Origin of the sequence: Pleomorphomonas sp. T1.2MG-36, from assembly GCF_950100655.1 — a bacterium.
Taxonomy (GTDB): Bacteria; Pseudomonadota; Alphaproteobacteria; order Rhizobiales; family Pleomorphomonadaceae; genus Pleomorphomonas.
On the sequence record NZ_CATNLY010000023.1, the window covers coordinates 56,366 to 170,366 of the forward strand.

Here is a 114,001-nt window from a genome sequence, read left to right on the forward strand (position 1 = left end):
GGCTGGACGGCTCTCAGGAAGTGATCGCCCGGGCCTTTCCCGTCACCGTCGAGGACACGATCGGCGCCGGCGACGTCTACAACGCGGGATTCATCAGCGCGATTCTCCAGGGGCGCACGCTCGCCGGCGCCCTGGAGGCAGGCAATGCGGTGTCGGCTTACACCGTCGAGCGCAGCGGCTCGAGAAGCTCCCCCAACGCCCAACAGCTCGCGGAGTTTCTCGCCCAACATCAACGAGGAGTTATGAGTAAATGAAAAAGGTCATTCTGGACTGCGATCCCGGGCACGACGACGCGTTTGCGATCATGCTGGCCGTCCAGCATCTGGACGTGCTCGGCATCACAACGATTGGTGGCAACTGCACCCTCGAAAACGTCACCCGTAACGCCATCAAGGTGCTCGAGGTGCTGGGCCGCGCCGACAAGATCCCCGTCTACGCCGGACACAGCCGCCCGCTGGTGACGCCGCTCGTCACCGCTCCTCAGTTCCACGGCGAGACCGGCCTCGACGGCCCCGTCCTGCCCGAACCGACCCACAAGCCGCAGGATCGCCACGCGGTCGACTTCATCGTCGACACGGTCATGAGCACCGACGACGTGACGCTGATTGCCACCGGCCCGCTCACCAACATCGCCGCGGCCCTCAATCGCGAGCCGCGCATCGCTCAGCGCGTGCGCGAACTGTGCATCATGGGGGGCTCGGTTACCTATGGAAACTGGACGCCCACCGCCGAGTTCAACATCTACGTCGATCCGGAAGCGGCCTATCGCGTGTTCCACTCCGGCATGCACGTCAAGATGGCCGGCATCAATCTGACGCGCCAGTGCTGCCTCACGGCCGAGCACGTTGCCCGCTTCCGCGAGATCGGCACCAAGGCCGCCCATTTCGCCGCCGACCTGACCGAGTTCTTCATCGACAGCACGGTCGCAAGCGCCGAGCTGACGGGCGCCAACATGCATGACGCCTGCGCCGCGGCATGGATCATCGACCCCTCGCTCATCATCGCGGCGCCGATGCACATCGACATCGAGCTCAAGGGCGAACTCACGCGCGGCATGACGGTCTGCGACTACCGTCACTTGCGCGGCGTGGACCCCAAGGTCGACTTGTGCCGCAAGCCCCAGATGGACTTCCGAGGCGAGGCGCCCAACGCGGAGGGCGCCCTGGAGCTCGATTTCCCGGGCTTCATGACCCTCCTCTACAAGACCCTCCAAAACTACGCGTGACACCAATCCGCGCGTATCCCGGCCCGGTGCGCCACCGGGATACGCGCGGGGACCAAAGGGGCAAGAAGCACGATGAAATACCGGTTGGTGCTGTGGGACTTTGATGGCACGCTGGCCGATACCAGCCTCGACGTTTGGGGGTCGCTTGCCTTCGCCGCCGAACGCTGCGGGGGGCGCCTGCCCGCCGAGATCATTGGCGACAACAGCCATCTGGGCAAGCCCATCGGCACACTCTTCCGCTTCATCGAGCCCTTCCCCGGGGAAGCGATGCTGGCGGAGTTCGAGCGGCTCGTGCGCGTGCACTACCGCAAGATGAACGAGTACGCCGGCACGAACCTCTATCCGGGCGTTCTGCCACTGATCGGAGAGCTGCGTCGCGGCGGGATCACCAACTTCATCGTCACCAACAAGCCGCGCGAGGCACTTGAGCACATTCTCGCCGTCAAGGGATGGGCGCGGCTGTTCGATGGCTGGATCACCCCCGACGAGACCGACGGGCAGGAGATGACCAAGTCCGAGATGATCGCCTCGGCCATCGGACGCTTCAAGGTCGAACGCCGCCACTGCGTCTATGTCGGAGACACGTGGAGCGACGTCGAAGCAGCCCGCCTCAGCGGCATCGACTGCATAGCGGTGACTTACGGCGACGGCGACGAGCAGTCGCTGCGCGCCCAGTCACCGACCTTCTGCGTCGCCGACGTCGATGCGGTCAGCGCCCTTCTGAAGAAGGGAGAATGAGGTGTTCAAAGACTTCGCATTACAGATCGGAACCAAGTTCGTGTTTGGCCGGGACGCCGAATGCAAGGTTGGCGCGGAACTGGCCCAACTGGGAGCTGGCAAGGCGCTGATCCATCATGACGGCAGCAGCTACCTTGAAGATACCGGCCTTCTCCCGGCAATCAGGAATAGCCTTGCAGCCGAAGGCATCGGCTACGTCGAGCTTGCCGGGGTCCAACCGAACCCGAGACTGTCCCTGGTTCGCGAGGGCATCGATCTTGCCAAGCGTATCGGCGTGGATGCCGTTCTGGCGATCGGCGGCGGCAGCGCGATCGACTCGGCCAAGGCGATCGCTCTCGGTGCCGCATCGGATCGCGACGTCTGGGATTACTTCACTGGAGCGGCGACTCCAGCCCGCACCCTGCCCGTCGCTGTCGTGCTGACACTCCCCGCCTCGGGCAGCGAATCCAGCCAGGTTGCCGTCATCAACAATACCGAAAAGGGCATGAAGCTTCTGGTCAGCGCGCCGGTCGTCCGGCCCGCGCTGGCATTCATGAACCCCAAGCTGTCGACCACGCTGCCGGCCTTTCAGACCGCCTGCGGGATCGTCGACATGTTCTCGCACATCTGCGAGCGCTATTTCACCGACGACCCGGAGTTCGGCGTCATCGACGGCATGGCTGAGGCGGTGCTGCGCACCTTGTGCGACATCGGCCCCAAGTGTCTTGCCGAGCCGGACAACTACGACCATCGCGCTCAGATCATGTGGATTTCCACCATCGCCCAGAACAACACGCTCGGGGTCGGGCGCGATCAGGACTGGTCGACGCACATCATCGGAAATGAGCTCAGCGCGCTCTACGATATCCCTCACGCCGCAACTCTATCGATCGTCATGGGCTCGTGGATGCGCGCCGCCTGCACCGGCAATCCCGCACGCTTTGCCCGCTATGCCCGCGAGGTATTCGGCCTCGAGGACGAGGCGGGAGACGTCTCCACTCTGGCTTCCCGCGGCATTGAGGCGACCGAGGCCTTCTTCCGCTCGCTCGGCATGCCCGTGTCGTTCATCGAGTTCGGCGTTCCGACCAATGAGGTGGACCGCATGCTCGACAACATCGAGTTCTTCGGCCCCGACCAGGCCATCGGCTCGGTAGCAAGGCTCAATCGGGACGATTGCCGCCGCGTCTACGAAGCGGCCTTCGAAGGCGCTCAGACCTCCAAAACGCCGGAAGCCATGCCATGAAAATACTCAACTTCGGCTCCCTCAACATCGATTTCGTCTATGACGTCGATCACTTCGTCAGCAAGGGCGAGACCATCTCCTCAAACGCACGCCATGTGTTCTCGGGCGGCAAGGGGCTTAACCAGTCGCTCGCCTTCAGCCGAGCCGGAGGCCATCTCCACCATGCGGGTCTGATCGGCAAGGATGGCCTGTTCCTCAAGGAGTTGCTCGTCGAGTCGGGCGTCGATGTCACCTGGGTGAGGACGTGCGAGGGAACGCCAAGCGGCCACGCGATCATTCAGCGAGACGCGAGCGCGGACAACTGCATTCTGCTGCATGGGGGCGCCAACATGGCGGTCACCAAGGCATTCATCGACGAGGTGCTCGCTGGGTTCAGCAAGGGCGACTGGCTGTTGCTTCAGAACGAGATCAGCGAACTCGCATATTGCATCACGGCGGCCAGAGCCCGCGGCTTGCGGATCGTGCTAAACCCCTCGCCGATCAACGAAGCGCTGCTCAAGGCCGACCTCGACGCCATTGACTGCTTCATTCTCAACGAGATCGAGGCGGCATCCCTCAGTGGCTGCCAGGGCACCCCGAACCAACGGCTCGTGGCAACGCGTCAAAGGTTTCCGCGAGCTGACATCGTCCTCACGCTTGGCGAGAAAGGATCGATGTTTGCGGCTGGCGACGAGCAGATCCAGCAACCCGCCTATGACGTGCGGTCTGTCGACACGACGGCGGCCGGAGACACCTTCGCCGGATATTTCCTCGCCCTGCGAGCAAGCGGGGCCCCGGCGGCAACCGCACTGGACACGGCAGCCAAGGCCGCAGCCATCGCGGTGTCGCGCCCTGGCGCCTCACCCTCGATCCCACGCATCGAAGAGGTGATGGCTTTCGGCCGATAGGCCGGGCACCCGGCAGCCATTCGTCGCCGAAACACGAGAAATGCATCAAGCGCGCCGAACACACGGCGGCTTGTAACGCCACAGGTTTGCGGAGATGGGCCGAGCAGACCACGCAGCACAGTCGTGAAACCCATCGAATAGAGAAAGGATAGGGAGAATGGAAAGCAAGGCAATTGACGAGAGCAGGAACGGCGTTCCTGTACCAGAGGAGGGAACCGCGGAATTCGCGGCCATGAACAAGATGGCGCGGGTCGCAATTCCGATCGTTCTCGTGATCTTCACTCTCGGCGTCCTGCAACTGCAGGCGTTCGGCATGATCTACGTGAACATCGGAGATCAGCTTGGCCAGCCAGGCCTCGCGCCGCTGATCACTTCGTTGCCCGGCATCGTGCTCGGCATCGTCTGCGTGATCTACGGCTCGCTCGGTGACTTTGTCTCGCTCAAGAAGATGATGATCCTTGGAACGATCGTGTTCGTTCTCGGCTCCGTGCTCGGTTGCTTTGGCAAGACGAGCATCTGGATCGTCATCGCCGCGCGCATTCTGCAGTCGGCTGGCTGGCAGGTGTCCGGATCGATCTTCCTGGTTCTGGTCTCCAAGTATGTGGAGAAGAAGAACAGGGTCATCTGGTACGGCATCTTCGTGTCGGTGTTCCGCTTCGCTGCCGCCCTCGGCGTCTTCCTGGCGGGTTACATGACCCTCGTCGACTGGCGCTGGCTGTTCGGCATCGGCATCCTGGCCGTGTTCTTCATCCCGATCCTGATGAAGACCCTTCCAGACCAACACGCCAAGGGGGCTAAAATCGACGCCGCAGGCTTCACGCTGATCGGCCTGTTCGCGGCTTCGGTGACCATGTTCTTCACCGACATGAACTGGTTCTGGGGCTTGGCCTGCCTGGTCACGCTGATCGCCTTCGTCGTCTACATCAACAAGGCGAAGACCCCGTTCATCACGCCGAAGATGCTGACGAACCCGGCGTTTGCGATGACCATGGTCGTCATCTTCGTGGGCTACTTCTTCAGCTACACCCTGAATGCTGGCATCAATGCGATCGGCCTCAACGTCTACGGCATCGACTCTTCGCAGGTTTCGAACCTTCTGGTCTGGTCGATCATTCTTGCGGCCATCATGGGATTTGCCGCCGGACCGATCATCAGGAAGATCGGGCGCAAGGCTTCCGTCGTTCTGGCTCTCGGCTGCATGGGCAGCGGCCTCATCGCGGTGGCACTGCTGATCCCCTACGGCCAGATCTGGGCCCTCGCCCTTGCCCCGTGCATCTACTACTTCGGGACGTCCTTCTTCTACCAGCCGATCGTGGACACTGCCACGCTCACCGTGTCGGCAGAGGAAACGGGTCGCGCGCTTGGTTTCAACGACCTACTTCAGGCCATCACCGGCTCGGTCGGCGTAGCCCTGTTCGGTCAGTTGATGAGCCAGGGCGCGATGGGTGGCAGCAGCCTTTCCGGTACTCCGGCCGGACTGGCTTCAACCTACTCGAACGTCTTCATGATCGGTGGCGTGATCGTTCTGGTCGCGATGGTCATCTTCATCGCGTCCATGAAGATGATCTACAGCCACTCGCGCGCTGCCCAGGACGAGGCATAAAGCCTGGATCCGCGTCCATAAACAGCTTTCCCGGCGAACTCTTGTCGCCGGGAAAGCTCTGGTTACGGAGTGGCGTTCGAAAGAATGTCACCCCGCATCTGTTCAGCGCATATTCGGCGAAAATCATCCCATCGGGACTGCAGCTGTCCGCCCTTACGGATCCGGGGAAGCATAAACGCCCATCTGGCGCAGACGATTTTCAAGTGTGTACTTGTCAACAAGGGCAGGTATGACGCGCTCACCGGTGACGATGAAACCGGCCGCGTAAATAGCGATGGCGGTCGCCTCCTCCAAAGAGTGTCCATAGAGAAGGTAGGATGCCAGCGCACTTATGAAGGCGTCGCTGGCGCCGGTCTTGTCGACGGGTTTGAAATTGGCTGCCGGGTAGTGGCGTCGGATGTCCGGCGTGCAAAGATAACAACCGCGATCACCGAGCGTGACGATGACCGCTCCTGCCCCGCGGGCGAGCAGCAGCTCTGCCTTATCTTCCATCGCCCCCTTCCCGGGACACAAGATGTTCAGCTCGTTCTCATTCGGCACGAGAATATCGATCTCGGCAATCACCTCATCCGGCAGGTAATCGCATGACGACGGCTTGACGATCGTCATCGATTCATGGCGATGCGCGGCCTGACAACTGGCGGCGACCGTCTCCATCGGTACTTCCGACTGAACGAGGCAGTAGCTCGCATTTTCGAAAAGCTGCTCCCTCTCGCGTATGTCCTCGGGCGAAAGCAATGCGTTCGCGCCCGAAAGCACCGAGATCATCGAGTCTCCGTTAGGGTCGACGAAGACATACGCCTCCCCCGTTTCGGCTTGTGTGTACCTGCGGATGCCGGCCGTATCCACGCCCCAACGCGTCATTTCCTTGTAGATGTAATCAGAGCCGGCATCGCCCCCGACGTTGCCGATAAGCGAGACCCGGTGGCCAAGCTTGGCGACCCCGACGGCCTGATTGACGCCCTTTCCACCCGGATACTTTGACGACATCCGGGCGCTGACCGTAGTGCCTTCCTTCGGAAGTTTCGGCACCGACAGGTAGGTGTCTATGTTGATGCTGCCGATCACCGTGATCTTTTTCATGCGCAGCTGCGACGGAGCATCCAGCGTCCGCGTATTGTCGAGATGAAATCTCTGAACGAACGAGCGCGGAGACTCGTTCTGCTTTTCAATCGTGTTCAGAAGCTTTCCGCACAGATAGGAGCCGAAGTCGGCATTCCGGATGGTGTATGTCGATACCTCTGTGTTGCCGGGATAGGCGAGCGCCTCGTTGGTGTCGTTCTTGAGAGAGACGAGGGATACGTCTTCGGGGATGCGATAATGCAACGATCCCACCAGATGATAGAGCTCCAGAGCCATCCTGTAGTGCGACGAAAGGAAACCGGTGACGCTGCGGCTGCTAATCTTACCGATCAGCGTATCGTCGAGATCGTAGAAGATCATGCCTTCGTCAAACATGATGTTGTGATCGAACAGACAGGCACGAAATCCGCTCACGAAGTCTTTCTTGCGTCGGCCACGCGTAATCAGACATCCGATGCTCTGGTGGCCACGTTCGATGAGCTCCTGGGTGAGCTTGTAGGATGCCTCCTTATACGGGAGGAGAAGAGATTCATCCCCACCGTAGGGTCCGATCGTCAGAACCGGGATGTTCCTCGCCTCGAGGTGGGATGCGTGGGCGAGACTTTCCGCGCTGGCAGGCTCCCAGATGATGCCATCCACCTCGTGCTGGCAGACGGCCGCGATGTTCTTCAACTCCTGCTCGGCGTTGGAATAGCTATTGAACACCAGCGTTCCATAGCCGGCGGCCTGGTTTGCCTGAATGATTCCGTCGAGCGTGCTGTCAAAGGAAATGGAAGACCGCAGCAGCACGCCGATCGTCCATTTCTTGGTCCCCTTCGACGCGGCTGCGTATGGGGTGTAATGATATTGTTTGACGATGCGAAGAACTTTTTCCCTTGTCTCGGGACTGATGCTGTCATCCTTGTTATTGACGATCTTTGATACGGTCGAAGTGGAAACACCGGCAATCCGAGCGATGTCTTTGATGTTCACGGCGTTCCCTCTGACGTGCCTCTTTCTGTGCAACACACTTAGCATCACATGTCCAAAATTCGCATCCGCTTATTTGGCGGGTCGACAAGCGTGGTGCTGCGCGAAGATCAACCTGAAGCAGTTCAAAACGGCATTATTCGGCGATCTCCACGACCTTGATCGGTTGCGCCACAGTTCGCAACAAGGGCACTTGCGGCAACCGCGTGAACATCCGGCGCGACGAGTTGGAGTCGCGGGCGCTGAATGCGCTGCGCAACCGGATGCTCGATCCGACGATCTTCGCCGAGTTCTGTGACGCCGATACGCAAGAGATGAACCGGCTACGTATGGAGAACCGCGCCAACATCGATGCCGCCCAATCCGAGATAGAGCGGAATGGGCGCGAGGAAGAGCGCCTCATGGATCTCTATCTCAAGGATGCAATCTCGATCGACACCGTGGAGGAGCGCGGTGACAAGCTCCGGGCGCGCAAGACGGAACTCGCCTCTTTCCTGGCAACGGCCGACGAACCGCCCCCGCTCCTGCATCCGGCCATGGCGAAGCAGCACCGGCTGCGTGTGCAGCAGCTCCATGAGGCTCTCCAGGACGATTGAAAGGAGAAGCGGATGGAGACTGCCGATATCATCCGATCGCTGGTCGAGGACATCATCCTCGACGCCGATGGACGGCAAGGTCGAGATCGATGTTCGCGGCGATCTTCGTGGAATCCTTACGCTTTCCGTACAAACGAAAAACCCCGCCGGAGAGCGGGGTTCATCGCAAATAAATATGGTTGCGGGGGCAGGATTTGAACCTGCGGCCTTCAGGTTATGAGCCTGACGAGCTACCGGGCTGCTCCACCCCGCGTCAAGCGCCGTGTTTGCGGCGACGGGCGGTATATAGCGGCTTGCCGGCGAAAGGGGAACCCCTGTCAGGCATTTTTTCGACTAAATAGACGAGGATGTTCAAAAAAACCAAATCGCTCTTCGAAAAACCCCGGATTTCCGGGCTTTCGTCGGGAGGCCCGCCTCATCTCACCGCGCCGCGGAAAGCACCTCCACAGTCATTTTCCGGCCACGGCCTCGATGGAGACGCTCAGTTCGGCGTCGTTTCAGTCCGTTGCGACGACATCGTCATCGCCGTCCCCCTCGAATGGCGCCGTCGCGGCCGGACGTCCGGCGGCCAGCACGCCCCTGAGCGCGAAGGCGATCTCGTCGGCGAGCGAACCCGGCCCGGCGATTCGCCCCGCCTCGCCATGCATCCAGGCGGCGAGCGCCGTCGCTTCGAAGGCCGGGCGGCGGGCAGCCAGCAATCCACCGATGATGCCGGCCAGCACGTCCCCCGATCCGGCGGTGGCAAGCGCCGCCGTGCCGTTCTCGTTGATGGCGGCGCGGCCATCGGGGTGGGCGATCACCGTATCCGGCCCCTTGAGCAGAACGACCGCGCCGGAGCGCTCGGCCGCCGCGCGGGCGCGATCGAGCTTCGAGCCGCCGATATCGGGAAAGAGACGGCCGAACTCCCCTTCATGCGGCGTCAGCACCACACCGCCGTCACGCGCCTTGATAAGCGCGAAGGCCTCGTCCGGGCGCCGCGCTGCCTGCGTGATGGCGTCGGCGTCGAGCACCAGAGCCATATGCCCCTCCAGCGCTCCACGAATGGCCGACCAGACGTCGTCGCCGAGGCCGAGCCCCGGTCCGAGCACGGCAGCCCTGAGCCTGGGCTCTCTGAGGAGTCCTGCAAGTTCCGACATGTCGGCGGCCGGCCTGACGACAAAGGCAGCGCGCCAAGCGGCAACCGTAGCCATGGCAGCCGGAGGCGTTGCCACCGTGACGATGCCGGCGCCGGCCCGAAGCGCCGCTTCTGCCGCGAGGCGAGCCGCGCCACAGGACGTGAGCGGCCCGGACGCCACCAGCGCCGCGCCGCGACTGTACTTGTGACTGTCGATGGCGGCTTCCGGCCAGCACTCCGCCCAGAGGCTTGGACCGTTGGCCACCGTCTCCGGGGCGATCTCGGCCAACACCCTCGGGTCGATGCCGATCTGGGCAAGGCGGACCCGGCCGCAGTGCGTGCGCCCAGGAAGAAGCAGATGGCCGGGCTTGCGGCGGAAGAAGGTCACCGTCTCGTCGGCGAGGATCGCCGTACCGCGAACCTCGCCGGTACGGCCGTCGATGCCGCTTGGAAGATCGACGGCGTAGACGCTCGCACCATTGGCCCGCGCCATGTTGACGGCAGCGATCAGTTCGGCATCCCGTCCCGAAACGTCACGGCTGAGGCCGGCGCCATAGAGCGCATCGACGATAACCTTGGCACCCTCGAAGAGATCGGCTGTCGCCGGCAGCGTCTCGCCGCGCCATGCCCGTTCGGCGCCGGCCGCATCTCCCTTGAGATCGCGAGCCGTCATCCCCTCCGGCAGGGCAAGGGCCACGCGCACGGCAAAGCCGCGTTGCTTGAGAACGCGGGCGATGACGAAGCCGTCGCCGCCATTGTTGCCCATGCCGCAGAGCACGATGGCCCGGGTGCCCTGGTTGAATCTGGCGCAGATGACGTCGGCTACGGCATAGCCGGCATTTTCCATCAGCCGTTCGCCGGGCATGCCGCCGGCGATGGTCAGCGCATCGGCGCGGCCCATCTCGGTCGGTGTAAGCAACGGTTCGCCCTGCATCCGGTTCACTCCCTGGCGACAGGCGCGATCCGCCTGTAGGTGGCTCCCTCCTCGTCTACACCCTTGGGCTGAAAGCAACAATTCCCTCGGCCCACGAGGCTCGACAGGCGCCAGCCGGCTGGCCGATATCGGCCAATATTCTCCTAACGAGGCGGCAACTTGCCTAATAGAGTCCCATTTGCACAAGATTTAGGCCGCTTCATTGGGCAATCTCCATTACTTTTCCCTCCTTCTCACTGGCGATCGCCTCATTTTTCGCCAGGAACCGGCACGGGGCCGAACTGGCACGTCGAATGCTTGAGAGGGTGCGTCTCGGTCGGCGCAGGGTGGAAAAATCGCCTCGCGCGGGCGCCAGGAGCAACGGAGACAAGGGGTCGATGAAAAAAATCGAGGCTATCATTAAGCCCTTCAAGCTGGACGAGGTGAAGGAAGCGCTGCAGGAAGTGGGGCTTCAGGGCATCACCGTCACCGAAGCCAAGGGCTTCGGCCGGCAGAAGGGCCATACCGAGCTCTATCGGGGCGCCGAATATGTCGTCGACTTCCTGCCGAAGGTGAAGATCGAGGTCGTCATGACCGACGACATGGTCGCCAAGGCCGTCGACGCGATCCGCAACGCGGCCCAGACCGGTCGCATCGGCGACGGCAAGATCTTCGTGTCGCCGGTGGAGGATGCCATCCGTATCCGTACCGGCGAATCCGGCAACGACGCAATCTGATGCCGTGCCCGGCTACCGGCTGCCATGAGGGTGGCCAGCGGGCTCAAGGCAAGGACAACCCAGGGAAATTGGGGCACTCCAACCAGCCACTTACCTGGCCGGGAAGTGCCCTGGCAAGACCAGAAAACCCGAAAGGAAGGGCAAATGACCACTGGTGCTGACGTTTTGAAAATGATCAAGGACAACGACGTCAAGTTTGTTGACCTGCGTTTCACGGACCCGAAAGGCAAGTGGCAGCATGTGACGTTCGACATCGGCCTCGTCGATGAGGACATGCTCGAGAACGGCACCGCCTTCGACGGCTCGTCGATCGCCGGCTGGAAGGCCATCAACGAATCCGACATGACGCTGGTCCTCGATCCGGAGACGGCGTTCATCGATCCGTTCTTCGCTCAGACCACGCTGGTCATCGTCTGCGACATCGTCGACCCCGCCTCCGGCCAGTCCTACAGCCGCGATCCCCGCTCGATCGCCAAGAAGGCCGAGGCCTACGTTGCCTCGCTCGGCATCGGTGACACCGTGTTCTTCGGTCCGGAAGCCGAGTTCTTCGTGTTCGACGACGTCCGCTTCTCGGCGACGCCGTACAACACCGGCTTCAAGCTGGACATGGTCGAACTGCCGACCAACGGCGACACTGAGTACGAATCCGGCAACCTCGGCCACCGCGTCCGCACCAAGGGCGGCTATTTCCCGGTTCCGCCGATCGACAGCCTGCAGGACATGCGCTCCGAGATGCTGTCGGCCATGGCCGAGATGGGCGTCGTCGTGGAAAAGCACCACCACGAAGTCGCCTCTGCCCAGCATGAGCTCGGCATGAAGTTCTCGACGCTGACCCGCATGGCCGACCACCTGCAGATCTACAAGTACGCCATCCATCAGGTTGCCCATGCCTACGGCAAGACGGCCACGTTCATGCCGAAGCCGGTGTTCGGCGACAACGGTTCGGGCATGCACGTCCACCAGTCGATCTGGAAGGACGGCAAGCCGGTATTCGCCGGCAACCAGTACAACGACCTCAGCGAGACCTGCCTCTACTACATCGGCGGCATCCTGAAGCACGCCAAGGCGATCAACGCCTTCTCCAACCCGTCGACCAACAGCTACAAGCGTCTGGTCCCGGGCTACGAAGCTCCGGTTCTGCTGGCCTACTCGGCTCGTAACCGGTCGGCGTCCTGCCGCATCCCCTACACGACGAACCCGAAGGCCAAGCGCGTCGAGACCCGTTTCCCGGATCCGGCCGCCAACCCCTATCTCTGCTTCGTCGCGCTGCTGATGGCCGGCCTCGATGGTGTCAAGAACAAGATCCATCCGGGCGATGCCATGGACAAGAACCTCTACGACCTGCCGCCGGAAGAGCTCAAGTCCATCCCGACCGTCTGCGGCTCGCTGCGTGAGGCCCTCGCCTCGCTCGATGCCGACCGCGACTTCCTGAAGGCCGGTGGCGTCATGGATGACGACTTCATCGACAGCTGGATCGAGCTGAAGATGGAAGAGAACATGCGCTACGAGATGACGCCGCATCCGATCGAGTTCGACATGTACTACTCGGTCTGAGGCACGTCCTTGGATAGGCCGGGCGCCTTGCGGCGTCCGGTTTCGATGAGAGCCGCCCGCCGCGAGGCCGGGCGGCTTTTTCATGCCTGCGTGAGGATTGACGACCTCCCGCCTTTCCGCCGAGCCGCCATGGGCCTATGCTCGCCGCAGTTTGTAACGGAGAGCGGAACATGCCCGACAAGCCCCCTATCGGTCCGTCGACTCAACTGTGCATGTCGTTGGCCGGTCGACCGGGACGGTTCGGCTCTCGCTTCCACAACCGGCTCTACGAGCTGACCGGGCTCGATTATGTGTACAAGGCCTTCACCACCCGGGATCTGACGGCGGCGATCGGCGGCGTGCGGGCGCTGGGTATCCGCGGCTGTGCCATCTCCATGCCGTTCAAGGAAGCGGTCATCCCCCTGCTCGATCATATCGAAGGGTCGGCTGCGGCGATCGACAGCGTCAACACCATCGTCAACGACGAGGGCTGGCTGACCGGCTACAACACCGACTATAGCGCCGTGCTCGATCTGCTCGATCGGGCCGAAGTAGCTCCCTCGACGCCCTTCCTTCTCGCCGGCTCGGGCGGCATGGCCAAGGCGGTGGCGGCCGCCTTGCGCAATCGTGGCCATCGGTCCGGTGTGATCGTTGCCCGCAACGCAATAGCCGGCCAGGCGCTCGCCGATCTCTATGGCTTCGACTGGGCGAAAACGTCCGAAGGACTGACCGCGCCGCTGATCATCAACGCCACGCCCGTCGGCATGGCGGGTGGCGTTGAGGCTGAGCTCCTCGCCTTTCCGCCCAACGCGATCGAGGCGGCGGAGACGGTTTTCGACGTCGTGGCGCTGCCGGTCGACACGCCGCTGATGCGGGCAGCAGCGGCAGCCGGGCGCAGGCGCATTTCCGGCGCCGACGTTGCCGTGTTGCAGGCGCTCGAGCAGTTCGTGCTCTACACCGGCGTGCACCCCAGCGAGGAACAGGTGAAGGACGCCGCCGCTTTCGCTCGGAGCGCCTGAACGGTCAGGCCGTCAGGATCTCGGGCGCCTCCAGTTCCATCAAGCGGAACACCGTGGTGGAAACCGCGCCGGTCACCACGATAGACGCACCGGTAAACACCGGGTCCATCACGGAGACCATCAGGATCTGAACCGTCATCGGGCCCAGGCCGAGCAGATGGAAGAGCGCGGCAAACAGCAGGCCGACGCAGACCAAGGCGATGAAGCCAGCAACGGCGTAGATAAGCCATACGCCCAGGAGCCGCCATCGGCGCCCCTCGGTCGCCAGCCAGCTCGCATGCATGCTTTCCGATATGCCGAACTGCCGAAGTGCCAGAGCGGGCAAGGCCAACGAGAACGCAATCCAGGCGAAAAGCCCCGGAATGACCAGCATGAGCATTCCGACGATCACGACAAAGCCCATCAGGAGCGCCATCGCCAGGTAGTCCCAGAACCGGCGAGAGGCGATCCATAACGCCTGCACCGCCTGCAAAGGCGTACCGGAAAGCCGCCTGTCGGCAGCATGGATGGCGGCATAGTGAACAAAGCAGGCCGCCAAGGACATGGCGAGCGAGAAGAACAGGGCGATCAGGCTGGCGATCAAGCTCCCAGCCCCAAAGCCGTATTGCAGCATGACGCTCAGCAAGTTCAAGGCGCCGCCGATGCCGCTGAACATCAGCCAGAGGGAGATCGACTCCTGCCCCATCACCTTGGGCAGCAGCCGGAACACGCGACCGATCGTGAGTTGTCCTGATGCGAGCACGTTTCTGCCCCCACTCCGCGTCTTTCCATTGTCTAAGCGAAAATAACAGAAAGCATCTCAACCAAAAGACGAGACTGGGGGTGGCCATGCCTTTTGCGGGGAATGGTTAGCACGGATCCGGGCAAAACCCTGCCGCGGTGGACTAGGCCCTCCATGGAAGGACAGAGACGACGCAACGACCGTCACGGCTTAGCTGTAACAAGCCTTCTCCACCTTGCCGATCGCCTTCGACGACCCCTTCAAGGTGAATGTCGCGGCCGGCAGAAGGCCGGCCTTGTCGGTCACGGTCAACGGCCCGGCCGACTTCAGGATGCCGGCAAGGTCGCTGTCGCGACGAGGCGTCGCCGTCAGCACGCCGTCCATCGCTTCGTAGCGGAGGGTGACTTCGGCGCTCATCGAGCCGCTCGTGAAGACGAAGGCGGACCGGTAGTTCATGTCGCCGCCGGGTGGAAAATCGTCGCTCATCGCCGGCACGAAGCGCAGGCCGAGCTTGCCCTCGCCGCCGCAGGTGACCAGCAGCATGTCGTCAGGCCGGTCGATCGCACAGATCGAAGCGGTCATCATCATGCCTTCCTCTTCCTGCTCCAGCCCGGCTTTCCAGCCGCCGCAGTCACCGGCCAGCGCCGGCGTCGCCAGGAAGGCAACGGCCACCGCCATTCCACGCATCTTCATAGCCCGTCTCCGATTGGTCGGCGCATCAGGCACCCGCTCGCCGGTGCCTGCAAGCGCGACCTTTGGAGTCAGCCGTAACGCCGGGCCGCCTCGACGGCGAGGCCGGTACCGACGGAGCCGAACACGTTGCCGGTGACGACGCGCGCCTCGGGCACCGACGCCAGGATGGCGGTGCGAACGTGCTCGAGCCGGGTGGAACCGCCAGTCAGGAACACGGCGTCAATGTCGGTGGCTGCCACGCCCGCCATTTCGAGACAGGCATCGACGCGAGCCCCGATGCGGCCTGCAAGCTCGCCGGTGTGACGGACAAGCTCGGAATGGTCGATATCGGTGGAAAGGCCGCGTTCCAGCCAATCGAACGGCACGGTGACCACGCCATGCTCCGCGACGGAGATCTTGGCTGCCTCCACGTCGATGGAGAGGGTGTGGCCGCGCTCGTCGTCGACCACCCGCATCAGGCGGTGGATGAGCTCCGGCTTGGCGGCGCGCTTTTCGAGGTCGACGAGTTCGCGATGAATGCGGGGTTCATAGAGACGGTTGATCGCCGACCATGTGGCGAGGTCGTGATAATAGACCGAGGGCACGTCGAGCTCGCCGCGGGCGAGCTTGGAACGAAAGCCCAGAAGCGGCATCACCGTGCCGAGACTGAGGTGGCGGTCGAAATCGGTGCCGCCGATGCGCACGCCGTCGTTGGCCAGCACGTCGGAGACGCGCTCGGCTTTCTTTGCCCGCTCCGGCCCGAGGCGGACGATGGAAAAGTCGGAGGTGCCGCCGCCGATGTCGGCGATCAGCGCCAGTTCTTCGCCGGAAAGCTGCTGCTCGTAATCGAGGCTGGCCGCGATGGGCTCGTACTGGAAGGAAACCTCCTCGAAGCCGAGATCGCGAGCGATGGAATGCAGCGTCGCCTCCGCCAGTCGGTCGGCCTCCGGGTTGCCATCGACGAAATGCACCGGCCGGCCGTGGACGAGGTGGGTGAGTGGCGCGCCGGCCACCACCTCGCCGCGCTTCTTCACTTCCGCAAGGTAACGCTTCAGCACGTCGCGGAACTTGACGCGGCTCTTGCCGACCAACGTCGTCTCGTCCATCAGGGCCGAACCGAGGACCGACTTCAGTGCCCGCATCAGGCGGCCGTGCTCGCCACCGACATAGGCGGCAATGGCGGCGCGACCGACAGCGATCGATCCATCCTGATAATAGAAGGTGGCGCTTGGCAGCGTGTCCTCGCCGCCTTCGAGACGCACCATTTCGGCCCGGCCGCCGGTGACGACGCCGAGGGTGGTATTGGACGTGCCGAAATCGAGGCCTGCCGCCGCCATGACCGCTCTCCGAATAATTGGGGGGCGGTTTCCCTAGCGCTTCGCGGCGTCGATTGCCAGCGGCAAAATCAAGCGAGCAGGAAGACCAGCGCCGTCAACGACAATAGCACCAAGACGGCCGGCAGCGCGAAGAGGCCGCCGGTCAGCGGCGGTTCGGCCGCCACCTCCTGAAGATGGCGCCGCATGCCGCCAAGGCGATGGCCGGCGACGAAGGCATGGGTGTGGACGGCCCCGAGTTCCCGGAGCACGGCATCTTGATACTGGTTTCGACGCATGACAAACCACCAATGAACGTATCGGAGCTTGCCGCCGCCAGAGTTAAGAACGCCTCAACGGCGTTGACGGTACCCAGATCGCCGGTGTACGAGCCGGAACACATATAGAACGAGATTGGCGCTTCCACCGCCGGCGTGGCAAACTCCGGAGCGCGCGAATCAGCGTTGCCCGGCGGAAGCGGGATGGCCGGTGGCGCCGGCCCATGGACGAAGACGGAACGCATGGAAAAGGACGACCTGTTCGGAACACTCCCCCCGCCGGCAAGCACGGCGGCTCAGGCGGCGGCGGTGACCGTTCGCGCGCCCAAATCAGCGCGTGCGCGCGTCGAAACCCCCGCACAGGCGGAAGCCGTCTACGACGCGTCGGCCATCGAGGTTTTGGAGGGACTGGAGCCAGTACGCCGGCGGCCGGGCATGTATATCGGCGGCACCGACGACAAGGCCATGCACCACCTGTTCGCCGAGGTGATCGACAACTCGATGGACGAGGCGGTTGCAGGCCATGCCTCGTGGATCGAGGTGCGCCTCGACGCGGACGGGTTCCTGACCGTCAACGACAACGGCCGTGGCATTCCGGTCGATCCGCATCCCAAGTTTCCCGGCAAGTCGGCGCTCGAGGTGATCCTGTGCACGCTGCATGCCGGCGGCAAGTTCGACAGCAAGGTTTACGAGACGTCGGGCGGCTTGCACGGCGTCGGCGTTTCTGTGGTCAACGCCCTGTCCGAGTGGCTCGACGTCGAGGTGGCGCGCGGCCGCCAGCTCTACAAGCAAAGCTTCTCGCGCGGCGTGCCGCAGGGTGGCTTGCAGCGGCTTGGCGAAACCATGAACCGGCGCGGCACCAAGACGCGCTTCAAGCCGGACCCGCAGATTTTCGGAGAAGAAGCGCGGTTCGAGCCGGCGCGCATCTTCACGATGGCCCGGTCGAAAGCCTACCTCTTTGGTGGCATCGAAATTCGCTGGTCCTGCGACCCGTCGCTGATCGAAGGCTCGAAGACGCCGGCCGAGGCGGTGTTCAAGTTCCCCGGCGGCCTCAAGGACTTCCTGGTCGAAGCACTTGATGGTGAGAAGCGGGTCACCGATGACCTGTTTGCCGGCCGTGTCGGTGGTGGCGGCCACGGTACCGTCGAGTGGGCCGTCTCGTGGTTTGCCGGCGATGGCTTCGTCAACTCCTACTGCAACACCATCCCGACGCCGGATGGCGGCACCCACGAGCAGGGCCTTCGCCTCGCCCTCACCCGGTCGCTCAAGGCCTATGGCGAAATGGCTGGCAACAAGCGCGTCGCTCAGGTGATGCCCGAGGACGTGATGACCTCGGCCGGCGCCATGCTGTCGGTCTTCGTGCGCGAGCCAGAGTTCGTCGGCCAGACCAAGGACAAGCTGTCCACCGCCGAAGCCGCGCGCATCGTCGAGACGGCGGTGAAGGACGCTTTCGACCATTGGCTGACCGCCTCGCCGCAGCAGTCCGGCCGCCTCCTCGACTGGATCGTCGAGCGTGCCGACGAGCGCCTGCGTCGCCGTCAGGAAAAGGACGTTCTGCGCAAGAGCGCGGTGCGCAAGCTGCGCCTGCCCGGCAAGCTCGCCGACTGCACGCAGAACGCCGCCCAAGGATCCGAACTGTTCATCGTCGAGGGCGACTCGGCCGGTGGTTCGGCCAAGCAGGCGCGCGATCGCGCCAGCCAGGCGGTGATGCCGCTGCGCGGCAAGATCCTCAACGTGGCAAGCGCCGGCCGCGACAAGGTGACGTCCAATCAGCTGCTGTCCGACCTGTTGCAGGCGCTCGGCTGCGGCACTCGCTCGCACTATCGGGAAGACGATCTCCGCTATGACAAGGTGATCGTGATGACCGATGCCGACGTCGACGGCGCCCATATCGCGTCGCTGCTGATCACCTTCTTCTATCGCGAGATGCCCCAGCTCATCCGCGGCGGCCATCTCTATCTCGCAGTGCCCCCGCTTTACCGCCTGACCCACGGCGGCAAGACCATCTACGCTCGCGACGACGCCCATCGCGAAGACCTGTTGCGCACCGTCTTCAAGAACAAGAAACCGGAAATCGGTCGCTTCAAGGGCCTCGGCGAAATGATGCCGTCGCAGCTCAAGGAGACCACCATGGACAAGAAGACGCGCACGCTCTTGCGCGTCTTGCTGGTGGAGGACGAAGCGGAGCAGACGGCGGACTCGGTCGAGCGTCTGATGGGCAACAAACCGGAAGGCCGCTTCCAGTTCATCCAGGAGAATGCCGAGTTCGCCGAGGATCTGGACATCTGATACCGGGCCGGGCTGGCGTCGGCTGATGGGTCGCCTTACTGTCGGCGGCTCTGTACCTGCCGGGAGCCTACATGACCGCCGATCTCGCCGTCGTCCTCGCCCTGCTCGTCATTGCCGTGGGGCTGTTCGCCCGTGGCAGACCGTCGATGGACGTCGTGGCGCTGATGGTGATCGCGGCCTTGCCGCTTACCGGCGTCATTGATGCGCAGGAAGCGCTTGCTGGCTTTTCCGACCAGAGCGTCATCCTGATCGCGGCCCTGTTCGTGATTGGCGATGCGCTGGTGCGGACAGGCGTCGCCGGTGCACTGGGCGGATTGATTGCGCGGGCGGCCGGCGGCAGCGAAGCGCGGCTGGTCGTCCTCCTCATGTTGGCGGTGGCCGGCCTCGGTGCATTCATGAGTTCGACCGGGGTCGTCGCCATCTTCATCCCGATCGTGCTTCGCATCGCGCGCAACATGCGCCTGCCGCCCGGCCATCTGATGATGCCGCTCTCCATGGCCGCTCTCATCTCCGGCATGATGACGCTGGTTGCGACGCCTCCGAACATGGTGGTGAATGCCGAACTGGTCCGGCGGGGTCATGACGGCTTCGGCTTCTTCGCGTTCACGCCCTTCGGTTTGCCGGTGCTGGTGCTTGCCATTTTCTACATGCTGCTGGTCCGACGCTTCCTGCCGGGCTCGACGCCCGCCGTGGGCGCGGCCGCTCGCCCCGGCCTCAAGGACTGGATCGACGAGTACGGCCTTGCAGCTCGCGAGGCGCGTCTCCGCATCGATCCAACCTCGGATCTTGTCGGCCGGCGATTGGGAGAGCTGGATCTTCGTGCCAGCGTCGGTGTCAACATCGTCGCCATCGAGCGGGCCGGGCGGTTCGGCCGCGACCTGATCCGTCCCGAAGCGTCGACGCAGCTTGCCTCTGGCGATGTCCTGCTGATCGACATCTTCGGCAAGGCCTTCGACGTGGATGCCTTTGGCCGCGAGCACCACCTCGCCACCCTCCCCCTCAGCGGGACCTATTTCCTCGACGGCGCCGACGAGATCGGAATGGCCGAGGCGATTGTCACGCCGAGCTCCGAACTTGTCGGCCAGACCCCGGTGACAAGCCGGTTCCGCACGATCCACGGCTTGTCCGTCATCGGTATGAAGCAGGGCTCCAGGGCCCTCGCAGGTCCGCTTGCCGAGGTCGGCTTTCAGCCCGGCGACACCCTGCTTCTGGTTGGAGGCTGGAAGGCGATTCGCAGACTTGCCGGGAGCTCTGCCGATCTCGTTCTTCTCGATCTTCCGAGGGAGGCCGACGATTACGCCCCCGCTCGCCGAAGCGCGCCGTTTGCCGTGGCGATCCTCATCGCCATGATCGTCGCCATGGCGACCGGCATCCTTGCCAATGCCCATGCCGCGCTCCTTGCCTGTCTCGCCATGGGCGCCTTCGGCTGCATCGACATGAAATCGGCCTATCGGGCAATCAGCTGGCCGACGCTGATCCTCATCGTCGGCGTGCTGCCTTTCGCTCTGGCACTTGAGAAAACCGGCGGCATAGACTTGATGGCATCGGCGGTGACGCACCTGTTCGGCGATGCCCACCCGCGCGTCATGCTCGCCGTCCTGTTCGCCACGACGGCGATTCTTGGCCTGTTCGTCTCCAACACGGCAACGGCGGTGCTGATGGCGCCGGTCGCGCTCGCTGTCGCGGCGGACATCGGCGCCTCGCCCTACCCTTTTGCCGTGACCGTGGCACTTGCCGCTTCCGCCGCCTTCATGACGCCGGTCTCGTCGCCGGTGAACACGTTGGTGGTCGGTCCGGGGGGGTATGGTTTTTCCGATTTCGTCCGGATCGGCACGCCATTCGCCATCGTCACCCTTATCGTCGCCGTCTTCCTGGTACCGATCCTCCTGCCCTTCTAGGACGGTAAGGCACGTAAATTTCCTATGTCGCCAAGAAGATCGACGCCCCAACTACTGCCCGTCGATGTCGAGACTGCGTTCATCTTCAATTCTGGATCAGGCGAAACGCGTGGCAAAAGCCTCGGACACCGCCTCGCAAACGCCGAAAGTAACAATAAACGCTCAAATCGGCAGGAATTGATTGACATGCGGGCGATTCCACATATGGTCTCCCACCATACTCGGATCGTTCCAAGTCGATCCGGAAGCGTGTGGATTCGCCTGTCTACAGTGTCCGAATCCCCCCTATCCAAGAGACCGCACACCACATGAGTTTTTCTGATCTCGGACTGAGCGCCAGCGTAATGGCGGCCGTTGAAGCGGCCGGCTATACGACTCCGACGCCGATCCAGGCCGAAGCCATACCCCACGCCGTCGCCGGCCGAGACGTCATCGGCATTGCCCAGACGGGCACCGGCAAGACCGCCGCCTTCGTGCTGCCCATGCTGACGCTCCTCGAGAGCGGCCGCGCCCGGGCCCGCATGCCTCGGACGCTGATCCTCGAACCGACGCGCGAACTCGCTGCGCAGGTCGAAGAGAACTTCGTCAAGTATTCGTTCAACAACAATCTCAACATTGCCCTGCTGATCGGCGGCGTATCGTTCGACGACCAGAACCGCAAGCTCGATCGCGGCGCGGACGTTCTGATTGCCACGCCCGGCCGATTGCTCGATCATTTCGAGCGCGGCCGGCTGCTCTTGACCGGCGTTGAAATTCTCGTCATCGACGAGGCAGACCGCATGCTCGACATGGGGTTCATTCCCGACATCGAGCGCATCTGCAAGCTGGTCACCAAGAACCATCAGACGCTGTTCTTCTCGGCGACCATGCCGCCGGAGATCCAGGCGCTGACCGAGAACTTCCTCAACAACCCGGTCCAGGTCGAGGTTTCGAAGCCGGCGAGCGCCGCGACGACGGTGGCTCAGCGCCTCGTCGTTTCCGGCACCGAGGACTTCGAGAAGCGCGAGACGTTGCGCGCCCAGATCGCCGCTGCCGAGGACCTCAAGAACGCCATCGTGTTCTGCAACCGCAAGCGCGACGTGGCTGTGGTGTTCCGCAGCCTCGTCCGGCATGGCTTCAACGTCGGTGCCCTGCACGGCGACATGGACCAGCGCGCCCGCATGGCGACGCTCGACGCGTTCAAGAAGGGCACGTTGACCCTGCTCGTGGCATCCGATGTGGCGGCCCGCGGCCTCGACATTCCCGATGTCAGCCACGTCTTCAATTACGACGTGCCGATCCACGCCGAGGATTATGTTCACCGCATCGGCCGTACTGGCCGGGCCGGCCGGTCGGGCACGGCGGTGATGATTGTCACCCAGGACGACGAGAAGCATCTGTCGGCCATCGAGAAGCTGATCACCACCGATATCGAGTGGATCGGCGATCCTATCGTCTTCGACCCGGAAGCACGCAAGCGGTCGCGCGGCCGCAAGACTGCCGAAGGCAAGGAGCCGCGCCGCTCCCGTTCGAAGGCCGATGGCGACGAAGCCCGCGCACCGTCGCGCTCGCGTCGCACCCGCCAGGAAGCCGCGCCGTCCGAGGCCGCCGAGAGTTCGGCCGAGGAGACTCCGCGTCCAAGCCGGGCGCGTAGTTCCCGCCCCGAACGCGAAGCGAGGCCGGAGCGCGAGGCCAGACCCGAACGCGAAGCGAGGTCGGAGCGCGAGACCAGACCCGAACGCGAGGCGAGGCCAGAGCGTGAGGCCAGACCGGAGCGAGAGCCGAAGCCCGAGCGCTCCTCTGGCGGACGTCAGCCCGTCCGCGCGGGTGAGCGTCCGCGCCCCATGCCCCGCCGGGAGACCGATGACGGCCCCGCTGTCGTGGGCCTCGGTGATCATGTGCCTGCCTTCCTGTTGAGGCCGGTGCGCATCGCCAAGTCGGCGAGCTGACCGAGTACACCACCCCATCTTGAAGCGGCGGCCTTTCGGGCCGCCGTTTTCATTTGGCGGCGTGGCAAATCGCTTCGAATGGTCGGAAAAAACGACCGCCGCTTACCTGCACGGTGGCGGAAAGCTCAAGTTTTAGCGACAGCATGCACCTTTGCTTAACGCTCAATTCATGCCTGCGGTTTATCAAAACGGCAGGGCACGCGAGGAGCGATGGGCGGAGACTATGACGCACCGGGAAGAGTTTCTGCGGACGATTGGTTACGGTGAAGCTGCCGTGGCGCAACTGCGGCGCAACGAGAACGCCGCTTATCCCAGGAACTATGAGCTCTGGTACAACTACTGTGCCGGATTCAATCACGCGCTCAATCGCACAATCAATGACATCCTGCGCAGCAAGGGCCGCATCGACACGGCAGAACTGCACACCATCTATAACCAGTTTATCTCGCCTTCGCGCCTGTCCGACCGGATAGAGGATGTCGGCGGCCGCATCTCCGGCGAGATCGACGACGTCATGGCGGCGATGAACAAGACGATCTCCGCCAACGCCAGCTATGCCGGCACGCTGTCCGAGGCGTCGACGGAGCTAAACGACGGTCCCGACCAGTCGCGGCTTCGAGGTATCGTCGGCGATCTTCTTGTCGCCACGCGTGAGACGGAGAGGGTCAATCGGGACCTCGAAGGGCGGCTCGCCGAAAGCCAGAGGCAGATTTCCGAACTCAAGGAGAGCCTCGAGTCCCTGCGTTTCGAAACGCTCACGGACGAACTGACGACGCTCGCCAACCGCAAGCATTTCGATCAGTCCCTGGAACGGGCGGTGGCCAATGCCGCGGAGACCGACGGCGTCCTGTCCCTTCTCATCAGCGACATCGACAACTTCAAGTCCTTCAACGACAGTTTTGGACACCAGACCGGCGATCAGGTGTTGCGTCTGGTAGCGCTCTCGGTCAAGCAGGCGATCAAGGGGCATCATCTCGCCTGCCGGTACGGCGGCGAAGAGTTCGCCATCATCATGCCGAAGGCCAGCCTTGCCCGAGCCGAAGCGTTGGCCGAGCGCATCCGCGAGAGTGTCAAGGAAAAGGAACTGAAGAAGCGGTCCACCGGCGAAACGCTGGGTTTCGTCACCATTTCCGTGGGGGTGGCGACCTATCACCGTGGTGACACGGCCATTTCGCTGATCGAGCGGGCCGACACGGCGCTCTACCTCGCCAAAAGGACGGGGCGCAACCGGGTCTGTACCGAGGCGATGCTTTCCACCTCGGCGGACGAGGAAGCGTAGGTCAGCGCGTCGCGGCAAACCAGGGTCGGCGGGGATTGCCGAGCACGCGGCCGGTTTCCTTGAGAACTAGCCCGCCATCGTCGTTCGTCCGAATGTCGTAGGTCAGCGTGCCGGTCAAGGCGAGCTGGCGCCCGTCGATCAGCGCGCCGGACGGACGGCACCACCGTGGCGCCTCCAGGCCGGACACCACGATGGCGGCAACAGCGCAATCGTCGCCGAAAGCGAACGGCCGTGTGACGACCGACACCGACGCACGGCCCGTGGCCGCCGGCAAAAGGCAGGCCTCGGCATCGCAGGGGGCATCGCGACCGAGCGGGGACAGCCGAGCCGGCTCTATTCCCAGGGCCGCCATCCAGACATCCAGCATGAAGCCACCCTTTTGTCCGACCTTGTGCCAGGCTCCACCCTCCTCGCGGATGAGAACCAGCGATCCGTCACCGGCGACGATCAGTCCCGGCGACGGGCCAACAGCGGCGAAGAGGAATCCAAGGAGCACAGGCGCGAGTCCCAGCCACCGTTTGCGACCACGCCAGAGGCAGATCCACAAGCCGCCGCCGGTGACGGCCAGCATCGTCCAACCCATGGGCCGGCCATAGAGCCCGCCGCCCGGCGTCCAGTCGGCAACGATGCCGGCAACGACAATCATCGCGTCGATGCCCGAGCCCATCGCGGCGAGCGGCCAGTCTTCCAAGCCCATCGGCATCATCAACGCCGCAAGGAGCCCCATGGGCATGATCAGGAACGACACCAACGGTTCGGTGACGAGGTTGGCGATCATGCTGAGTGGGGCGAGACGGCCGAAGTGATAGAGCGCCATTGGCAAGGTGGCGAGACCGGCAACCACCGTGGCGGTCAGCGCGGCCATCAGCCAGAAAGCGAACCGCCGGACCAGCCGCGCCAGCAGACTGACATCCCCGCCATCCCCCGCCTCATCCCGCCCGGCACGCCAAGCCTCCAGCCCGGCCATCAGCGCGACGACGGCGGCAAAGGACATCTGCGCACCGGGCTCCATCACCGCTTGCGGCGAGAGCGCCAAAACGATGAGGGCAGCTACGGCGATCACCCTGAGGGACAGGGCGCGGCGGTCGATCAAAACGGCGAACAGCGAGACCGCAACCATGATCATCGAGCGTGCCGCCGGCACGTCCATGCCGGAGACGACGAAATAGGCGCCGGTCCCCAGCATCGACAGGGCGGCGGCGATCTTCTTGATCGGCAGAGTGAGGGCGATGGCCGGAATGAACGCCAGAAAGAGGCGGATTCCGCCGAACAGGAAGGCGGCGACCAAGCTCATGTGCATGCCGGAGATCGACAGCACATGCGAAACGCCGGCGATGCGCATAGCCTCGTTGGTGGCGTCGGATATGCCGGCGCGGTCGCCGACGATCAGCGCCGCCGCTATGGCGCCGGTGTCGCCGGGAAGGGCGGCGCGGATGCGGCCCGCCGCCGCCACGCGCAGGGTTTCGATGCCACTCAGGAGAACCAGCTTCGTACTGGCCGGAGGCGCCTCCGGCCAAGGCTTGACCGCGCCATAGGTGAAACCGCTGGCGCCAATCCCCGTAAACCAAGCGACGCGGGCGAAATCGTAACCGCCCGGCAAAGGGGGAGGCATGGGAGGCGCCAAGCGTGCAAGTGCGACCACCGCCTCGCCCGGCGCAGGCGGCGCACCGCGCGTCGTCACGCGGACGAGAGGCGGCAGGCCGCCCCTTGGAGGCGGATCTATCTCCACCGGTTGAATAAGCAGCCTCGCCGCTCCCTTGCCCCGATCCTCGACCGCCACAACATATCCGCGTACCGTCACGGTCCGCTCGAAGGGGAAAACCGGGTGGGCGGCGAAGCGGGTCATCGCGGCGGCGTGCAGAAATCCGATGCAGGCGAGGCACGCGAGGATAGACGGCAACGACACGAACGGCGACCGGCGAACGATCACCACGAGCGTTGCCACCATGCCGAGACCGACCAGGGCAAGTTCGACCACCGAGGGCTCGCTTACAGGCGCAAAATAGAACGCCGCACCGACGGCGACAGCCACGGGCCACCAAAGAAAACCGCGACCATCGTCGAGGTCGGGCGCGAAGGATTCTCGAAGCGCGGACAGCCTGCGCCGCCACTCCACGCGGACGGTCGACCGCCCGTGCGCGATGCGCTTGCTACTCGTCTCCGTCCGGACCGTCACAGTCGCCGCCTAATTCGGTTGCTTACGCGGCCATTGCCGCGATCTTATTTTGCGAAACGCGCGGCTTTCCTGTAAGACGCCGTCCACGCCATGTCCGGCCGACGACGATCCGCCGTCCCTTCCGGGCCAACCCTGGTATTTTCGGAACTATTGTCGATGTCCACGCCTGTCGTCACGCGTTTTGCGCCGTCCCCCACCGGTTTTCTGCACATTGGAGGCGCGCGGACGGCGCTGTTCAATTGGCTTTATTCCAAGCGACACGGCGGCAAGATGCTGCTTCGCATCGAGGACACCGACCGCGAGCGCTCGACGCAAGCGGCGGTTGACGCCATCATCGACGGGCTGACCTGGCTAGGCCTCACCTGGGAGGGCGAGCCGATCTCCCAGTTCCAGCGGGCCGACCGCCACGCCGACGTGGCGCGCGAGCTGGTCGAGGCGGGCAAGGCCTATTACTGCTATTGCACGCCCGAGGAGCTCAACGAGATGCGCGAGAGCGCCAAGGCCAACGGCCTGCCGCCGCGCTACGACGGCCGCTGGCGCGATCGCAATCCGTCGGAGGCGCCGGCCGGCGTCAAGCCGTCGGTCCGCATCAAGGCGCCCCTCGATGGCGAGACGGTGATCGAGGATGCGGTTCAGGGCACCGTCACCTTCCCCAACAAGGATCTCGACGACTTCATCATCCTGCGTTCGGACGGAACGCCGACCTACATGCACGCCGTCGTCGTTGACGACCACGACATGGGCGTTACCCAGATTATCCGTGGCGACGACCATCTGACCAACACGGCTCGCCAGAAGATTATTTATGACGCCCTCGGCTGGGACATGCCGAAGGTGGCGCATATCCCGCTGATCCACGGACCGGATGGCGCCAAGCTTTCCAAGCGCCACGGTGCGTTGGGCGTGGAGGCCTATCGCGCCATGGGCTACCTGCCGGTAGCGCTGCGCAATTATCTGGTCCGTTTGGGCTGGGCGCATGGCGATGCCGAGATCCTCTCCACCGACGAGATGATCGCGCTGTTCGATCTCGAGGGCATCGGCCGCTCGCCGTCGCGCTTCGACTTCGGCAAGCTCGAGAATCTGAACGGCCACTACATCCGCCAGACGCCGGACGCCGAACTGGTGACCCACGTGGTCGCCCTGCTCGACCATATTCCCGGCGGTGCGGAGCTGAAGGCGAAACTCGACGAGGACAAGAAGGCACAGCTTGCCGCCGCCATGCCCGGCCTCAAGGAGCGCGCCAAGACGCTTCTCGAACTGATCGACAACGCCGGCTTCCTGTTTGCCAGCCGCCCGCTGGTTCCGGACGAAAAGGCAGCTGCGCTGCTCGACGCCGCCGGCAAGACGGCGCTCGCCGACCTGCTGCCCCGGCTTACGGCCCTGCCCGACTGGACCGCAGCGGCTACCGAAGACGTGGTGCGCGCCTATGCCGCCGAGACCGGCCTCAAGCTCGGCAAGGTGGCGCAGCCGCTCCGGGCCGCAGCCACCGGCCGGACCACGTCGCCGCCGATTTTCGACGTGCTGGCAGTGCTCGGCCGCGACGAGGCACTCGGCCGCATCGGCGACGCCCTGGCCGGCTGAACGACACGGAAGGTTCAAGATGACAAACCCCGCCCCGGTCTGACCGCGGCGGGGTTTTTCACTTCCTTGCGAGGAGCAGCGCGGAAGCGAGAAAGCCTCCTCGTCCTAGGCAACCGAGACCCAAGCCTCAGACGGGGAAAAGCTTACCGGAACAACAACTCACCCTTCCGGGTGCGGTTCCGTGCCTCCGCCGAAATGGCAGGGCTGACCAACAATTCGACGGCTTGCCGGAGTAGGGATTTTCCGCTACGTGAAGATCGACATGCGACTGGGAGGTTGGATGGCAGTTTACGTAAACGTAATCGCTTTGTCCCACCCCTCATTGGCCTGGTCCACCTGATCACCTCTTGGAGATCCGACCGAATGACCACGAAGAACGCGACCGTCACCATCGATGACAAGACCTATGAGTTCCCGCTCAAGGACGCGAGCATCGGCCCGAGCGTGATGGACATCTCCACCTTCTATGGCAAGACCGGCCACTTCACATACGATCCGGGCTTCACGTCGACCGGAGCGTGCGAATCCAAGATCACCTATATCGACGGCGACAAGGGCGTGCTGCTCTATCGCGGCTACCCGATCGAACAGTTGACGCTTGAAGGCGACTATCTCGAGACCTGTTATCTCCTGCTCTACGGCGAACTGCCGACTCATGCGCAGAAGGAGCAGTTCGACCGCCACATCACCCGCCACACCATGATCCACGAGCAGATGACCCGCTTCTTCCAGGGTTATCGTCGTGACGCCCACCCGATGGCGGTGATGGTCGGCACGGTCGGCGCGCTGTCGGCCTTCTATCACGACTCGATCGACATCTCCGACCCGCACCAGCGGATGATCGCCTCGCACCGGATGATCGCCAAGATGCCGACGATCGCGGCGATGACCTACAAGTATTCGATCGGTCAGCCCTTCATCCACCCGAAGAACGACCTCGATTACGCAGCGAACTTCCTGCACATGTGCTTCGCCGTGCCGGCCGAAGAGTACAAGGTGAACCCGGTTCTCGCTCGGGCGATGGACCGTATTTTCACCCTGCATGCCGACCACGAGCAGAATGCCTCGACCTCGACGGTGCGTCTTGCCGGTTCATCCGGCGCCAATCCGTTCGCCTGCATCGCCGCCGGCATCGCCTGTCTGTGGGGACCGGCCCACGGTGGCGCCAACGAGGCTGCGCTCAACATGCTGGCCGAGATCGGCACGGTGGATCGCATCCCCGAGTATATCGCCCGCGCCAAGGACAAGAATGACCCGTTCCGCCTGATGGGCTTCGGTCATCGCGTCTACAAGAACTACGACCCGCGCGCCAAGATCATGCAGCAGACCTGCCATGAGGTGCTCGAGACGCTCGGCATCAAGGACGATCCGCTGCTGGACGTGGCCGTCGAGCTGGAGCGCATCGCGCTTAGCGACGAGTATTTCGTCGAGAAGAAGCTCTATCCGAACATCGACTTCTATTCGGGCATCACGCTGAAGGCGATGGGCTTCCCCACCTCGATGTTCACCGTGCTGTTCGCCGTCGCCCGCACCGTCGGCTGGATCGCCCAGTGGAAGGAAATGGTCGAGGATCCGAGTCAGAAGATCGGTCGTCCGCGCCAGCTCTACATCGGCGCGCCGCAGCGCGACTACGTCCCGTTCGACAAGCGCGACTGAGCTTCGGGCTGAAGTCCGACAAAGAGACCTCCGGCGGCGACGCCGGAGGTTTTTTCATGTCCATGCTGAAGGCGATAGTCAGCCAGCGAGGCGCAGGACCACCGAGGCGGCCGTGTCGGCGGCAGGGCGGCCGTCCGGCAGCGCCATCACCTCGCGCAGCCGCGCGAAGGCGGCAAGCTGGGCGGCGCGCGCGGGCGTGTCGGCAAGGAGCGAAGCGAGTTCGTCGGCAAGCCGTTCCGGCGCCAGGTCCGGATCGAGGAACTCCGGGCTCGCCTTCTCGCCCAGTATGATGTTGGCAAGACCGAACATGGTGATGTTCACCAGCCCCGGGATGCGGCGCGCGATGTCGGAAATGACCCGGAACAGCGGATCGCGTGCATAGGCGATCACGGAGGGCACGCCGGCGAGTGCCAGTTCCAGCGTTACCGTCCCGGACGTGGCAAGCGCCGCATGCCCCGAACGGAAGGCTGCCCACTTCTCGGCCTCGCCGGTGATGACGGTCGGGCGAACCGCCCAGTTCGCCGTCTCCCGTTCTATGCGACCTCGCAGCCGGTCGACGGCAGGCAGAACGGCGCGGAAAGCCAACCCGCGCGCCGACAGGACATCGAGAACGCTGCCGTAGAGCGCCAGCATGCGGTCGACCTCGCCCGACCGGCTGCCGGGCAGCACCAGCAGCGTCGGATGCTCAGTTTCCCCTAAGGGAAGCCGCTCGCCGGGCACCGCCGTCAGCTGTTCGGGCCGGTCGATCAGCGGGTGACCGACGTATGTCGCCTCTGGGCCCTTCAGACAGGCCAGGACAGCCGGCTCGAATGGCAGCAGCGTCAGCACATGATCGACGTAGGCGGCCATCCTGCGCGCTCTGTTGGGCCGCCAGGCCCAAACGGATGGGCAGACGTAGTCGATGATGGGCAACTTCGGCAGCGCAGCCCGGACGTCACGCGCCACACGATGCGTGAAGTCGGGACTGTCGATGATGACAAGCACATCCGGCCGCCCGGCTATGACCGCACCGGCAGTCTCGGCGGTACGAAGCTGGATGAGCGGCAGCCGCTTCACGACCGGCCCGAAGCCCATGACGGCAATGTCATGTAAGGAGAAGAGGCTCGGCATCCCCTCGGCGGCCATACGGTCGCCGCCAACGCCGAAGAACTCGACCCGACGCGGCGACAGCCGCTTCATCGCCGCCATCAACCGGGCGCCGAGTTGGTCGCCGGATTCCTCGCCGACGACGATGGCGACGCGGAGCGGCGAACTCTCGCTCATGACGTGCCGCCCGAGAACGATCGAACCTGCAGGAACAGTCGGGCCGCATCCGCCGCCGCGACCGTGGCAGGCCGGTCGACGATCATGACCCGCCCGGATTCCACGACAATGCCGGCAAGCCCCGCGGCCACCGCCATCTCGACCGTCCGAGGCCCGATGGTCGGCAGATCGACGCGAAGGTCCTGCTGAGGCTTGGCCGCTTTCACCAGCACGCCGGAGCGGTGGGCCGCCTTGAGCCTGCCGCGCTTTCTGAGGTCGGCCACGCGTTGCAGGAGTTCGTCGGTTCCCTCGATGCCTTCGACGGCGACGACCCGGCCCGATATCGCCACCACGGCTTGCCCGATATCGAGTCGACCGAGCGACAACGACGCCTCGACACCTTTGGCAATATCCGCCTCGGCATCGTCGCTGGGCTTGAAACGGCCGAGGTTGCCGCTTCCGCCGACGAGTTCGGGCGCCACTTCATGCGCGCCGACGACGCGATAGCCGCGATCCTCAAGGAAGCGGACGACGTTCTTCAGTACGGTGTCGTCGCCGCCGACCATGAGAGACAGGATTTTCGGCAAGCTCAGCACGGCGCCAAGATCGACGCGGATCGCCGAAAAGTCCGGCCGATTGACGGCGCCGCAGATCACCACTTCGCCGACGCGTTCGCGCGCCAGGAGGTCGAACAGCCTGCCGATCTCGCCCCAGCGCAGCCAATGGTGGTGAAAGGCCTCGATGTCCAGATCGGCCTCGCCGACGATGCCGAACACCGCGACGGGTCGCCCCGCCGCTTCGGCCGCCCGCGCCACGACGACCGGGACGCTACCGCCGCCGGCGATGATGCCCAGGGCCGGGCGGTCGGAAGCGGTGGCCGCCCGGCTCATTCGGCCTCGCCGTCGCGGCTGCGCGGCGTACAGATGGCCCGGTCGCCGCCCGCCCGGATGAACTCGACCATACGATCGACCAACCGACTGCCGCCGTAGATATCGACGACGCGTTCGAGGCGCGCGGAGAGGGGATCGTCACCTTCGAACAGCAGCTTGTAGGCATTACGCAACGCGTGGATATCGTCGCGCGGGTAGTTGGCGCGCCTGAGGCCGACGAGATTCAGGCCGCCGAGACGGGCCCGATTGCCGGTGACCATGCCGAAGGGAATGACGTCGTTCTCGACGCCGGTCATGCCCCCGACCATCACGCCCTCGCCGATGCGAACCCACTGGTGCACGGCGCTCAGCCCACCCAGAATGGCGTTGTCACCAATATGGACGTGGCCGCCAAGCGTGGCGCAATTGACCAGGATCACGTTGTTGCCGACCACGCAGTCATGGGCGACGTGGGCGTTGGCCATCAGAAGACAGTTCGAGCCGACGCGCGTCAGCATGCCGCCACCTTCGGTACCGAGATGCAGCGTCACGCATTCGCGGATCACCGTCTTCTCGCCGACTTCCAGCCGACTCGGCTCGCCGTGGTATTTGAGGTCCTGGGGGACCATGCCGACGGTGGCATGGGGGAACACAGTGACGCCGGCGCCTAGCGTCGTCCGTCCGTCCACCACCGTGTGCGCATGCAGCACCACGCCATCGCCAAGCCGAACATTGGGGCCGACAACGGCAAAGGGGCCAATGCTGACGCCTTCGCCAATCTCTGCGGCCGGGTCGACAACAGCTGTGGGGTGAATGGTACGCATGCAGATGATTCCTCGACGGCGACGCGGCGTTAGCCACCCGTTTCCCTATAGCCTCGGTTGCCGGCGAAGGGCCGCAATTTATGTTTCAGCGTATTACGGCACATCGCGGCATCAGCCGTCAGGCGTTCACCAGCATGGCGCTGAGCTCAGCCTCGGCAACCTTGGTGCCGGCAACGATTGCCGTCGCCTCGAACCACCACATGTTGGCGCGCTTCTTGGTCTTGCGCACATGATACTCGACCACATCGCCCGGCTCGACTGGCTTGCGGAACTTCACCTTGTCGATGGTCATGAAGTAGACCAGCTTCGGCGCCATCCCGTCCGTCGCTCTGACGCAGATGGCCCCAGCCGTCTGAGCCATGCCCTCGATCATCAGCACGCCCGGCATGACCGGCGCGTTGGGGAAGTGGCCCTGGAACTGCGGCTCGTTGATGGTGACGTTCTTGATGCCGATGGCCGAATTATCGCCGTCGATCTCGATGATCCGGTCGATCATCATGAACGGGAAGCGGTGCGGCAAGGCCTTCAGAAGCGCATGGATATCCATGGCCCCCAAGGTGCCCTTGGCTTGCGTTCCGGCTTCGGCCGGTGCCGTTGCGGTGTCGGTTTCGCTCACGTTTCGTCCCTTCCCGTCGCCTGCTTCACGGCCCTCTTCAAGGCCATCTGCTCCTTGGTCCACTCCCGGATCGGCTTCGCCGGATTACCAACGTAGCGCGTCCCCGCGGGAATGCTGTCCTTCACCATGGCGCCCCCCGAAATCTGGGCGCCCATACCAATGCGAATGTGCCCGGCAAGTCCCGTATGACCGCCGATCGCCACGAAATCCTCAAGTTGCGTCGAACCGGAGATGCCGACCTGGGCTACCAGCACGCAATGCCGGCCAACCTCGACGTTATGGCCGATCTGCACGCCGTTATCGATCTTTGTACCCTCGCCGATCACCGTGTCTCGGTTGGAGCCGCGATCGATGGTCACATTGGCACCGATCTCTACGTCGTCCTGGATGACCACCCGACCGATCTGCGGCACCTTGAGATGGCCACGCGGCCCCATCGCGAAGCCGAAGCCGTCCTGACCGATACGGGTGCCAGGATGAATGATGACGCGGTTGCCGACGAGCGCATATTGCAGCGTCACGCCAGCGCCGATATAGCCGTCGCGCCCGAAGCGCACGCCGCGCCCGACGACGGCATTGGCCGACACGACACTGCCGGCACCAATCTCGGCGCCAGCGCCGATGACGGCACCCGGCTCGACCGTTACTCCCTCTTCCAGACGTGCCGTGGGATGCACGGTCGCCTGTGGCGAGATTCCCGCTTCGCCGAACGCCCCTTTCAGGCGGAAGGCATCCGGGAACAGCGCCTGCATGATCATCGCCATGGCCCGGTAGGGCTGCTGAGCCACCACGACAGCCGCGTTCTCGGGGGCATCGGCGACATGGGCGGCCGAACAGATGACGACCGACGCGCGCGTCTCGCGAAACGCGGCGATGTAGTGGGGATTGTCGAGGAAGGACAGATCGCCCGGCCCGGCCTGATCGAGGGCGGCCACGCACCCGATGGCGATCTCGCCATCGCCCCGCGCAACTTCGCCGCCGGCTATGCGCGCCACCTCTGCAAGCTTGATCGGCCCGGAAGGCGCGAAGAATACTGGATCGGTCATGACCACACCCGCTCGTCCTTACCGGTCACGAACCGCACCGGACGCGCGCCTTCCTTCTTCGTTTCGGCTCAAGCATCACTGGCTCTGAGGCCGTTCGGCTCGCCGTTCGACCGGCCGCGATGTCACCGGAATGGAAGGCATTAGCCACTGCTTCGGGCCGGTGTCAACCGATGGCATGGCGCGAATGACGCGGAGAAAGCGAGTTGTGGAGCAATCACGGCCTAGCCGAAGCCTGTTAGCCACTTCAGCCCGAGCCAAACACCGTGAGACCTCTGTCCGGTCCCCGGACAATACAAAACCGCCGCGCTTTTGGCGCGGCGGTCGATAGCTTGGAAGGACTGGCCTCAGAACTTGGTGCCACCGGAGAAGCGGAACACCTGGGTCCTGTCGGTGTCTTCCTTCATGACCGGGTAGGCGAAGTCGGCACGCAGCAGGCCGAACGGCGACTGCCAAACCAGACCGGCGCCAACCGAAGCACGCAGGGCTAGGCCGTTGTCGCTGGTAGCGGTCGTCTTGTCGGACGACCAAAGAGTACCGGCATCGGCGAACAGGGAGCCCCAGAAGCCGTATTCCTGCGGGACGAACGGAACCGGGAAGATGGTCTCGGCACTCGCCGCCATGAAGTAACGTCCGCCGAGCGCATAACCGGTGGCGTCGCGCGGCCCAATACCGTTGGTCTCGAAGCCGCGGATGACGGACCCGCCGACCTGGAACTGGTCGATGGTCGCAAGATCACCGTCCAGGCCGAACATGGCACCACCCTTGGCGCCGAGATGGCCGATGAGGTCCCAATCTTCCACCAGTTCCTTATAGTACTCGACGCGACCAGTGGTCCTCAGGAACGTGGCATCGCCACCAACACCGGCGAACTCCTGCTTGATCTGCGCATAAACGCCGTTACGCGGGAAGGCATAGTCGTCGACCGTGTTGTAGGTCAGGCTCGCGCCGACGATCGAGATGAAGCGATCCCCAGGCGTGACGAACGTGTTGTAGGCCGACTGAACGTTGCTGATCTCCTGCTGATAGCCTTCATAGAAGAGGCCCAGGGTCGTGTCGTCGTTGATCGGCACACCGAAGCGAATCTTGCCGCCCGTGTTCGCCTCGTCATAGGGGTGCACGCCGTTGTCACCGTCGCTGTAATTGCGCCGATAGACATCGAAACCACCTTCGAGACGGCGATCGAACAGGTAAGGCTCCGTGAACGACAATTCGTAGGACGAGTCGCCACTCTTGCCGTCGGTGGTGATGCCCTTCGACACCGAAGCGCGCACATACTGGCCGCGGCCGAGGAAGTTCTTCTCGGTCAGCGACAGCTCGGCGAGGATACCGTTCGACGTGGAGTAACCGGCACCGATGCTCACCTCACCCGTAGGCTTGTCGTCGACCTGGACGTTGACGATCACCTTGTCGACGGACGACCCCTGCTCCGACCAGATGCGAACATTCCGGAAGTAGCCAAGGTTCTTCAGCCGACGCTCGGCCTTCTCGATCAGTACCTGATTGTAAGCGTCGCCTTCGCCGATATCGAACTCGCGCCGGATCACGTAATCGCGGGTGCGGTCGTTTCCGATGATATTGATACGTTCGATATAGGCGCGGGCGCCTTCGTCGACGAAATAGGTCACCGCAATGGTGCGGTTGGCGTAGTCACGATCACCGCGCGGCCGAACCTGCACGAAGGCATAGCCCTTGGCCGCCACTGCAGTGGTGATCGCCTCAAGCGACTTGTCCACTTCGGCAGCCGAGTAGGTGCTGCCCGTACGAGTCAGCGCCAAGGCCTTGAGGTCGTCGGCGTTGAGGTCGGGCAGCGTCGTCTCGACCTTGATGTCGCCGTACTTGTAACGCTCGCCCTCATCCACCGTAAACGTCAGAAAGAACGAGTTCTGCTGGCGATCGAAATCGGCGGTGGCGGAAACAACACGGAAGTCAGCGTAACCATGATTGTAGTAGAAGCGGCGCAGCGCTTCCTGGTCGGCGCTCAGCTTCTCCGGGCTGTAGTTATCCGAGGTCTTGATCCAGCCGAACAGGCCGGACTCCTTGGTGGAGATGACGTTCGACAGCCGATAGTTGGAGTAGGCCTTGTTGCCGACGAATGTGATCTGGCTGACCTCGGTGCGCGGCCCCTCGTTGATCTGGAAAATGAGATCCACACGCCCCTTGCCAAGGTCGACCTGCTTGGGCTCGACCGTTGCGTCGTAACGACCGCTCCGGCGGTAGAGCTCAAGAATGCGCTGCGTGTCCGACTCGACCTTGCCTTGCGTCAGCACAGAGCGCGGCTGCAGCTCAATGGCGCCTTTCAGCATCTCGTCGGACTGGGCGTCGTTACCCTCGAAGGCGACACGCGCGATCACCGGGTTCTCGACCACCTTGACAGTCACGCGACCGCCGGACTGGCTGATCTGCACGTCCGAGAACATGCCGGTCGCGAACAGGGCCTTGATCGACTCGTCGACTTCAGCGGCGCTCAGCGGACGACCTGGAGTGCCTTTGATGTAGGCAGCGACCGTTTCCGGCTCAACGCGAGTGTTGCCGACCACAGTTACCCGACTGGCAGTTGCCGCCTCGGCCGAGATTGCACCCAACTCCGGGACAGATCCGCCCCACAAAGGTGCCGCGACGAGCAAGGCAGCGGAGGCGGCGACGACTTTCGTCCATTCCTTGAATGAGCGCATTTAATCACGTACCCGAATTTCTGCGGCCAAAGCCGATTGGGAACCCTTGTTACAGATTCCGATCAAAAGGTTTTTACAGTCTTTGCCACGATGCGCAAGCGACCTTGCCATGAGTGGTGCCGTTTTCCCTGTCATGCGTGACCCTAAGGTCACGAGCGGGGCCTAACCCGATGCGATCTTGGCGATATCATTCAGCACGCCAAAGGCCATCAGCCCCAAGACGATAGCGAATCCGATGCCGAAGCCTATCTCCTGGGCCCGTTCCGGCAGCGGACGTCCGCGCAACGCTTCGATCGCATAAAATGCCAGATGTCCACCGTCCAGCATGGGGATTGGGAAGAGGTTAATGAGACCGATCGAAATCGACAGAATGGCAGCAAGGTTAATAAGCGGTATCAGACCCAGCGCTGCCACCTGCCCGCTGACGCGAGCGATGCCGATCGGACCACTGATCTGGGCCGTGGAGGTACGTCCGGAGAACATTCCGGCGACCGAAGACAGCGTGCTGTCGACGATCGACCACGTTTCACGCGCCGCCTCGCGAACAGCGCCAAACGGCCCGAAGCTGCGCAGTTCGACGGTCGGATTGGTCTGCCTCAAGCCGAGAACCGGCACGATCTGCTTCTCGCCGAAACCGTCGACGATCTCTCGCGAACGCGGCGTCGCATGCAGTGTCATCCGGCTGCCGGAACGATCGACGTCGATGGCCAGCTCGACTCCGTTCTGCAACATGACGACGCGCTGGATGTCGGCGAAGCTTTCAACCGGACTGCCGTCGATGGCCAAGATGCGGTCCCCCGGCAGAAACCCAGCTTCCGCAGCCGGGCTGTCCGGTTCAACGGCCCCAGCCATCGGCGCGATCATCGGCTTGCCGAAGGCATAGAAGAGGGCGGCTAGCACGGCGATGGCGAACAGGAAATTGGCGGCCGGCCCGGCCGCAACCACGGCTGCGCGGGCGACAAGGCCTTTCGACTGGAAAGCGCCGGGATCGGACGACTTCTCGCCCGGTTGGCTAGCCGCATTGGCGTCGTCGATGAAGCGTACGTAGCCACCAAGCGGGATGGCCGAGAGCTTCCAGCGCGTACCTTTGCGATCGGTCAGCCCCAGGAGCTCCGGGCCAAAGCCGATCGAAAAAACGCTGACGGCGACGCCGGCTCGGCGCGCGACCCAGAAGTGCCCGAGCTCGTGAACGAAGACCACCACCGTCAGCACGACCAGGAAGGGAATCACCGTCCCGATCAGCGTGCCGCCGGTTGCCGTGAGAAAATCCAATGCTTCACCCTCTTGAGATCCTGCCTGCCTCGATCGCCGATGGCATCAAGGGCGTCTCATCCGCCTCACTATAGGCAGGCCGAGGCGATCTTGCGAGCCCAACCGTCGAGTTCGATCGCGCCGGGCAACGACGCCGGTTCCGAAAGACCGCCCTCGCCGTCAATTCTGTCAAGGGTCGCCTCAACGACGCGGGCGACATCCAGAAAGCCGATTCGATCGGCAAGAAAGGCTTCGACTGCGACCTCGTTCGCCGCATTGAGAACGCATGGAGCGCCCTCACCCCGCCGCATCGCCGCTTCGGCAAGAGGCAGACAGGGGAACCTGTCGCGATCGGGCGCTTCAAAGGTCAGCGTTCCCACCATGGCAAGGTCGAGCGGCTTGACGGTCGTCGGGCGACGCTTCGGCCAGGCGAGGCAATAGCCGATCGGCGTGCGCATGTCGGGCACGCCGAGCTCGGCGAGCAAGGAGCCATCCTTGTAACGAACGAGGCCGTGCACCACCGACTGTGGATGCACCAGAACCGAGAGCTGATCGACCGAAACCGGATAGAGCCTGTAAGCCTCGATCAGCTCCAGCCCCTTGTTCATCAAGGTCGCCGAATCGATGGTGATCTTCGGCCCCATGCTCCACTTGGGATGCCTCAGCGCCATGTCGCGCGTAACGGTGGCGAGTTGCTCTTTCGGCGTCCTTAGGAACGGCCCCCCGGACGCGGTGATGATCACCTCGGACACGTTTCGGGCATTGTCGGTCTCAAAGACCTGAAAGATGGCGTTGTGCTCGCTGTCCACCGGCAGAATGCGGGTACCGGCACGCTGCGCCGTCGCCAGGAACAGGGGGCCGGCGGAGACCAGCGTTTCCTTATTGGCCAGGGCGAGAATCCGCGTGGCGCCGAGCGCGGCAAGACTGGGGGCGAGACCGGCGAAGCCGACGATCGCCGACACGAGGATATCGCTCGGCCGGGCCGCAGCGGCGGCGACAGCCTCGGCGCCAGCCGCCGTCTCGATACCGGTACCGGCAAGGCGATCGCGAAGCTCCGCGTAGGCCGAGGGATCGGCAACCACGGCAATCCGGGCGGAAAAGCGGACGGCAAGCGCGGCAAGTTCACGCGCGTTTCTGCCAGCGGTCAGCGCCTCGACCTCGAACCGATCGGGCTCGGCGGCGACCAGATCCAGAACGTTCAGACCGATCGATCCGGTAGCGCCCAGAATGGATAGCCGTCGCGGCACCTGATCTCCCGAGATCTCCCCGCCTGCCCCTGCCTCCGTCGTCGATGTCATTGTCATCACCAGATGAGAAGGCCAGCGGCGATGCCGCCGCCCGAGTACCAATCTCGTCCAAGACCGATCGCGGCCGCGACGACAAGCGCTGCCACGAGGCCATCCACGCGATCCATGATGCCGCCGTGACCGGGAATGAGCACACCCGAGTCCTTGACGCCAAAGTGGCGCTTCATGGCGGACTCGGCGAGATCACCCACTTGCCCCACCGCCGACATCACCAGCGCGATCAGCACCAAAATGGCGCTGACGCTCACGCCGGCCGCGGCAACCACCAGACAGCCCACGACAACGCCGGCAAGCGCCCCGCCGAGAGCACCCGACCATGTCTTTTTCGGCGAGAACCGCGGTGCCAACTTCGGCCCGCCAATCAGCCGACCGGAAAAATAGGCCGCCGTGTCGGTGGCCCAGACGACGGCTAGAACGAAAACCACCGCGATCGCGCCGGTCGATTCGAAGGTGAACATGTCCGCCCCCCTCAACGCGACGACGGCAACGGCCGGCGCACCGGCATAGAGGATGCCGAGCGACAACCAGCCGACACGCGGCTCGGTGACACGTGCCAAAAGCAACGCCGCCGCCACCAACGCTGCGAAACCAAGAGATTGCAGCGGTTCGTCGCGCGCCGTCATCACGGTGACGGCCACGAAAGCCATCAAGGCCCAGGGCGCGGCCCGGAAGGAGAAGGGCCCGCTCATCGTCATCCACTCACGCAGAATCAGCACGGCGGCGACGGCGGCAAGCGCTGCGAAGATCCAGCCGCCGGCCCAAAGCGCAGCGATGGTTGCCGCCGCGAGCACGATGGCCGACAGCAGCCGCAAAACGAGCTCGGAGGCAGGCTTGCCTGACTTGGGAGTCGGCGCGGTCATCGGGCCTCGTCTTTCTGTGGCAATCCGCCGAAGCGGCGCTCGCGACCGAGATACTCGGCGATCGCCCGATCGAACGCGACGCCATTGAAGTCCGGCCAATAATCTGGAACGAAGACGAACTCGGCATAGGCGGCCTGCCAAAGAAGGAAGTTGGAAAGCCGCTGTTCGCCGCTCGTGCGAATGATGAGGTCGGGATCGGGCATGCCGGCGGTATCAAGCCTTGCGGCAATGAGATCGGCGGTAACCTCATCCGCTCCCAAACGACCGGCGGCCACCTCACGGGCAATGGCCTTCGTCGCCCGGGCAATTTCGTCCCGGCTGCCATAGTTGAAGGCGATGACGAGATTGAGACCTGTATTGCCGACCGTCTTCTCTTCAGCCTCGATCAGCAGCGCGGCTATGTCGCCGGACAGATTATCGCGGCCGCCGATCACCCGGACCCGGACGTTGCCGCGCGTCAGTTCGGCAAGGTCCCGGCGAATGAACAGTTTCAGGAGCCCCATCAGCTCGCTGACCTCGTCGGCCGGTCGCGACCAGTTTTCCGATGAGAACCCGAAAACGGTCAGCCACTCTAAGCCGATGGCCTTGGCGTGCCCAACGACATCGCGGATCGACTGCACGCCGCGCCGGTGCCCTTCGGCGCGCGGCAGGCCGCGCGAACGCGCCCACCGCCCGTTGCCGTCCATGATGATGGCAACATGACGCGGCAGACCCGCCTTCGCAGCGTTTTCCGCCGGCGCCGTTCCGAGCCGCACCATGTCCGACCTGTCCCTCCCCATGACCTCGAAGATCCGCCCAGCCAACCCTTTGGGATCAGACCTGCATGATCTCCTGCTCCTTGGCGGCCAGCATCCGATCCGCCTCGGTAATCGCCTCGTCCGTTATCTTCTGCACGCGATCCGAATAGACGCGCAGAGAATCTTCGGAGATCAAGCCTTCCTTCTCGAGGTCCTTCAGCTCATCGAGCCCGTCGCGACGCACGTGACGAATGGCAACCTTGGTGGCCTCCACGTATTTGTGCGCGATCTTCACCAGTTCCTTGCGGCGCTCGGTGTTGAGCTCCGGGATCGGCAAGCGCAGAAGCGTTCCCTCGATAATCGGATTGAGGCCGAGATTCGACTCGCGGATCGCCTTGTCAACAGCGTGAACCATGCCCTTGTCCCATACCTGGACGGAGAGCATGCGCGATTCGGGGACGGATACCGTGGCCACCTGATTGAGCGGCATCGTGCTGCCATAAGCCACCACAACGATCGGGTCGAGAAGGCTCGCGCTGGCACGACCGGTACGAAGGCCGGCGAGATCGTTCTTGAACACGCTGAGCGCGCCCTGCATGCGGCGCTTCAGGTCGTTGATGTCGTAGTCTTCATCGGCCATCTTGCCAACCTTCCAGAACTGATCGGCGCCGTGCCAACCTTTCGCCGCTCACGGGCAGCGGGGGCCGCCGGCGCTCGCTGTTGTTATCCGTCGATGACGGTGCAAAGACCCTTGCCCTTCAGAACATTGACGAATGCGCCATGCTCATGGACTGAGAACACCACTACCGGAATCTTATTGTCGCGGGCAAGTGCAATCGCCGCCGCGTCCATGACCTGCAGGTTTCTCGAAAGCACTTCCTGGTGCGTCAGGCGTTCGTAGCGGCGCGCGGTGGGATCCTTCTTGGGATCCGCGGTGTAAACGCCATCGACCTGCGTTCCCTTGAGCAGGGCGTCGCAATCCATCTCGGCGGCACGCAAGGCAGCGCCCGAGTCGGTGGTGAAGAAGGGATTGCCGGTACCGGCGGCGAAGACGATCACCTTGTTGGCCGCGAAATGGCGCAAGGCCTCGCGCTGGGTGAAGGTCTCGCAAAGGGCCGGAATGGCTATGGCCGACAGCACGACGGCCGGCACCCCGAGCCGTTCGATGGCCGAGCGCATGGCGAGCGCGTTCATCACCGTACCAAGCATGCCCAGATAGTCTCCGGTCGTCCGGTCGCCACCGTCGGCGGCCACCGATACGCCACGGAAGATGTTGCCGCCGCCGACCACCACGCCGACCTGGATGCCCAGCCGATGCGCCTCGACGATTTCGCCGGCAAGCCGGTCGACCACCTTGGAGTCGATTCCGAAGCCGCGGTCGCCCATCAGGGCCTCGCCCGACAACTTGAGCAGGACGCGGCGATACTTGAGCTCGGTCATGGGCAAAACTCCGAATTTTTCGAGAAAAGGCGATTCCGAGAAAGGACAGGTTCCTAAAGCGTTCCAACTACCCCGCATCGCCTTCGATGGAAACCCCCATGAGAGGTATTATCAAGACAGTTGCCATGCGAGGGAGAGGCAGACATGACAAGGGCGCCGAACCAGTCGGCGCCCTCATCGGATTCAGTTGGGAATATCGCTCAGGCCTGACCGGCGGCGGCGGCCACTTCGGCGGCGAAATCGTTCTCGCCCTTGTCGATGCCCTCACCGAGGGCGAAGCGCACGAAGCCGGTGACCTTGATCGGCGCGCCGACCGTCGCCTCGGCAGCCTTGACGGCGGCTTCGACGGTCAGGTCGGGGTTGATCACGAAGGCCTGCTTCAGGAGTGTCGATTCTTCGTAGAACTTGCGAATGCGGCCTTCGACCATCTTCTCGATGACGGCGGCCGGCTTGCCGGACTCCTTGGCCTGCTCGATGAAGATGGCACGTTCGCGCTCGATGACATCGGCCGAGATTTCCTCAGCAGCCAACGCGAGCGGCGAAGTCGCCGCAACGTGCATGGCGATCTGGCGGCCGAGCTTGAGGAGCTCTTCGACGTTACCGGTCGACTCGAGGGCGACGAGAACGCCGATCTTGCCAAGACCGTCGGCGATGGCCGAGTGAATGTAGGTGGCAACGGCACCGGCCGAAACCTTGAGGGCGGCCGCGCGACGGAAGCCCATGTTCTCGCCGATGGTCGCAATCAGTTCCTTGACCTCGGCCTCGACCGAATGCGCCTTGCCCGGATAGGTCGCGGCAGCGATGGCAGCGGCATCGCCGCCCTTGTCCACGGCGACGGCGGCGACGGCGCGCACCAGTCCCTGGAAGGCGTCGTTGCGGGCGACGAAATCGGTTTCCGAATTCACTTCGACGACAGCGGCGGTCTTGTCGCCCGTGGCGACGCCGACCAGACCTTCGGCGGCGACACGGCCAGCCTTCTTGGCGGCCTTGGAAAGTCCCTTGGCGCGCAGCCAGTCGATGGCGGCTTCGATGTCGCCATTGTTCTCGGCCAGGGCGTGCTTGCAGTCCATCATGCCGGCGCCGGTCTTCTCGCGGAGATCCTTCACCTGTGAGGCGGAAATGTTCATGTGACCCTCGTCTTTGTCGTGAAACCTCGAACGCCCGCAGCCGGATTGATAACGGACCGTCCTGACGGGCCGATGAACGAATGCAGGACTACCTTTCGGCCGCCCCGATGCCGGCTGGCACTCTCGGTTCAAGCGCCCGCCGACCGGCGGGCTTTCTAACAGGTCGGGCGGCCCCTCGAAGGAACCGCCCGATTAGCGCTGGCTAGATCACGCCGAAGCGTGGATCAGGCGTTGGCCTCGGCGGCAGCCGCATCGTCGGCGAGCGCCGGCTCGTCCATCGGCTGCTCAGCGGCTCCGATGTCCTCGCCCATGGCTCCCATGGCGCGCGACAGGCCGTCGATGGCGGCGCGCGAGATCAGATCGCAGTAGAGCGAAATGGCACGGCCAGCGTCGTCGTTACCCGGAACCGGGAAGGTGATGCCATCCGGATCGCTGTTGGAGTCGAGGATGGCGGCGACAGGAATGCCGAGGCGACGGGCTTCGTCGATGGCATTCTTTTCCTTGTTGGTGTCGATGACGACGATCAGGTCGGGCGTGCCGCCCATATCCTTGATACCGCCGAGCGCGCGCTCCAGCTTGTCGCGCTCGCGGGTCATCACCAGACGTTCCTTCTTGGTGAGGCGGGCCGACAGCTCGGAATTGAGCGTCTCGTCGAGCTTGCGAAGGCGCTGGATCGAACCGGAGATGGTCTTCCAGTTGGTCAGCATGCCGCCGAGCCAACGGCTGTTGACGTAATACTGAGCCGAACGGTGGGCCGCTTCGGCGATCTCTTCCTGGGCCTGGCGCTTGGTGCCGACGAGCAGCACGCGACCGCCGCGGGCGACGGTGTCGGACACAGCCTTGAGGGCCTGGTGAAGGAGCGGAACAGTCTGCGCGAGGTCGAGGATGTGGACATTGGCGCGCGAACCGAAGATGTAAGACTTCATCTTCGGGTTCCAGCGGTGCGTCTGGTGACCGAAATGGACGCCAGCCTCAAGGAGCTGGCGCATGGTGAACTCGGGAAGAGCCATAGAAGTGGTACCTTTTTCCGGTTTGGCCTCCGCGGGAGGAATCAGCCGGACAACGCTGCCCGGACCGACCGGAGGGAACGCCTAAGCGCACCCGCGGCTCCCGCGTGTGGAATGGCGCGGGATATAGGGGAAACCGCCGTCCATGGCAAGAGCCAACGGTCATCGTCAGCCCCGGAGTGCCTGCCGCTGCGTGTTCGCCCTACCCGTCGCTCACCATTATTTTACCTAGCTTACTATATTTGCCGTCATCATAAGCATGCTTATCATATAATGGACGCGCATGAGCAACTGGACACCCACCATCGGCAGCTTGGTCCATGAGATCGACCGCCTCGTAAAGAAGCGGTTCGACCGTTTCGCCGAGACGACCGGCATGTCGCGCGCCCAGTGGCAGGTACTCGCCCGCGTCGCCAAGCGGCAAGGCGTGAACCAGGCAACCCTGGCCGATCTCGTTGGCGTCGAGCCAATCAGCATTTGCCGCATGGTCGACCGTCTTGAGGTCATGAACCTCGTGGAACGCCGGCCGGACCCCAGCGACCGACGCGCCCGCCTGATTCACATCACCGAGGATGCCCGGCCCGGGCTCGAACGCATGCGGGCCACGGCCCAGGCGCTGTTCAAAGAGGCCCTTATGGGCATCACGCCCGAGGAAGAGGAAATCCTCACCAACTTGCTCGGGCGCGTCCACGCCAACCTTTCCGCCATGACCGGCGAGGATCAGCCCTCTCCGACATCGGCCGACACCGCCAACTCCACCCGGACCCAGCCGGGACAGAAAGACTGACGAGAAATGTCCGATACCCAAGACGCGAGGACTGCCTCGACCACCCCGGCAACACCGGCGCCCGGTTCGGCCAATCCTTCCCCGAAGCCACGCCGGCGCGGACTTCGCTATCTGTTGATGGCCGCGTTCCCCCTTGCGCTCGCCGCAGTCGGCGGTTGGTATTGGGTGAGCGGTGGACGATGGGCCTCGACCGACAACGCCTATGTGCAGCAGAACAAGGTGTTGGTTGCCCCCGAAGTGGAGGGACGCATCGCCGAAGTGCTGGTCGGACAGAACCAGACGGTGAAACCCGGCGACGTGCTGTTCCGGATCGATGATGCCGCCTATCGAATCGCGCTTGAAAAAGCCGACGGAGCCGTGGCGCTTGCGCGCCTGCAGGTCGAGGAATTGCGCACCCGCCTGAAAGACGCCGAGCTCAAGGCTGAAACGGCGCGCAATACTCTCGCCTTCCAGGAAGTGCAGTTCGGACGCCAGGAGAAACTTCGGCAGACCGGCAACACGACCGAGGCGCAATATGACAGCGCCCGCCATGACCTCGATCTCGCTCGACAAGCGGTGGCCGAGACCGAGCAAGGCGTAACCGACACGTTGGTCGCGCTCGGTGGCGACGCCAACGTCGAGACCGACAAGCATCCATCGGTGCTCGGCGCCCTTGCCGCACAAGATAGTGCCCGTCTCGACCTGAAGCGTTCCGTCGTTCGCGCACCGACGACCGGCACCGTCAGCCAAGTGGCCAATCTGCAGGTCGGCCAATATGTCGGTAGCGGCAGTCCGGTCATGGCGATCATCGACACCACCAGCACCTGGGTGGAAGCCAACTTCAAGGAAACCGACCTCGGCCACATGCGCCCCGGACAGGCGGCGGAGTTGACACTCGACGCCTATCCCGACGTGACGATCGCAGGGCATGTCGATAGCTTGGGCGGCGGCACTGGCGCGATCTTCTCGCTGCTGCCGGCGCAAAACGCCACGGGCAACTGGGTGAAGGTCGTGCAGCGCGTGCCCGTCCGGATCGCGCTCGACGAGCCAACCTCATTGCCGTTGAAGGCAGGCCTCAGCGTAGGCGTCGGTGTCGACACCGGCTTCGTCCGGCCGCTGCCCGCCTTCCTACGGACAGCGCTAGACGCGCTGGGTTTCGCGGCGGAATCAAAGAAGCTTGCCGCCAGATGACCGCCGGCGCCGACCTCACCAAGGTGCCGCATCGCGGCCTGCTGTCGCTCGCCACCATGCTGGCGGTGATCATGCAGGTGCTTGATACGACGATCGCCAACGTCGCTCTTCCCTCGATGCAAGGTAGTCTCGGAGCGGCGCAGGACACGATCAACTGGGTGCTGACCTCCTATATCGTCGCGTCGGCGATCGTCATGCCGCTGACCGGCTGGATAGCGGACGCCATCGGCCGCAAGCGCCTGTTCCTGATCTCGGTGGCGGGCTTCACGTTGGCCTCTTGCCTCTGCGGCATGGCCGGTAGCCTGACCGAGATGGTGTTGTTCCGCGTGCTGCAGGGTGTGTTTGGCGCTTCGCTCGCGCCGCTGTCGCAGGCCGTGCTGCTCGACATCAATCCGCGTGAGCGACACGGGCAGGCAATGGCCCTTTGGGGCGCCGGCATCATGGTGGCTCCGGTTCTCGGACCGACGTTGGGCGGCTGGCTGACCGACAGCTTCGATTGGCGCTGGGTGTTCTACATCAACGTTCCCGTCGGCCTGCTCGCCTTCCTCGGCATTGCCTTCACCATGCCGGCTTCGCCGCGCCACAGTCGGTCCTTTGATTTCGTCGGCTTCGCCTTTCTGGGCCTGTTCGTCGGCTCGCTCCAGCTGATGCTCGATCGAGGCGAACAGCTCGACTGGTTCTCCTCGCCGGAGATCGTCATTGAAGCCGCGCTTGCAGCCGCGGCGCTCTGGTGCTTCGTCGTCCATTCGGCGACGGCCGAGCATCCTTTCATTCACCCGCAGATTTTCCGCGATCGCAACTACGTGGCGGCCAGCATTTTCAGTTTTGCCATTTCCGTGGTGCTGCTTGCCACGACCGCGCTGCTGCCACCCCTTCTGCAACGCATCATGGGCTTTCCGACGGTGACCACCGGTCTCGTGCTGGCACCACGCGGCATCGGAACCATGATCGCCATGCTGTTGGTCGGCCGACTGCTGCGTTTCATCGATCCCCGCCTCATCATCGTCGTCGGTCTCGGCTTCACGGCCTGGGGGCTCCGGGGGATGACCGGCTTCACCGCCGACATGGACTCATGGCCAATCATTTATACCGGCGTATCGATGGGGTTCGGCCTCGGACTGGTGTTCGTGCCGATGTCGACGGTGGGGTTTGCCACGCTGCCACCCGAACTCAGAACCGAGAGCGCCGCGCTGTTCAGTCTGGTGCGCAACATTGGCTCGTCGATCGGCATTTCCATGGTGTCGGTTGTCTTGACGCGCAACATCCAGGTGAACCATGCCGAACTTGCCGAGCGGATCACGGTTTTCTCGCCGAGCGTCGATGCGGCGGCCCACGCCGTTGGCATGAGTGCCGGTTCCGGCCCGTTCGCAGCCGTCCTCGATCAGATCACCACGCTGCAAGCAACGATGATCGCCTATGTCGACGACTTCCAGCTGATGATGTACGTGTCGATCGCGGCGTTGCCCCTGGTCTTGCTGCTGCGCAAGCCGAAAATGGCGCCACAAGCACCGATCACTCCAGAGGCAGACTGAAATACTCGGTCTCGTCGTCCGATGCGCCGTTGAGCGTCTTCCAGGCGCGTCAGACCTCGGCTTCGGTCCGGGTACCAGCCGCCAGCGCCCTGGCTTGGGCGATCCAATCCTCGCGTTCGATCCGTCCGGGAAACGCCAGGTAGGCACCGACCCAGCGCACCTCGACCGGCGTCCAGGCAGCAATCTGTTCGTAATGATAGATGCCGAGCGCGTTCAATCGCGTTGCATTCTGGGGCCCGATTCCCCTGATGCGCCGGAGATCGTCGGCTCCGTCGGCGCGTGGCCCCGGCAAGGCCGGCGGCCGCTCGCCGACACGGTCGGCGGTGGCGATGCGATCAAGCCCCGCCGAGACTTCGGCCGCTGGGCCGGACAACGCCTCCGGGGCGGCCGGTTTCAGGATCGTCGGCGGCGCGGCTTCCGCCACCACGACAGGCTCAACCTCCGGCGCAGGCGAGGCCGGAGCCGGACTTGAATAGATCCCAACGGCGGCATTGGCCTCCGCCGCTTCGGCAGCAGCCATAACCTCGGTCAGGCGCTCATTTCCGACCGTGCGGCGGCCGAACCATTGCTTGACGAGAACGCCGACCAGCGCACCGGCACCGACTGCGATCGCCGTCAGGAAGAAGGCTTCGATGATCAGAATGGCCATGATGAACCCCGGTGGGAGAGAGGCAGCCGAACGACAAAGGTCAGGCGTCGATGCGGTCGGAGCCGAACCATCCGATGACAAGCCCGGCTGCAAAGGCGATCAGCAGATAGGGCCAGAGCATGATTGCAAGGTAGAGCATCATCGTCTCCCGATCACGGCGCTGCCAAGGTGATGGAAAATCCGTCCGGGCCGCCGCCGACACCACTGGTCGCAAGTCGGGCGGGGTCAATGCCGATCTCGGCGAAGGCACCGGCTACGCTTCGCGCTCGCGCTTCACCGAGCGACTGCGCCTTGACGGCATCGATACCCGACGCGGTGGCGATCAAGGCGAAACGCGCGGTCGGGCATCGGAGCGCCAAGCCACCAAGCCGATCGACCACCCCCCAACTATCGGGAGCGATGGTGGCCGATCCGTCGTCAAACCGGATGGGATTGCGATCGAGCACATTTCGAATGGCCTCGCCGCAAGCGGCCACCTCAAGCGGCGGTTCGGCGGGCGCCGCGGTGACCGCGACTTCAAGCGCGTAGCCGGAAGGCACCGCCGCCGAAAGCTCTGAGGGCAGGCGCGCAGCGCCGGCGGCCGTGAAAGCATTGCCAGCAACCCTGATCGCGGCGCCTTCGACGCTGACGTTACCCTTGGCGAGAAGCGATGCGGCCCGGATCGCAAATAAAGCAGCCTCTCGCGCGTTCGCAGGAACGGCTGTCGCCACCGCTGCGGAGTCGAGAATATCGGCCTTGCCGAATGCCTGGTCTGCGACCGTACGGACCGCCTTGCGCATGGCCTCATCGGCAAGATCGCCGTCGAGCGTCACCGTATCGAGCCCACGTTCGACGAAGAAACGAAACGCGTCCGGCGCCGAAACGTCGATGCTGCCCTTGCTCACACCGCCGGGCAGGTCGTCGAGCTCCTCGGCGACCGCCGCTTTGTCGTCGCCCGTTGCCGCCTTGCCCGTCACCGACAGCGCGTTGCCAACGAAACGCACCTCTCCGGCATCGAGTTGCCCGAGAATGGCAGCAGCCTTGCGCGCCACGGCGACAAGGTCGACGGCGGGATCGAGGCCGGCGCCAAGCCCAGACCGGTCGACAAGACCAAGATCGCCGGACGTGCCGTCGACAACAGCGCGGATGGCCGAACGAACCGCTTCCGATGGAGCGGAACCGCCGATGGTGAGCTGCTCCGCATCTCTGGTCATCGACCAGACGTAGGGCGAGACCACTGGAGGCGTAACGCCGTTGCCAACATCGTAGCCGGAGGGTGGGTTGGCAATGGCAGCCTCGAGCTCGACGAGATCACCCGATGTCGCCGCCGCGCCGGAAAGCGTCAGATGTGTGCCCGACAACAGTGCCGTGCCCTCATTGAGCTTGGCAAGAAGACCGACCGCGAACTCGGCCGCCGCACCGAAATCGTCCGGGGCGCCATCGGCAAGCGTCGTCTCGACCACCGGCTCGCTTTCACCGGTAATGGCTTGCGCTGCGGTGACCAACCCATCCCGCACATCATCCGTCGGCACGAAGCCGGTGATCGTCACGCGGCCGCGACTCTTCGAGACCGTCAGCGTAAACGGATCGACAATCGGCAATGCGATGGACTTTTGAAGATAGAAACCGGGCGGATTCCAAGTCTCCAGATAGGCATTGAGCGTGCGATAGGCCTCGGGACTCGCCGCACGGCCTGATACGACCAGCGTTCGGTCGCTGAGCGAGATATGTGCCGATGCCAGGAGATCGATATAGTCTGCCGCCGCTTCGGCAACATCGGCGAACCCATCCGGCGCGCCCGACGCATAATCTAGATTATCGAACACATTACGCGGCCCGACGGCTTGCCGCACCACGTCGAGCAGGCCGGCACGCGTCTCCGGGTCGGGCACCACCCCCGATACCGTGACGCCGCTGTCATCGCGATCGATGGACCAGATAAAGGGCGAGGCCAGCGGCCGCGACACGTTGACGGCCTCCAGGCTGTAGCCTTCCGGGAGCGTCGGTGCAAAAGACTTCAGCCGATCGTAGGAGGCGTTGCTGACGGCCTCGCCATTGACAATTACCGTCCTGTCGGCGAGTGACACATCCCCTTGCGACAGCAGAGCCGGCAATCCGTAGAGCGCTCTGAGAACGTCGAAATAGCGATCGTCGGCCTTGCCGCGCGCCAGCAGACTGTGGTCGGTCACGCCGAGTCCGGGAGCCGCCGCAGCCAAGGCACCCAAGATGCGAGCCCTGTCCGGCAGAGAGGGTACGGCGCCGGACAGCGTCACGGTGCCGCCACTCCGCTCGAACTTGGTAACGTAGGGATGAACTTCCGGTAGCAGCCCGGTTGCAGACGCATCGACCGTGCGAACCCCGTAGAGCCGGCTCAGTCGCTCGATCGCCAACTGACGATACTCTTCGGATGGCGCATCACCCCGCAGGAACACGTCGCGGCCGCGTACATCGACGGAGGCCCAACTGGTCACCTCGCCGGCCAGCACCTGTCCGGCACGTGTTCCAAGATCGACGGCAATTTCCGTCGTGCGACTGATGAGCGCCGCCGCGGTCACGGCAACCGCCGCCGTCACGCCAAGTATCGCCGAGATCTGCCAGCGAACCATCTCCCGCCTCCGCACGCCCGGACATAATCCATCCGTTTGCAAGGCAGAGAATACGAAACGGCATTTGCGAAAAGCAATTACCCGGGGAGCACACTCGCCAAACAAATGACGACCAAGGCAAAAATGTCGTCACCGCAAGCACTGCGCGGGCAACTAAAATAGAAAAGGCCCGGACGAACCGGGCCTTTCCCTCAAACCCCAGAGGGGATCGATATTACCAGTTACGGGTCAGCTTGAGCATGCCCGACCAGGTGTCGTCGGTGATGGACGTCTGACCGGTCTTGGTGAACAGCACGTCGCTGGTGTAGTTCACTTCGGCCGTCAGGATGAGGTCCGGGGTGAACGCGTAATCAGCACCGACCTGAGCGATGACCTGATCCTTGGCCTTGTCCCAGAACTTCGAACCGATACCGGCGTAAACAGCCAGAGCGTCCGTCGCCTGGTACTTCAGAGCGCCAGCAGCGCCGAAGTAGTTGTCAGCGTCGTAATCGACATAGGTGCCGACGAGACGAGCGTTCAGCTTGTCGACCAGCTTGAGGTCGGCAGTGGCCTTGAGGCCCCACATGTCGTTGTTGCCGAGGTCGTGGGCCTCGTAGATGGCCGACAGGTCGACAGCACCCCAGGACTGGCCGGTGATACCGACGCGACCGGTGTACATGATGTCGGCGCTGTTGCCGGTCGTCCAAATGGTCGGCTGCCACTTGCTGCCGTTGTCCAGGCCCTGGAAACCGGCACCAACGTAGAAGCCACCACCGAGGTTGTCGACCATGACCTGGGCGCCAACACCGCTCTTGTCGAACTCGCCGTAGATGGCGCCGGTGTCACCGTAGAACACGTCGCCATAGGCGTTGCCGAACTTACCAACCGTCAGGTAACCGACCTGAATGAAGGCATCGTCAGCCGAGAGAGCGCCGCTGGCGCTGTCGAGCTGCAGGACGAAGAACGAACGAACGGTGCCGAGATCGGAAGCCGTGCGGGCATCGAACTTGACCTGGGCGTCGGCCTTGAAGTTAACCTTGTCGCCAAGGCGGATGGGCGAGCCAGCAGCGGCAATATCACCGAAGTTGTTGCTGTACACGACACGAGCGCGGACACGGCCAGAGATGTCAAGGCAGGTCTCGGTGCCGGGGATGTAGAAGAAGCCGGCGCCGTAGGCGTCGCAAACCTTCACGTAGTCAACAGCGGCCGGAGCGGCTTCGCCCGGCAGGTCGGCAGCGTAAGCGCCCGTGGCGACCATCAGGCCGGCGGCGGTGCCGAGCAGCGTCTTCATGTTCATTTCCTGACCTCCAAAGTCATCTAGAGAAGGAACCCTTCCCTGCCTGACAACAAACGGCCTGACCGTTATCATCACTGGCTTGGAACCGGTTCCGGTTCTTTGCCGCCTTGCTCCGCCGCCTAACCACCCCAGGCAGATCGACTTCACTTGGCGGTGAGTTCCGTCTCCCGAAATCTCACGGTGATAGTGATGGCCGATCCTGAGGCCGTCTTCAACGGGAAAGACGCGGGCAATCCGCCTTGCGCGGCTAATCGAAAATCCATGTTGCAGTTTTGTCACGCACCTCCCCACCCCCCGGAAGACGAGGATTAACGAGAGGTTAAGGTTCTGCATCAAAAGGGAATTGTCGGTTTCCAACCCATTAGCATCCGCCGATTTTCCACAGACCTCAGGGAACCTACTCATAACCAAACGGCTAGCGTTCACGCTCTCTTTCAACAGGCCCGGCTGCGGGCTGCCGGTCGGGCAAGGGCGAATCTCTCCGGGCAGAGTCGGGTTGTCCAGGTAAGGGAAGGAGGCCTGTTGGACGTCGGGCTGCCTTTCACGAGAGTCGCCATCCAAACGATCCGGCAGCGAACCGGTTCGCCCTCGACTGGGCTTGATGACCCATCGCCTTTCGGATTGGATGGCGTTGCCTCTCCCTCTTTCACCGGAACCGACACATGTCTTCCCGTCCCTCGCCGCAGGCCGTCGCCGCAGGCCTCATCGCGGCCTTCGTCGGATTCGGCGGTGCCTTCACGGTCGTCGTGCGCGGTCTTTCCGCCGCGGGCGCCTCCCCTGCCGAGGTTGCCTCCGGGCTGATGGCGGTCACCATCGCCATGGGACTCTCAGGCATATTGCTCAGCCTTCGGTTCCGGATGCCGATCTCCGTCGCGTGGTCGACGCCGGGCGCCGCGTTGCTCGCCTCCTCCGGCGCGGTGGCCGGCGGATATTCCTACGCGGTCGGCGCCTTCCTTATAACGGGCGCGCTATTGATGCTGTCGGGCGTCGTCAGACCGCTTGGCCGCGCGGTCGCCGCCATACCGACGCCGATCGCCTCGGCGATGCTGGCCGGCGTGCTCCTCACGCTGTGCCTAGCACCGGTCAAGGCGGTAGCCGTCTCGCCGCTCGCCGGTCTCGCGGTCGTGGTGACGTGGCTCGCAGTCGGCCTCTGGAGAAAGGTGCTCGCCGTGCCGGCCGCCGTGATCGTCGCTGCCGTCATCATCGCCATGACGACGCCGATTCCCCCCGCTGTCACCGAAGGGCTCGTGCCGGCGCCGCTGCTTGTCATGCCCCATTTCAGCATCGCCGCGCTGATCGGCACCGCGCTTCCTCTTTACGTGGTCACCATGGCGGCACAGAACATTCCCGGCATGGCCGTCCTCAATGCCAACGACTACCGGCCCGAGTTCGGCCCCATACTGAGGAACACCGGCGCATTCACCCTTCTCGCGGCGCCGTTTGGCGGCCATGCCGTCAACCTCGCCGCGATCACCGCTGCCCTTTGCGCCGGTCCGGATGCCGACCCCGACAAAGACAACCGATATTGGGCCGCCGTCGTCTGTGGCGTGGCTTACGTCATCGTGGGTCTGATCTCCGGTGCCGCCACCGCTTTCATCGCGGCAGCGCCCCCGGTTCTCATCGAAGCAGTGGCCGGCCTCGCGCTGCTCGGCGCTTTCGGCGCCTCCACCTCGACCGCCCTCTCCGCGCCGGACACCCGCGAGGCGGCCGTCGTCACCTTCCTCGTCACGGCATCCGGCGTCGGCTTCTTCGGCATCCCCGGTGCGTTCTGGGGGCTGATCGCCGGCATTGCCGTGCATCTCATCAATCGCCTCAGGATGACCGCCTGACGGTACCAACGGATCCCAACGCATGCTTTATCTCGTACGACACGGACAAACGCTCTGGAACACCGAGGCGCGCTTCCAGGGGCAATACGATTCCCCGCTCACCGAACTTGGCCGCGATCAGGCACTCCGCATCGGCCGGGCGCTCGCCGCTGAAATCGGACAGCGCGCCGAGCCGATCCGCGCTTATGTCAGCCCGCTCGGGCGCACCCGCGCCACGGCCGAGCTGATCGGCCGGGCGCTGCCGATGAGCATCGTCGAGGAGCCAAAGCTGATGGAGGTTCATTTCGGCGACTGGGAAGGGTTGACGCGCGACGACATCCTGTCGCGCTTCGGCAAGGATCAATCCATCCGCCCGTTCGACTGGCAGTTCCAGGCACCGGGCGGCGAGGCACTCGATGTTGTGCTGGCACGCGTCAGTGCGTGGTACGATGAGGCGGAAACGCCCGCCGTCGTCATCACCCACGGGATCATCAGCCGGTTGGTGCGTGGCCTTCACGCCGGCCTTTCGCACGAGGACATGCTGACGCTTCCGGTGTCGCAGGACGGCTATTTCCGCCTCGATGGCGGCCGTCTGGAGTTCGTGCCGGCGCCTTGAGAACCGTCCGACAGGATTCGTTGACCGAACCGGTCAAATCCTGGTGTGAATGGCGTGATCGGCCGCCTGCGGGCTCGCCAGGGTAGCGATTTTGCCTTATGGTCCATCATTATGACCTTCTGGCAGCAATTCTCCGCCGTCATTGCCCGCATTCCCGATGCGGTCACCTGCGTCTTTCAGTGCGTGGTCGACGTTCTACGCGAAACCTTGTCGCCGGAAGCGCGGCGTCAAGTCGCTTTCACGTCTGCCATGATCGCGCTTTCTGCCAAGATGGCCAAAGCCGACGGTGTCGTCACGGCCGACGAAGTGGCCGTGGTGGAGCGCCTCTTCCAGGTGCCGCCGGACGAGAAGCGTCACGTCGCCCGCCTCTTCAACCTCGCCAAGCAGGATACAGCCGGCTACGAGTATTACGCCGAGCGCATTCATGCCCTCTATGAATCGGACATGGAGACGCTCGAGGACATCCTCGACGGTCTGTTCGTCATCGCTACCGCCGACGGCAGCCTGCATGACGACGAACTCGCGTTCCTTGAAACGGTGGCCGCCATCTTCCGCGTGCCGCAGGCCGCTTTCCACCGCCTGTTCGCCCGCCATGTCGGGGAAGATGCGCGCTGTCCCTATGCCGTGCTCGGCCTTCCGCCCGGCGCGGACGATGCAGCCGTGAAGAAGGCATGGAGACGACTGGTCGCCGAACATCATCCGGACCGCCTGCAGGCGCGCGGCCTCCCGGCCGATTTCATACGGGTCGCAACCGAGCGGATGGCCACGATCAACGCCGCCTATAGCGCCATCACCCGACAGGCGGCCTGAGGACTGCGGCCGGAACTCCGGCACGCCCGTCGATTTGGCGACTGCCGTCTTTCGGTGCCTTCCGGCTTCGGCTAAAGACGAAGCCATGACTGACACAACCTTCCTTCCCGACGGCTACCACGCCCTCGCCCCCGGCAAGCTCGCCAATATCGCCACCTTCCTGGAAGTGACCGAGCGGCCCGACCGCCCCCGGCGGCCGGCTCCTGCCGGATACGCGATTGAGCCCGTCGACCGCTGGGACACCGACGCCTTTCTCGATCTCTATCGGGAGATTGGGTGGGAGTGGCTGTGGAGCTCCCGTCTGTTGATCGGCCGCGAAAAGCTGGAAGCCAAGCTCGCCTTGCCCCATCTGCGCTCCTGGTGCCCGGTGAAGGATGGCCGTCGCATGGGAATCGTCGAGATGGACCTTTCCAAGTCCGGCGAGACAGAAATCTCCTTCTTCGGTCTGGTGCCCGACGCCGTCGGTGGCGGTGTCGGCGGTTGGCTGATGCAGGAAGCGATCGACCTCGCCTTCGCGCGGACGGGCGTGGAGCGCCTCTGGCTGCACACATGCAACTTCGACAGCCCGCAGGCTCTTCCCTTCTACATGCACATGGGCTTTGTGCCCTACGCCCGCGCTGTGGAGGTGCATGACGACGTCCGTCTTCTCGGTCAGCTCGGGGAGAGCGCCGGTCCGGCCATTCCTATGATCCGGAACGGACGCGCACCCGATCTCGAGTGAGCCTCAGGCGATGGCCGATGTCCGGCGAACAAACGGGACTGGCTTCCCCGTCATCTTGTGGTATTGACCTTGCGGTACCAGCCCGAGGGTCAGCAACCATGGGCACGTACCGCAAGAGACCGACATGATCGCATCCGAGCGCCCGGCTCCCGTTTTCATCGATAGTCCCCCCCGCCTTCCCATGACGAGTTTCCGCGATGCGGAAGCAGCCGTCGATCGGCTGATCGAGATCTACGCCCGCAACACCGCGTTCCTCCGGTCGTCTTTCGAGGCAGTGGTGCAGGGCGCCATTCCCGAAGGCCGCATCCGCGCCTACTACCCGCTGATCCGTGTGGCCACCGACACGCATGGCCGCGCCGACTCGCGCCTGTCCTATGGCCAGTTCAGCGGCCCCGGCATCTATGAGACTACCGTTTCGCGGCCCGAACTGTTCCGGACCTATCTGGTGGACCAGCTGTCGGTGATCATCCGCAACTACGACGCTCCGGTGGAGATCGGTGAAAGCTCGCTGCCGATCCCTCTGCACTTCGCCTTTTTCGAAGGGGCCTATGTCGAAGGCGCGCTGATGGACACGCTGCCGCGCCCGCTGCGCGACATGTTCGACGTGCCCGATCTTGCCGTCACCGACGACGCCATCGTCAATGGCACGCTCGATCCCAAGATTGGCGACCCGTTGCCGCTGGCTCCGTTCACCGCGCCGCGCGTCGACTATTCGCTGCACCGCCTCCAGCACTACACGGCGACCTCGCCAAGGTTCTTCCAGAACTTCGTGCTGTTTACCAACTACCAGTTCTACGTCGACGAGTTCGCCGCCCGCGCCCGCGAGATGATGGCATCCGGCCAGAGCGATTACGTCGCCTTCGTGGAACCCGGCAACCAGGTCACACCCCTCGGCGAGACGGCGCCTGTCGAGGGCGAGGAGCTGCAGCGCCTGCCGCAGATGCCGGCCTATCACCTCATCCGTGACGACCACTCCGGAATCACGCTGGTCAACATTGGCGTCGGCCCCTCGAATGCCAAGACGATCACCGACCATGTCGCCGTTCTCCGCCCACATGCCTGGGTGATGCTCGGCCACTGCGCCGGCCTCAGAAGCAGCCAGCAACTTGGCGACTACGTCTTGGCGCACGGCTATGTGCGCGACGATCACGTGCTCGATGCCGACTTGCCGCTCTGGATTCCCATCCCGCCGCTGGCAGAAATCCAGGTGGCGCTCGAAGGTTCGGTCGCCGAGGTTACCGGCCTCAAGGATCTCGAACTGAAGCGCATCATGCGCACGGGCACCGTTGCCACCATCGACAACCGCAACTGGGAACTGCGCGACCAGCGCGAGCCGGTGCAGCGGTTCTCGCAGTCCCGCGCCATCGGCCTCGACATGGAATCGGCGACGATCGCCGCCAACGGCTTCCGGTTCCGAGTGCCCTACGGAACGCTGCTCTGCGTTTCCGACAAGCCGCTGCATGGCGAGCTGAAGCTGCCGGGCATGGCGAGCGCCTTCTATCGGCGGCAGGTCAGCCAGCACCTGACCATCGGCATGCGCGCCATGGAGAAGCTGCGCGAAATGGCGCCGGAACGGCTGCACTCACGCAAGCTGCGCTCCTTCATGGAAACGGCCTTCCAGTAACTGCGCCGTTTCCACCCAGCCTCAACAAACCCGGATTGTCTCATGCTCACCATTTTCGACTGTGACGGCGTACTTATCGATTCCGAGATCATCTCCTCGGCGGTTACCGCGGAAGTGCTCAACGAGGAGGGCTTCGCCATCACAGCCGAAGAAGTGACGTCCCGCTTTGCGGGTCTGGCCAGCGGCGAAATGGAAGCCATCCTGTCCGAAGAGACCGGGCTTCCGGTCAGCGGCCGCATCAAGGAGCGCATCCAGGCGGAGTTCGACCGGCGCATCGTGCACGTGAAGGCGGTGCCCGGCATCGCCGAATTGCTCGATGCGCTCGATGGTCCGCGTTGCGTCGGCTCCAATGCAGAATCGGCCTATCTCAGGCGTGCACTGACCAGCGCCGGCCTCTACGACCGCTTCAAGCCTTACGTCTTCTCGGCCGGCGAGGTCGGAACCCGTCAGGGCAAGCCGGATCCCAACGTCTTTCTCCACGCGGCTCGCGAATTCGGCGTCGACCCCGCCGAGGCGATCGTCGTCGAGGACTCGTTCGCTGGCGTAACGGCCGCCGTGCGCGCGGGAATGCGGGCGATCGGCTTCACTGGCGGCGCCCATTCCTGGCCGGGACATGCCGAAGCGCTGATGGAAGCGGGGGCGGAAACGGTGGTCCGCCGGCACTCGGACATTCTCGCGGTGGTCGAGGCGTTCCGGAGCTGGGACGGCAGGGGCGCGTGACCGGTCGGCCGCGCCGCGCCGAGGCCGTCACTGACCGATGATTTCGGTCAGTGCTCCGGCCAGCGAATAGCGGTCGCCGTCTTCACCCGAAATGACGTCGGCGATCACCGGCCGACCGCGCTCGGAAATGACGCGGAAATGCAGCTCCGTGACGGCGTTGCGCTCCTCATCGGAGGAGTCCTCCATGCAGGCGAAGCGCTTGAAGCGGGCGACGACATCGGTGGCAGCGCCGTCTTTCCCATCCGCCTCGATGGTTAATCCCTCCAGCGGGCAACCATCCTGCCCAAGGATGATCGGATCGTAGTCGAACGGACTGCCGGTTCCATCCTCGCTGTCGAAGGCGGGATGCTTGGTCGCTTCCGCGTAAAGCTCACGCATGTGCTTGCTGAAGTTGCCGATATGGGCCTCGTCGAAATAATCGCCCGCTTCGCCATCTCCATTCGACCAGAGGGCCGTCGCCACCGCCATGATTGATCGGACCGGCGCCAACGTATCAGCGGCATGGGCGGGACCGGCGAAGGCAAGCGAAGCTGCGACCAGACAATACTTCAACATCGGGGACTTCATCCTCGTAAATCGGGACGGCGCGAACAATAGGGGTTGCCGAGCGGCGGCGCAATCATCGTAGGTCTTGGTCTAGGAGCAAAAAATGCTCGGCGCTCGCGCACTTTCCCATCGGAAAGCCTATGCCTTTTTCGCAGCCCGCAACACGGCCGCGATCACCGACGCCACCGCCTTGTAAAGATCGACCGGGATCGTCTCGTCGAGTTTCAGCGTCGACAGCGCGTCGACAAGCGCCGGGTTTTCCTCCACGGGCACGCCGGCTTCCCGCGCCTTGTCGATGATCGCCTCGGCAATGGCTCCCTTGCCGGTGGCAACCACTTTCGGCGCGTCCGGCGCTGCGTATTGCAAAGCGACCGCCTTGCGGATGTCCTCGTCGCTCATAGCTGAAGATCCAGGCGGTGACTGGCGGCAGCCATCGTATCCTCGCGCCCTTCGGGCGGATGGCCGCGATGCAGATCGAGGCCGGCCACCACCATGCCCTCCTGCTCGAGACCAAGCACGATGTTCTCCCGCTCCGCTTCCATGCGGACGAGGCCGTTGTCGCTCTCGCACCAGACGCCGACGGCTACCCGCCGTCCGTCCATCAGGCCGACTCGTACCGCGACCGGCCCGAGAGGAGCAATGTCAAAAGCGATATCGACCTGGAACACCCGCCGTGGCTTGCCCCCCATCTCGGTCGGAGCATGATCGTCGCGCTCGATGCGAAGCTGGGCAATCGAAGTCCCATTCGGTCCGGCAATGGGTATTTCAAACATCAGCGACTGCGTCGGCTGGACGGCTTTCGCGTCTCGGCTCTCCGCGGTCGCGGCCTGATGCAGGAAGACGCGCGACAACGACCGTTCAGCCTCGCCGAGCGCACGGCCGGCCAGCGTTTCCGTCGATGTCGCCTCCGCAGGATCGCCGTCGAGACGCGGAACGACCGGCTGACCGCGCACCGGACCACCCTTGCGTGGCGGCGTCGGTCTGTCGACACGAGCGACCGCGTCGTCTCCGCCCCCATCGAGGTTGGCCAAAACGTTGGCATTGCGGCCCAGCCAGACCACGAGTTCGCGGCGCAATCCCTCCAGCGCGCCTTTGAGATCCACGCCCGGCATCGCCGGCATTGCCGCGGAAGGCGCGGTTGGCGGTGCCGGGGGAGCGAATTGGCGGGGAGACGCGGCAGCGGACTCCATGCCTGCCGGCGTACCCGATTTGGCCTGAGGCGGAACCTGAGGCGACGAAGTAGCGGCGTCCGCCTTCCCGGCCGAAGGGCCTGACTCAGCCCCCGGCTGGGCCGACGAGACCGGCGCGGATGTCTGGTCCGGACTCGATTGTGCCTGCGCATTGGGAGCCACGGGCGACGGCGCTGGCCCGGCCGCGACGCGCGGTAGCATCCCAGGCGAGGCCTTCGGCGGGCTGTCCACCGTTAATGGCACAAAAAGGGCCTTGTTACCTGTCGGGCGTTGGAGGGGCGCTTCACTGCCTTGGGGCTGAGCCGCAGGAACAGACGCGGGACGATCTGCATCGGAAGGCGCTCCAGGCAAGGGCGCCGGTGAAGCCATAACGGGGGTCGCCGGCGCCAACGGCCGGCCTGGGTTCCATGGAGCGAAGGCCCGCGACGATACCGTGGAAGCTGCGGACGGGTTCTGTGGAGTCAGCGTTGGTTGGGAAGGCGGCGCTGCTGCCCCATCGGGATCGGAGACCGGCGCTCCGGCGATCGCCTGCGGCACGATGGTGGCGAGACTCGGTTGTCCCGCGGCGGGCTGACCGATTGTGGGGCCGGCCGGCACCGAAGATGCGGGAGGCGTCGACGGCTGGGAGAGCACCACTCCACCAGCGGATCGAGGCGCCGGAATTCCGTCAGCATCTGCCGAAGGTATATGCTGGGCTGGTGGTTGCGGCGCACCGTCACCAGCGACCGCGGGGGCTGGCGACGACCCGGCACCCACGGCACCGGTCGTCGCGGATGCCGCTGGCGGCGTCTCACCACTCGCCACCAACTGCGCCGGCACCGGGATACCTGCCGGCGTCGCGGTCGAGCCTGCCGGGGATAAAGCGTTGGTCGGAGCCGGAGCGCCGGCAACAGCTCCGGCGGAGGGGCCTTGAGCGACACTCGCCGGAGCAGGACCGCTTCCGATACGGGAGGGCGACGCACCATTCGGAGAGGCAGGCGTCGTGGCCTGAAGCGGCGCACTTCCACCCGGCCCTTGTCGAGTCTCCACTATCGGTGAAGCCCTGACAGCAACCGGCGGGGCGGATGATGGCGTCAGCGAAGCCGGCCGTGCGGTCCCCGTCTGGGCCGTCGATGTCGTCGGCGAGGACGTCGACGTCACGGGACGGGCGGACACCTGACGTCTTTCATCCGCGACTCCGCCGAGCGCTTGGCGGATCGCCGGCGACAAGGCGGCGGCCATCCGTCCGGCCGCCACCGCCTCATGGAAAACGCCGGAGGAGCGGATCGCCTCGGCCACCCGCTCCGGCGTCACATTGCCATCGTCGAGGCGGAAGGCCAGCAGCGTGGTGATTGCCGCCTTCAGCGTGTCGGGCAGATCCGGCGCATCGGTAAGCTGGGCCAGCGTGGCGTAGAGCGGCGCCAGACCACCCTGACGGCCGAGCGCTTCCGCCACAGCCTTCTCGATCAGTGTGGTCTCCGGGAGAATGGCGACGGCGGGCTCGGCAGTCGCCGCCGCCTGAAGGTCGAGCAGGGAACTGGCCGCCGTCTGTTGAGCAAGCGTCTTGCCCGGCTGACCGGAGTTCGCCTGGATTTCGTTGGTCACCGGCGGCAGCGAGCCGATCGCCATGGGCATGCTCCCGGAGAAATTCATCCGGAAGGGTGCGTTGAAACGGCCCGTCTGGCAAGCCGTTACATTGGCTCTGTCGCGGCTATGGATTGGGTGGCGGCCTCACGACCACCACGCCATTTCAGGTCAGCCCTGGTGGACCAGCTTCGGCTGGCGGGCGGCCAGCGTCTCATCGACGCGTCGGCGCGGCGCAAGGCGAGGCGACGCCTTGAAAGCGGCGGCATCGCCTGACTTCGCTTTTTCGGCGAGGTGCCGCAGCATGCCCACGAACTGATCAAGACTGGCCTTCGATTCCGACTCGGTCGGCTCGATCAGCAGGGCGCCATGGACGACCAGCGGGAAATACATGGTCATCGGGTGGTAGCCCTCGTCGATCATCGCCTTGGCGAAATCGAGCGTCGTGACGCCGGTGCCTTCCAGGAAACGGTCATCGAACAGCACCTCATGCATGGCCGGCCGCTCCGGGAAGGCGACCGTCATGACGTCCTTCAGGCGGGCCTTGACGTAGTTGGCGGCCAGCACCGCATCCTCGGAGGCCTGCTTGAGACCGTCGGCGCCATGGCTCAGCATGTAGGCGAGCGCCCGCACGAACATGCCCATCTGGCCATGGAAGGCGGTGATGCGGCCGAAGGGCTTCAGGCCGCGCTCGCTCGCCGCCTTGCGCGTCTCGACGAACTCGGCGCCGCCATCTTCGTCAAAGCGGACGAAGGGGACCGGCGCGTAAGGCGCCAGCCTTTCCGACAGCACCACCGGGCCTGCGCCCGGGCCACCGCCGCCATGCGGCGTCGAGAAGGTCTTGTGCAAGTTGATGTGCATGGCATCGACGCCAAGATCGCCGGGCCGGACCTTGCCGACGATGGCATTGAAGTTGGCGCCATCGGCGTAGAAGTAGGCGCCAGCCGCATGCACCGCCTCGGCGATCTCGACGATATCGCGCTCGAACAGGCCGCAGGTGTTGGGATTGGTCAGCATGATCGCCGCAACCTCGGGGCCGAGGCGCTTCCTGACCTCATCCGGGTCGACGGTGCCGTCGGCACGCGCAGGCACGCTGACCACGCGGAAGCCGAGTTGGGCGGCCGTCGCCGGATTGGTGCCATGCGCCGATTCCGGCACCAGCACCACGTCGCGCGCTTCGCCGCGGTCGAGGATCGCCGCCTTGATCGCCGCCATGCCGCACATTTCGCCATGAGCGCCGGCCTTGGGACTCATGGCGACCGACGCCATGCCGGTCAGCTCCAGCAGCCAGCGGCCGAGTTCGGCCACCAGTTCGACCGCACCCGACACCGTCGACAGGGGCTGCAGCGGATGCACGTCACCGAAGCCGGGCAACCGCGCCATCGCCTCGTTGAGACGCGGGTTGTGCTTCATGGTGCAGGAGCCGAGCGGGTAGAGCCCGAGGTCGATGGCATAGTTCTGCCGGCTGAGGCGCACATAGTGGCGCATGACCTCCGGCTCGGTGAGCCCCGGAAGATCCAGCGGAGCCGTACGGCCGAGGGCACCGAGGCGTGCTTCGAACGTGCCGACGTCGTCGAAATCGACGCCCGTCGCATCGGTTCGTCCCACCTCGAACAGCAGCGGCTCCTCGATGGCGAGCCCCTGGTTGCCGGTGAAGGTCGATGCCGTGACAATTGGCTCTGCAGCGACGGGCGCTGTCGGGCGGCCCACGTTATTCATGGTCATCGGTCACCTCCGAAGGTGAACAGCGTCGAAAGCAGAAAACTGCGGTAGCGGCTCGGCGTATTCACCGGGCTGTCGCTGAGAAAGCGACGCTGGGCGGAGGAGGAACCCTCCTTGCTCCAGGGATCACCGCCCTCGGTTGCTCGCCGATCGGTCATGCCAAAGCCTCCCGCAAGGCGGCCGCGAGCGCTGCCCTGTCGTCGTCGGTGTTGACCTCGGTGGCGGCCACCACCAGCACATTCTGAAGCTCGGGCCTGTTCGGCTCGAGCCGGCTGGCCGGTACGCCGGCCAGGATGCCCTGGGCCGCCAGCGTCTCGACGATCTCGGACGCGTTTTTCGACAGGCGCACCGCAAACTCGTTGAAGAAGGCCCGGTTGAGCAGCTCGACGCCGGGCACATCGGCCAGCGCATCGGCCAGTCGCACCGCGCTGGCGTGATTGACGCGGGCAAGCTGCGTCAGCCCGGTACCGCCGAGCAGCGTCAGGTGGATCGAGAAGGCCAACGAACAGAGACCGGCGTTGGTGCAGATGTTGGAGGTGGCCTTCTCGCGGCGGATATGCTGCTCACGCGTCGACAGCGTCAGAACGAAGGCGCGCTTGCCGTCGGCATCCACCGTCTCGCCGCAGAGGCGGCCGGGCATCTGGCGGACGTACTTCTGGCGCGTGGCGAAGAGACCGACATAGGGACCGCCGAAACTGAGCGGATTGCCGAGCGACTGCCCCTCGCCCACCACGATGTCGGCACCTTGGGCGCCCGGCGGCTCTATCAGGCCAAGCGACACCACTTCGGTAAAGACGGCGATCAGAAGCGCGCCGACGGAGTGGGCCTTTTCGGCAATAGGCTTCAAGTCATAGAGATGGCCGTAGAAGGATGGCGACTGCACCACCACGCAGGATGTCGTGTCGTCGATGGCCGCGAGGATGTCCTCGGTACCGGAAACATCCGGTGCCAGGCTTTCCACCGTATGCCCCGGGAAACACGTCACCGTCTCGACGACGCCGCGATAGTGCGGATGGACGCCGCCCGACAGCACGGCCCGATCGCGCCGAGTGATGCGATGGGCCATCAGCACCGCCTCGGCCAGAGCGGTCGAACCGTCGTACATCGAGGCGTTTGCCACCTCCATCCCGGTGAGGCGGGCGACCTGCGTCTGGAACTCGAACAAGACCTGCAAGGTGCCCTGGGCGATTTCCGGCTGGTAGGGCGTGTAGCTGGTCAGGAATTCCGAACGCTGTATCAGGTGGTCGACCGTGGCGGGAACGTGATGCCGATAGGCACCGGCGCCGACGAAGAACGGCACCGATCCGGCCGATGTGTTCTTCGCGGCCATGGCACCGAGGCGACGGGCGACCGCCTGTTCGCTGGCGTGCGACGGCAGCTTCGGCAAGGCCTGGAGGCGCTTGTCGGCGGGGAGGTCGGCGAAGAGATCATCGATCGAAGTGGCGCCGATGGCAGCCAGCATCTCGCTTCGATCGGCATCGGAGAGGGGAAGATAGCGCATGGGATGGGCTCCGTGGACGCACGACGAAAATCGGTGCATTGCCTGGAATGCCGCCTTCCCTCTCTCTCCAGACCCATGGGGAAGAGGAGAGAGGGCAACGTGCTTGCAAGAAAAAAACCGAGTTTCTCAGAGCCCTTCGACGAAGGCCTTGTAGGCAGCCTCGTCCATCAGAACTTCGAGCTCGGCGGGGTCGGACATTTCGATCCGGCAGAACCAGCCGGCACCCTCGGGGCTCTCATTGACGGTGATCGGGCTGTTGGCAAGTGGATCGTTGGCCTCGACGACCGTGCCGGTTACCGGCGAATAGACTTCGCTCGCCGCCTTGACGCTTTCGACGACGGCGGTTTCCTCGCCCTTCTTCACCTTGCGGCCGACGGTCGGCACCTCGACGAACACCACGTCGCCGAGCTGGGCCTGCGCGTAATCGGTGATGCCAAGCGTGGCGACCTTGCCGGCCACGGAAATCCACTCGTGCTCTTCGGTGTAATACTTGGTCATGGTTTTGTTCCGCTATCTCTGGAGGTCTTATTTGGACGCGCGATGAAAGCGCGCCGGAACGAAAGGAAGAGAAACGATCTCGGCCGGCAGTGCCTTGCCGCGCACCACCAGCCCCACGCGAGTGCCGGGCCGGGCATGAACGGCAGCGACGTAGCCCATCGCCACCGGGCCGCCGACCGTCGGACCGAAGCCACCGGATGTGACGGTGCCGATGGCGATGCCGTTTTCATCGACGATCTCGGTGCCGTCACGAGCGGGCGCGCGGCCGTCCGGCTTGATGCCCACGCGCTTGCGGGCAACGCCCTCGGCGATCTGGGAGCGAACGATATCGGCGCCCGGGAAACCGCCTTCCTCGCGGCGACGCTTCTGGATCGACCAGAGCAGACCGGCTTCGACCGGGGTCGTCGTCTCGTCGATATCGTGGCCGTAAAGGCAGAGCCCGCCCTCAAGGCGCAGCGAATCGCGAGCGCCCAGGCCAATCGCCCGGACGCGGGGATCGCGAAGGAGAATTTGCCAAAGGCCCACGACGGTATCGGCGTGAACCGAGATTTCGAAACCGTCCTCACCGGTGTAGCCCGAGCGGGACAGGAAAACCGGAATGCCGGCAAGGCTCGCCGGGCCGACCTGCATGAAGTCCCAGTTCGCAACGTCGGCGCCGAGCGACACCAGAACGTTCGCCGCCTCAGGCCCTTGCAGGGCGAGCAATGCCCGCTCCTCGTGGATTTCGAGCAGCACGTCGCCGGGAAGCCGGGCGGCGATATGGGCGTAGTCCGCAACCTTGCAGGCGGCGTTGACGACGAGGCCCAACTGGCCATCGGCACCCGGGGCGCGATGCACCATCAGATCGTCAAGAATTCCGCCGCGTTCGTTGAGAAGCTGCGAGTAGCGCTGCCGACCCGGTTCGAGGCCGAGAATGTCGGCCGGGACCAGCGCCTCGAGGGCTAGGGCAACCGTTCGATGGTCGGCCCCGCGCAGCGTTGCCTGTCCCATGTGAGAGACGTCGAACAGTCCGGCCGCCGCCCGGCAATGGGCGTGTTCGGCGAGAATGCCTTCGTATTGCACCGGCATCAGATAGCCGGCAAACGGTACCATGCGGGCACCGAGCGCCACGTGGGCATCGTGAAGCGGCGTCTTGAGCGGCGCCACGGAATGCGGATCATTGTCGGCATGGACGGGTGTCGTCATGCGTCGGCTCCGGATAGAGGTGGGCGAACGACGGGCTCCGTCTGTCCGCGCCCCCTCTGTCACGTAACCTGAGAGATTTCCCTGGGGCACCTTGCCCAGGTTACTCCTTCGGTGAGTCGAGGTTCACACCTCGCCTGCTTTCCAGAGCGTCGCCCGCTGCGAGCGGTCCTTTTGCCTGAGAGTTTCCGGGGCGGTTGCTCCTTCGGCGCCGACGGTAACCACCGTCGGTCTCTCCCGCACAGCGTCTCGAGGCCTTGCGGCCCCGCGTTCGGGCACGACCTTCCCGAACGACTGACAGCATGACCTGTCAGCACCACAATTTCAAGCGGCCTACTTCTTCTTGCTCTCGTCGAACCCGACATAGATGATGAAGTTGCCCTGGCTCTTGTCGCCGGTCACGACGAGGTCCGGTGCCACCAGATCCCAATCGGCCGCCGCCGTACCCGGCGCGATGGTGACGTTGACCGGATAGAGCTTGGAGTAGATCACTTCATCGCCGTTGCGGACCATCACGACGCGCACGGGCAAGGCCGCGGCGCCAGTCGCGCCCTTGGGCCCGGCCAACAGGCGACCGGCCACACCCACCTTGATCGTGGTCGTGCCGGAAGCGTCGGTCCGGCACTCGCGGGCGTACTTGCGAATGGTGCCCTGGAAGCGAATGGCGCTGTAGTCGCCTTCCTTGCCCTTCTCGAACACGGCCAGCATTTGCGTGCCGTCGCGCACCTGCACCTCGGGGCAAACCGCGACGACCGCGAATCTCTCGAGCGTTTCCTGCTCCGCCTTGGGGTCGGCCCCACCGGAGACCAACGACCGGGGAGAGAAGCCACTATCCGAAGAACAGGCCGAAAGCGTCGCGGCAAGCGCCAACGCCGACAAAATCTTACCGCTGAAACCGACAGACATCATGAGAGCGTCACCTCCGCTTCGCCGCTTCCATAGCATGCAGCCCCGGCCTTGGCGACTCGTTCCATGAGGCTGATCGACGAGCCGGCCTCATCTCCGCTTCGGAACCCCTCTGATTGGAAAAAGCGCGGGGGCGAACGCTCGCGAGCATGGCTGCGACACCCCCTTTCGCTTGACAGTGCCAAGGCAAACACTTCTATTCCGCTTCTCCTGCGACGAGGTGCCACGGTTGACGCTGCCGAAGCTCAAGATCCTGCTCTGCGCGCCGCGCGGTTTCTGTGCCGGCGTCGACCGGGCGATCCAGATCGTCGATCTGGCGCTCGTCCGCTACGGCGCGCCGGTCTACGTGCGGCATGAGATCGTCCACAACAAATACGTGGTCGAGGAGCTGCGCGCCAAGGGCGCCGTGTTCGTCGAGGAGCTAGACGAAATTCCCGACACCGAACAGCCCGTGATCTTCTCTGCACACGGCGTGCCGCGCTCGGTGCCGGCGGCTGCAGCGGCCCGCAATCTCTTCCAGCTCGACGCGACCTGCCCTCTGGTCACCAAGGTGCATCGCGAGGCGGAAATCCATCACAAGAAGGGGCGGCACGTCATCCTGATCGGACATGCCGGCCACCCGGAAGTCATCGGGACCATGGGCCAGCTACCCGAGGGATCGGTGACGCTGATCGAGACCGTGGACGACGTCGGCCGGCTCGATTTCCCGGCCGATACCGTGCTCTCCTACACCTCGCAAACGACACTGTCGGTCGACGACACGCGCATGATCGTCGAGGCGCTGGCGCTCCGCTACCCGGGCATCGTGCCTCCTCACAAGAGCGACATCTGCTACGCCACGACGAACCGGCAGGCGGCGGTGCGGGAAGTGGCTCCGAAGGTCGACGCCATGCTGGTGGTCGGCGCGCCCAACTCGTCCAACTCGCAGCGTCTGCGCGAGGTCGCGGCCCGCGAGGGCTGTGCGCGGGCCTTCCTCATCCAGCGAGCCTCCGATCTCGACTGGAACGCTCTCGACGGCATCGGAGCGCTCGGCATCACGGCCGGCGCGTCGGCCCCGGAAGTGCTCGTCGAGGAAATCATCGATGCCTTCGCCGCCCGTTACGACGTGACGGTGGAGACCGTGCGAACGGCCGAAGAGACCATTGCCTTCACCCTTCCGCGCCAGTTGCGCGACATCACCGACCACGGGGCCGACAAGGGCGGCTCGGAGCTCTAAAATGGCCGTCTACACGGACGTTTCCGACGAGGAACTTTCCGACTTCCTGATCCGCTATGACATCGGCGCGCTGGTTTCCTGCAAGGGAATCGCCGAAGGCGTCGAAAATTCCAACTATCTGCTCGGCACCGAGGCCGGCCGCTTCATCCTGACGCTCTACGAGAAGCGGGTCAACGAGACCGACCTGCCGTTCTTCCTCGGCCTGATGGATCACCTTGCCGGCCGGGGAATCAACTGTCCGCAGCCGGTGCGCGACCGCGACGGCAAGCCGCTCGGCCGCCTTGCCGGCCGGCCCGCCACCATCGTCAGCTTCCTCGACGGCATGTGGGTGAAGCGGCCGGAGGTGAGCCATTGCGGCCAGGTGGGCGAGGCTCTGGCCCGCCTGCACAAGGCCGGCGATGGCTTTTCGATCCGACGTCGCAACGGTCTGGGGCCGGACGGCTGGCCGCCGCTTTATGCCGGCAGCGCGGATCGCGCCGACGAGGTGCTCGCCGGGCTCGGCGGCGAGATCGAGACCGAACTCGCCTTCATCGGATCCAACTGGCCGGAGAACCTGCCCGAAGGCGTCATCCACGCCGACCTCTTCCCGGACAACGTCTTCTTTCTGAAGGGGCAGTTGTCGGGGCTCATCGACTTCTATTTCGCCTGCAACGACTTTCTCGCCTACGACTTCGCCGTCTGCCTCAACGCCTGGTGCTTCGAGCCGGACGGCGCCTTCAACATCACCAAGGGACGGGCGATGCTCGCCGGCTACACCGCCGGCCGGCCGCTGACGGACGCCGAGATCGGCGCGCTGCCGGTTCTCTGTCGCGGCGCGGCGCTGCGCTTCCTGCTGACGCGCCTCTATGATTGGCTGATGACGCCCCCCGGTGCGCTGGTCCGCAAGAAGGACCCGCTCGAATACTACAGGAAGCTGCGTTTCCACCGGACGGCCGCCACGGCCACCGCCTATGGCCTCGTGCCGACCGGAACCGGCGCATGAGTGGGGAAAAGCGTGTCACCGTCTACACCGACGGCGCCTGCTCGGGAAATCCCGGCCCCGGCGGCTGGGGAGCGATCCTGCTCTATGGCGACAAGAGCAAGGAGCTCTGTGGCGGAGAGCAACTGACCACCAACAATCGCATGGAGCTGACTGCGGCCTGCGCCGCGCTCGAAGCGCTGACACGGCCCTGCGCCGTGGATCTGTTCACCGACAGCCAGTATGTGAAGGGTGGCATTACCGGCTGGATTTTCGGCTGGAAGAAGAACGGCTGGAAGACCGCCGACAAGAAGCCGGTGAAGAACGCCGACCTCTGGCAGCGGCTCGAGGCGGCGCGCGAACGCCATAGCGTCGACTGGCACTGGGTGAAGGGCCACGCCGGCCACGACATGAACGAACGGGCCGACGAGCTTGCCCGTCTCGGCATGGCGCCGTTCAAGCCGGGCTACATGCCGCCTGACGGAGGGGGAGCAAATGCCGCATGAAGCCGCGCCGATCCTCGTCGTGGCCAACCCGGTGGCCGGCAACTTCAACTACCGCCACCTGATGAGGCTGGCCGAACGGCTCGATCGGCTCGGTCTCAAATCGGACATCTGGCTGACCCGCTATTCCGGCGAGCTTACCGATATCGCCGCCGAACTGTCCCCATCGGTGCGGACGCTTGTGGTCGGCGGAGGCGACGGTTCGATCAACGAGGCAATCACCGGCATCGTCCGGCAGGGAGGCGACGGCCCTGCACTGTCGATCCTGCCGTTCGGCACCGCCAACGTGCTGGCGCACGAACTCGGACTGCCCTCCTCCCCGGAGAAGATCGCCGAGCGGATCGCGGCGGATCGCAAGACCCCTCTTCATCTCGGAATGGTGGGCGAACGCCCATTCGCGCTGATGGTGTCGGCCGGCTTCGACGCCGATATCGTGCACGCCGTTGATGCGCCCTTCAAACGGCGCTGGGGCAAGCTCGCCTATGGCTGGCGCGGCCTGACGCTGGCGCTTGCCCAAAAGGGCCGCGATGTCATCGTCACCGCCGATGGCGAAACCATCCGCTGCCGGATCGCCGTTGTGACGACGGCGCGCTTCTATGGCGGTCCGTTGACGATCACGCGCCACACCAAGGCGACCGAGCCCGGCCTGCGCCTGGTGACGCTCGCCGACGACCGGCCGGCGACGCTGCTTCGCGCGGCCACCGCGCTCGCCGCCGGCCGCCTCGACCGGCTGGCAGCCGTTCAGGACCGAGCGGTGAGCGAAGTGCGCTTCTGCAGCGAAGGCATCCGCATGCAGATCGACGGCGACAAAATGGAAACGTCGGACGCAGTGGTCAGAGCCGGCCGCGTCATCGACGTGGTGGCCTGAACTCGTCTCAGAGCTTTTCGAGAATGCTGGGCGCCGCCGAACAGGTGGCCTCGCTGGACTTCTCTTCCACCTGCAGCTCCTTCACGACGCCATCCTCGACGATGGCCGCATACCGCCTGGACCGCACGCCCATGCTGGGCGAGGGATCGAGATTGAGTCCGAGTTCCGTGGCGAAGGCCGCGGCACCATCGGCAAGAAAGGTGATCTTGTCGCCGGCACCGAGCGCGTCGCGCCAGGCACCGAGGACATAGGCATCGTTGACCGCCGTGACGGCGATGACGTCGACGCCCTTGGCCCTGATCTCGTCGAACTTCTGGATGAAGCCGGGAACATGGGTCTTGGAACAGGTGGGCGTGAAGGCGCCGGGCACCGCCACCAGGATCACCTTCTTGCCGGCGAACACCTGATCGGTCGTGATCTCGGTCCGACCGCCATCCTTGGTCGGCGTCAGGAAGGTGAACGCGGGCAGCTTGTCTCCAACCTTGATCATGGCTTTTCCCTTTCTTCTCAACGGCTCGGCCTTCGTGAATATACCTATTCAGCCGCAGCGTCGAGACGACGGACGATCTCGTAGCCCCGATCCTTTTCGGCCAGCACGAAAGTCAGCTGGACACCGCTCGCATCGGTCGCTTTCGACGGTCCTTCCAGGGCGACGGTGAAACGGCGGCGGCCACCCTCCGTGCCCGCGGGCTCGGGCGGCGCGGCGTACCACTTGGACGGACCGGTGACGAACAGATCGACAAGACCGCCGTCATCGGCGACCGACACCTCGACATGCCCCTTGGCCGTGGCGGGGTCGAAGCTGAGGCGGTCGACGGCAACGCGCTCGTCATCGGCCCTGACCGGTACGCGCGCCTCGAAGGCGGCGATGTCCGCCGACGCTTCCGGATCGGCGGGGGCATCGGGATCCAGGCTGACGGTCACATCGGCTTCGGCCGGAACGCAGATCTCGGCGCAAAGGCCGTAAAGCACGTGGACGGTGAGCGTCACCGGCTTGTTCGGTCGCTCCGGCACGGCCCGGATCGGCAGAAGGAGGCGCCCCTCGTAGATCATCGACGTACCGGTGCCGTCGGTGTGGCGCTTGGGCACCGGATAGGCGACGCCGAAATCCTTGAGATTGGCACTGCCGGCCACATCGAAGATCGGCGGGATACCGGCGTCGCCGGGGTTGCGCCAGTAGGTGTGCCACCCCTCGGGCAGATCAAGCTCCAGTGCCGCGCGATAGACGCCGTTCTCAATGCCGCCTGCGACAACGAGACGGGCGTCCACCACCGGCACATCGAAAGCCGAGGCGGGACCCGACAGAGCGCCGAGCAACGGCAGGAGAAAGGCAGTTCGCAACAGGGCCGACATCTTCAACACAGTCTTCTCGATTCCGGGGAACATTGGCGACCAGATATCATCAAGCCCATCTTCAGCCCCACCAAAAAACGACACGCCGACGGATCGGAGATCACAATATCGTGGCTGAGGGTGCCCTCTTCGCAGCAAGTCCCAATGTCATAATCGGCAGTGTTTTCTGTTTCTTAAGGGCTGCGGGAGTTGATGCATACACCTTTGGTATGAGCCGACGAGGATAGTATGCGCCTGTCGATACAGAAGTCGATAATCCTGGTTATTTCGACGTTGAGCCTCGTCCTTTTGGCGCTGACCGGCAATGGTGTCTGGACCGCCTACAGGGCATGGTCGACGGCGGAGACGCTGCGCGGGCTCGCCGCGATCGAACGCAGCCTGTTCGAAGCGATGTCCGCCTTCCGCATCGAACGAGGCGACACGCCGTCCGCGCTGGCCCTGGCGACAGAGCAGAGCGGCGACGCCATCAAGGCGATAACCGAGCGCCGGACCACGACTTCGGCCGGGCTCGACGCAACGATCGCCGGCCTCGAAACGATCGGCGGCGACACCCTGAAGCCCGCCCTGGACGATCTCAAGGCCCGCCGATCCGCTCTACAGGCCTTGCGCGCCTCCGCTGACGCCGAACTCGCCAAGCCGCTTGCCGAACGCGACAAGAAGATCGGCAAGGCCTATCTCGCCGAGGGTAGCGACATTCTCGCCGGCATGGACAAGGCGACGGGCGCCATCGAGGGCCGCATCCAGGCCATGGCCCCGGAACTCGCCGCGCTGGTCAATGTCCGCGCGCTGGCATGGAGCGCCCGCAGCTATGCCGGCACAACCGTGACCGCAATGCTGCCGGCCGTCACCGAGAAGCGCCCGTTCCGCGACGGCGAGGCCGCGCCGATCACCGCGGCGCTCAAGCAGGCTCAGTCGCTGTGGGAGCTGGTCGGCAGCATGGTCGCCTCGCCCGGCATTCCCGAGACCGTCAGGCAGAGCTTCGCCGAGGGAGACGCAGCCTTCTTTACCGGCGAGTTTCGCAAGCTCCACGACGAGCAGATCAAGAAAATGACTTCCTGGCAGCCGCCGAGCGTCAAGCTCGACGAGTGGCGGCAGGCGGGCGCCAAGGCGACATCGACGGTCGGAGGTGTGGCCGGCGCGGCGATCGAGGCGCTCAAGACCCTGGCAGATGGCTACTCGGCGTCGGCCACGCGGCAGCTTGCCATCAACGCGGGCATGCTCGCCGTCACCCTGCTGCTGTCGATCGCCGCCGCGGTCATCACGCGCATTCGGCTCGGCCGTCCGATGGCCTTGATGACCTCCGCCATGAGCCGGCTCGCGGCCAACGACACCACGGTCGAAATTCCGGGCCTCGGCCGCAAGGACGAGATTGGCGCCATGGCCGCCGCCGTCGAGGTGTTCAGGAACAATGCCATCCGTGTCGGCGAAATGGCCAGGGAAGCCGCCGAGCGCGACGCCGGCGAAGTCGCCGAACGCCAGCGGTTGCGCGACGAGACGGCCGCCGCCTTCGAAACCACCGTCGGTGGCGTCCTTGAGAGGGTCGTCGCCGCCATCGATCTGCTGCACAGTTCGGCCGAAACCCTGACCGGCAATGCCGAGGAAACGGCCATGCAGGCCGCTTCGGCCGCCGCCGCCGCCAACCAGGCGACGGCCAATGTCCAGACCGTCGCCGGCGCCACCGAGGAACTGTCGTCGTCGATCACCGAAATCGGCACCCGCGTCGCCGCCGCCGGGGCGGTGGCCACGGAGGCACGGGAGACCGCCGCCGCCACGCGCGAGAACATCGCCAGCCTGCAGACCGCCGCCGACCAGATCGGCACCATCGTCGAGCTGATCGACAGCATTGCCGGGCAGACCAACCTGCTCGCCCTCAACGCCACCATCGAGGCGGCGCGGGCCGGCGAGGCGGGCAAGGGGTTCGCCGTCGTCGCCGCGGAAGTGAAGCAGCTCGCCGACCAGACGTCGAAGGCGACCTCCCAGATCGGCCGCCAGATCGGCGGCATCCAGTCGTCGACCGGCACGTCCGCCGCCTCGATCGGAGCGATCGCCGAGATCATCTATCGCCTCAATGAGATATCGGGGGCAATCGCCACGGCGGTGGAACAGCAGTCCGGCGCGGCAAGCGAGATCGCCCACAACGTCAGCGAGGCGGCACGCGGCACAGCCGCCGTCTCCGAGAACGTCGAGGGCATCCGCAAGGCCTCGGAGCACACCAGCACCGTATCGACCACGGTACTGTCGGCGGCCGACGACCTGGCGGCGCAGGCCGGAGAGCTCCGCACGGCGATGGACGAGTTTCTGGTGACGCTGCGGGCGGCCTGATACCCGGACAAACCCGCGATTTCTGCGCATGGAGACGGTGAACGTCGTCGCTCCCTGCCGCTTTCGCACCTTGAATAATCGCCATGGCGGTTCATATTGGTCAATCGGAGCCCACGAACCCCTGGATGAGCCATGGCCGGAAAGGCAGCCTATCTCGACGGCAAATTCCTGATCGCCATGCCGGCGCTCGACGACGGCGAGTTCGGGCGTTCGGTGATCTACATGTGCGCTCACTCGGCCGAGGGGGCGATGGGGCTTGTGATCAACAAGCCGCTCGACCATCTGTCGTTTCCCGATCTCCTGGTTCAGCTTGAGATCATTCCCGACGAGAGGCGCATCCGCCTGCCATCGGAGGCGCGCGCCATGCGCGTACACCAGGGCGGCCCGGTCGACACCGGTCGCGGCTTCGTGTTGCACACGTCCGACTTCCATCTCGACGCGTCGACCCTGCCCATCTCCGAGGAGCTGTCGCTGACGGCGACGGTGGAAATCCTGAAAGCGATCGCCGAGGGGCGAGGGCCCGAGCACTCGCTGTTGACGCTGGGTTACGCCGGCTGGGCGCCAGGGCAGCTCGAAAGCGAGATCCAGTCCAACGGCTGGCTCATCACCGACTCCGACCCTGACATCATCTTCTCGGCCGCCGATGGCGAGCGCTATCGCCGGGCTCTGGCAACCCTGGGCGTCGATCTCGCAGCGCTGTCGCCGGTGAGCGGCCGGGCGTGAAAGAACTCCCAATGGCGATTTGGCCGCACGGGGTTGCCGCGCGGCCAAAGTGTCGTTGAAATAGGCGAGAAGTTAGAACTTCATGCCGAGACCGATATTGAGCATGTGCTCCTTGAGCTTGGCGTCGGCACCGCTCGCGATTTCGGCACTCTTGAAATCGTTGAAGCGATATTCGGCCCTGGCAAAGATATTGTCGGTGAGCGCGTAGTCAGCGCCTGCGCCAACGGTAAAGCCATTGAAGCTCTTGTGTTCGGTGGCGAAGCCCGGGACATCGACATGCCCGCGCGTTAGCGCCCAGCCGCCGGTTGCGTAGACCAACAGCCGATCGAAGCCGTAACCGACGCGCGCGCGCGCCGAGCCCGACCAATCGGTGCCGACCTTGTCGCCAAACCCCGTATAGGTCTTGTCGTTCCAGGTGCGCGAGACATCGCCTTCGGCGCCAAGAACCATCCCGTTGCTGAACTGGTACTGGTAGCCCGCGAAAACGCCGAGGCGTCCGCCGCTCTGGTTACCATCAAATGAGGTGCCCAAGACGTCGAAGTCCGCGCTGGTCCGGCTGCCGCCACCGAACACACCAAACTCCGTACCGGTCCAACTGAAAGCGTAAGCTGTTGCTTCAGGGGCGGGAACAGCGACCGACTCCATGCTGAGATCGGCGGCCATGACCGACGTCGATGCCAGCGAAGCGATTACGAAAGCAGAAGCGAAACGCATAGAAACTCCCTGACCGCCCTGTCACGGCGGTTCTAACCTTGGTTTGGAAGGATGTGCCTCACATCCGTTCCAGCACTTTTCCTTGGCACAGCACCCCACGATTCATTCGACGAAGGCTTGCTCGGAGAAGTGGTACCCTAGTTGGGAGATCAATGAAAGCTGAGGGGGCGCATTTCTGCACGCCTACGTAGGGCTACAGTTAGACATATGATATCTAACATTTTTCCTTCGAAAGAGTTGCCATTGTATGGCGACTGGACAAACCAGTCCGATAAAATCCTAAAACCAGTGATTGTCCACTCTTTCAACCGTTTTCGCGTGCCACGGCGCGCCAGCCGATGTCACGCCGGCAGAAACCATCGGGCCAGCGAACCAGATCAACCGCCGCGTAGGCCTTGGCCTGTGCCTCGGACACGCTGTCGCCGAGCGCGGTGATGGCAAGAACGCGGCCACCGTTGGCGACGATGGCGCCGTCCTTTGCGGCGGTACCGGCGTGAAAGACGGAGACGTCCGGCAGCGCGGCGGCCTCGTCGAGGCCGTCGATGCGGCTGCCCTTGCGATAGCTGCCGGGATAGCCCTCGGCGGCCATCACCACCGTCAGCGCCGTGCGATCGTCGAAGTTGGCGATGTTGCCCGACAGACGTCCCTCGGCGGAGGCCAGCATCAGCTCCAGGAGATCGGACTGGAGACGCGGAAGCAGCACTTCGGTTTCGGGATCGCCGAAGCGAACGTTGTACTCGATCAGCTTGGGGCCATCCGCTTCGATCATCAGGCCGGCGAACAGCACGCCGACGAAGGGCGTGCCGCGCTTGGCGAGGCAGCGCACCGTCGGCACGACGATCTCGTCCATGATGCGCATTTCCATGGTCTCGTCCACCACCGGCGTCGGCGAGTAGGCGCCCATGCCTCCGGTGTTCGGACCCTTGTCGCCATCCCCCACGCGCTTGTGGTCCTGGGCGGCGGCGAGCGGCAGCACGTCGATGCCGTCGGTGATGGCAAAGAAGCTCGCCTCCTCGCCGACGAGGCAATCCTCGATCACCACCTCGGCGCCCGCGTCGCCGAAGGCGCCGGAAAAGCAGGCGTCGACGGCCTCAAGCGCCTCTTCGACGGACGACGCCACGACGACGCCCTTGCCCGCGGCAAGGCCGTCGGCCTTGACGACGATCGGCGCGCCCCGGTCGAGCACATAGGCGCGGGCCGCCTCGGCATCTGCGAAGCGACCGTAGGCGGCCGTCGGAATGGCCGCCTCGGTGCAAAGCTCCTTGGTGAAGGCCTTGGATCCTTCGAGACGCGCCGGCTCCCTCTTCGGGCCGAACGCCTTGATGCCGGCAGCGAACAGATCATCGACGAGGCCGGCGACCAGCGGCGCCTCCGGTCCGATCACCACGAAATCGACGCCTTCAGCCTTGCAGAAGGCGATCACCGCGGCATGGTCGGCCGGATCCAAGGCAACGAGATCGGCAATGGCCGCGATTCCGGCATTGCCGGGCGCACAGGTCAGGCGAGTCAGCTTCGGAGAGCGGCGAAGGGCGGCGGCAATGGCGTGTTCACGCCCGCCAGAACCGATAAGGAGCACGTGCATCTGAAGCCTCCAACGTCGCCGAGCCGATGCCGCGCGCCTTACCATGGCGGGCCATGGAACAAAAGGCCGGAGGCAGGCGCGACAGGCGATTTCCGTGAGTAAGCTGTCGCGCGCCACCGGGATGGGGGCTAGACTTGCCCTATGAACGCACCTGATTCCGACGATATCGTCATCCCCGACGCCAAGCGCGGCAACTGGGTCGATCGCCTGTTGCCGGCCGCCGCCAAGCCCTATGCGCAGCTCGCCCGATGGGACCGGCCGATCGGCTGGTGGCTGCTGCTCCTGCCCTGCTGGTGGTCGCTGGCGCTGGCGAGCGGTGCGGCCGGCCAAGCCTTGCCGTCACCCTGGTATGCCCTGCTGTTCTTCATCGGCGCCGTTGCCATGCGTGGCGCCGGCTGCACCTACAACGATATCGTCGACCGGGATATCGACGGTGCCGTGGCGCGGACGCGAACGCGGCCGATTCCGTCAGGTCGCGTCAGCCCCACCGCAGCCGCCGTCTTCCTGGCGCTGCAGGCGCTGGTCGGCCTTGCGGTGCTGCTGCAGTTCGACCGCTACTCGATCATCGTCGGTCTGTGTTCGCTGGTTCCGGTCGCGATCTATCCGTTCATGAAGCGGATCACCCACTTCCCGCAGTTCGTGCTCGGCCTGTCCTTTTCCTGGGGCGCGCTGATGGGCTGGAGCGTGGTGTTCGGACGGCTCGATCCGCCGGCCTTCCTGATCTATGTCGCGGCCATCCTCTGGACCTTCGCCTACGACACGATCTACGCCCATCAGGACCGGGAGGATGATGCGCTGATCGACCTCGGCTCGACCGCCCGCTATTTCGAACGGTCGACCCCGAAGCTGCTCACCGTCTGCTACGGCGCCGCCGTACTGCTTCTGGGAACGGCCTTCTACCTCGCCGACGCCAAGATCATCGCCTTCGTCGGGCTCGCCGGCTTTGCCCGCCACCTTGCCTGGCAGGTGGAGAAGTTCGATGCCGACGACGGGGATCTCTGCCTCAAGCTGTTCAAATCCAACCGCGATGCCGGGCTTATCCTGACCGCAGGGCTCCTCATCGACGGCCTGCTGAAAGGCATGTAGCCGGCCTTCGTCGAGCGAAGGCCGGCTACAGGACAGTTTTTCGGCTAGAGATCACTCGTAGCTGATGATTTCGCGCCAGTCGCGCAACACCGGCATTTCACCGGCAGCGCCCACCTTGCGACGAACCAGGAAACGCGGCCGCCGGTCGGCCATGCTGGCGTGACGCCGACGCGGCGCCGGCTCGCCCACCGGAACGGCCACCTTGGGACCGACGCGTTCGACGCTTCCGGAGGTGCTGACCAACAGCATCGGCAGCCCGAGACGGTCGGACCAGCCCTGCCAATCGGCAGCGGCGGCTTCCATGTCTCGCGTCACCGTGAGCGGGATGGACAGCGCCGGGTCGCGATGGTGCAACTCGACATGGGCGACAAGGTCGCCCGCTACGTTCGGCTCGATCCTGACCGACACGCCCTCGAAGGCCGCGAACGGCAGGGTCATCGTCAGCGGCAAACCGGACAGGTGCCGGCGGACGACAACGCCGTCGTCGTCCATGTAGATGGCGGCTTCCTGGACAGGCCGACCGGCCGGTCCGACGTTGACGCACCACTTTGCCGGCAGATGCCCCGGATCGAGCCTAAGCGCCGTTCTCAGGCCCAGGGGAGTGGCTCCCGTCATGCTCTTCGCCTCACTCGCAATCTTTTGACTATCCCTGTCGGGCTAGGCGTCTTTTTTCGCGCCCAGTCCCGAAACCATGGCGAGCATAGGTCGAACGTCATCCCCGTCGGCTTAAGGGATTGGGTAAACTTTTTCTCGATTTTTGAGAGGGTTAGCGGAATCTGAAGCGTCAATTCGCGGCACGGCGTCAACCCTCGGTCAACCTTCGTTGACGAGGGCCGCCGATCCGGCCCATCGGCACCCCGCCTCGCACCCGCCATAAAAGGCTTGCGCATCAATTGGTTGATCGGCAAGGTCCAAACGCGGTTGAAAAGGCATCAGGGTGAAGAACGGCAAGGAGTTGCCGCAATTCTATAGGAGGAAGGCGGCCGCGAGGCTTGCCGGCCGGCACCCTCAGCCCTAAACACGGAACTCCCCGAACCGATCGGATATCCGCATGAGCGATCTCGTCGACCTCGATCAACTGACCCAACAGGCGTCGCGTCTCGTCGAAGCGGCGCGTGCTGCGGGCGCCGATGCCGCCGACGCCGTTGCCGTCCGCTCCGTCAATCAGGTGGCGAGCGTTCTCAAGGGCAAGGTCGAAAAGATCGAGCATGCCGAGAACGACGATTTCGGCCTGAGGGTTTTCGTCGGCGATCGCAACGCCACCATCTCCGCAACGCTGGGTTCGGATGTCGAGGCCTTGGCTGCCCGCGCCGTCGCCATGGCCCGCGCCGCGCCGTCCGACCGGTTCGCCGGCCTTGCCGACGGGGCGCTGCTGGCCACCTCCTGGCCCGACATGGATCTTCTCGACGAAACACCGGTCTCCGCGGCCGATCTTGCCGAGCGCGGCCGAGCCGTCGAAGCGGCGGCCATGGCGGTCGAGGGCGTTACCAACACCACCGGCGCCAGTGCCTACTGGGCGCGTGGGGGCATGGCCCTGGTCACGTCCGGCGGATTTTCCGGCGCTTATGAATCCTCCGGCCACGGCCATTCGGTCGCGGCCATCGCCGGCAGCGGCACCGGCATGGAACGCGACTGGGACTCGTCGTCGAAAACCCATCTTGCCGATCTCGAAAGCGCCGAGATCGTGGGCGCCAGGGCGGGCGGCCGTGCGGTGCGCCGCCTCAATCCGCGCCAGGTCGCCACCCAGACGGCAACCGTCGTCTACGATCCGCGCGTCGCCACCAGCCTGATCGGCGCGCTCGTCGGCGCCATTTCCGGTGCGTCGATCGCCCGCCGCTCATCCTTCCTGAAGGATCGGCTGGGCCAGCAACTGTTTGGACCGACGGTCAGGATCACCGACGACCCGCTGCGCCGACGCGGCCCGGGGTCGCGCCCCTTCGACGGCGAAGGCGTCGCCGCCGCGCCGCTCGATCTCATCGAGGACGGCGTTCTCAAGACGTGGCTGCTGGACAGTGCGACGGCGCGCGAACTGGGCCTTCAGACGAATGGCCGGGCCGGTCGCGGCACTGGCGCTCCCAGCCCCTCGTCGACCAACGTGTTGCTGCACCCGGGCAAGCAGTCGCCGGCCGAGCTGATCGCGGCCGTGGGCACGGGTCTCTACGTCACGGACTTCATCGGTCACGGCGCCAATCTCGTGACCGGCGACTATTCGCGCGGAGCCGCCGGCTTCTGGATCGAGAATGGCGAGATCGCCTATCCGGTGGCCGAGATCACGGTGGCCGGCAGTCTTCTCGACATGTTCCGCGAGTTGGTGCCGGCCGACGACATCGAGTTCCGTTCGGCCTTCACCGCGCCGACCGTGGCCATCGGGGGACTGACGATTGCCGGCCGCTGACAGCGCACGCATCGACGAAGACACGGCGCTCCTCTCCGATGCGGCGCTGGCCGCCGCCAGCATCGGGCTGTCCTTCTTTCGCCGCGACCCACGCGTCTGGAAGAAGGCCAACGACTCGCCGGTCAGCGAAGCCGACCTCGCCATCGACCGCTTTCTGAAGGAGCGTCTCCTGGCCGCCCGCCCCGATTACGGGTGGCTGTCGGAGGAGACCGAAGATGACGCGGCCCGGCTCGGCTGCAAGCGCGTCTTCGTGGTCGATCCGATCGATGGCACGCGTGGTTTCCTCGCCGGCTCCGACCAGTGGACCATTTCGCTCGCCGTGGTCGAGGACGGGCGCCCCGTAGCCGCCGCGCTGCTGCAACCGTCGGTCAGCCATCTTTATACCGCAGGTCACCGGCGTGGCGCGTTCCTCGACGGCAATCGCCTGCGCCTGCAGCCGCGCCCGAGCCTTGCCGGCGTGCGCGTTGCCGGCCCGGCGGTGCTGATCTCCCGTCTGTCACGGCCGGTACCGACGCTCAGAAGCCGAGGGTACGTCGCCTCGCTGGCGCTCAGGATCGCCATGGTGGCCGACGGCACGCTCGATCTGGCGTTCGCCCGCAGCGGCGCCCACGACTGGGACCTCGCCGCCGCCGACCTGATCGTCGCCGAGGCCGGCGGGACGCTCGAGACCATCGATGGCGATGCGATCATCTACAACCTGCCAGACGCCGACCACGATAGCCTGATCGCCGGTTCGGCGCCCCTGGCGCGGGCTGCGGCGGCGGCCATTGGCCCCTATTGAAGGCCGCACTTGCAAATCGAGCAAGGCTTGACGAAAAGAAGATGGGCAGTCCGAAGGGGACACCCGTTGCAGAAGGCGGAAACTGCATGGCGACCGAAATCACATCGAAGCAATTGCTTCACCTGGTCATCGGCGGCGAGATGAAGACGCTCGATTCGACTGAATTTGCCGATCTCAACGCCATCGATATCGTTGGCGCCTTCCCCAACTATGCAGCGGCCTACGCCGCCTGGAAGCAGAAGGCGCAGGCCACCGTCGATCAGGCGCAGACGCGCTATTTCATCGTCCACCTGCATCGTCTTCTGGATCCATCGGCCTGATGCAGAACCAGAACGGCCCGTACCTTCACATGTCGCACATGCGCGGCCCCATGTCTCCGGAGACGCCGCTTGCGATTTGACCGGAAACTTCTCGGCAGCGCGACGGTCAACAACGCACTATCGCACCTGCTCGCCTGGTATGTCCTGGGGGTATTTCGCACCGCCCGGGTTACGATCGTGCCGCCCGATGCCCTCGACGTGGCGCGAGCGGAGGCTCCGGCCATTTTCACCTTCTGGCACGGTCTCGCCATGATGACGCCGTGCGCCGTTCCACTCGACCTGCCGATCGTACCGATGATTGCCCGCAACAGAGCAGCCGGCATCGTCGCCGACGCTGTCGGAACGCAGGGCATCCGCACCATCCGGGCCTCCGGCTCGCAAGGGGCTCGCAGTTTGCACCGGAAAGGCGGAGCGGCGGGCTTCAGGCAGGCCTTGCGGGAACTCGAATCCGGTAACTCGGTACTGATGACCGCCGACGTTCCCAAGGTGTCCCAGGTGTCGGGCAAGGGTGTCATCCAACTGGCCCGCCTGTCCGGCCGACCGATCATTCCGATCGCCTACGTGTCGCGCCACGGCCTTCGTTTCAACAACTGGGATCGCATGGTGGTGGATCTGCCGTTCTCGCCGGCGACACTCAGGCACGGCGCGCCGATCCGCGTTCCCGCGGAGGCCGATCACGAGGCCGTCGAAAGGCTGAGGCTCTTCCTGACGGAGGAGCTTGATCGGATCACGCAAGACGCCTACGAACGCACGGGAATCGCCGACAAATTTATCCCAGGCCCCACCAACCAAGACCCCGCCGCCAATGGCTGATCTCGGAGACGCCCTGCTTTCGACGTGGATCGTCCTGACCCGGCTTGCCGGCCCCGTCGGCGGTGCCATCGTCGGCGTGCGCCGTCGTCGTGGCAAGGAAGACCCCGCTCGCTCGGCCGAACGGCTTGGCCAGCCTTCCGCGTCACGCCCGGAAGGGCCGCTCGTCTGGGTACATGCGGTCAGCGTCGGCGAGGCGATGGCGGCCATGCCGGTGGTCGATCGATTGATATCAGATGGCATGAGCGTGCTGGTCACCACGGTCACCACCACATCGGCCGCGCTGGTGGGCCACCGCTTGAAGCCCGGACTGATCCACCAGTTCGCGCCTCTCGATCTCGCCGGTCCGGTCGATCGGTTTCTCGCCCATTGGCGCCCCGATCTCGCGGTGTTCGTCGAGAGCGAGATATGGCCCGTGGCCATCGGCCGCCTTGCCGACCACGGCATTCCCCTGGTCGTCGCCAATGCCAGGCTGTCGCCGCGTTCGTTCCGGGGTTGGCAGCGGGCCGCACCGGCAGCGCGCGCGGTCTTTCGCCGCATGTCGTTGGTGCTCGCCCAGACCGACGATGACGGAGCGCGCTTTGCACGGCTCGGCGCTCCCGAGGTTGCCACCTTCGGCAACATCAAGTTCGACGCCGGCCTGCCCGATGTCGGCGCCGCCGAGCTCGATGCGCTGAAGGACGGCATGGACGGACGGCCGATGGTGCTTGCCGCCTCCACCCACCCTGGCGAAGACGAGGTGGTCCTGACGGCGCTGCTGAAGCTCAAGGAAAGCCGGCCCGAAGTGCTGCTCGTCATCGTACCGCGCCACCCGGTGCGGGGGGGCGACATCGCACTGCTCTCCGAGGCGGCCGGCCTTGCGACACGCCGTCGCAGCACCGGCGAACTTCCGGACGGAGCCACCGAAGTCTATGTCGCCGACACGCTCGGCGAGCTCGCGACCTTCTTCAGGCTTGCCGACGTGGTGCTGATGGGCGGAACCTTCATCGAAGGCATCGGCGGCCACAATCTCATCGAGCCGGCCCGCCTTGGCGCCGCCGTAGTGAGCGGGCCGCATTTCTCCAACTGGCTCGACATCTATCATGCCTTCATCGAGGCCGGCGGTCTCAAGGTTGTCCGATCGCCCGATGAGATCGCCGATGCGACGCTCGACCTGATCGAGGATCGGGCTCTCAGAGCCAGACAGGCGGCGGCAGGCGAACGCGTGGTGGCGGGTTCGGCCGGTGCCGTCGCACGGACCATCGAGGCGATCAGGCCGCTGATCGGCCGGCCGTCGGGTGGCAGTCCATGCTGACTCCGGCCTTCTGGTGGAAACGCAAGGGTATCGCCGCCCTGTTGCTGGCACCGATCGGCCTTCTCTACGGCGCCGTTACGGCGCGACGGATGCACCGCCCCGGAGGGGCCGAACCGCCTTTGCCACTGGTCTGCGTCGGCAACTTCGTGGCCGGCGGCGCCGGCAAGACGCCAACCGCCATCGCGCTTGCGCACTCGGCGCGCTCGGTCGGACTCGACCCCTGTTTCCTGACCCGTGGTCATGGCGGCCGCCTCAAGGGACCGATCCTCGTCAACATCGATCGCCACACGGCCGGCGACGTCGGTGACGAGGCCCTGCTCCTTGCCCGCATCGCGCCGACGGTGGTGGCGCGCCGACGGGCCGATGCCTTTGCGCTGCTGCGGGCGACCGGCACCGACCTCTGCATCATGGACGACGGCTTCCAGAACCCATCGGTGAGGAAGACGTTCAGTTTCGTTGTGGTCGATGGCGCGGTCGGCGTCGGCAACGGCCTGCCGCTACCCGCCGGTCCACTGCGGGCGCCGCTTCGTCGGCAGATGCTGCTGGCCGACGCGATCATCATCTATGGCGACAGCAAACAGGGCCAGCGCGTCGTCCGGACGGCCGCCCGTGCCGGCAAGCCGGTGTTCCGGGCGACGCTCGTCGCCAACGCACCGCCGGCCGCTCCACACAGGCGGCTCTATGCCTTCGCCGGAATCGGGCGCCCCGAAAAGTTCTTTCGCTCGCTTGAGGCAGAGGGCTACCGCCTGGCGGCGCGGCGGGCCTTTGCCGACCACTACCCCTATCGTTTCGCGGATCTTTCCCACCTGCTCGACGAGGCCGACATGCTCGATGCCGTGCCGGTCACCACTGAGAAGGACGCGGTACGACTGCCGCGCGGCATCGCCGGCAGCAATTGGTCGCGCGACCGGGTCGCCGTATTCGGCGTCCACACGCGCTTTGCCGAGGAACGAGCGGTGGGATCGCTGCTTCTCGATATCCGCAGGCGCTGGATGACGAAGCACTTCAGCTGAGGCGCGTCCGTCCGAACGCCACCGCCCCGATCACAGATCGGAGCCGCCGATGGCGATGCCTTGCTTCAGCGCGCGCCGGTATGGCGACGATAAGCGGTGAGCGCCGCCTCGGCGTCGATATAGGGCTCCTGATGCTCGGCGGACCAGTATTTCAGGTCCTGCAACAGGATAGGACGGCCGGTGATCGCGCAACGAACGTAGTTGCCGTTGCGGAGGATCTGATAGTCGCCGTCGAGATAGCGAATCTGCGCCTCGCCGCCGCCGAAGGGGGGGTCCATGCTGTTCAACATGGAAGGTGAATAACCTTCGCCCTGCCATCATGCAAGAGGCTCATGCCCTGATGGCGAGGCGGTCGATCGACCGTCCGGCCAGCCACAGGGCCGGCAGACCGAACAATGCGGCGCCGATGCTCCACCAGAGGATCACCGCGTCGGCGCTGCCGTACCACACTCCGAGCCAACAGAACGGCAAAGTGCCGACCGTCGCCCTGCCCCAGTTGAACAGCGTCGAGTAGGAGGCGAAGCCGAGGTTGTTGAAGGCGGCGTTGGCGACGAACAGCGCCCCGGTAAAAATGAACGTTGGCGCTGCCCACAGGCAATAGAAGGCGATCATTTCGGCCACCCGCCCGGAGGCCTGGAACGCCCAGTTGATGGCGTCGGTCCCTAGAAGCAGCAACAGCCAGATCACCGCCACATAGATCGCCGTGAACAACGTGCTGTCGGCCAGCGTCTTGCGGACCCGATCGAAGCGGTGGGCGCCGACGTTCTGGCCGAAAATGGCGCCGACCGAGCCGGTCAGGGCGAAGATTCCGGCAAAGCAAAGCGGATAGATGCGGCCGATGATCGACCAGCCCGCCACCGCCTCGGTTCCGAAGCGCGCGACATAGGCCGTGACTATCATGTTGCTGACCGGCGTGGCGAGGTTTGTGAGAATGGCCGGGAAGGCGATGATCAGGAGCGGGGCGACGTCATGGCGGACGTTGTGCATCGTTGGCCGTGCCAGCGCATTGAGGCGCGGCACCAGCCCGTACCAACCGACGGCGATGGCCACGAAGCGGATCAGAACGGTGACGATGGCAGCCCCGGTGACGCCGAGATCCAGAGCGAAGATGAAGATCGGGTCAAGGATTGTCGTGGCGACGGCGCCGGCCAGGTTGATCCACAGGCTCATGCGCGGTGCGCCGAACGCCATGAGTATGCCGCCCATGGCCATGCTGAGGGCCAGCGGCGGCATGCCCAGCATGGTGATCCACAGGAAGTGCCGGGTCACCTCGAACTCTCGGCCGGTGGCGCCGAGCAGCGACAGGCACGGGTCGAGCACGGTCGCGATCGCCAACGTCAGGACACTGGTGGCGGTAAAGGAAATGATCAGTCCGGATGTGGCGACGCGCCGGGCGCCGCCGCGATCGCCAGCTCCGACCCTCCGGGCCGTCAGAGCCGTCACGCCGATGGAGAAGCCGATCCCGACCGACACCAGCAGGAAAAGCACGGCGCCGGCGTAGCCCATGGCTGCCGTCAGCACCTCGTCGCCCAGAAGCGAAATGTAGAGGAGGTTGACGAGATCGACGGTGAAGATCGCCATCAGCCCCAACGAGCCGAGCGCGGTCAGCGCCACGACGTGGCGAAACACCGAACCGTTCACATAGGCGGCGTCGGCGGGCGCGCCGGCGGCGTGCGTCATGGTGAAACCTCTCGCGGTCAGAAGCAGGCGAAACGACGAAGGCCGGGCGGCCTCAGTTCAGCATATCGCCCGTAGCATCCCGGAGGTCCTGAATCTGGCAGCTTTGTTCGCCAGTGATCCCGGTACAGACCTCGACCGAACCACGGTGGATCATGTCGAAGGACACATAGAGGATGACCAAGAGGCCGATCCAGGCGATCCAGCGGAAGCGGTGCAGCAGGCGGGCGATCAGGGTGGCGGCCGCTCCCATCAGGCCGACCGACAGCAGCAGGCCGATGACCAGAACGCCGACATGATCGCGCGCCGCGCCGGCCACGGCCAGTACGTTGTCGAGCGACATGGACACGTCGGCGAGAATGATCTGGATGAGAGCCTGACGGAAGGTCTTGCCGCTGGACGCCGGCGTCACGTCGCAAGCGGCGGAATCGAGCGCCTGCTCGGCAGCCTCGACGCCGCGTGCCTCCTCATGGCGGCTCGACCAGATTTCCCGGAACATCTTCCAGCAAACCCAGAGCAACAGCACGCCGCCGGCCAGAGTCAAGCCGACAATGGCGAGGAGATGGGTGGTGATGATCGCGAACAGGATGCGCAGGACAACGGCGCCGCCGATGCCCCAGAAGATCACCTTGCGCCGTATGGTGGGATCGACGCCGGCCGCTGCCATGCCGACTACGATTGCATTGTCGCCGGCCAACACGACGTCGATGAAGACGACCTGCGCCAGCGCGGCGAGTTCAACCGACAAAAAATCCATCGAAAACACGGCGTCTGTCCCAACCCTGTTCGGCGAGACGCCGATATCTTGCAGGCAAATTCCCGACCGCCGGGCAGGTAGGATGAGCGGACGGGAATTTCAATGGCCTAAGCGAAATTAGGCCCTCGTGACTTCTACTCATAAAGCCAAGTCAGAGAAGCCCGATGGACGTGAGTTCGGCCTCCAGAGCTGCTGGCGTGGTGAAGACTGCGCCATGCAGCCCGGCGGCGCGGGCGCCCTCAACGTTCTCCGGCATGTCGTCGGTAAAAAAGCTCTCCTCCGGCCGGAATCCCAACTGCCCGAGGGCTCGATGGAACACCTGCGGATCGGGCTTCAGTGTCGAGAACGAGGCGGATACGAGGAAGCGATCGCCAGCGAGACGCGCGAGGTCCGGCGCCAGCGTTTCCCGATGGAGGTGGACCAGGGGGCCGTTGTTGGTGAGCACTCCGACCGTCGTACCCCCCGCGATCAACCGCTCGATGAGAGCGAGAGTGCCGGGTATGGGACGCATGCCGAGCCGACGGGCCTCGACCCAATCCTCGACAGCGAGCGGATAGCCGAGGCGGTCGCGCCAGGACGCGATGTAGAGCTCCGGCGTCGGAAAGGCGCCCCCGTCGGCGGCGGCCTCAAGCCCCTCTCCCCAAATGCGCTCGTTGATGAACACAGGGTCGAGACCGGTGACGCTTGCGATATGGGCGATGCGATCGGCACGCGTATAGGTATAGACGACATCGTCCATGTCGAACAATGCGAGGCGGATGGAACGCATGCTGCTTTCTCGTGAGGTCGGAATGGGCACCGGACGCCCGGCCTCCGGTGCCGGCGAGATCAAGTCGCCGTGCCGCCGATGGTGACCTGATCGATCCGGAGCGACGGCTGGCCGACGCCGACGGGCACGCTCTGCCCGGCCTTGCCGCACATGCCGATACCGCGGTCGATCTCCAGATCGTTGCCGATCATCGAGACGCGCTTCATCGCCTCGGGGCCGTTGCCGATCAGCATGGCGCCCTTGATCGGCTCGCCGACTTTGCCGTTCCGCACCCGATAGGCCTCCGTGCAATCGAAGACGAACTTGCCGGAGGTGATATCCACCTGCCCTCCGGAGAAGGAGACGGCGTAAATGCCGTCCTTCACCGAGGCGATGATCTCCTCGCGACTCCTGTCGCCGGCGAGCATGTAGGTGTTGGTCATGCGCGGCATCGGAACGTGGGCGTAGGACTGACGGCGACCGTTGCCGGTGGACACGCCTCCCATCAACCGGGCGTTCTGGCGGTCCTGCATGTAGCCGACGAGACGCCCGTCCTCGATCAGCACCGTCTTGCCGCTCGGCGTTCCCTCGTCGTCGATGGTCAGCGAACCACGGGCGTCGGGCAGCGTGCCGTCGTCGACGATGGTGACGCCCTTCGCCGCCACCTGCTCGCCCATCAGGCCGGCAAAGGCGGAGGTCTTCTTGCGATTGAAGTCGCCCTCGAGACCATGCCCCACCGCCTCGTGCAGCAGCACGCCGGTCCAGCCCGGGCCGAGCACGACGTCGAAGGTTCCGGCCGGCGCCGGCTTGGCCTCAAGGTTGACCAACGCCTGACGAAGCGCCTCGTCGACGGCATATTGCCAGCGGTCGGGCGTGATGAAGCCGTCGAGCGCCAGGCGGCCACCTTCGCCATAGGAGCCGCTTTCCTGGCGGTCGCCGCTGCCGGCGATCAGCGAGACGTTGATGCGGACCAACGGGCGCACATCCCTGAGGTGGACGCCGTCGGCGCGAATGATCTCGACAACCTTGTGGCTGGTGGTGATCGAGGCAGTCACCTGCCGCACGCGCGGATCGCGGGCTCGCGCCCAGGCGTCGATTTCGGAGAGAAGCGCCACCTTGTCGGAGAAGGCGGGGGACAGCAGCGGGTTGATGTCGCCGTAGAGCTTGCGGTTGGTCGGGCGCGGCGGCTCGGCGAGCGTGCCGGCATAGCCCATGGAAACAGCCTTCACGGCGTCGGCGGCGCGGCGCAGGGCCTTTTCCGAGAGATCGTCGGCATGGGCATAGCCCACTGCCTCGCCGGCCACCGCTCTGAGGCCGAAGCCCTGGTTGACGTCGTAGGTGGCCGTCTTGAGGCGCCCGTTGTCGAAGGTCAGAGCCTCGCCTTCCGACCGTTCCAAATAGAGTTCGCCGTCGTCGGCCCCGGCAAGAGCATCGCGGACGAGACGCTGCGTGGCGTCGGGATCGAGACCGGCAAGGGCGAGAAGATCATGGCGTTCGGTCATCGGCGGCGGCGTCCCATGGTGAGGAGGATCGGTTCCTCCATAAATGCAAACGTCCGGCGGCTCCAGCCTCCGGACGCGCAACATGTCGTGTTTCGGGCGAGATCGCGCAAGTGCGGCCGCTCACGGCAGGGCGTCGAAGCCTTCCTTGAAGCCTTTCAGGGAGATCGGAATGCCGATGCCGTCTTCAGGCGAGTCGTAGATGATGAACAGCGCCTTGCCGCCATTTTCGAGCTGGCCGATCAGGTCGTCCTGCAGGACGACCTCGGCATAGCAGCCGCGCGCCCGGCAGCGGACGAAGCCGACGCGGCCGATGTCCTTGTCGTCGATGCGAAGGCCGAGGCCGGCCATCAGGTAGACGCCGAGCGGAGCCAGGACACGCATGATCCTGGCCTTCTTGTCGACCGTCTTCACGATCAGGACGGACAGGCCGATGTTGTCGCGGTCCTCGGCGGTGACGTTCTGCACCATGGCGCATTGCTTGTCGCGGGCGCCGACCGGCTGGTCGCAGCGGATCTGCCAATCTCCGTGCGTGGACTCCACCTTGCCGTCGACGAATTCCTGCGCCGCCGCCGAGGAGAGCGTCGCCGGCAATGAACCCAAGGCGAGCAAAACGGAAAGGCAGGCAGAAAGAACGGTCCTCATGACGGTCATGATCCTCTCGTCAACGTCCCAGACCCCGGAAACCGGGAGCGAATCGCCGGCCGGTCCTTATTCCCACACTTGCGGCGGCGCGAAAAGAGAGCGTCAGGCCGCCGGAGGACCATTGGCCGCTTCGCCCGCCGGCGTCGCCGTGGCGCCCGGCACCCGTTCCGGCACACGGAGCGATACATCGGGGACGGCGACCGGGGCCACCTTGGCCACCGCCTTCTTCGCCTTCTCCATCAGCTTTCGCACCTCGTCGGCGTTCATTGGCGACCCGAAAAGGTAGCCTTCCAGGTAGTCGGCGCCGAGGTTGGCAACCTCGTCGAGGTCGATGGCACGGTCGACGCCCTCCACCACCAGCTCCAGCTCAAGGTCGTGGGCAAGCGAGGCGATGGTTCTCAGCAGCGCTTGCCGATGACGGCCGGAACTCCTCAGGATGTTCTGGTCGACCTTGAGCGTGCCGGGCGGCAACCGCTGAAGATAGCTCAGCGAGGAAAAGCCCATGCCGAACTCGTCGACGGCGAAGCCGGCACCGAGTTCCTTCAGCTTCATCAGCATCTGCAGCGAGAACTCCGGGCTCTCCATCAGCAGCCCCTCGGAGAATTCGAGGTGCAGCACGTCGCGCGGCAAGCCGGTGCGGGACAGGACGGCCTTGACGTCGTTCAGGAGCTCATGCCGCAGGATCTGTCGGTTGGACAGGTTGACGGACATGGTCAGGGTATCGCCGAAGGGCAGGTGATCGCGCCAGTCGGCCAGTTGTCGTGCAGCCCGGTCGAGCAGGAACATGCCCAGTTGCACCACGAGACCGGAGCGCACGGCGATCGGCATGAACTCGGCCGGCGGGATCGAGCCCTTGCGCGGATGGTTCCAGCGCAGGAGCGCCTCGAAGCCGGCCACGGACCGGTCGCCAGTCCGAATGACCGGCTGGTAGAGCACCGTCAGCTCGCCCTTGTCGATGGCGCTGCGCAGGTCCTGTTCGAGCGAGGTGAGATCGGCCGACATGATGCGCAGAGCCGGGCGGAAGGTTTCGATGCGGTCGCCGCCGAGCTTCTTGGCAAAGGCGAGAGCGATCTCGGCATCCTGAACCAGGGTGCGCGCTTCCTTGTCGTCGGCGTCGGGCACGGCGATGCCGATGGAGGCGGTGAGGAACACCTCCTTCTCGCCGACGACGATCGGCGCGCGCACAGCCCGCTTGACGGTGTCGGCAAAGGCGGCGAGCCGGTCGGAGGCCTGCTCGGACACCAGCACGATGCCGAAGCGGTCGCCTTCGATGCGCGACAACGTGTCGAGCGGCTTGACGAGACGGCCAAGCCGGCGAGCCAACGTCAACAAGATGGTGTCGCCCACCGACAGGCCCAGCGTTTCGTTGACCTGCCGGAAGCGATCGAGGTCGACGAGGAAGACAGCCGGCCGGCGCTGATTGTCGACCTTGGAGCGGACAAGATCGGAAGACAGCCGATCGATGTAGAGCTCGCGGTTCGGCAGCGAGGTGAGGTTGTCGTGGATGGCGTCGGACAGCAGCCGCTCCTGCGCCAGCTTCATGTCGGTGATGTCGAGCAGCGTGCCGACACAACGGATGACTTCGCCGTCCGAACCGAGGATGGGACGGGCGCGCAGGCGGAACCACTGGTAGTGACCGTCCTGGGCACGCATGCGGAAGGTTTGGCTGAGGCGGCCCTTGCGCGTCTCGACGACGGCGTCGAGCGTCGCCTTGAAGCGCTCCCGGTCCTGCGGGTGCAGATAGTCGAGCCAGTCGCGGGCCGGCCCTTCGAGGCGCCCTCGCTTGAGACCGAGACTCTCCTCGGCCTCGGCCGAAGTGACGATCTGGTCGGCGAGCACGTCCCAATCCCAGATCATATCGCCGGAGCCGGTGAGCGCCAGCGCCTTGCGCTCGCTGTCGTCCACCTGCCCTTGCGTGATGGCGCCGCCGGCAAAGGCGTGCTGCATCACGGTGAAGCCGAGCAGTAGGACGACCAGAACCAGTCCGCCGGCGAGTGCCGGTTGGGCGAGATCGCTGACGAGGCGGCCGGAAACGGCAAGCCCGGTACCGGCCAGCCAGGCCAGGAACACTAGCCAGGTCGGGACCAGCATGATCGCCCGGTCGTAGCCGCGCAGGGCCAACGCCACGATCAGCACGAAGCCCACGCCACCGAGCGCGGCCAACACCATGCGGGCGATGCCGGCGGTGATCGAGGGATCGTAGAGGGCGAGCGCGAACAGGCCGGTCAGCGCCAGGAGCGTGATCAGCATCACGTGGCTGTAGCGCACGTGCCATCGGTTGAGGTTGAGATAGGCGTAGAGGAAGATCACCATGGTGACGGCGATCATCACCTCCGAACCGGCACGATAAAGCTGATCGGTTCCCGAACCGACAGCGAACACCTTGTTCCAGAAACCGAAGTCGATGCAGAGATAGGCAAGCACCGCCCAGGCCAGAGCTGCCGTCGCCGGGAACATCATCGATCCCTTGACCACGAACAGGATGGTCAGGAACAGCGCCAGAAGGCCGGAAATGCCCAGCACGATGCCACGGTAGAGCGTGTAGGCGTTGACGCTGTCCTTGTAGGCATTGGGTTCCCACAGACCGATCTGCGGCAGGTCGCGCGTTCTGAGTTCGACGACGAAGGTGACCACCGTGCCGGGATCGAGCGTCACCAGGAAGACGTCGGAGTCCTGGCTGCTCTGCCGCTCGGGAGCAAAACCGGAGCTCGGCGTGATCGCCGCGATGCGCGATGCGCCAAGGTCGGGCCACATGACGCGCGAACCGACCAGATGGAAATGCGGAGCGACGATCAGCCGGTCGAGTTGCAGGTCCGACTGGTTGGACAGCGAGAAAACCACCCAGGACGGATTGGAATCGATGCCCTTGGCCCGGACCTCGATGCGACGGACGACGCCATCGGGGCCGGGAGCCGTCGACACCTGGATGGAGTTGCCGGCATCGCGCCGATATTCCACGGCGTGCGTCAGATCGAGCGCCTTGACGTCCGGCTCGACGAGAATGGGCTCGGCAGCCAGCGCGAAATGAGGCGCCAGGCCGGCGGCGAACACCAGCAGGAACAAGGTGACGGCGGCGCGGACGAAGGCCAAGGACACTCTCCAGCTCGACTGGCGAACAGTTCGGTTTTGTGGGCCGCACCGAACGGGCGGCTTTTCAGGGTGCGCGGAAGCTGCAACAGCACCCGCTGGGAATCCTTTGCACGGCTTCCTCCGAAGGCGCGTCCGGAGAGATATAGCCGAGGACGGCGGCCGTGCAAACCGCCCGTTCGGCGTCCTCCGTCAGCCGGTACCGTCGTCGCCCGCCGTGCGGGAAAGCAGCACGTGATCCTGCCAGCGGCCATCGATCATCAGATAACGGCGCGCGTAGCCTTCGCGGACGAATCCGGCTTTTTCGAGAAGGCCGAGAGACCGGCCGTTGTCGGGAATGCAGGCCGCCTCCACGCGATGAAGGCGCAACTCGCCGAACGCAAACTCCAGGACCAGCGGCACCGCCCGGCGCATGTAGCCGTGCCCGGCGTAATGCACGCCCATCCAATAGCCAAGGTTGCAGCTCTGGGCGACGCCGCGACGAATGTTAGACAGCGTGATGCCGCCGAGCAGCGTGTCGTCGTCACGACGAAAGATCAGGAAGGCGAAGCCGGTCTGCTCGGCCGCCTCGCGCTGAACGCGGCGAACGCGACGCTTGAAGGACGTGCGCGTCAAATCCTCGGCCGACCAGGTCGGCTCCCATGGCTTCAGAAACGCGTGGCTCTCGGAGCGCTCGTTTACCCAGGCGGCGTAGTCGGACGCCGCCGGCAAGCGCAGGGTGACGGTGTCGTCCGCAAGTACCGGAAGGGTTCCTGACGCCACGACACCGAAAAACGTCATGCTGCGCTCGCCTTGGCCGATACCGCGCTGGCGGCGATCGACCCCACCGAAGGAACCTTGGCGATCGGACCGATAGCCGCGAGCGTCGGGTTGGGCGCGACGTTGATCTTCTCGAGGAACTCGCAGACTTTCTGCGGCGTCACGGCATTGATGCGGGAGACCAGTTCGTCGAGCGGCAACGTACGGCCGTGGAACATGATGTGACGGGCGATCTGGCCGGCCCGCGCCACCGGGCTTTCGAGCGCCATCAGGAGACCGGCGCGAAGCTGCGACTGGGCGCGCTTCACCTCGACCTCGGTCACGGCGGTCGAAGCGCGGGCGATCTCGTTCATGGTCTCCTCGACCACGGCCCCGGCGTCACGCTCGCCGGTCGCCGCCGATATGCCGAAAATGCCGGCATCCTCGAAGCCCCAGTGGAAGGCGTAGATGGAGTAGCAGAGGCCGCGCTTCTCGCGGATCTCCTGGAACAGCCTCGACGACATGCCGCCGCCCAGGATGGACGAGGCGATCTGCGCGGTGATGTAGTCGTCGTCGCCATAGGCGATGCCGGGGAAGCCGAGCACCACCTGCGCCTCCATCAGGTCGCGCTCCTCGCGGGCTTCGCCGCCGACGTAAAGCGCCCGCTCGGGAACGATCGATTCCGCCTCGCCGAAATGCTGGAACTTGCGGCGGGCCATGCGCACCAGCTCGCGATGTTGAAGCTTGCCGGCGGCAGCGATCACCGTGCGGCCACCGGTATAGTGGCGATTGAGATACCCACGCAGCGCGTCGTCGGAGAAGCTCTTCACCGTTTCGATCGAGCCGAGGATCGGCCGGCCGATCGCCTGGCCGGGGAAGGCGGCCTGCTGGAACATGTCGAAGACGAAGTCTTCCGGCGCATCGAGCGCGGCGCCGATCTCCTGCCCGATGACGTGCTTCTCACGATCGAGTTCGTCCGGTTCGAACAGCGAGTTCTGCAGGATGTCGGAGAGGATATCGAGGGCGAGCGGCACGTCTCCGGCCAGCACGCGGGCATAGTAGCTGGTGCTTTCGATGGAGGTGGCGGCGTTCACCTCGCCGCCGACGTTCTCGATCTCCTCGGCGATATCCTTGGCCGAACGCTTCTTGGTCCCCTTGAAGGCCATGTGTTCGAGAAGGTGGGAGATGCCATTCTCGTCCGACGCCTCCGATCGCGATCCGGCCGCCACCCAGACGCCGAGCGCCGCCGATGCCAGGTGCGGCATGGAATGGGTGACGACGGTGATGCCGTTGTCCAACTTCGTTACTTCGACGGCCATCCGACCATTTCCTCCCTAGAAGGTCAGCTTTTGTAGCGAACTCTGCATGGAACGACGCGCCACTCAATACAAAGTTTCACCAGCCCCTTCACTTTTGCCGGCGTTTCCCTCCCGCCGGCAGACTGCTCAGGCAAGAACCCGAGCGCGCTGGCGCACGAAAGTCTCGACGGCGGCAAGATCGTTGGCAAGCACGGTCATGCACTCCGGTCTCTCCATCAGATCCCCCAGGAAGGCCGGCAAGGCCGGCCGCTCGCCGGTCGCCGCGCCCACGGCGTCAGGGAACTTGGCGGGATGGGCCGTGGCGAGCGTCACCATCGGCACCACGCCTCCGGTGAAGGCCTCGGCCACCACCACGCCATTGCCGCCATGGGTATCGATCAGGTAGCCCGCGTCATTCCGCAGGCGGCGGATGAGGTCAGCCGTCGCCTCGACCGAGGCCCGGCCGGCGCCGAACTCCTTGCGGATGCCGGCATGGGCCGCTTCGGGCAACGTGAAGGCGCCCGACTGGGACAGGGTCTGCATCAGACGGGTCACGGTGCCCGCATCACGACCACAGGCCTCGAAGACGAGACGCTCGAAGTTTGAGGAGACCTCGATGTCCATCGACGGCGAGGTCGACGGCACGACTCCGGTCACTTCGTAGCGTCCGGATTCCAGCGTGCGGGCGAGGATGTCGTTGACGTTGGTGGCGATCACCAGCTTCTCGATGGGCAAGCCCATCTTCTTGGCGACATAGCCGGCGAAAATGTCGCCGAAGTTGCCGGTCGGCACGGTGAACGACACCTTGCGAGCGGGCGCACCGAGCGCGACGGCAGCGACGAAATAGTAGACCACCTGGGCGGCGATGCGGCCCCAGTTGATCGAGTTGACGCCGGACAGGCTGAGTTCGTCGCGGAAGGCGAAGTGGTTGAACATGCCCTTCACGAGGCTCTGGGCATCGTCGAACGTGCCTTCGAGGGCGATGCAGTGGACGTTTCGGTCGGCCACCGTGGTCATCTGCCGGCGCTGCACATCCGACACGCGGCCGTTCGGAAACAGGATGAAGATGTCGGTGTTGTCGCGGCCACGGAAGGCCTCGATCGCCGCGCCACCGGTGTCGCCGGAAGTGGCGCCAACGATGGTGGCACGGGCGCCGCGCTGGCCGAGCACGTGATCCATCAGGCGGGCGAGCAACTGCATCGCCACATCCTTGAAGGCCAGTGTCGGCCCGTGAAACAGCTCAAGCAGGAAATGGCCGGGAGCGATCTGGACGAGGGGCGTCACCGCCGGATGGCGGAAGGTGCCGGTATAGGCGGCGTCGATCATCGCCTTGAGGTCGGCATCGGCGATATCGCCGTCAACGAAGCGCGAGATCACTTCGAAGGCGACATCGGCGTAAGGCCGGCCAGCGAAGGAGGCGATGGTCGCGGCGTCGAGCGTCGGCCAGGTTTCGGGCACGTAGAGGCCACCGTCGCGGGCGAGACCGGCGAGAACAACGTCGGAAAAGCCGAGAACGGGGGCGTTGCCACGGGTGCTGACGTATTTCATGGAACTCTTCCCTGTCCTTACGCGACGACGGCTCGCCTTCTTCCTGGAGATGATCTACCGGCGGCGGAACTCCGCCGCAAGCGCGGTGGCAGCGGTGAAAGACCGTTTTTTGGCCGCCGGTCTCGCCAAAGCGTCGTGAAGACGCCATATCGATCCGGCATGCCCATCCCATGACCGAGATCGCAATCATGACCGATGCCGCCCTGCAACAGACCATTCCCTCCCTCGGGCTGGCGCTTGGCGGCGGCGGCGCGCGCGGCCTCGCCCACGTGCATGCGCTCGCCGCCCTCGATGATCTAGGCGTCCGTCCGTCGGCCATCGTCGGCTGCTCGATCGGGGCGCTGATCGGCGCCGCGGCGGCCGCTGGTCTCTCGGGCGCGGAGATCAAGGACGAGACACTCGCCGCGCTAGGCCGGCCGGCAGACGTCTGGGGCAAGGTGTGGAAGCTTCGCCCTCGCAGCCTTGCCGACATTGTCGGCGGCTTGCCGCTGTTCGACCCGGAAGCGGCGATCCGCGAGTTCCTGCCCGAGCGAGTTCCCGACGACTTCGGCGATCTTCCAATCCCCTTTTCGACTGTCGCCGCCGACTATTACGGCGCCGCCGAAGTGGAGATCGGCGCCGGCTCGCTGCGCCGCGCCGTCGCCGCCTCGATCGCCCTGCCCGCCCTGTTCCGGTCCGTGGAGATTGGCGGCCTGCCCCTGATCGACGGCGGAGTGGTCAATCCGCTGCCTTTCGACAAGCTGCCGGAAGACATCGGAATGATCGTCGCGGTCGACGTGGTGGGCATGCCGGTACGATCCGACAAGGGACGCCCGCCCGGCGCCCGCGAAGCGCTGTTCGGCTCAAGCCAGATCCTGATGCAGGCCCTCATCTCCGAAAAGCTGAAGTCGCGTCAGCCGGACGTGCTAATCCGCCCTCCGATCGACGGTGTCGGCGTGCTCGACTTCACCAAGGCCAAGGAGATTCTCGCAGCCACCGCTTGCGTTCGCGAAGAGGTGAAGGCGGCCCTCGGGCGCCGGCTCGACGCCGCGGCCTGAGCGCGGCTCCGGCATTGGGCATGGCATTGCCTTAGCGTCGGTCGGCGAAGAACTCCTTGAGAAGCCGCCCGGCTTCGCTTTCGCCGATGCCCGAATAGACGTCCGGAGCGTGATGGCAGCCGGACGAGGCGAAGAAGCGGACGTTGTGCTCCACCGCCCCGCCCTTCTCATCGGCGGCAGCGTAATAGAGGCGCCGCAGGCGGGCGAAGGATATGGCCCCCGCGCACATGGCGCAGGGCTCGAGGCTGACATAGAGGTCGCAGCCGATCAGCCGCTCCGACCCGATCGTGGCGGCGGCGGCCCGGATCGCCAGCATCTCGGCATGGGCCGTCGGGTCTCTGAGCTCAAGCGTGCGGTTGCCGGCGGAAGCGAGAACGGCGCCGTCACGCACGATCACCGCGCCAACGGGCACCTCGCCGCGAGTTGCGGCCGAGCGGGCCTCCTCGATGGCGATATCCATGAAACCGGACATTCTGACCCCCAACGTGATGCATGGGATATAGCCGGCTTGCCCTGCCGGAACATAGCTCGAATTCAAACCTTCGCCCGCATCACAGACCGGCTGCACGTGGAGCGCTTTTCCTGCTAAGAGCGTCGACATGATCAAGACACCCTCCCCCGCCCCCAAGGCGAAGAAATCTCCGGCCAAGGCCGATGACGGCGCCGACCGCATCGCCAAGGTGATCGCCCGCGCCGGCCTGTGTTCGCGTCGCGAGGCCGAAACCTGGATTGCCGACGGCCGCGTCAAGCTCAACGGCAGCCTGCTCGACACGCCGGCGGTCACCGTCAAGGCCGGCGACAAGGTCGAGGTGGACGGCCAGCCGTTGCCCGAGCGCGACCGCACCCGCCTGTGGCTGTTCCACAAGCCGCGCGGCACCGTCACCACCACCTACGATCCCGAGGGGCGGCCGACGGTATTCTCGATCTTCCCGGAAGATCTGCCGCGCGTCATGACCATCGGCCGGCTCGACATCAACACCGAAGGCTTGCTGCTGCTCACCAACGACGGCGGCCTCGCCCGCATATTGGAGTTGCCGGCCACCGGCTGGCTGCGACGCTATCGCGTGCGCGCCCACGGCGACATCGACCAGGCTCGGCTCGATGCGTTGAAGGACGGCATCGCCATCGACGGCATTCTCTACGGCTCGGTGGAAGCGACAATCGATCGCCGTCAGGGCGACAATGTCTGGCTGACGGTTGGGCTGCGCGAGGGCAAGAACCGCGAGGTGAAGACCATCCTCGCTCATCTCGGCCTCGACGTGAACCGGCTGATCCGCGTCTCCTTCGGTCCGTTCCAGCTCGGCGAACTGGCCGACGGCAAGGTCGAGGAAGTCCCGCGCCGCGTGCTGCGCGCCCAGCTCGGCGATCGGCTGGCCGGTGAAGCGGGTGCCGATTTCGATCAGCGCGAAGACGACCGTGCACCGATCCAGTCGATCATCGCCAAGGGCATGAAGGCAGCCTCCCCTTCGAGCGAAAGGGAGCCCACCCTTGCCAAGGAGAGAGCGCCGACGAGGCCGAGAGCCACGTCCGCGGCGGCAAACCGCAAGCGCCACGAGGCCGATCTCGATGCGTCGAAATCCCGTCAGCCGGCCGGGCGGACCGGTAGCAAGGCCGGAGCAGGGAAACCTCCGGTTCGGGTCGCCAAGGCGGAAAAGCCGCAGCGCGCCACGCTGACGCTGAAGAACGAGACGACTGACGGTCGCCGCGACGGCCGTCTGAGCCGTCACGCCGAGACCGGGGACGCGCCGCGCGCCTACAAGTCCGGCAAGAGCTTCGACGTCGACCGCAAGCCGCGCGCCCATGGCGACGAACCGGCGCGCGTGCGCGGCGAGAGGCCGCAGCGTGGCATCACGCCGAAGGGCAGCCGCATTCAGGACGGAAGTCCGATGGGCGCCCCGGGCGGCAAGGGAGGAAAGGGCGGCCGGGGACCGAAGGATGGTGGCGGTCGCAACGGACCGGGCAAGCCGAGGGGACGCGATGCGGATCGTCGCCGGTAAGCATCGCGGCGCGGCGCTGGCAACGCCGGCGGCCGGCAGCCTGGCCATTCGCCCCACGTCCGACCGGTTGCGCGAGAGCGTCTTCAACATTCTCGAGCACGCCTATGAAGGCGTTTTCGCGGATGCCCGCGTCATGGACGTGTTCGCCGGCACCGGCGCCCTCGGGTTCGAGGCGATGAGCCGGGGAGCGAAAACCTGCCTGTTCGTCGAGGAAGCGGCGGAGGCGCGCGGCCTCATTCGTCGCAACCAGGAATCCCTGGGCCTGATGGGGACGACGCGCATCTTCCGCCGCGATGCCACGACCATGGGATCGATCGGTCCGGCCGAGCCCTACACCCTTGCCTTCCTCGATCCGCCCTATGGGAAGGGCCTCGCGGAAAAGGCGCTTGGCTCGCTGCTTGCCGGCGGCTGGCTCGCGGATGGCGCCATCGTCGTCATCGAGGAGGCCGCCAAGGCGGACGTGGCGCTGCCGGACGGGCTGGAGCGGCTGGATCAGCGCCAGTACGGGGAGACGCAGGTCGTCTTCGCCCGCCGGGCCTGATCAGCCAAGAACGGACATCAGGGCGGCCACCTCGCCGGGATCGTTGGCGCGTCGCGGGAAACACAAACGCCTGACGCCGTTGTCGGCGACATCGACACCGTCCGGATCGAACGCGACCGGGCGCGGATCGACGTCGCCGAACGTTTCGATGAGCGACGCCTCGGCAAGCGCGAAGGCCTCGGCCACGGCCGGGGCAACCAGAAGATCGTCTGCGCGGAGGCGCGAGATCCGCCCGAAGCCGGCGACGAGATGGGCGCCATCCACAACCATGCGATGGATGGAGAAGTCGCCAAAGCCCGCATAGCCCTCCGCCTTGGGGTGTCGCGCCAGAAAGCGCTTGAGGAGATGCGCGTGCGCGTCTTCATCGCCGGCCATGCCGCGGAACCGGCCGATGAGCGTGAGGCGGGCTCCGGTCAGCGGATCTTCGCCCGCGCCGGCCGGCGCCTGCATCAGGAGAGAGGCGCGGTCGTCGCGATCCAGATGGCGCGTGTGGGCGGCAAGCCCGGAAACAAGGATGAGCGGAGCACCGTCGATGTCGGTGGCCACCGTCACGAAGGTCACGAACGGTCCGCCGTCGGTCGCGAGCGTACCGAGCGAAGCGGTCGCAGCCGAGCGGAGAATCCGGCGCGCCATGTCCGGGGCATCGAAGCTCGCGTCGCTCATCGGAAACCTCCCTTGATCCCACCGCCTGCCGCCATTGGACTGCAAGCGAACCGGAACGAACAGTATGACCACAAGGCCCGGCCGCCATGGCCATGGGCGCGAATTCAGTCTCGCCGCCCTCAAAGAGGGTGAAAAAGCGAGTGAATTCTTGATCTTTCTACATTGTTGCCCAGATTCCGCTCAACTCTGCTACAAAGGTCCGGCTATCGAAACCGACCGAATATGACATGAAGAGCTGAGGCTCGGAACTGACGGGGACTTGGGGCATGCCGACCATCGCGCTCGTGGACGATGACAGAAACATCCTGACGTCCGTCTCGATCGCCCTCGAATCGGAGGGTTATCGCGTCGAGACCTATACCGATGGCGCTTCGGCCCTCGACGGTCTCAGCAAGGCCCAACCCGATCTCGCCATTCTCGATATCAAGATGCCGCGCATGGACGGCATGGAGCTGTTGCGCCGCCTCAGGCAGAAGACCGACATGCCGGTGATCTTCCTGACCTCCAAGGACGACGAGATCGACGAGTTGTTCGGCCTGAAGATGGGCGCCGACGACTTCATTCACAAGCCGTTCTCGCAGCGCCTGCTGGTCGAGCGAGTCAAGGCGGTGCTGCGCCGCGTCGCCCCGCGCGACACCTCGGCCGCGCCGAAGCCGACCGACGCCAACCGCAACATCGAGCGCGGCAATCTCGTGATGGACCAGGAGCGGCACACCTGCACCTGGAAGGGCCAGAACGTGGTGCTGACCGTCACCGAGTTCCTGATCCTGTTCGCGCTTGCCCAGCGCCCAGGAGTGGTGAAGAGCCGCAACGCGCTGATGGATGCCGCCTACGACGATCAGGTCTATGTCGACGACCGCACCATCGACAGCCACATCAAGCGGCTGCGCAAGAAGTTCAAGGCCATCGACGACGATTTCGAGATGATCGAAACCCTCTACGGCGTCGGTTACCGCTTCAAGGAGATGTGAGGCGGGCTCTAGCGGAGCGATTTGACATTTGCAGTCCGGGCCAGCATCTGGCGGAGGCGAATGTCGGAGCGAACCACTAGCGGGATACAAGGTCGATGAGGGGAAGCCAGGAAGCCGACCGGGTCGACGGCGGGCGCATCCAGACGATGCGCCGGTTGGTGCCGGTCATCGCCCGCCGCATCAAGCGCTTCGCGGCGACCTCGATCGGTACCTCGCTCAGCCGCCGCATCCTCGTCCTCAACCTCGCCGCGCTGGTGGCGCTGGTGTCCGGCATCCTCTATCTCAACCAGTTCCGCGCCGGACTGATCGATGCGCGCGTCGAAAGCCTGCTGACGCAGGGCGAGATCATGGCCGGCGCCATCGCCGCCTCTGCCTCGGCCGTGTCCAATACGATCACCATCGACCCCGAGCGCCTGCTGCAGATGCAGGCCGGCGGCGAGATGACCGCGCCGACCGATACGGAAAGCCTCGACTTCCCCATCAATCCTGAGCGGGTCGCGCCGCTGTTGCGGCGGCTGATCACCCCGACCAAGACGCGGGCGCGCATCTACGACCGCGATGGCATCCTGATCCTCGATTCGCGATTTCTCTATTCGCGAGGACAGGTACTGCGCTTCAATCTGCCGCCGTCGAAGCCGCCGCAGCCGTCTCTCATCGAGCAAGCGATCAACGCCATCAATTTCCGGCTGAGGCGGATCGACCTTCCGGTCTACCGGGAACTCGGCGGCGGCAACGGACGCGGCTACCCCGAGGTGGAGCGGGCGCTCAACGGCTCACCGGGCACGGTGGTCCGCGTCAACGAGGCCGGCGAGATGATCGTCTCCGTCGCGGTGCCGGTACAGCGCTTCGGCGTGGTGGTCGGCTCGCTGCTGCTGTCCACCGAGGGCGGCGACATCGACGCCATCGTCGCCGCCGAGCGCTGGGGCATCTTCCGCGTCTTCCTGGTCGCGGCGGCGGTCACGACCACGCTATCCTTCCTTCTGGCCGGCACCATCGCCCGGCCGCTCCGCCGCCTTGCCGCCGCCGCCGACCGCATCCGGAGAGGCGTCAAGCAGCGCGAGGAAATCCCTTCGTTCGACCGCGAGGACGAGATCGGCGATCTCGCCCGCGCCTTCCGCGACATGACCAACGCGCTCTACAGCCGCATGGACGCCACCGAAAGCTTTGCCGCCGACGTCTCCCACGAGCTCAAGAATCCGCTGACCTCGTTGCGCTCGGCGGTGGAAACGCTGCCGCTGGCCAAGAGCGACATCAGCCGCGGGCGTCTCCTCGACATCATCCAGCACGACGTCCGCCGCCTCGATCGTCTGATCACCGACATCTCCGACGCCTCGCGCCTCGATGCCGAGCTCGCCCGCGAGGACGCCGCGCCGCTCGACGTCGGCCGGCTCGTGGAAGGCGTCGTCTCGCTGGCCCGCGAGACGGGACGCCATCAGGATATCGGCATTGACCTCAGGATCGACCGCAACGAGGGCAACAAGCCGCTGAAGGTGCTCGGCCACGACAGTAGACTCGGACAGGTGTTCAACAACCTGATCGACAACGCCCGCTCGTTCTCTCCTGAGGGTGGGAAAGTGGAGGTGACCGTTCGACGAGAAGGAGGCATGATCGCGGTGATCGTCGACGATCACGGCCCGGGCATTCGTGCCGAGAAGCTCGAACGGGTCTTCGAGCGCTTCTACACCGACCGGCCCGAGGGCGAAGGCTTCGGAAACAACTCGGGCCTCGGCCTGTCGATCTCCAAGCAGATCGTCGAGGCCCATCGGGGTACCATTGCGGCGATCAACCGCCAGGACGATCCTGCCGAGCCGGATCGCGTCACCGGTGCGCGCTTCGTGGTGTCGCTGCCGGCCGACCTCGCCACATGATCCCGCCGACCATCCATGCCACCGTCGTCGTCATCGGCGAGACGGGCCTGCTGATCCGGGGCGCCTCGGGCGCCGGCAAGACCTCGCTTGCCTTCGCGCTTGTCGAGGCGGCCAGGCGGAGCGGTATCTACGCCGCCTTCGTCGCCGATGACAGGGTGGCGCTGTCCTGCGCCAACGGTCGGCTTGTCGCCCGCTGTCCGGAAACGATCCTCGGCCTTGCCGAGCGTCGCGGCCATGGCATCGAAAAGGTCGACCACGTGCCGGCGGCGGTGATCCGTCTCGTCGCCGATCTGGTGGCGGCGGAGACGATAACCCGTTTGCCCGAGATCACCGACGAGGAGACCGAGATCGAAGGGGTGAAACTGCGCCGGCAGGCGATTCCGGCACGGCAACCGGACGTCTCGCTGCCCCTCCTGGGGGCGGCCCTCACGGAAATGAACAAGATTTAACGATTGCGGCCACAATTCGGACAGAAGATAGCCATTTCCCCTAAAGCCTGCCCAAGGCCCGGCTTTTCGGGCTATCGGCCGGCGTCTTTTATTGAGTTCTCCCCCCATCCCTGGCGCTCCCCGAGCGGCCGGGCCGGCCTCAAGTCCGATTTCCTCTTGAAAGAAATCCCGCTCTGGTGAAGATGTGGCCCGTTCCAGCTTGGAGCGAAACCAACATGGCGTGCCGCATGTTCTTCGTAATCTTTAGGGATCGGACCCCAGCATGATCGGGTTGGTTCTGGTGACGCATGGTCGGCTGGCAGACGAATTCCGGTCGGCGCTTGAGCATGTGGTCGGTCCCCAGGCCGATTTTGAGACCATCTGCATCGGCCCCGAGGACGACATGGAACAGCGGCGGAGCGACATCATCGCCTCTGTCGGTCGCGTCAACTCCGGCAAGGGCGTCATTCTGCTCACCGACATGTTCGGTGGCACTCCCTCGAATCTCGCCATTTCCGTGATGGATATCGGCGACGTCGAAGTGATCGCCGGCGTCAATCTGCCGATGCTGGTCAAGCTCGCAACGGTGCGCAAGGAGCGGCCGCTGGCCGAAACCGTCACCGAGGCCCGCGACGCCGGCCGTAAATACATTTCCGTGGCCAGCCAGGTACTCGCCGGATCATGACAGACGACAGAGCCGACAATGCCATTGTCCGCGAGCTGAAAATTCTGAACAAGAAGGGCCTTCACGCTCGCGCCTCGGCGAAATTCGTCCAGTGCGTCGACCGCTTCGAGGCGGAGGTCTGCGTCCTGAAAGACGGCCAGAGCGTGTCCGGAACGTCGATCATGGGCCTGATGATGCTCGCGGCCGGCATAGGCTCGTCCATCGAAGTGCGCGCCGTCGGCGCCGACGCCGACGCCGTCATCGAGGCCATCTCCGCGCTGGTCAACGACCGCTTCGGCGAGGGCGAATAGCCCTCATGGCTTCGACGCTCGACGTCGTTCCGGCCACGCCGCAGCGCCTGGCGTCATTGCCTACTTGGTTTCCGACGCCTGAAGCGCTGGCGCAGTGGGGAGGGAGCGGCGTCCGTTTTCCGCTCGATGCCGTCCAGATCGATGCGATGCTCGCCGAGACGCAAACGGAACCGCCGCTTCGGCTGGCCTTTGCCGGTGTCGTCGAGCACGATACGGCGGCCCACGCTCAGCTGGTTCTCGACTGGACCGACGGCATCGCCCGCCTCGCCCGTTTTGCCATCGCCCCTCGATATCGTGGCCAGGGATTGGCGCGGCCATTTCTCACCGAGATTTTCGACCGCCTTGACGACATCGGCGCCTTTCCGCGCCTCGAGCTCAACGTCTACACGTTCAATACGCCGGCCATCGCGCTCTACGAGTCCCTTGGTTTCGAGCGCGAAGGCGTTCGGCGATCATCAGTCAGGGTCGGCGATGCCCGATGGGACACGGCGATCTACGCCATCATCCGCGAACGCTGAGATTACCGCCGTCCGAACAGCCGCTCGATGTCGCTGAGTTTCAGCTCGACGAAGGTGGGGCGGCCGTGGTTGCATTGACCGGAGTTGGGCGTCGCTTCCATTTCGCGCAGCAGCGCGTCCATCTCCTCCACCCTGAGGCGGCGACCGGCCCTGACCGACCCGTGACAGGCCATGGTGGCGGCGATGGCGTCCAGCTTTTCCCTGAGGCGCGTCGCCTGATCCCATTCGGCGAGATCATCGGCGATGTCGTGCAGCAGCGCCGCCGTGTCGGTACGGCCGAGCAAGGCCGGGATCTCGCGGATGGCGACGGCTCCCGGTCCGAAGCCTTCGACGACGAGACCGAGCTCGGCGAGCTCGTCGGCGCGTTCGACAAGGCGATTGACGTCCTCTTCGGGCATGTCGACGACCTCGGGGATGAGCAGCATCTGCGTCTCGACACCCTTGGCGATTTCCCGCTTCAGCCGCTCGTAGACGAGGCGCTCATGGGCGGCGTGCTGGTCGACGATGACGAGACCGGTCTCGGTCTGGGCGACGATATAGGTTTCGTGGATCTGGGCGCGCGGCGCTCCGAGCGGTCGCGACAGGCTCTCGGCAGGGACCTCGGCAAGCCCTGCCCGGGCATCGGCGGATACCGCCTCGTCGACGACGGAGAAACGCTCCTGCGGCCGCCCCGCATCGAAGGCCGCAGCCTCTTCGGCAAAGCCGCGGGGCGTAGGCGTCTCGCCGGGGAGCGGCCGGTCGGGTGCCGTACGCCAGTCGAAGGTGGCGGGCCGGTTCTGATAGTCCGCCCGCCAGGCCGGCGATGCGGACGTTTGCATCGGCCGGGAAGCCGCAGCGGCAAGGACGTCGAGCGTCGCCGCGCCATGCGTCGACGCAGCACGGTGGCCGGCATCGGCGTGCGCGCGACGAAGCGCGCCGACCAGGAGGCCACGCACCAGTCCGGGGTCGCGGAAGCGTACGTCGGCCTTGGTCGGATGGACGTTGACGTCCACTTCGTGCGGATCGAGGTCGACGAACAGCACCGCCGCCGGGAAACGGTCGCGAGCCATGACGTCGGCGTACCCGGCACGAATGGCGCCGAGCAGCAGCTTGTCGCGCACGGGCCGGCCATTGACGAACAGATGCTGGCTCTGGGCGTTGGCCTTCTGCAGCGTGCCAAGTCCGGCGAGACCGGTCAGACGCACGCCCTCGCGCACCGCGTCGATCTCGATCGAATTCTCCGCGAAGTCGGTTCCCATCACCTGCAGAGCCCGGCCGCGGAAATCGCCGTCCGAGAGTCCCAGGTAGTCGAGCGGCGAGCGGTCCGAGCCGGACAGCGAGAAGCGGATCTCGGGATGAGCCAGCGCCAACCGCTTGACCACATCGGTGATGGCGCCGGCCTCGGCGCGTTCGCTCTTGAGGAACTTGAGGCGGGCCGGCGTCGAGAAGAACAGGTTCCGAACCTCGATGCGGGTACCCTGGCTCAGTCCCACCGGCATGATGTCCGACCGACTGCCGCCGGCCACCGTTATGGCCCAGCCGTTGTCCTCCGATGCGTGCCGCGTCTCAATCCTGAGATCGGCCACCGAGCCGATCGACGGCAGCGCCTCGCCACGGAAGCCGAGGGTGCGAATATCGAGAAGGTCATCCTCGATGAGCTTGGAGGTGCAGTGTCGTTCCACGGCCAGCGACAGGTCGGCCGACGTCATGCCGACGCCGTTGTCGGTCACGCGGATAAGCGTCTTGCCACCGCCCGAGGTCACCACCTCGATGCGATCGGCGCCGGCATCGATGGCGTTCTCGACCAGTTCCTTGACCACGCTCGCCGGCCGCTCCACCACTTCGCCGGCGGCGATGCGGTTGATGGTAACGGGCGAGAGCTGAATGATGACGGACATGGGAGCCGGGAGTCGCCTGCGCAGGAAGAAATCGGAACGGCGACCTTAACCGAAGCGACTTTCCGGCGCGAGATCGTCACCGGCCACAAAATCGTCAACACCGGCCTCCATCCACGTGTCTATATTGCCAGCGGCTCAAGGTAAGGGACGATCATGAAGCAGATCGAGATTTCGGCGGCGACGTCGATCGTCGTGCTGACAGGCGCCGGCATTTCCCAGGAGTCCGGTCTCGATACCTTTCGCGATGCCGGCGGCATCTGGGCGCGGTACGACATCGACGACGTGGCCACCCCGGAAGGCTTTCACCGCAACCCGCCCCTGGTACACGATTTTTACAACGAACAGCGCCGGGAGGCGGCCATCGCGCGCGCCAACCCCGCGCACATCGCGCTGGCCGATCTCGAAAAAGCCTGGCCAGGTCGCTTTCTTCTGGTGACGCAGAACATCGACGGCCTGCATGAGAAGGCGGGTTCGAAGGCCTTGTTCCACATGCACGGCACGCTCGACGGTTTCCTGTGCGAGGCCTGCGGGGGACGCGGCTCCTGGTCGGGCGACATGTCGATTTCGTCGACCTGCCCGCTTTGCGGCCGTAGCGGCACGCTCCGGCCGGATATCGTCTGGTTCGGCGAGATGCCCTATCACATGCCGGACATCTACCGAGCGCTCGGCGAGGCGGACCTCTTCCTGTCCATCGGCACGTCGGGCACGGTCTATCCGGCAGCCGACTTCGTCCGCGAGGCGCGGCAGGCCGGTGCCGTCACCATCGAACTGAATCTCGAATCCTCGCGGAAAGGACACGGCCTTTTCGATATCGAGATCGAAGGCAAGGCCGGCGACTGCGTGCCGACCTTCGTCGACGAGCTTCTCAAAGGCCGGATATCCTGATCGACGCCGTCATCGGCGTTTCAAGCCCCAGTCGATGTAGCATTGTCGAATGGCCTCGAGCGAAGCCAGCCGAACCTTGGGCACCGTCAGGCTGTCGAACATCTCGGTGTTGCGCCGTCGATTGTTGGGCGTCGTCACGGTGATGTGGCGGATCATCGCCCATGTGACGCTATCGCGCCGGCCATCGAGACCGCCGAGGCGATGGGGTTGAAGAAGGCAGCGACGAAGATACCGGCCGAGACTGCGCAGCGTCGAAACATCGAGGAAGATGACGCCCGTCGCGCGGCGGAACCGTTGCGGCATGCTGACCGAGTAGTTGCCGTCCATCACCCAGCGATCGCCGGCAATGGCCTCGTCATGGAGGGCGAGGAAGTCCTCGGTGCTTCGAGGCACCCAGTCGGTGTGGGGGAGATGGTAGAGCCGGTCGAGGTGAATCACCGGAAGCCCCAGCTTGTCGCCGATAGCCGCCGCCAGCGTCGACTTGCCGCTGTTGGAAGGGCCGAGGATACAGATGCGCTCACCGAGGTCCGAAAGCTGCATGTCGCGATGTCTCCGCCTCGACGGTCCGGCACCGCCTTGACCTTGTCATGTCACACCCTTATCGGGATGGCATGCAAAAGGTAGACATGATCGCGGGGCTTTCGACCCTCGCCGAGGCCTATGACGGCGTCATCTGCGACGTCTGGGGCGTTCTTCACAACGGCATCTCGCCCTATCCGGCCGCTGCCGAGGCGCTGGCCCGCTTCCGTGCGCTCGGCAAGGCGGTCGTGCTGCTCACCAATGCGCCGCGCCCGGCAAAGGCGGTCGAGGATCTCCTCAGCCGGCAGTATGCCATCGGCCCGGAGAGCTACGACGAGATCGTCACCTCCGGCTCCGTTGCCCGCAAAGTGTTCGAAACCGAGCCGCGCCGACGACTGTTCCACCTCGGACCGTCGCACAATCTGGGCCTGTTCGAGGGGCTCGACGTCGAGCTGGTCGGCGAGGAAGACGCGGAGTACGTGGCCCTCACCGGGCTGTTCGACGACGAGACGGAGACGGCCGAGACCTATCGGCCGATGTTCTCACGCTTCGTCGAGCGTGGCCTCAAGATGTATTGCGCCAACCCCGACGTGGTCGTCGAGCGCGGCGACCGTCTCGTCTATTGCGCCGGTGCGCTGGCGCAGCTCTACATCGAGCTCGGCGGCGACACCACCATCATCGGCAAGCCCTACAAGCCGGTCTATGACGCGGCGCTCGCCGCCATCGACAGGGCCCAGGGCCGGTCGGTCGAAAAGCGCCGCGTGCTTGCCATCGGCGACGGCCTGCCTACCGATATCAAGGGAGCATGGGGTCAGGGGATCGACGTGCTGATGGTAACGGCCGGCATCCACGGACCCGACTTCGGCGACCTTCTCAGTCCCGATCCGGCGCGGCTCGCCAAACGGCTCGAAGCCGAAGGGTTCGGCATACGGGCCGCCATTCCACGGCTTGCCTGGTAAGCGGATACGAGAAGAGGCCCGACCGGGCCTCTTTTCATTGCCGTCACTTGATGGACGATCAGAAGAAAGCGTCGATGTCGTCCTGGCTGACGCCCTCGCCCTTGAACTGCGGGCCATGCAGCATCAGCTCGCGGGAGCGCTTCTCCGAATCCGTCTCTCCACCGGCCGCATCGGTGATGCGCAAGATCTTCAGCTTCTCGACCAGTGTGGTGATGCGCTTGTCGAGAGCGTTCAGCGTGGAGACGACCTTGGATATGCGCTGTCCCGTGATGTCCTGGAACGAGCAGGCCTGGAAGATGTCGATCACCTTCTCGCCCACCAGCGCCTGATAGGCATCGCTGTCCGCCGCGTCGGCCGCCATTATTTCCTCGGCTGCCGACATGATGGTGTTGGTGGCTTCCTCGGTCGCCTCGACGATGGCATCGAGTTCGCGCCCGGCGGTGGGAATGTGCTCATCGCGCATGTCGCTGAGGCGAAGCAGCGCCAGCTCTTCCTTCATGTTGGCGATCTCGCGGGCCATTTCGCCGAGTTCGGCGTAGATGGCGAGGTCCATCGTCTTGAAGAAGGACTGGAAGCTTTCGGCCATCAGCTCGGCCAGACGCATGACGTCTTCAAGCGACACGTCCTCCGTCTTGCGACCGTTGCGAAGGAAGTCGATGATCTTGGCCACGTGCTCTGAAGACATGTCAGACATCGAAAGATCTCTTTCTGGGGTGCGCGACGGCGCCCGCCCGAGTGATGCGGCGGTATGGACGTCTTGGTCCTGCGGTAAATGCATCGGTAGCGCCGCGCCTCCCCGGGCTCGCGGTAGGCGGCTGCAACACCGCTCCGCGTTTTCCCGGCCCGTTCATGGCGTCAATCGCCGAACACGGCTTCGATCTTGCTCTTCAGCGTCGGCGCATTGAAGGGCTTGACGATATAGTTGTTCACGCCGGCCTTCTTGGCGGCGATCACGTTTTCGGTCTTGGACTCGGCCGTCACCATGATGAATGGCGTCTTCGACAGCGATGAGTCCGAGCGGACCTGCTTCAGAAGCTCGTAACCGGTCATGGGCTCCATGTTCCAGTCGGAGATCACGAGACCGTAGCGGCGCTCCTTCATCTTGCCGAGGGCCTCTGTGCCATCGGCAGCCTCGTCCACGTCCTCGAAACCGAGCTGCTTCAGGAGGTTCCTGATGATTCGGATCATGGTCTTGTAATCGTCGACCACCAGAACCGGAATCGATGTGTCAAGTGCCATCGTTTACTCCACACTGCCGCGACGCCACCCGCGCCTCGATGACGAGCTCACAATGCACGGGCGGGTGAACGTCCCTGACGGGGCCCGTGCTTGAAGGAAACCATACGACGGGGACCTGAAAAGTCGGTTAATTCTCGCACCCCCGGCCATTTGGGCCTCAGTTGTTCAGCGAGACGCTTGATTTACTTTTCATTTTTCAAATGAATCGTTTTTATGGCGCTGTTTGGCGGTTTTTTCCCAAGTTTATCGTAAATCTCGGCGCGATCGGTTTACGCTTTGCCAACCATGCCGAAGTTTCCCCTCGTCATCGAGCGCCCCGAGGACGTCGCTGTGGCGAGGCCATCCTGGCATTTAGCTGCTTGACCTTGCCTGGAGCAGAAGGCACGGTCACGCCGCGCCGCCGGGCCACCGTTCGGGCGCGACGGCATCCCGTCGAAAGCAGACTCCAGAGATCCATGCCCTCCTTCCAGTTCGTCGATCGTCATTCCGTTTCTCCGTCCCTTCGGGGAGGCGCCGTCGCCATCGGCAACTTCGATGGCGTGCATCGCGGTCACCAGGCCGTTCTGGGATCCGCTCTGACCGTGGCCCGGCAACGTGGCATTCCGGCCGTGGCCGTAACATTCGAGCCGCATCCGCGCGACGTGTTCCGCCCCGAACACCCGGTGTTTCGCCTGACGCCGGCATCGATCAAGGCGCGCCTCGTCGATGCCCTCGGTCTCGACGGACTCGTCTCCATTCCCTTCTCGTCCGCCTTTGCCGCGCAGAGCCCCGAGGAGTTCGTCGAAAGGGTTCTCGTCGACGAGCTCGACATTCGTCACGTCGTGGTCGGCTGGAACTTCCATTTTGGGCAGGGGCGGCACGGTACGCCGCAGAAGCTGCGCGAACTCGGCGAGCGGCACGGCTTCTCGGTGGACGTCATCGCGCCGTTCGAGACGGAGGACGGCTATAGCGTCTCTTCAAGCACGGTGCGCGATCGCCTCGCCGAGGGCGTGCCGGCCGAGGCGACCGGCCTGCTCGGTTGGCATTGGTTCTTCGAAGGCACCGTCATCGACGGCGACAAGCGCGGACGGACCATAGGCTTTCCAACGGCCAACATCCGCCTGCCCAGCCAGGTCAGGCTTTCGGAAGGCGTCTATGCCGTCTTCGTCGAGATCGACGGTGTCCGCCATGCCGGTGTGGCCAGTTGGGGGCGCCGGCCGACCTTCGACAATGGCGCACCGGTGTTCGAGACGTTCGTGTTCGACTTCTCCGGCAATCTTTACGGCAAGACGATCACCATCATGCCGGTCTCCTATCTTCGTCCGGAGCTGAAGTTCGACGACGTGGCCGGCCTGATCGAGCAGATGAACAGAGATGCCGAGGAGGGGCGCACGCTTCTCGACGCCTTTGATGGGTTCACCGCGCTCGACCGCGCGCTCTGGCCCAACTGGTCGTCCCAGGTTTGAGCGGCAGGCAAGGCGATTCATAACGGGCGGAAACATCGCATTTTTCCCGGGAAACGGCCGATTTTTTAATAAGTTAACACCAATATGACCGTACCTCCCAGGAAGAGCTACAGTCATGCTTGGTAAAATTCGCATAGGACATCAGATTCTGCTTAGTGTGGTCATCGCCGGCATCGGCTTTGTGGTGATCGCTGCCAACCTGTTCTACATGGGCCAGAAGGTGGACACCGCCACCAGCCTCGCCGATCTCGGGCGCAAGGTCGGGATGGGCGCCACCCATTTCCAGGAAATGATGTTGCAAATCCGGCGG

General features: G+C 64.8%; 105 protein-coding genes, 1 tRNA gene, 1 pseudogene and 1 riboswitch (2 of these 108 cut by a window edge). Of the genes and pseudogenes, 52 read left to right on the top strand and 55 right to left on the bottom strand.

Translation table 11 applies throughout. From position 1 onward, the window contains the following. The 6 genes from QQZ18_RS11730 to QQZ18_RS11755 form a co-directional block, all read left to right on the top strand. A protein-coding gene (locus tag QQZ18_RS11730) for a carbohydrate kinase family protein (protein ID WP_284541108.1) crosses the window boundary here: on the top strand, window positions 1-254 show its final stretch. 718 nt of this gene lie to the left of the window's left edge; 254 of the gene's 972 nt are visible here — the last part of the coding sequence; its start codon lies beyond the left edge, outside the window; its stop codon occupies window positions 252-254. Next, the gene (locus QQZ18_RS11735; RefSeq protein ID WP_284541109.1) at window positions 251-1,225 is read left to right on the top strand and encodes a nucleoside hydrolase; all 975 of its coding nucleotides are present in this window, start codon (window positions 251-253) and stop codon (window positions 1,223-1,225) included. Before QQZ18_RS11730 ends, QQZ18_RS11735 begins: the two co-directional genes overlap by 4 nt. Window positions 1,226-1,297: 72 nt before the next feature. After that, complete coding sequence (locus QQZ18_RS11740; RefSeq protein ID WP_284541110.1) at window positions 1,298-1,963, top strand: HAD family hydrolase; 666 nt, start codon at window positions 1,298-1,300, stop codon at window positions 1,961-1,963. 1 nt (window position 1,964) lies between these two features. Next, window positions 1,965-3,185, top strand: coding sequence for an iron-containing alcohol dehydrogenase (locus QQZ18_RS11745; protein WP_284541111.1), 1,221 nt, complete (start codon window positions 1,965-1,967; stop codon window positions 3,183-3,185). Further along, on the top strand, window positions 3,182-4,072 hold the full coding sequence (locus QQZ18_RS11750; RefSeq protein WP_284541112.1) for a ribokinase: 891 nt from the start codon (window positions 3,182-3,184) through the stop codon (window positions 4,070-4,072). Before QQZ18_RS11745 ends, QQZ18_RS11750 begins: the two co-directional genes overlap by 4 nt. Before the next feature lie 232 nt (window positions 4,073-4,304). Then, window positions 4,305-5,675: an MFS transporter gene (locus tag QQZ18_RS11755; RefSeq protein ID WP_284541113.1), complete on the top strand. Its 1,371-nt coding sequence runs from the start codon at window positions 4,305-4,307 to the stop codon at window positions 5,673-5,675. A 153-nt stretch (window positions 5,676-5,828) separates the two neighbouring features. Here the strand turns inward: QQZ18_RS11755 and QQZ18_RS11760 are convergent, their stop codons facing one another. Next, window positions 5,829-7,730, bottom strand: a complete 1,902-nt coding sequence (locus QQZ18_RS11760) for a PfkB family carbohydrate kinase (RefSeq protein WP_284541114.1) — start codon at window positions 7,728-7,730, stop codon at window positions 5,829-5,831. Window positions 7,731-7,933: 203 nt separating this feature from the next. Here QQZ18_RS11760 and QQZ18_RS11765 point away from each other — a divergent pair, with 203 nt between their 5' ends. Beyond that, a complete protein-coding gene (locus QQZ18_RS11765; RefSeq protein ID WP_284541115.1) occupies window positions 7,934-8,323 on the top strand; it encodes a hypothetical protein in 390 nt (129 codons plus the stop codon). Between the two features lie 176 nt (window positions 8,324-8,499). On the opposite strand, the gene QQZ18_RS11770 is transcribed toward QQZ18_RS11765, so the two are convergent. Both QQZ18_RS11770 and QQZ18_RS11775 read right to left on the bottom strand, forming a co-directional pair. Next, a tRNA-Met gene (locus QQZ18_RS11770) sits at window positions 8,500-8,576 on the bottom strand. A gap of 244 nt (window positions 8,577-8,820) precedes the next feature. After that, window positions 8,821-10,371 (bottom strand): NAD(P)H-hydrate dehydratase, encoded by a 1,551-nt coding sequence (locus tag QQZ18_RS11775; protein ID WP_284541116.1) that lies wholly within the window; start codon window positions 10,369-10,371, stop codon window positions 8,821-8,823. Window positions 10,372-10,748: 377 nt separating this feature from the next. On the opposite strand from QQZ18_RS11775, the gene QQZ18_RS11780 reads away from it, so the two are divergent. The 3 genes from QQZ18_RS11780 to QQZ18_RS11790 all read left to right on the top strand — a co-directional run bounded on the left by QQZ18_RS11780 (window position 10,749) and on the right by QQZ18_RS11790 (window position 13,639). Further along, window positions 10,749-11,087 (top strand): P-II family nitrogen regulator, encoded by a 339-nt coding sequence (locus tag QQZ18_RS11780; RefSeq protein WP_026790983.1) that lies wholly within the window; start codon window positions 10,749-10,751, stop codon window positions 11,085-11,087. A 144-nt stretch (window positions 11,088-11,231) separates the two neighbouring features. Further along, window positions 11,232-12,641 (top strand): type I glutamate--ammonia ligase, encoded by a 1,410-nt coding sequence (gene glnA, locus QQZ18_RS11785; protein WP_284541117.1) that lies wholly within the window; start codon window positions 11,232-11,234, stop codon window positions 12,639-12,641. Between the two features lie 170 nt (window positions 12,642-12,811). Next, on the top strand, window positions 12,812-13,639 hold the full coding sequence (locus tag QQZ18_RS11790; protein ID WP_284541118.1) for a shikimate 5-dehydrogenase: 828 nt from the start codon (window positions 12,812-12,814) through the stop codon (window positions 13,637-13,639). A gap of 4 nt (window positions 13,640-13,643) precedes the next feature. On the opposite strand, the gene QQZ18_RS11795 is transcribed toward QQZ18_RS11790, so the two are convergent. The 4 genes from QQZ18_RS11795 to QQZ18_RS11810 form a co-directional block, all read right to left on the bottom strand. Then, window positions 13,644-14,381 (bottom strand): hypothetical protein, encoded by a 738-nt coding sequence (locus QQZ18_RS11795; RefSeq protein WP_284541119.1) that lies wholly within the window; start codon window positions 14,379-14,381, stop codon window positions 13,644-13,646. Window positions 14,382-14,570: 189 nt separating this feature from the next. Further along, window positions 14,571-15,053: a hypothetical protein gene (locus QQZ18_RS11800; protein ID WP_284541120.1), complete on the bottom strand. Its 483-nt coding sequence runs from the start codon at window positions 15,051-15,053 to the stop codon at window positions 14,571-14,573. 68 nt (window positions 15,054-15,121) lie between these two features. Continuing rightward, complete coding sequence (locus tag QQZ18_RS11805) at window positions 15,122-16,369, bottom strand: Hsp70 family protein (protein WP_284541121.1); 1,248 nt, start codon at window positions 16,367-16,369, stop codon at window positions 15,122-15,124. Window positions 16,370-16,437: 68 nt separating this feature from the next. After that, window positions 16,438-16,644 carry a hypothetical protein gene (locus QQZ18_RS11810; RefSeq protein WP_284541122.1) on the bottom strand — a complete coding sequence of 69 codons (207 nt, stop codon included), beginning with the start codon at window positions 16,642-16,644 and terminating at the stop codon, window positions 16,438-16,440. A gap of 222 nt (window positions 16,645-16,866) precedes the next feature. Here QQZ18_RS11810 and parE point away from each other — a divergent pair, with 222 nt between their 5' ends. From parE to QQZ18_RS11830, 4 genes are all read left to right on the top strand, one after another. Then, on the top strand, window positions 16,867-18,912 hold the full coding sequence (parE, locus tag QQZ18_RS11815; protein WP_284541123.1) for a DNA topoisomerase IV subunit B: 2,046 nt from the start codon (window positions 16,867-16,869) through the stop codon (window positions 18,910-18,912). Between the two features lie 71 nt (window positions 18,913-18,983). Continuing rightward, entirely contained in the window at window positions 18,984-20,810 is a 1,827-nt protein-coding gene (locus tag QQZ18_RS11820; protein WP_284541124.1) for an SLC13 family permease, read from the top strand. Window positions 20,811-21,118: 308 nt separating this feature from the next. Further along, on the top strand, window positions 21,119-22,738 hold the full coding sequence (locus tag QQZ18_RS11825) for a DEAD/DEAH box helicase (protein ID WP_284541125.1): 1,620 nt from the start codon (window positions 21,119-21,121) through the stop codon (window positions 22,736-22,738). Window positions 22,739-22,961: 223 nt separating this feature from the next. Next, window positions 22,962-24,017, top strand: a complete 1,056-nt coding sequence (locus QQZ18_RS11830) for a GGDEF domain-containing protein (RefSeq protein ID WP_284541126.1) — start codon at window positions 22,962-22,964, stop codon at window positions 24,015-24,017. 1 nt (window position 24,018) lies between these two features. On the opposite strand, the gene QQZ18_RS11835 is transcribed toward QQZ18_RS11830, so the two are convergent. Then, a complete protein-coding gene (locus QQZ18_RS11835; protein WP_284541128.1) occupies window positions 24,019-25,995 on the bottom strand; it encodes a ComEC/Rec2 family competence protein in 1,977 nt (658 codons plus the stop codon). Window positions 25,996-26,349: 354 nt separating this feature from the next. Between QQZ18_RS11835 and gltX the strand changes: the two genes are divergently transcribed. Continuing rightward, on the top strand, window positions 26,350-27,774 hold the full coding sequence (gltX, locus tag QQZ18_RS11840) for a glutamate--tRNA ligase (RefSeq protein WP_284541130.1): 1,425 nt from the start codon (window positions 26,350-26,352) through the stop codon (window positions 27,772-27,774). 363 nt (window positions 27,775-28,137) lie between these two features. Then, entirely contained in the window at window positions 28,138-29,430 is a 1,293-nt protein-coding gene (gene gltA / locus QQZ18_RS11845) for a citrate synthase (protein ID WP_284541131.1), read from the top strand. Window positions 29,431-29,508: 78 nt separating this feature from the next. On the opposite strand, the gene lpxB is transcribed toward gltA, so the two are convergent. From lpxB to rpsB, 14 genes are all read right to left on the bottom strand, one after another. Continuing rightward, window positions 29,509-30,693, bottom strand: a complete 1,185-nt coding sequence (gene lpxB / locus QQZ18_RS11850) for a lipid-A-disaccharide synthase (protein WP_284541132.1) — start codon at window positions 30,691-30,693, stop codon at window positions 29,509-29,511. Beyond that, the gene (locus QQZ18_RS11855) at window positions 30,690-31,562 is read right to left on the bottom strand and encodes an LpxI family protein (RefSeq protein WP_284541133.1); all 873 of its coding nucleotides are present in this window, start codon (window positions 31,560-31,562) and stop codon (window positions 30,690-30,692) included. Before QQZ18_RS11855 ends, lpxB begins: the two co-directional genes overlap by 4 nt. Further along, a complete protein-coding gene (lpxA, locus tag QQZ18_RS11860; RefSeq protein WP_284541134.1) occupies window positions 31,559-32,365 on the bottom strand; it encodes an acyl-ACP--UDP-N-acetylglucosamine O-acyltransferase in 807 nt (268 codons plus the stop codon). Before lpxA ends, QQZ18_RS11855 begins: the two co-directional genes overlap by 4 nt. Before the next feature lie 118 nt (window positions 32,366-32,483). Beyond that, entirely contained in the window at window positions 32,484-32,912 is a 429-nt protein-coding gene (gene fabZ / locus QQZ18_RS11865) for a 3-hydroxyacyl-ACP dehydratase FabZ (RefSeq protein WP_284541864.1), read from the bottom strand. A gap of 65 nt (window positions 32,913-32,977) precedes the next feature. Next, window positions 32,978-34,027, bottom strand: a complete 1,050-nt coding sequence (gene lpxD / locus QQZ18_RS11870) for a UDP-3-O-(3-hydroxymyristoyl)glucosamine N-acyltransferase (RefSeq protein WP_284541135.1) — start codon at window positions 34,025-34,027, stop codon at window positions 32,978-32,980. A 344-nt stretch (window positions 34,028-34,371) separates the two neighbouring features. Then, window positions 34,372-36,699 carry an outer membrane protein assembly factor BamA gene (gene bamA, locus QQZ18_RS11875; protein ID WP_284541136.1) on the bottom strand — a complete coding sequence of 776 codons (2,328 nt, stop codon included), beginning with the start codon at window positions 36,697-36,699 and terminating at the stop codon, window positions 34,372-34,374. Window positions 36,700-36,861: 162 nt separating this feature from the next. Beyond that, the gene (gene rseP / locus QQZ18_RS11880; protein WP_284541137.1) at window positions 36,862-37,971 is read right to left on the bottom strand and encodes an RIP metalloprotease RseP; all 1,110 of its coding nucleotides are present in this window, start codon (window positions 37,969-37,971) and stop codon (window positions 36,862-36,864) included. Between the two features lie 68 nt (window positions 37,972-38,039). Beyond that, on the bottom strand, window positions 38,040-39,248 hold the full coding sequence (gene dxr / locus QQZ18_RS11885; RefSeq protein ID WP_284541138.1) for a 1-deoxy-D-xylulose-5-phosphate reductoisomerase: 1,209 nt from the start codon (window positions 39,246-39,248) through the stop codon (window positions 38,040-38,042). Window positions 39,249-39,253: 5 nt separating this feature from the next. Continuing rightward, window positions 39,254-40,117 carry a phosphatidate cytidylyltransferase gene (locus QQZ18_RS11890; RefSeq protein WP_284541139.1) on the bottom strand — a complete coding sequence of 288 codons (864 nt, stop codon included), beginning with the start codon at window positions 40,115-40,117 and terminating at the stop codon, window positions 39,254-39,256. Continuing rightward, entirely contained in the window at window positions 40,114-40,875 is a 762-nt protein-coding gene (locus tag QQZ18_RS11895) for an isoprenyl transferase (RefSeq protein WP_284541865.1), read from the bottom strand. Before QQZ18_RS11895 ends, QQZ18_RS11890 begins: the two co-directional genes overlap by 4 nt. Before the next feature lie 55 nt (window positions 40,876-40,930). After that, on the bottom strand, window positions 40,931-41,494 hold the full coding sequence (gene frr, locus QQZ18_RS11900; protein ID WP_284541140.1) for a ribosome recycling factor: 564 nt from the start codon (window positions 41,492-41,494) through the stop codon (window positions 40,931-40,933). Window positions 41,495-41,577: 83 nt separating this feature from the next. Further along, on the bottom strand, window positions 41,578-42,294 hold the full coding sequence (gene pyrH, locus QQZ18_RS11905; protein WP_284541142.1) for a UMP kinase: 717 nt from the start codon (window positions 42,292-42,294) through the stop codon (window positions 41,578-41,580). A gap of 200 nt (window positions 42,295-42,494) precedes the next feature. Then, window positions 42,495-43,421 carry a translation elongation factor Ts gene (gene tsf / locus QQZ18_RS11910; RefSeq protein ID WP_284541143.1) on the bottom strand — a complete coding sequence of 309 codons (927 nt, stop codon included), beginning with the start codon at window positions 43,419-43,421 and terminating at the stop codon, window positions 42,495-42,497. 224 nt (window positions 43,422-43,645) lie between these two features. Continuing rightward, on the bottom strand, window positions 43,646-44,410 hold the full coding sequence (gene rpsB, locus QQZ18_RS11915) for a 30S ribosomal protein S2 (RefSeq protein WP_284541144.1): 765 nt from the start codon (window positions 44,408-44,410) through the stop codon (window positions 43,646-43,648). Between the two features lie 301 nt (window positions 44,411-44,711). Here rpsB and QQZ18_RS11920 point away from each other — a divergent pair, with 301 nt between their 5' ends. From QQZ18_RS11920 to QQZ18_RS11930, 3 genes are all read left to right on the top strand, one after another. Continuing rightward, the gene (locus tag QQZ18_RS11920; RefSeq protein ID WP_284541145.1) at window positions 44,712-45,215 is read left to right on the top strand and encodes a MarR family winged helix-turn-helix transcriptional regulator; all 504 of its coding nucleotides are present in this window, start codon (window positions 44,712-44,714) and stop codon (window positions 45,213-45,215) included. Between the two features lie 117 nt (window positions 45,216-45,332). Beyond that, window positions 45,333-46,385 carry an HlyD family secretion protein gene (locus tag QQZ18_RS11925; protein WP_284541146.1) on the top strand — a complete coding sequence of 351 codons (1,053 nt, stop codon included), beginning with the start codon at window positions 45,333-45,335 and terminating at the stop codon, window positions 46,383-46,385. Further along, the gene (locus QQZ18_RS11930; RefSeq protein ID WP_284541148.1) at window positions 46,382-47,917 is read left to right on the top strand and encodes a DHA2 family efflux MFS transporter permease subunit; all 1,536 of its coding nucleotides are present in this window, start codon (window positions 46,382-46,384) and stop codon (window positions 47,915-47,917) included. Before QQZ18_RS11925 ends, QQZ18_RS11930 begins: the two co-directional genes overlap by 4 nt. Window positions 47,918-47,966: 49 nt before the next feature. Here the strand turns inward: QQZ18_RS11930 and QQZ18_RS23810 are convergent, their stop codons facing one another. From QQZ18_RS23810 to QQZ18_RS11945, 3 genes are all read right to left on the bottom strand, one after another. Beyond that, window positions 47,967-48,566, bottom strand: a complete 600-nt coding sequence (locus QQZ18_RS23810) for a hypothetical protein (protein ID WP_446728642.1) — start codon at window positions 48,564-48,566, stop codon at window positions 47,967-47,969. 152 nt (window positions 48,567-48,718) lie between these two features. After that, entirely contained in the window at window positions 48,719-51,151 is a 2,433-nt protein-coding gene (locus QQZ18_RS11940; RefSeq protein WP_284541149.1) for an OmpA family protein, read from the bottom strand. 214 nt (window positions 51,152-51,365) lie between these two features. Beyond that, a complete protein-coding gene (locus QQZ18_RS11945; protein WP_284541150.1) occupies window positions 51,366-52,427 on the bottom strand; it encodes a porin in 1,062 nt (353 codons plus the stop codon). 620 nt (window positions 52,428-53,047) lie between these two features. On the opposite strand from QQZ18_RS11945, the gene QQZ18_RS11950 reads away from it, so the two are divergent. The 6 genes from QQZ18_RS11950 (at window position 53,048) to QQZ18_RS11975 (ending at window position 58,726) form a co-directional block, all read left to right on the top strand. After that, window positions 53,048-54,256: a benzoate/H(+) symporter BenE family transporter gene (locus tag QQZ18_RS11950; RefSeq protein ID WP_284541866.1), complete on the top strand. Its 1,209-nt coding sequence runs from the start codon at window positions 53,048-53,050 to the stop codon at window positions 54,254-54,256. A gap of 22 nt (window positions 54,257-54,278) precedes the next feature. Beyond that, window positions 54,279-54,851: a histidine phosphatase family protein gene (locus QQZ18_RS11955; RefSeq protein WP_284541151.1), complete on the top strand. Its 573-nt coding sequence runs from the start codon at window positions 54,279-54,281 to the stop codon at window positions 54,849-54,851. A 111-nt stretch (window positions 54,852-54,962) separates the two neighbouring features. Further along, a complete protein-coding gene (locus tag QQZ18_RS11960) occupies window positions 54,963-55,661 on the top strand; it encodes a TerB family tellurite resistance protein (protein ID WP_284541152.1) in 699 nt (232 codons plus the stop codon). 85 nt (window positions 55,662-55,746) lie between these two features. After that, window positions 55,747-56,382: a GNAT family N-acetyltransferase gene (locus QQZ18_RS11965; RefSeq protein ID WP_284541153.1), complete on the top strand. Its 636-nt coding sequence runs from the start codon at window positions 55,747-55,749 to the stop codon at window positions 56,380-56,382. Window positions 56,383-56,563: 181 nt separating this feature from the next. Continuing rightward, window positions 56,564-58,006: an AMP nucleosidase gene (locus tag QQZ18_RS11970; RefSeq protein WP_284541867.1), complete on the top strand. Its 1,443-nt coding sequence runs from the start codon at window positions 56,564-56,566 to the stop codon at window positions 58,004-58,006. A gap of 42 nt (window positions 58,007-58,048) precedes the next feature. Next, window positions 58,049-58,726, top strand: coding sequence for an HAD family hydrolase (locus tag QQZ18_RS11975; RefSeq protein WP_284541154.1), 678 nt, complete (start codon window positions 58,049-58,051; stop codon window positions 58,724-58,726). Between the two features lie 27 nt (window positions 58,727-58,753). On the opposite strand, the gene QQZ18_RS11980 is transcribed toward QQZ18_RS11975, so the two are convergent. The 3 genes from QQZ18_RS11980 to QQZ18_RS11990 form a co-directional block, all read right to left on the bottom strand. Then, window positions 58,754-59,281 (bottom strand): hypothetical protein, encoded by a 528-nt coding sequence (locus tag QQZ18_RS11980; RefSeq protein WP_284541155.1) that lies wholly within the window; start codon window positions 59,279-59,281, stop codon window positions 58,754-58,756. A gap of 129 nt (window positions 59,282-59,410) precedes the next feature. Further along, window positions 59,411-59,671, bottom strand: a complete 261-nt coding sequence (locus QQZ18_RS11985; protein WP_284541156.1) for an EscU/YscU/HrcU family type III secretion system export apparatus switch protein — start codon at window positions 59,669-59,671, stop codon at window positions 59,411-59,413. After that, a complete protein-coding gene (locus QQZ18_RS11990) occupies window positions 59,668-60,375 on the bottom strand; it encodes a hypothetical protein (RefSeq protein WP_284541157.1) in 708 nt (235 codons plus the stop codon). The genes QQZ18_RS11985 and QQZ18_RS11990 overlap by 4 nt, the downstream gene beginning before the upstream one ends. Window positions 60,376-61,704: 1,329 nt before the next feature. Here QQZ18_RS11990 and QQZ18_RS11995 point away from each other — a divergent pair. Then, window positions 61,705-62,301, top strand: coding sequence for a hypothetical protein (locus QQZ18_RS11995; protein WP_284541158.1), 597 nt, complete (start codon window positions 61,705-61,707; stop codon window positions 62,299-62,301). On the opposite strand, the gene gcvPB is transcribed toward QQZ18_RS11995, so the two are convergent. From gcvPB to QQZ18_RS12025, 6 genes are all read right to left on the bottom strand, one after another. After that, window positions 62,197-63,750, bottom strand: a complete 1,554-nt coding sequence (gene gcvPB / locus QQZ18_RS12000; RefSeq protein WP_446728643.1) for an aminomethyl-transferring glycine dehydrogenase subunit GcvPB — start codon at window positions 63,748-63,750, stop codon at window positions 62,197-62,199. The genes QQZ18_RS11995 and gcvPB overlap by 105 nt on opposite strands. Beyond that, on the bottom strand, window positions 63,747-63,905 hold the full coding sequence (locus QQZ18_RS12005) for a hypothetical protein (RefSeq protein WP_284541159.1): 159 nt from the start codon (window positions 63,903-63,905) through the stop codon (window positions 63,747-63,749). The genes gcvPB and QQZ18_RS12005 overlap by 4 nt, the downstream gene beginning before the upstream one ends. Next, entirely contained in the window at window positions 63,902-65,248 is a 1,347-nt protein-coding gene (gene gcvPA / locus QQZ18_RS12010) for an aminomethyl-transferring glycine dehydrogenase subunit GcvPA (protein WP_284541160.1), read from the bottom strand. Before gcvPA ends, QQZ18_RS12005 begins: the two co-directional genes overlap by 4 nt. Before the next feature lie 126 nt (window positions 65,249-65,374). Next, window positions 65,375-65,746 carry a glycine cleavage system protein GcvH gene (gene gcvH / locus QQZ18_RS12015; protein ID WP_284541161.1) on the bottom strand — a complete coding sequence of 124 codons (372 nt, stop codon included), beginning with the start codon at window positions 65,744-65,746 and terminating at the stop codon, window positions 65,375-65,377. Window positions 65,747-65,773: 27 nt separating this feature from the next. Beyond that, on the bottom strand, window positions 65,774-66,931 hold the full coding sequence (gene gcvT, locus QQZ18_RS12020) for a glycine cleavage system aminomethyltransferase GcvT (protein ID WP_284541162.1): 1,158 nt from the start codon (window positions 66,929-66,931) through the stop codon (window positions 65,774-65,776). 153 nt (window positions 66,932-67,084) lie between these two features. Continuing rightward, a riboswitch (glycine riboswitch) is annotated at window positions 67,085-67,178 on the bottom strand. 83 nt (window positions 67,179-67,261) lie between these two features. Continuing rightward, a complete protein-coding gene (locus QQZ18_RS12025; RefSeq protein ID WP_284541163.1) occupies window positions 67,262-67,837 on the bottom strand; it encodes a hypothetical protein in 576 nt (191 codons plus the stop codon). A 226-nt stretch (window positions 67,838-68,063) separates the two neighbouring features. Here QQZ18_RS12025 and ispH point away from each other — a divergent pair, with 226 nt between their 5' ends. Genes ispH through QQZ18_RS12045 form a run of 4 tightly spaced genes read left to right on the top strand, consistent with a single transcriptional unit; the run spans window position 68,064 to window position 71,379 of the window. Further along, window positions 68,064-69,050 carry a 4-hydroxy-3-methylbut-2-enyl diphosphate reductase gene (ispH, locus tag QQZ18_RS12030; protein WP_284541164.1) on the top strand — a complete coding sequence of 329 codons (987 nt, stop codon included), beginning with the start codon at window positions 68,064-68,066 and terminating at the stop codon, window positions 69,048-69,050. Window position 69,051: 1 nt separating this feature from the next. Beyond that, window positions 69,052-70,032 (top strand): homoserine kinase, encoded by a 981-nt coding sequence (locus QQZ18_RS12035; protein ID WP_284541165.1) that lies wholly within the window; start codon window positions 69,052-69,054, stop codon window positions 70,030-70,032. After that, on the top strand, window positions 70,029-70,514 hold the full coding sequence (gene rnhA / locus QQZ18_RS12040; protein ID WP_284541166.1) for a ribonuclease HI: 486 nt from the start codon (window positions 70,029-70,031) through the stop codon (window positions 70,512-70,514). The genes QQZ18_RS12035 and rnhA overlap by 4 nt, the downstream gene beginning before the upstream one ends. Then, the gene (locus QQZ18_RS12045) at window positions 70,504-71,379 is read left to right on the top strand and encodes a diacylglycerol/lipid kinase family protein (RefSeq protein WP_284541167.1); all 876 of its coding nucleotides are present in this window, start codon (window positions 70,504-70,506) and stop codon (window positions 71,377-71,379) included. Before rnhA ends, QQZ18_RS12045 begins: the two co-directional genes overlap by 11 nt. A gap of 7 nt (window positions 71,380-71,386) precedes the next feature. Here the strand turns inward: QQZ18_RS12045 and QQZ18_RS12050 are convergent, their stop codons facing one another. Together QQZ18_RS12050 and QQZ18_RS12055 are read right to left on the bottom strand one after the other, a co-directional pair. Continuing rightward, window positions 71,387-71,869 carry a peroxiredoxin gene (locus QQZ18_RS12050; protein WP_284541168.1) on the bottom strand — a complete coding sequence of 161 codons (483 nt, stop codon included), beginning with the start codon at window positions 71,867-71,869 and terminating at the stop codon, window positions 71,387-71,389. A gap of 44 nt (window positions 71,870-71,913) precedes the next feature. After that, complete coding sequence (locus tag QQZ18_RS12055; RefSeq protein WP_284541869.1) at window positions 71,914-72,732, bottom strand: protein-disulfide reductase DsbD domain-containing protein; 819 nt, start codon at window positions 72,730-72,732, stop codon at window positions 71,914-71,916. A gap of 228 nt (window positions 72,733-72,960) precedes the next feature. Here QQZ18_RS12055 and QQZ18_RS12060 point away from each other — a divergent pair, with 228 nt between their 5' ends. Both QQZ18_RS12060 and QQZ18_RS12065 read left to right on the top strand, forming a co-directional pair. Next, on the top strand, window positions 72,961-75,054 hold the full coding sequence (locus QQZ18_RS12060) for a methyl-accepting chemotaxis protein (RefSeq protein WP_284541169.1): 2,094 nt from the start codon (window positions 72,961-72,963) through the stop codon (window positions 75,052-75,054). A 132-nt stretch (window positions 75,055-75,186) separates the two neighbouring features. Next, the gene (locus QQZ18_RS12065; protein ID WP_284541170.1) at window positions 75,187-75,777 is read left to right on the top strand and encodes a YqgE/AlgH family protein; all 591 of its coding nucleotides are present in this window, start codon (window positions 75,187-75,189) and stop codon (window positions 75,775-75,777) included. A 72-nt stretch (window positions 75,778-75,849) separates the two neighbouring features. Here the strand turns inward: QQZ18_RS12065 and QQZ18_RS12070 are convergent, their stop codons facing one another. Both QQZ18_RS12070 and purD read right to left on the bottom strand, forming a co-directional pair. Continuing rightward, complete coding sequence (locus QQZ18_RS12070) at window positions 75,850-76,491, bottom strand: outer membrane protein (protein ID WP_284541171.1); 642 nt, start codon at window positions 76,489-76,491, stop codon at window positions 75,850-75,852. Between the two features lie 304 nt (window positions 76,492-76,795). Further along, complete coding sequence (gene purD, locus QQZ18_RS12075) at window positions 76,796-78,073, bottom strand: phosphoribosylamine--glycine ligase (RefSeq protein ID WP_284541172.1); 1,278 nt, start codon at window positions 78,071-78,073, stop codon at window positions 76,796-76,798. Between the two features lie 141 nt (window positions 78,074-78,214). Here purD and ubiA point away from each other — a divergent pair, with 141 nt between their 5' ends. Further along, the gene (ubiA, locus tag QQZ18_RS12080) at window positions 78,215-79,159 is read left to right on the top strand and encodes a 4-hydroxybenzoate octaprenyltransferase (RefSeq protein WP_284541173.1); all 945 of its coding nucleotides are present in this window, start codon (window positions 78,215-78,217) and stop codon (window positions 79,157-79,159) included. A 51-nt stretch (window positions 79,160-79,210) separates the two neighbouring features. On the opposite strand, the gene QQZ18_RS12085 is transcribed toward ubiA, so the two are convergent. Beyond that, window positions 79,211-79,774, bottom strand: a complete 564-nt coding sequence (locus QQZ18_RS12085) for a DUF6101 family protein (RefSeq protein ID WP_284541174.1) — start codon at window positions 79,772-79,774, stop codon at window positions 79,211-79,213. Window positions 79,775-80,210: 436 nt separating this feature from the next. On the opposite strand from QQZ18_RS12085, the gene QQZ18_RS12090 reads away from it, so the two are divergent. The 6 genes from QQZ18_RS12090 (at window position 80,211) to lpxK (ending at window position 85,772) form a co-directional block, all read left to right on the top strand. Further along, window positions 80,211-81,554, top strand: a complete 1,344-nt coding sequence (locus tag QQZ18_RS12090; protein ID WP_284541175.1) for a TldD/PmbA family protein — start codon at window positions 80,211-80,213, stop codon at window positions 81,552-81,554. Further along, window positions 81,541-82,335, top strand: a complete 795-nt coding sequence (locus QQZ18_RS12095; RefSeq protein WP_284541176.1) for a 3'(2'),5'-bisphosphate nucleotidase CysQ — start codon at window positions 81,541-81,543, stop codon at window positions 82,333-82,335. Before QQZ18_RS12090 ends, QQZ18_RS12095 begins: the two co-directional genes overlap by 14 nt. A gap of 86 nt (window positions 82,336-82,421) precedes the next feature. Further along, window positions 82,422-82,655, top strand: a complete 234-nt coding sequence (locus QQZ18_RS12100; protein ID WP_284541177.1) for a DUF4170 domain-containing protein — start codon at window positions 82,422-82,424, stop codon at window positions 82,653-82,655. 69 nt (window positions 82,656-82,724) lie between these two features. After that, complete coding sequence (locus QQZ18_RS12105) at window positions 82,725-83,468, top strand: lysophospholipid acyltransferase family protein (protein WP_284541178.1); 744 nt, start codon at window positions 82,725-82,727, stop codon at window positions 83,466-83,468. Then, window positions 83,461-84,759 carry a 3-deoxy-D-manno-octulosonic acid transferase gene (locus QQZ18_RS12110; protein WP_284541179.1) on the top strand — a complete coding sequence of 433 codons (1,299 nt, stop codon included), beginning with the start codon at window positions 83,461-83,463 and terminating at the stop codon, window positions 84,757-84,759. Before QQZ18_RS12105 ends, QQZ18_RS12110 begins: the two co-directional genes overlap by 8 nt. Beyond that, complete coding sequence (gene lpxK, locus QQZ18_RS12115; protein ID WP_284541180.1) at window positions 84,753-85,772, top strand: tetraacyldisaccharide 4'-kinase; 1,020 nt, start codon at window positions 84,753-84,755, stop codon at window positions 85,770-85,772. Before QQZ18_RS12110 ends, lpxK begins: the two co-directional genes overlap by 7 nt. Window positions 85,773-85,837: 65 nt before the next feature. On the opposite strand, the gene QQZ18_RS12120 is transcribed toward lpxK, so the two are convergent. The 10 genes from QQZ18_RS12120 to thrC form a co-directional block, all read right to left on the bottom strand. Further along, on the bottom strand, window positions 85,838-86,062 hold the full coding sequence (locus QQZ18_RS12120) for a DUF2093 domain-containing protein (protein WP_053239501.1): 225 nt from the start codon (window positions 86,060-86,062) through the stop codon (window positions 85,838-85,840). A gap of 40 nt (window positions 86,063-86,102) precedes the next feature. Then, the gene (locus tag QQZ18_RS12125) at window positions 86,103-87,452 is read right to left on the bottom strand and encodes an MATE family efflux transporter (protein WP_284541182.1); all 1,350 of its coding nucleotides are present in this window, start codon (window positions 87,450-87,452) and stop codon (window positions 86,103-86,105) included. A gap of 52 nt (window positions 87,453-87,504) precedes the next feature. Next, window positions 87,505-88,206, bottom strand: a complete 702-nt coding sequence (locus tag QQZ18_RS12130) for a TerC family protein (protein WP_284541183.1) — start codon at window positions 88,204-88,206, stop codon at window positions 87,505-87,507. 151 nt (window positions 88,207-88,357) lie between these two features. After that, entirely contained in the window at window positions 88,358-88,975 is a 618-nt protein-coding gene (locus tag QQZ18_RS12135) for an HAD family hydrolase (RefSeq protein ID WP_284541184.1), read from the bottom strand. 59 nt (window positions 88,976-89,034) lie between these two features. Then, entirely contained in the window at window positions 89,035-90,456 is a 1,422-nt protein-coding gene (gene tldD, locus QQZ18_RS12140; protein WP_284541185.1) for a metalloprotease TldD, read from the bottom strand. Window positions 90,457-90,576: 120 nt separating this feature from the next. Then, complete coding sequence (locus QQZ18_RS12145) at window positions 90,577-91,098, bottom strand: invasion associated locus B family protein (protein ID WP_284541871.1); 522 nt, start codon at window positions 91,096-91,098, stop codon at window positions 90,577-90,579. 102 nt (window positions 91,099-91,200) lie between these two features. Beyond that, entirely contained in the window at window positions 91,201-94,188 is a 2,988-nt protein-coding gene (locus QQZ18_RS12150; protein ID WP_446728644.1) for an EAL domain-containing protein, read from the bottom strand. A 189-nt stretch (window positions 94,189-94,377) separates the two neighbouring features. Continuing rightward, window positions 94,378-94,965, bottom strand: coding sequence for a GNAT family N-acetyltransferase (locus tag QQZ18_RS12155; protein WP_284541187.1), 588 nt, complete (start codon window positions 94,963-94,965; stop codon window positions 94,378-94,380). Then, window positions 94,962-96,242, bottom strand: coding sequence for a M16 family metallopeptidase (locus QQZ18_RS12160; RefSeq protein ID WP_284541188.1), 1,281 nt, complete (start codon window positions 96,240-96,242; stop codon window positions 94,962-94,964). Before QQZ18_RS12160 ends, QQZ18_RS12155 begins: the two co-directional genes overlap by 4 nt. Before the next feature lie 126 nt (window positions 96,243-96,368). Beyond that, window positions 96,369-97,769, bottom strand: coding sequence for a threonine synthase (thrC, locus tag QQZ18_RS12165; protein WP_284541189.1), 1,401 nt, complete (start codon window positions 97,767-97,769; stop codon window positions 96,369-96,371). 170 nt (window positions 97,770-97,939) lie between these two features. Between thrC and QQZ18_RS12170 the strand changes: the two genes are divergently transcribed. Further along, window positions 97,940-98,806, top strand: a complete 867-nt coding sequence (locus tag QQZ18_RS12170) for a patatin-like phospholipase family protein (RefSeq protein WP_284541190.1) — start codon at window positions 97,940-97,942, stop codon at window positions 98,804-98,806. 31 nt (window positions 98,807-98,837) lie between these two features. On the opposite strand, the gene QQZ18_RS12175 is transcribed toward QQZ18_RS12170, so the two are convergent. Further along, window positions 98,838-99,278, bottom strand: a complete 441-nt coding sequence (locus QQZ18_RS12175) for a nucleoside deaminase (RefSeq protein ID WP_284541191.1) — start codon at window positions 99,276-99,278, stop codon at window positions 98,838-98,840. Window positions 99,279-99,405: 127 nt separating this feature from the next. Between QQZ18_RS12175 and QQZ18_RS23815 the strand changes: the two are divergent. Both QQZ18_RS23815 and rsmD read left to right on the top strand, forming a co-directional pair. Then, window positions 99,406-100,131, top strand: a pseudogene (locus QQZ18_RS23815) (pseudouridine synthase); the annotation flags it as partial. A gap of 652 nt (window positions 100,132-100,783) precedes the next feature. Next, window positions 100,784-101,344, top strand: a complete 561-nt coding sequence (rsmD, locus tag QQZ18_RS12185; protein WP_284541193.1) for a 16S rRNA (guanine(966)-N(2))-methyltransferase RsmD — start codon at window positions 100,784-100,786, stop codon at window positions 101,342-101,344. Here the strand turns inward: rsmD and QQZ18_RS12190 are convergent, their stop codons facing one another. Then, a complete protein-coding gene (locus QQZ18_RS12190; RefSeq protein WP_284541194.1) occupies window positions 101,345-102,007 on the bottom strand; it encodes a HugZ family pyridoxamine 5'-phosphate oxidase in 663 nt (220 codons plus the stop codon). It lies immediately after the preceding gene. A 266-nt stretch (window positions 102,008-102,273) separates the two neighbouring features. Here QQZ18_RS12190 and QQZ18_RS12195 point away from each other — a divergent pair, with 266 nt between their 5' ends. From QQZ18_RS12195 to QQZ18_RS12220, 6 genes are all read left to right on the top strand, one after another. Beyond that, window positions 102,274-102,978, top strand: a complete 705-nt coding sequence (locus QQZ18_RS12195; protein WP_251755209.1) for a response regulator transcription factor — start codon at window positions 102,274-102,276, stop codon at window positions 102,976-102,978. A gap of 95 nt (window positions 102,979-103,073) precedes the next feature. Then, window positions 103,074-104,846, top strand: a complete 1,773-nt coding sequence (locus QQZ18_RS12200) for a stimulus-sensing domain-containing protein (RefSeq protein ID WP_446728645.1) — start codon at window positions 103,074-103,076, stop codon at window positions 104,844-104,846. Then, window positions 104,843-105,295, top strand: a complete 453-nt coding sequence (locus QQZ18_RS12205) for an HPr kinase/phosphorylase (protein ID WP_284541196.1) — start codon at window positions 104,843-104,845, stop codon at window positions 105,293-105,295. Before QQZ18_RS12200 ends, QQZ18_RS12205 begins: the two co-directional genes overlap by 4 nt. 262 nt (window positions 105,296-105,557) lie before the next feature. Beyond that, on the top strand, window positions 105,558-105,959 hold the full coding sequence (locus QQZ18_RS12210; RefSeq protein WP_026790909.1) for a PTS sugar transporter subunit IIA: 402 nt from the start codon (window positions 105,558-105,560) through the stop codon (window positions 105,957-105,959). Next, window positions 105,956-106,249: an HPr family phosphocarrier protein gene (locus tag QQZ18_RS12215; RefSeq protein WP_284541197.1), complete on the top strand. Its 294-nt coding sequence runs from the start codon at window positions 105,956-105,958 to the stop codon at window positions 106,247-106,249. The genes QQZ18_RS12210 and QQZ18_RS12215 overlap by 4 nt, the downstream gene beginning before the upstream one ends. A gap of 5 nt (window positions 106,250-106,254) precedes the next feature. Continuing rightward, window positions 106,255-106,767 (top strand): GNAT family N-acetyltransferase, encoded by a 513-nt coding sequence (locus QQZ18_RS12220; RefSeq protein ID WP_284541198.1) that lies wholly within the window; start codon window positions 106,255-106,257, stop codon window positions 106,765-106,767. Window positions 106,768-106,769: 2 nt separating this feature from the next. Here the strand turns inward: QQZ18_RS12220 and mutL are convergent, their stop codons facing one another. Then, entirely contained in the window at window positions 106,770-108,644 is a 1,875-nt protein-coding gene (gene mutL / locus QQZ18_RS12225; protein WP_284541200.1) for a DNA mismatch repair endonuclease MutL, read from the bottom strand. 153 nt (window positions 108,645-108,797) lie between these two features. Between mutL and QQZ18_RS12230 the strand changes: the two genes are divergently transcribed. After that, window positions 108,798-109,529: an NAD-dependent deacylase gene (locus tag QQZ18_RS12230; RefSeq protein WP_284541201.1), complete on the top strand. Its 732-nt coding sequence runs from the start codon at window positions 108,798-108,800 to the stop codon at window positions 109,527-109,529. Window positions 109,530-109,538: 9 nt separating this feature from the next. Here QQZ18_RS12230 and QQZ18_RS12235 read toward each other — a convergent pair whose 3' ends face one another. Then, on the bottom strand, window positions 109,539-110,069 hold the full coding sequence (locus QQZ18_RS12235) for an AAA family ATPase (RefSeq protein ID WP_284541203.1): 531 nt from the start codon (window positions 110,067-110,069) through the stop codon (window positions 109,539-109,541). Window positions 110,070-110,140: 71 nt separating this feature from the next. Here QQZ18_RS12235 and QQZ18_RS12240 point away from each other — a divergent pair, with 71 nt between their 5' ends. Continuing rightward, window positions 110,141-111,007, top strand: coding sequence for a TIGR01459 family HAD-type hydrolase (locus QQZ18_RS12240; RefSeq protein ID WP_284541204.1), 867 nt, complete (start codon window positions 110,141-110,143; stop codon window positions 111,005-111,007). A gap of 58 nt (window positions 111,008-111,065) precedes the next feature. Here QQZ18_RS12240 and QQZ18_RS12245 read toward each other — a convergent pair whose 3' ends face one another. Both QQZ18_RS12245 and QQZ18_RS12250 read right to left on the bottom strand, forming a co-directional pair. Next, the gene (locus QQZ18_RS12245) at window positions 111,066-111,701 is read right to left on the bottom strand and encodes a protein phosphatase CheZ (RefSeq protein ID WP_284541205.1); all 636 of its coding nucleotides are present in this window, start codon (window positions 111,699-111,701) and stop codon (window positions 111,066-111,068) included. Window positions 111,702-111,862: 161 nt separating this feature from the next. Continuing rightward, the gene (locus QQZ18_RS12250) at window positions 111,863-112,246 is read right to left on the bottom strand and encodes a response regulator (RefSeq protein ID WP_026782148.1); all 384 of its coding nucleotides are present in this window, start codon (window positions 112,244-112,246) and stop codon (window positions 111,863-111,865) included. Between the two features lie 455 nt (window positions 112,247-112,701). On the opposite strand from QQZ18_RS12250, the gene QQZ18_RS12255 reads away from it, so the two are divergent. Beyond that, window positions 112,702-113,691 (top strand): bifunctional riboflavin kinase/FAD synthetase, encoded by a 990-nt coding sequence (locus QQZ18_RS12255; RefSeq protein ID WP_284541207.1) that lies wholly within the window; start codon window positions 112,702-112,704, stop codon window positions 113,689-113,691. Between the two features lie 115 nt (window positions 113,692-113,806). Continuing rightward, on the top strand, window positions 113,807-114,001 hold the 5' end (the start) of the coding sequence (locus QQZ18_RS12260) for a methyl-accepting chemotaxis protein (RefSeq protein WP_284541208.1). 1,773 nt of this gene lie beyond the right edge of the window; the window shows 195 of its 1,968 coding nt (coding positions 1-195); the start codon lies at window positions 113,807-113,809; its stop codon lies off the right edge, out of view.

Bases quoted from the DNA above. Each gene is read 5' to 3' on its own strand.
- QQZ18_RS11825 (WP_284541125.1), top strand. From the start codon at position 21,119: ATGAGTTTTTCTGATCTCGGACTGAGCGCCAGCGTAATGGCGGCCGTT.
- QQZ18_RS11965 (WP_284541153.1), top strand. From the start codon at position 55,747: ATGACTGACACAACCTTCCTTCCCGACGGCTACCACGCCCTCGCCCCC.
- QQZ18_RS12110 (WP_284541179.1), top strand. From the start codon at position 83,461: ATGGCTGATCTCGGAGACGCCCTGCTTTCGACGTGGATCGTCCTGACC.
- QQZ18_RS11775 (WP_284541116.1), bottom strand. From the start codon at position 10,371: ATGCAGGGCGAACCGTTGCTTACACCGACCGAGATGGGCCGCGCCGAT.
- QQZ18_RS12220 (WP_284541198.1), top strand. From the start codon at position 106,255: ATGGCTTCGACGCTCGACGTCGTTCCGGCCACGCCGCAGCGCCTGGCG.
- QQZ18_RS12050 (WP_284541168.1), bottom strand. From the start codon at position 71,869: ATGATCAAGGTTGGAGACAAGCTGCCCGCGTTCACCTTCCTGACGCCG.
- gcvPB (WP_446728643.1), bottom strand. From the start codon at position 63,750: ATGACCATGAATAACGTGGGCCGCCCGACAGCGCCCGTCGCTGCAGAG.
- QQZ18_RS12060 (WP_284541169.1), top strand. From the start codon at position 72,961: ATGCGCCTGTCGATACAGAAGTCGATAATCCTGGTTATTTCGACGTTG.
- QQZ18_RS11985 (WP_284541156.1), bottom strand. From the start codon at position 59,671: ATGAGCGACGAGGACATCCGCAAGGCGGTCGCTTTGCAATACGCAGCG.
- QQZ18_RS11855 (WP_284541133.1), bottom strand. From the start codon at position 31,562: ATGAGCCGGGCGGCCACCGCTTCCGACCGCCCGGCCCTGGGCATCATC.
- QQZ18_RS11750 (WP_284541112.1), top strand. From the start codon at position 3,182: ATGAAAATACTCAACTTCGGCTCCCTCAACATCGATTTCGTCTATGAC.
- QQZ18_RS12155 (WP_284541187.1), bottom strand. From the start codon at position 94,965: ATGACGTTTTTCGGTGTCGTGGCGTCAGGAACCCTTCCGGTACTTGCG.
- gltA (WP_284541131.1), top strand. From the start codon at position 28,138: ATGACCACGAAGAACGCGACCGTCACCATCGATGACAAGACCTATGAG.
- QQZ18_RS12190 (WP_284541194.1), bottom strand. From the start codon at position 102,007: ATGAGCGACGCGAGCTTCGATGCCCCGGACATGGCGCGCCGGATTCTC.
- QQZ18_RS11920 (WP_284541145.1), top strand. From the start codon at position 44,712: ATGAGCAACTGGACACCCACCATCGGCAGCTTGGTCCATGAGATCGAC.
- QQZ18_RS12195 (WP_251755209.1), top strand. From the start codon at position 102,274: ATGCCGACCATCGCGCTCGTGGACGATGACAGAAACATCCTGACGTCC.
- QQZ18_RS12230 (WP_284541201.1), top strand. From the start codon at position 108,798: ATGAAGCAGATCGAGATTTCGGCGGCGACGTCGATCGTCGTGCTGACA.
- gcvPA (WP_284541160.1), bottom strand. From the start codon at position 65,248: ATGCGCTATCTTCCCCTCTCCGATGCCGATCGAAGCGAGATGCTGGCT.
- QQZ18_RS12240 (WP_284541204.1), top strand. From the start codon at position 110,141: ATGCAAAAGGTAGACATGATCGCGGGGCTTTCGACCCTCGCCGAGGCC.
- lpxB (WP_284541132.1), bottom strand. From the start codon at position 30,693: ATGAGCGAGAGTTCGCCGCTCCGCGTCGCCATCGTCGTCGGCGAGGAA.
- QQZ18_RS11980 (WP_284541155.1), bottom strand. From the start codon at position 59,281: ATGTTGAAGTATTGTCTGGTCGCAGCTTCGCTTGCCTTCGCCGGTCCC.
- rnhA (WP_284541166.1), top strand. From the start codon at position 70,029: ATGAGTGGGGAAAAGCGTGTCACCGTCTACACCGACGGCGCCTGCTCG.
- QQZ18_RS12200 (WP_446728645.1), top strand. From the start codon at position 103,074: ATGAGGGGAAGCCAGGAAGCCGACCGGGTCGACGGCGGGCGCATCCAG.
- QQZ18_RS12005 (WP_284541159.1), bottom strand. From the start codon at position 63,905: ATGACCGATCGGCGAGCAACCGAGGGCGGTGATCCCTGGAGCAAGGAG.
- QQZ18_RS11790 (WP_284541118.1), top strand. From the start codon at position 12,812: ATGCCCGACAAGCCCCCTATCGGTCCGTCGACTCAACTGTGCATGTCG.
- QQZ18_RS11930 (WP_284541148.1), top strand. From the start codon at position 46,382: ATGACCGCCGGCGCCGACCTCACCAAGGTGCCGCATCGCGGCCTGCTG.
- QQZ18_RS11735 (WP_284541109.1), top strand. From the start codon at position 251: ATGAAAAAGGTCATTCTGGACTGCGATCCCGGGCACGACGACGCGTTT.
- QQZ18_RS11800 (WP_284541120.1), bottom strand. From the start codon at position 15,053: ATGAAGATGCGTGGAATGGCGGTGGCCGTTGCCTTCCTGGCGACGCCG.
- QQZ18_RS12065 (WP_284541170.1), top strand. From the start codon at position 75,187: ATGGCCGGAAAGGCAGCCTATCTCGACGGCAAATTCCTGATCGCCATG.
- QQZ18_RS11890 (WP_284541139.1), bottom strand. From the start codon at position 40,117: ATGACCGCGCCGACTCCCAAGTCAGGCAAGCCTGCCTCCGAGCTCGTT.
- dxr (WP_284541138.1), bottom strand. From the start codon at position 39,248: ATGACATCGACGACGGAGGCAGGGGCAGGCGGGGAGATCTCGGGAGAT.
- QQZ18_RS11805 (WP_284541121.1), bottom strand. From the start codon at position 16,369: ATGGCGGCGGCAGGCCTCGATTTCGGCACGTCCAATACCACCCTCGGC.
- gcvT (WP_284541162.1), bottom strand. From the start codon at position 66,931: ATGACGACACCCGTCCATGCCGACAATGATCCGCATTCCGTGGCGCCG.
- lpxD (WP_284541135.1), bottom strand. From the start codon at position 34,027: ATGACCGATCCAGTATTCTTCGCGCCTTCCGGGCCGATCAAGCTTGCA.
- QQZ18_RS12175 (WP_284541191.1), bottom strand. From the start codon at position 99,278: ATGTCCGGTTTCATGGATATCGCCATCGAGGAGGCCCGCTCGGCCGCA.
- QQZ18_RS11830 (WP_284541126.1), top strand. From the start codon at position 22,962: ATGACGCACCGGGAAGAGTTTCTGCGGACGATTGGTTACGGTGAAGCT.
- bamA (WP_284541136.1), bottom strand. From the start codon at position 36,699: ATGCGCTCATTCAAGGAATGGACGAAAGTCGTCGCCGCCTCCGCTGCC.
- gcvH (WP_284541161.1), bottom strand. From the start codon at position 65,746: ATGACCAAGTATTACACCGAAGAGCACGAGTGGATTTCCGTGGCCGGC.
- QQZ18_RS12125 (WP_284541182.1), bottom strand. From the start codon at position 87,452: ATGACGCACGCCGCCGGCGCGCCCGCCGACGCCGCCTATGTGAACGGT.
- QQZ18_RS11960 (WP_284541152.1), top strand. From the start codon at position 54,963: ATGACCTTCTGGCAGCAATTCTCCGCCGTCATTGCCCGCATTCCCGAT.
- QQZ18_RS11925 (WP_284541146.1), top strand. From the start codon at position 45,333: ATGGCCGCGTTCCCCCTTGCGCTCGCCGCAGTCGGCGGTTGGTATTGG.
- parE (WP_284541123.1), top strand. From the start codon at position 16,867: ATGGAAAAGGACGACCTGTTCGGAACACTCCCCCCGCCGGCAAGCACG.
- QQZ18_RS12255 (WP_284541207.1), top strand. From the start codon at position 112,702: ATGCCCTCCTTCCAGTTCGTCGATCGTCATTCCGTTTCTCCGTCCCTT.
- QQZ18_RS12135 (WP_284541184.1), bottom strand. From the start codon at position 88,975: ATGCGTTCCATCCGCCTCGCATTGTTCGACATGGACGATGTCGTCTAT.
- mutL (WP_284541200.1), bottom strand. From the start codon at position 108,644: ATGTCCGTCATCATTCAGCTCTCGCCCGTTACCATCAACCGCATCGCC.
- QQZ18_RS12100 (WP_284541177.1), top strand. From the start codon at position 82,422: ATGGCGACCGAAATCACATCGAAGCAATTGCTTCACCTGGTCATCGGC.
- QQZ18_RS12145 (WP_284541871.1), bottom strand. From the start codon at position 91,098: ATGAGGACCGTTCTTTCTGCCTGCCTTTCCGTTTTGCTCGCCTTGGGT.
- glnA (WP_284541117.1), top strand. From the start codon at position 11,232: ATGACCACTGGTGCTGACGTTTTGAAAATGATCAAGGACAACGACGTC.
- QQZ18_RS12085 (WP_284541174.1), bottom strand. From the start codon at position 79,774: ATGACGGGAGCCACTCCCCTGGGCCTGAGAACGGCGCTTAGGCTCGAT.
- QQZ18_RS12215 (WP_284541197.1), top strand. From the start codon at position 105,956: ATGACAGACGACAGAGCCGACAATGCCATTGTCCGCGAGCTGAAAATT.
- pyrH (WP_284541142.1), bottom strand. From the start codon at position 42,294: ATGACCGAGCTCAAGTATCGCCGCGTCCTGCTCAAGTTGTCGGGCGAG.
- rsmD (WP_284541193.1), top strand. From the start codon at position 100,784: ATGCGGATCGTCGCCGGTAAGCATCGCGGCGCGGCGCTGGCAACGCCG.
- QQZ18_RS11780 (WP_026790983.1), top strand. From the start codon at position 10,749: ATGAAAAAAATCGAGGCTATCATTAAGCCCTTCAAGCTGGACGAGGTG.
- frr (WP_284541140.1), bottom strand. From the start codon at position 41,494: ATGGCCGATGAAGACTACGACATCAACGACCTGAAGCGCCGCATGCAG.
- QQZ18_RS12120 (WP_053239501.1), bottom strand. From the start codon at position 86,062: ATGTTGAACAGCATGGACCCCCCCTTCGGCGGCGGCGAGGCGCAGATT.
- QQZ18_RS11995 (WP_284541158.1), top strand. From the start codon at position 61,705: ATGGAAAACGCCGGAGGAGCGGATCGCCTCGGCCACCCGCTCCGGCGT.
- QQZ18_RS12025 (WP_284541163.1), bottom strand. From the start codon at position 67,837: ATGATGTCTGTCGGTTTCAGCGGTAAGATTTTGTCGGCGTTGGCGCTT.
- QQZ18_RS12205 (WP_284541196.1), top strand. From the start codon at position 104,843: ATGATCCCGCCGACCATCCATGCCACCGTCGTCGTCATCGGCGAGACG.
- QQZ18_RS11755 (WP_284541113.1), top strand. From the start codon at position 4,305: ATGAACAAGATGGCGCGGGTCGCAATTCCGATCGTTCTCGTGATCTTC.
- tsf (WP_284541143.1), bottom strand. From the start codon at position 43,421: ATGAACATTTCCGCCTCACAGGTGAAGGATCTCCGCGAGAAGACCGGC.
- purD (WP_284541172.1), bottom strand. From the start codon at position 78,073: ATGCACGTGCTCCTTATCGGTTCTGGCGGGCGTGAACACGCCATTGCC.
- QQZ18_RS12130 (WP_284541183.1), bottom strand. From the start codon at position 88,206: ATGGATTTTTTGTCGGTTGAACTCGCCGCGCTGGCGCAGGTCGTCTTC.
- QQZ18_RS23810 (WP_446728642.1), bottom strand. From the start codon at position 48,566: ATGGCCATTCTGATCATCGAAGCCTTCTTCCTGACGGCGATCGCAGTC.
- QQZ18_RS12210 (WP_026790909.1), top strand. From the start codon at position 105,558: ATGATCGGGTTGGTTCTGGTGACGCATGGTCGGCTGGCAGACGAATTC.
- lpxA (WP_284541134.1), bottom strand. From the start codon at position 32,365: ATGCGTACCATTCACCCCACAGCTGTTGTCGACCCGGCCGCAGAGATT.
- tldD (WP_284541185.1), bottom strand. From the start codon at position 90,456: ATGACCGAACGCCATGATCTTCTCGCCCTTGCCGGTCTCGATCCCGAC.
- QQZ18_RS11940 (WP_284541149.1), bottom strand. From the start codon at position 51,151: ATGGTTCGCTGGCAGATCTCGGCGATACTTGGCGTGACGGCGGCGGTT.
- QQZ18_RS12235 (WP_284541203.1), bottom strand. From the start codon at position 110,069: ATGCAGCTTTCGGACCTCGGTGAGCGCATCTGTATCCTCGGCCCTTCC.
- QQZ18_RS11945 (WP_284541150.1), bottom strand. From the start codon at position 52,427: ATGAACATGAAGACGCTGCTCGGCACCGCCGCCGGCCTGATGGTCGCC.
- ubiA (WP_284541173.1), top strand. From the start codon at position 78,215: ATGAACGCACCTGATTCCGACGATATCGTCATCCCCGACGCCAAGCGC.
- QQZ18_RS12045 (WP_284541167.1), top strand. From the start codon at position 70,504: ATGCCGCATGAAGCCGCGCCGATCCTCGTCGTGGCCAACCCGGTGGCC.
- QQZ18_RS11820 (WP_284541124.1), top strand. From the start codon at position 18,984: ATGACCGCCGATCTCGCCGTCGTCCTCGCCCTGCTCGTCATTGCCGTG.
- gltX (WP_284541130.1), top strand. From the start codon at position 26,350: ATGTCCACGCCTGTCGTCACGCGTTTTGCGCCGTCCCCCACCGGTTTT.
- QQZ18_RS11740 (WP_284541110.1), top strand. From the start codon at position 1,298: ATGAAATACCGGTTGGTGCTGTGGGACTTTGATGGCACGCTGGCCGAT.
- QQZ18_RS11970 (WP_284541867.1), top strand. From the start codon at position 56,564: ATGACGAGTTTCCGCGATGCGGAAGCAGCCGTCGATCGGCTGATCGAG.
- QQZ18_RS12245 (WP_284541205.1), bottom strand. From the start codon at position 111,701: ATGTCTGACATGTCTTCAGAGCACGTGGCCAAGATCATCGACTTCCTT.
- QQZ18_RS12035 (WP_284541165.1), top strand. From the start codon at position 69,052: ATGGCCGTCTACACGGACGTTTCCGACGAGGAACTTTCCGACTTCCTG.
- QQZ18_RS12055 (WP_284541869.1), bottom strand. From the start codon at position 72,732: ATGTCGGCCCTGTTGCGAACTGCCTTTCTCCTGCCGTTGCTCGGCGCT.
- rpsB (WP_284541144.1), bottom strand. From the start codon at position 44,410: ATGCGCCAGCTCCTTGAGGCTGGCGTCCATTTCGGTCACCAGACGCAC.
- thrC (WP_284541189.1), bottom strand. From the start codon at position 97,769: ATGAAATACGTCAGCACCCGTGGCAACGCCCCCGTTCTCGGCTTTTCC.
- lpxK (WP_284541180.1), top strand. From the start codon at position 84,753: ATGCTGACTCCGGCCTTCTGGTGGAAACGCAAGGGTATCGCCGCCCTG.
- QQZ18_RS11975 (WP_284541154.1), top strand. From the start codon at position 58,049: ATGCTCACCATTTTCGACTGTGACGGCGTACTTATCGATTCCGAGATC.
- QQZ18_RS12170 (WP_284541190.1), top strand. From the start codon at position 97,940: ATGACCGAGATCGCAATCATGACCGATGCCGCCCTGCAACAGACCATT.
- QQZ18_RS11810 (WP_284541122.1), bottom strand. From the start codon at position 16,644: ATGCGTCGAAACCAGTATCAAGATGCCGTGCTCCGGGAACTCGGGGCC.
- fabZ (WP_284541864.1), bottom strand. From the start codon at position 32,912: ATGGATATCCATGCGCTTCTGAAGGCCTTGCCGCACCGCTTCCCGTTC.
- QQZ18_RS11955 (WP_284541151.1), top strand. From the start codon at position 54,279: ATGCTTTATCTCGTACGACACGGACAAACGCTCTGGAACACCGAGGCG.
- QQZ18_RS12090 (WP_284541175.1), top strand. From the start codon at position 80,211: ATGAGCGATCTCGTCGACCTCGATCAACTGACCCAACAGGCGTCGCGT.
- QQZ18_RS12070 (WP_284541171.1), bottom strand. From the start codon at position 76,491: ATGCGTTTCGCTTCTGCTTTCGTAATCGCTTCGCTGGCATCGACGTCG.
- QQZ18_RS12250 (WP_026782148.1), bottom strand. From the start codon at position 112,246: ATGGCACTTGACACATCGATTCCGGTTCTGGTGGTCGACGATTACAAG.
- QQZ18_RS11895 (WP_284541865.1), bottom strand. From the start codon at position 40,875: ATGGTGCGGCTCGGAACGGCGCCGGCGGAAAACGCTGCGAAGGCGGGT.
- QQZ18_RS12160 (WP_284541188.1), bottom strand. From the start codon at position 96,242: ATGGCCGTCGAAGTAACGAAGTTGGACAACGGCATCACCGTCGTCACC.